Genomic DNA, 115,343 nt, shown 5'->3' on the forward strand with positions numbered 1-115,343 from the left:
CAGTATGTTACAAGCAATAAAAAGCCCCGCAAGCTTTCACTTGCGGGGCTTTTTTAACTAATTGAGAAAAGGGCTAATTACTTACCAGCTTCTTTTTCTGCTTTAACTTTTGCAATCACTTCGTCAGCAACGTTAGTTGGACATGGTGCGTATTGTGCGAATTCCATAGAGAATTGGCCACGACCAGAAGTGATAGTACGTAGGTGACCGATGTAGCCGAACATCTCAGAAAGAGGGACGTCAGCTTTAATACGAACACCAGTAACGCCAGCTTGTTGATCTTTGATCATGCCACGACGACGGTTAAGGTCACCGATAACATCACCAACGTGATCGTCTGGAGTGAACACGTCAACGTTCATGATAGGCTCAAGAAGTTGCGCGCCAGCTTTAGGCATAGATTGACGGAATGCGCCTTTCGCTGCGATTTCAAATGCGATTGCAGATGAATCGACTGCGTGGAAACCACCATCGAAAAGTTCAACTTCAACGTCTAGAGTAGGGAAGCCAGCTAGTACGCCGTTTTCCATCATAGATGCAAAGCCTTTCTCAACTGCTGGCCAGAATTCTTTAGGAACGTTACCGCCCACAACAGAAGACTTGAATGAGAAGCCAGAACCAGCTTCGCCTGGTTTGATACGGTAATCGATCTTACCGAATTGACCAGAACCACCAGATTGCTTCTTGTGCGTGTAGCTATCTTCAATTGCTTGAGTGATAGTTTCACGGTAAGCAACTTGAGGAGCACCTACAGTTAGGTCAACGCCGTATGTACGCTTAAGGATATCTACCTTGATGTCTAGGTGAAGTTCACCCATACCTTTCAGGATAGTTTCGCCAGTCTCTTCGTCAGTCTCAACTTGGAAAGATGGATCTTCTGCAACCATTTTACCGATCGCGATACCCATTTTCTCAGAACCGCCTTTATCTTTTGGAGATACAGCGATTGAGATTACTGGAGTTGGGAATACCATAGGCTCAAGCGTTACTGGGTGCTTAGGATCACATAGAGTGTGACCAGTTTGCACGTTCTTCATACCAACGATCGCAATGATGTCACCAGCTTGTGCGCTAGTTAGTTCGTTACGGTCATCAGCTTGCATCTCAACCATACGGCCAACACGCTCAGTTTTACCAGTAAAGGCATTAAGAATAGTGTCACCTTTGTTCAATTTACCAGAGTAAATACGAACGAAAGTTAGGGCACCGAAGCGGTCATCCATGATTTTGAATGCAAGCGCTTTAAATGTCTCGCTTGTAGAAACGATAGCGTGCTCGCCAGTTTCTTCGCCTTCTTCGTCCATTAGAGGTTGAGGATCAACTTCAGTTGGAGAAGGTAGGTAATCTACAACAGCGTCAAGAACGATTTGTACGCCCTTGTTTTTGAATGCAGAACCACAGAAAGTTGGGAAGAATGCTAGGTCACGAGTACCTTTACGGATACAACGCTTAACGTCTTCGATAGAAGGCTCTTCACCTTCCATGTAAGCTTCCATTAGGTCATCGTCTTGCTCTACAGCAGTTTCGATTAGCTCTTCACGGTATTGTTCTACGTCATCTACCATGTCCGCAGGAACATCTTTTATTTCGTAGTTTTCAGGAAGACCAGTGTCATCCCAAACGTATGCTTTACGGCTTAGTAGGTCTACAACACCAACGAATTCGTCTTCACGACCGATTGGTAGAACCATAACTAGAGGAGTTGCACCTAGAACGTTTTTAACTTGGTCAACAACGTTGTAGAAATCTGCACCCATACGGTCTAGTTTGTTAACGAAGATCAGACGAGATACACCTGATTCGTTAGCGTAGCGCCAGTTAGTTTCTGATTGAGGTTCAACACCACCAGAACCACAGAATACACCGATACCGCCATCAAGTACTTTAAGAGAACGGTATACTTCAACTGTAAAGTCAACGTGTCCAGGAGTATCGATAACGTTTAGACGGTGATCGTTCCAAAAACAGCTTACAGCTGCTGATTGGATAGTAATACCGCGCTCAGCTTCCTGTTCCATGAAGTCAGTAGTTGATTCGCCATCATGTGTCTCACCAGATTTGTGGATTTGACCAGTTAGCTTAAGGATACGCTCAGTGGTAGTTGTTTTACCCGCATCAACGTGCGCGAAAATACCAATGTTTCTGTATTTCGATAAATCTGCCATTGTCTTACTCTGTTAATAGGATATAAAATGCGCGCAGAGTATATCACAATCTGTGAAGACTGATAGCTTTGCATGCATTTGGGTCTAAAAAACTTTGCCTTTTTCTAACATATAGAAAAAGGCACTCAAGTAGTAACAATCTAAGTGATTGTTATTTATAGTGCTAACCCAAAGTTCAATCGGCTTTAAGGTTAGACTGAATTGCTGCTGTATAGAGTAGCTGAAGTGAGTTCAATTACAACTCATCAAAAGCATTAATTGCCTCTGATAACTTTTTCACACCGTGGATCTGCATTCCTGGAATGCCACCTTTAGGCATATTAGCCGCCGGTACAATCGCTTTCTTAAAGCCGTGTTTGAATGCTTCATTTAAACGTTCTTGCCCGCTCGGTACAGGTCGAATCTCACCAGCTAGGCCTACTTCACCAAATACCACCACATCTTTGGGTAATGCTCGGTCTCTGAAACTAGATAGTAGTGCCATCACCAACGCAAGATCAGCACTGGTTTCGGTTACTTTAACACCACCGACGACATTCACAAACACATCTTGATCAGCCATTTGTAAGCCGCCATGTTTATGCAGCACCGCCAATAACAGTGAAAGTCTGTTTTGCTCTAAGCCGACAGCGACACGGCGCGGGTTAGCCAGCTGTGAATAGTCGACCAGAGCTTGGATTTCAACAAGAAGCGGACGAGTCCCCTCCCATACAACCATCACTGAACTGCCCGAGGTTTCTTCTTCACCACGAGACAAGAATATAGCAGATGGGTTGCTGACTTCTTTTAACCCTTGACCTGTCATGGCAAACACCCCCAGCTCATTCACCGCACCAAAACGGTTTTTGTGGCTGCGCAATGTTCTAAAACGGCTATCAGTCCCACCATCAAGAAGAACAGAACAGTCAATAATGTGTTCAAGTACTTTTGGCCCCGCCAGCGTACCGTCTTTCGTTACGTGTCCAACTAAGAATACCGCAACGTTATTCTGTTTTGCGTAACGTGTTAATGCGGTTGCTGACTCACGAACCTGAGCAACACTGCCTGGTGATGACTGAACATCAGCGACATGCATAACTTGGATTGAGTCGATGACCATGATCTTTGGCTGTTCTTTTTCCGCAACCTGACAGATCTTATCCACGTTCGTTTCAGACAGCATTTTGAGATGCTCTTTCGGTAAACCAAGTCGAGAAGCTCGCATTGCTACTTGTTGCAATGATTCTTCACCTGTCACATAGAGAGTAGGTAACTCAGAAGAGAGCTGACACATGGTTTGCAGCAGCAGTGTTGATTTACCTGCACCAGGGTTACCGCCAATCAGGATAGCAGCACCAGGCACGACACCGCCGCCTAGCACACGGTCAAGCTCTTTGAAGCCACTGCTAAAACGAGGGACTTCTTGCAGGTTAATTTCCGATAATGTCTGAACGCTCGATTCTGTAGCCCCACCCGCGTAGCCAGATAACCTTTCATTACGCACTACCTGAGGTGAAGCGGCTAACCTAACTTCTGTAATCGTGTTCCAAGCACCACATGCATTGCACTGCCCCTGCCAACGTGGAAAGTCAGCACCACAGTCATTACACACATAAGCTCGTTTTGCTTTAGCCATAAAACCTCAATAATTAGCTTGGCAACTGGTCAATGTTGCTATTTTGTGACCCCGTTGACCGTACACATAAAAATAAACGTTGCAGTAGAGCCATGAATATCTAAAGATCAAATACAACTTGTCGATAACAATAACGCACCGTCCATTCTAACAAGAAAAGTATGAAGCAATCTGAAATTCTATCTGTAGCAGAACGACTTATCCCGGCTTACCACGCCGAAGATTTCGAATTCCTTCTTTCTCAAATGACAGAAGGCGAATCTCCGTCTCTCAAACTGCTTGTTAAAATGGAACTGAATCGTATCATGGCTCCGTGTACAAAGAGCATTGATTTACGCGGGAGGATTGATAACGAGTGTCGTCAATTTACTCTAGACGGTCGCAAACACTGGCTCGATGACATTGCCTTAAACGCGTACCAGCGTGGTACTAAAAAATTTAAAGGCTATACCGAGGGTACGTGGGAATTAGTGATGACACCACGGACCCAGCAACACCACAGTTCTGTTAAAACCGCCTCTCAAGATCACCATGATATCACCAATGCTAATAGCCCATATGAAGCCGAGGCCATAAATCTAGGCTATGACTTAAAACGCCAAGAAAACAGACTCAAAATCAGCTCACAGGTTGAAATTACCACCTCTAAGGGGCAAAGCTTACATGGGGTAACGGTAGATATCTCCCCATCGGGTGCCAAGTTCAAGGTGCCAAGCGCCTTTAAATACAATCTCGGTGAGATCATCAGTGTTAAGTTCACAGAGATGGTTGAAAAGTCGCAAGAAATCGATGTTAACCAAACCGTTGAATTTCGAGTTCTAGGCATTGATGAGTCTTACGAGAACGATGCTGTTAAATTTTTGAGAACGATCAAAGTAAGCGATACCAATATTGTGGCTCGCTTACTTGAAGAGTCTTTAAATAGCACCAGTAAGAAAACCAGCCATGAGAATCAAGACAGGGTTATTCGAACTCGTACTCGTGGGATTGAACACACTTATCTAAAGCACACCTGTAATCTTCCTCTTTTCTTCAGTGGCAGTGAGTTAAAGCTCACCCTACTCACGGACAACAACCACCCGCTATGGCAATATTGGCACGATGAAAGGAACCAGCAAGCTCTGGGGACCTTGTTCAACGAACAACGCATGAACTTACTAGCTAAACCTGGTGTGAAAGGTACAAGTAACGTCATCTACTCATTTACCCACGAACATCAGAATAAGACCTTGTTCTACTCGATGATGCTACCGGAAGCTTCTCGTGAACAAAGACAACTATTCTGGCACATAGGAGGGAAACGTAAGAGTTGGAAGGCATTCAAATTTTCTGTTTTCGAACTATCAGATAGCGAGCGACAAGCCTTGGCCAAGCATTCAGATACGCTAGCTCAAAGCTCTGCGCAATTGACACATTGCGGCATTTTGCAGGAAATAGGCGATCACGAAAGTGCTGCTGACTATCTATTGAGTGAAAAACCACGGATTCCAAGCAGTGAGCTGAATCGATTCCGCCACCCACGTACCGTGGTTGGGAATATTAAAAGCATCTACTTTGATTCCCAAACTCGTCGTAAAGAGCCGAGATACCAATTTAAGTCACCGTTGCAACTCACATCACAAGATGGCGTTACAGCGAGCGGGCAAACCTTAGACATCTCGAAACGTGGACTCAGCATTACTCTTGAACAACCGATGGTACTCAAGATTGATGATCCGGTATTGGTCAACTTCAATGAGCTACAGCTTTACGACAAAAACTTGCCTCTAAGCATTGTCCCTTATCACGTAATTCGAGTAAGCCCGAACGGTCGCAAAGTGCAATTAGTTATCGAAGAGAGCGCTAAAACAATGCGTACTATCGCCTTTCTCAATGGGCTTATTGATCAGAACCAGAGTAAGTTAATTAAGAAACAAGAAATACTACCAACGCATTCACTCCTCGAATCGTTGCACAATATATTGCTTAGCAAAATGGTCAGCAGCCCAATATTCATTGATAAACCTGGCTCAACGCTACGCTGTAAGATCATTGGTGTAAACTTTCCATTGAATAAGCATCTCGCGCTACTCGCCAAACTAGGACACAACCAAAAGTTCTCACTCGAACCTATTTTCAAAGGACACTCTAACTCGCTATTGGCTGAGCCACTGAAAAGAATTGAAGGTGCAAAGCCTAAACACCATGATGTCTACATTGCCGCAGTTAAGTTTGGTGACAAAATACAATCAGTACATACTAAATTGATCAAAGACTTCGCTTCAGCAAAAGAAAGGATCTTATTCATTAAAAAGGCACAGCATTTAGGTGATGTGTACGTGCTAAGAGTAACGACCGCTCCAATCTTTAATCCGCTGACGAGTTTGTTCCAATCGGATTTAGAAGAGCTCTCAAGAATTAGCATGCATCAAGCAAAGAAATTGGAGAACGAGGTCACCGCTTTTATTGGTTATGGCGAAGTAGAAGATATTACCGATGAAGTGTTGATTCGATTGGAGCTGACGCGCTAAATAAACATGTCGTAAATAGCGGTATCGACTTATCGAATCATGAATTTGCCGGATTTGAAAATAGAAAAAGCAAGCTCATCACCTGCTTTTTTGTACCTGAGCTCTATTATAAATTAGTTACTAATAGAGCTTTATCAAGAGACAACCTTAAGGTTTCGCCTGCCAACTTATCTTTTGCTGCTTAGCTAATACACCCGACAAGATACAAAGTACCCCGCCTAACCCTGCGTAGCGCACTGCTGTTTGAGCTTGTTGCTCAACTTTAGGTTTCGCATGGTAGGCAATACCGAGACCCGCTGAATTCATCATAACCAAGTCATTCGCGCCATCACCAACTGCAACCGTATTATGCAATTCAAGCTCATACTCTTCAGCCAGTTCAACTAAGATGTCGGCTTTGGTTTGCGCTGAAACCACATCACCCAGAACTTTACCCGTCAGCTTGCCTTTAACGATTTCTAAAGTGTTCGATTGAGCATGGTCAAGGTCTAGCGTGTCTTTCAAATAATCCGAAAAGTAAGTAAAGCCGCCAGATGCAATAGCCGTCTTCCAGCCAAGTTTATTCAGAGTATTAACAAGCGAGACTAAATCAGGCATGAACCTCAGTGATTGACGCACTTGCTCCAAGATAGCTTCATCAGCCCCTTTAAGTGCTCCAACTCGCTGGCGTAAGCTCTGTTCAAAATCCAGTTCTCCTTGCATCGCACGCTCGGTGATTTCAGAAACTAACTCCCCCACTCCAGCTAGCTTTGCAATTTCATCAATGCATTCGATCTGAATCGCGGTGGAATCCATATCCATCACAATCAAACCCGGCTTAGATAAATCTGGGACCTCACTAAGACAAGCATAATCGAGCTTTAATGCTTGTAGGATCTCTTCGTGTGCTGGGGTTAAATTACCAGACATCAAAGCCACTTCATAATGCCCAACCTTCCACGTATCAAGGATGGTGTTGTAAGTGCCAGTGAAAAAGTCGATGTCATCAAAAGATTGTGGTGAAAGGTACTCACCGAACACAATCCAATTCGCTTTAGCCTTAGCGAGTTGAGAAGCAAAGCGGGTCTCGGGGAGTCGAGTTAATAATGTCGTATGCCTTTTAATCGGCAGATATTTCTGAGCATCCATGTGTATGATTCCTAATTAACTATGCTAAACGTTAACCTATTGCAATTTGAAAACGCAAGTCTCAATATGTCTTAATCATAACATTTGTTTATTTCAGGCTTCGTGAAACATGAATGAATCATTGTTCTCAATACGTAACGCTTTACGAATGCTAGCGCTAATTTTGCTGGCTGCGATGTTCGTTGTAACGATAAAAAACACGGTCGTGATCAGTAAAGGTAATGAGAAAATCCAAGTAAAACAGCTAGAGACGTTAACTAAGCTGCTGATCTCTCAGGCATCACTTTCCGCTAGCAAGATGATCCTACAACAAGACCAAGAACGACTGCTTGAGCTGACTAACCAGCTCTCTCAAGACCGACTGGTATTTGATACCACCATCTATGATGCAGAAGGGATCCGGCTGGCTTCGAGCGAAAAAGCACTCTCTGTACGTGAGGTTCTTGGTTTAGACACACCACTGTCAACTGCCAGTATTGGCAGACAGCAATTAGTCGAACCTATTTATTCTGCAGAACATACGATCATTGGCTTTATTCGTGTAACCTTCGAAACTGGTAAAATGACGGCGATTTCTGATCACCACTACCGTAAAAGTGATCGCTACATGATTGGTATGGTCTTAATGGGTTTTGTCAGTGGTGTGTTGTTTATCATGCTGATTCGTAGAAGACCGACCAAGTCTGGTGAGAATTTACTGCTTAAAAACGTAAGCTCATAAACAAATTAGACTCAGAATAAATACAGTAATCCAATAAAAAGCCCCGACGCTCAGGCAGCAACGGGGCTTTTAGTTATCTGTTGCTTTATCAAGCGAAAGCGAAGAACCATTACTCTTGGTCACCAAGAAGTACAGACTCTAGTGCGATAACCATCATGTCGTTGAAAGTTGTTTGGCGCTCATCTGATGTGGTTTGCTCACCCGTTTTAATATGATCAGACACTGTACAGATAGTCAGAGCTTTTGCGCCGTATTCAGCACACACGCCATAGATACCTGCAGCTTCCATCTCTACGCCGACAATACCGTATTTATCCATCACTTCGAACATTTCAGGATCTGGCGTGTAGAACAGCTCAGCAGAGAATAAATTTCCGACTTTGACATCAACACCACGCGCTTTGGCTGCATCCTCTGCCGCACGTACCATTTTGTAGTCTGCGATAGCTGCGAAGTCGTGACCTTTAAAGCGAATACGGTTCACTTTTGAGTCAGTACATGCGCCCATGCCAATAACCACATCGCGCACTTTGATATCTTCGCTCACTGCGCCACAACTACCGACACGAATGATCTTCTTCACACCAAAGTCTTTAATCAGCTCAGTCGCGTAAATAGAACAAGATGGAATGCCCATACCATGTCCCATTACCGAAACCTTACGACCTTTGTAGGTACCGGTGTAACCAAACATGTTACGAACGTCGCACACTTGAACGACTTCTTCTAGGAAGGTTTCAGCGATGTATTTAGCACGTAGCGGGTCACCTGGCATGAGAACTACGTCAGCAAAATCACCCATTTCAGCATTAATATGTGGAGTAGCCATTGAAAATATCCTTAATCTCAAAACAAAAAAGAAGAGAGAGGTTTCCCTCTCTCTTAGTTAACTATTATAGGAAGCTTGTACCGTATCCCATTGGCGATGTACCAAAGTATGACGCTAAGCTTTGACCGATATCAGCGAACGTATCACGACGACCTAGAGAGCCAGCTGGAACCTTTTGACCGTAAACAATCACAGGGATGTGCTCACGCGTATGGTCTGTGCCTGGCCAGGTCGGATCACAACCGTGGTCTGCAGTTAGGATAAGTACATCATCTTCTTTCATCATATCGATGATTTCATTGATGCGACCATCAAAGTACTCAAGTGCCGCTGCGTAACCAGCTACATCACGGCGGTGGCCGTAAGCTGAGTCGAAATCAACGAAGTTAGTGAACACAATCGTGTTGTCGCCCGCTTCATTGATCGCTTCTTTTGTTGCTTCAAACAGCGCAGGGATACCTGTTGCTTTGGTTTTCTGAGTGATACCACAGCCTGCGTAGATATCAGAGATCTTACCGATTGAGTGAACGTTGCCGCCCTTCTCATCAGCAAGTTTCTGCAGGATAGTTGCCGCAGGTGGCTCAACAGAAAGATCACGACGGTTACCTGTACGCTCAAATTGACCTTTGCCAGGGCCAACGAATGGACGCGCGATAACACGACCAATGTTGTAATCTTCTAGCTCTTCACGAGCTATCTGGCAAAGGTCTAATAGGTTTTGTAGACCGAATGTCTCTTCATGACAAGCGATCTGGAAAACAGAGTCCGCAGAAGTATAGAAGATTGGTAGGCCAGTCTTCATGTGTTCTTCACCTAGATTATCTAGGATTTCAGTGCCCGATGAGTGGCAGTTACCCAAGAAACCAGACAAACCTGCACGCTCAAGGATGCGGTCAGTCAGCTCTTTTGGAAAGCTGTTCTCTTTATCGGTGAAGTAACCCCAGTCAAACAGTACCGGTACACCAGCGATTTCCCAGTGACCTGATGGCGTATCTTTACCAGAAGACAGCTCAGCAGCGTGGCCGTAAGCGCCAATGATTTCAACGTCTGTATCCATACCAGGAGCGAAGCGACCTGTAGACTCTTTGTGAGCCATCGCTAAACCTAACTTAGACAGGTTTGGTAACGTCAGAGGACCTTGACGCTCTGCAGTGTTTGCAAGACCTTTATCACAATGATCTGCGATGTGACCCATAGTGTCAGAACCAACATCACCGAATTTGTCTGCATCCGCTGCTTCACCGATACCGAATGAATCTAAAACTAAAATAAATGCTCTTTTCATTTTCTTCACCAACTTAATGCTCTTTGCACCAGAACTCTGTTTATCGACATACACTAGGTATGCCGATACCTGTTATTTACACGTCTTCAGAACGAATCTTACGGTAAACGTCTGGCGTTGCTGTATATTCTCCACCCACAGTGATTGCATTTTGTAATGCCGTTGCAGCTTCTTGCCACTGTTGTTCGTTGCGAGCATGAATCATTGCTAATGGTTTATCTTCACTTGCTACTTCACCAAGGCGAATGAAGTGTTCAAAACCAACTGCGTAATCAATACTGTCTGTTGCTACACGGCGACCACCGCCCATACCAACCACAGCCATACCAATTGCACGAGTATCCATTGCTGATACCACACCGCTTTCTAGCGCATACACTGGCTTAATAATTTCTGCTTTCTCTAGGTAGTTATCGTAGTTTTCTACGAAATCTGCTGGACCACCAAGGCCCGCAACCATCTTACCGAAACACTCTGCTGCTTTACCGTTATCCAGCACTGCCATCAATTTTTCACGCGCTTCGTCTGAGTCTTTTGCAAGGTTACCTAATACCAACATTTCCGCACACGATGCCACCGTAATTTCCAACAAACGTGGGTTACGGTATTCACCCGTTAGGAACTGAACCGCTTCACGCACTTCTACTGCGTTACCCGCTGAAGAAGCCAAAACTTGGTTCATGTCCGTTAGGATTGCTGTTGTTTTCGTGCCTGCACCGTTTGCTACTGCAACGATAGATTTCGCTAGCTCTTCAGAGGCCTCATACGTTGGCATGAATGCGCCTGAACCCACTTTTACATCCATCACTAGAGAATCAAGGCCTGCAGCCAGTTTCTTAGATAGGATTGAAGCTGTGATGAGCGAGATATTGTCTACGGTTGCTGTGATATCACGGGTCGCGTAAACACGCTTGTCTGCAGGTGCTAGATCGCCTGTTTGACCGATGATCGCTACGCCAGCATCTTTAGTGACTTCGCCAAACACATCGTTGGTGGGTGTAATGTTGTAACCAGGGATAGATTCAAGCTTGTCTAGCGTACCGCCAGTGTGGCCTAAACCACGACCAGAGATCATTGGAACGAAACCGCCACATGCTGCCACCATAGGGCCAAGCATCAGAGAAGTTACGTCACCCACACCACCAGTAGAGTGTTTATCAACGATTGGGCCATCAAAGTTCATGTGGCTCCAGTCAATCACCATGCCTGAATCTCGCATTGCACATGTTAGTGCGATACGCTCTGGCATTGTCATTTCGTTAAAGAAGATAGCCATTGCGAATGCTGCAATTTGGCCTTCAGAAACCGTGTTTTTAGCGACACCTTGAATGAAGAAGTTAATTTCTTCAGCTGTTAGGACTTCACCGTCACGTTTTCTGCGAATAATTTCTTGAGGTAGATACATTAGTGCCTCCCAAACTCTAGTGAGTATGGTTTGTAGGGAAAGAGGTAATATGGAGTGACTTAACGCCACTCCATCAAACAGACTTAATTGTTATCAATACTCTAAATATTTGGCGTTGCAGTTAGGCGGCCAGCAAGTTCATTCCTATGAGCATAGAAGCTCTATGTGATTAGGAGGAACTTGCGCAGGCAACAACGCTGCGGCGTCAAATATGACGAGTAAATTAGTATGCTGCTGGATCAGCAGTTTCGTCTGTCACTTCTAATGTATTAAGAAGGTTAGTTAGTAGGCTTGACGCACCAAAACGGTAGTGCATGTTGTCTGCCCACTCAGCGCCTAGTAGCTCATCAGCCATTGCTAGGTATAGTGCTGCATCTTCAGCTGTACGTACGCCACCAGCAGGTTTGAAACCCACTGTTTTAGCAACGCCCATATCACGAATAACTTCAAGCATCATGCGCGCGAACTCTGGAGTCGCATTTACTGGCACTTTACCTGTTGAAGTTTTGATGAAGTCTGCACCCGCTTCGATACAGATTTGAGAAGCTTTCTTGATCAGTGCTTCTTCTTTCAGCTCACCGGTTTCGATGATCACTTTAAGCGTGATGTCACCACAAGCGGCTTTACATTGCTTAACTAGCTCAAAACCAACTTCTTCGTTGCCAGCAATAAGAGCACGGTATGGGAATACTACGTCAACTTCGTCTGCGCCATACGCTACCGCTGCTTTTGTTTCTGCAACAGCAATTTCGATGTCGTCATTACCATGAGGGAAGTTAGTTACAGTCGCAATGCGTACTTCTGGAGTACCTTGCTCACGCAACGCTTTCTTAGCGGCTGGGATAAAGCGAGGGTAAATACAGATTGCAGCTGTGTTGCCTACTGCAGTCTTCGCATCATGACAAAGCGCCACTACTTTCTCAGTAGTATCGTCATCATTCAACGTTGTTAGATCCATAAGTTTAAGTGCACGTAGAGCTGCTGCTTTTAAATCGCTCATTTCTATCTCCGATCAATATATTCAAATAGTTAACTACTTTGCCATCCACCCAGTATAGATGGATATTTTAGTCATGCTCAGTAGCCACAAATGAACGGACTTGGTTCCCTGAAGACTTGATAACTTTCGTTATCAATTGCAATCCTTGTCACCGCACAGTACCAGTTTGGTCTATGGCACAACAAATCAGTCATGTTGTGTCTAACATCTATAGCGTATCGCTAAGTTTGGCTTAATCCCAAAAGAATAACGCTAGAATCGATCTCGCGGTTACTTTCTTGCCAACAAGAGACATCCTATCCCTTAAGCTTATACATTATAGGTATCCATCAATAAATTGTAGTGCTCCTTGGAACGCAAACGGTTTGTATCTCAAAAAAACATTCTAGACCCATTTTCGACTCCAAGCATTCACTCATGTTAGTACTCAAAATCACTAGGCCTAAAAACAAAAAAGCCCCGCAGCAATTTCTTGCTACGGGGCGATATTATGATGGCGTCTATATATCTATTTCTAACTAATTAGAAAGACAGGAAGAAGCCAGCAATTGTTGCTGCCATCAGGTTAGATAGAGTACCAGCAATTACCGCTTTAACACCCATACGTGCGATGTCGTGGCGACGGCTTGGTGCAATACCACCTAGACCACCTAGAAGAATCGCAATTGAAGAAAGGTTTGCGAAACCACATAGTGCGAATGCGATGATAGCTTGAGTCTTCTCAGACATCACTTGACCAGTTGCTGCAACAACTTGAGCGTTCTCACCAACATATGGTACGAAGTTCAGGTATGCAACGAATTCGTTAACAACCGTTTTCTGACCAATGAAAGAACCAGCTATAGTTGCTTCTTCCCATGGAACGCCGATGATGAATGCTAGCGGTGCAAAGATCCAACCTAAAAGAAGTTCTAGAGTTAGATTTTCCATACCGAACCAACCACCGATGCCACCTAGCATACCGTTGATTAGAGCAATCAGACCGATGAATGCTAGTAGCATAGCACCAACGTTAAGCGCTAGTTGTAGGCCAACTGATGCACCACCTGCTGCTGCGTCGATAACATTCGCAGGTTTGTCATCACCACCGTCTATATCATCAGCGATGTTATCGTCTGGTGTGTCTGTTTCTGGCTTGATGATTTTAGCGAATAGTAGACCACCAGGTGCTGCCATAAATGACGCTGCAACAAGGTACTCTAGAGGTACACCCATAGATGCGTAACCTGCTAGTACACCACCCGCTACAGAAGCCAAACCACCACACATTACTGCGAATAGTTCAGAGTTAGTCATTTTAGGAACAAATGGACGAACAACTAAAGGTGCTTCAGTTTGACCAACGAAGATGTTTGCTGCTGCAGACATAGACTCGGCGCGAGAAGTACCTAGAGCTTTCTGAAGACCACCACCAAGCACTTTGATTACAACTTGCATTATACCAATGTAGTAAAGTACAGAGATAAGTGCAGAGAAGAAAATCAGAGTCGGTAGAACTTGGAAAGCAAAGATGAAACCGATACCGTCAACTGAGAAGTTAACTAGGCTGCCGAATAGGAAACCAGTACCGTCTTTACCATAGTCGATCACGTTTGCTACACCAGCAGAGAAACCTGCAAGTAGATCACGACCCCAAGGGATGTAAAGTACGAATGCACCAAGTGCGAATTGGATAGCGAAAGCACCACCCACGGTTCTTAGATTAATAGCTTTGCGATTGTCAGATAGTAGTACTGCGATTGCAATCAGTGCAACCATTCCGACGAGGCTCATAAACAGGCTCATAGTTTATGACTTCCTTATTAGTTATTTATTGGCGTGTTACAAAATGGGGCTATAAAGCGGAGGCAATTATACTCATGCGACCACTAATAAAGTAATGCCGCCCTCACACTTTCGTATAAGATTTATGTATCATTCACACACAAATGTGAGGAAAATCACGATATAAGTGTAATTCGCGCAAACGATAAACAAAAACTTTCGATTTTACTCACGTATACCGAATGCAAGATGGCTATTTTTCCAAACCTGTGCTGCAATCGATTGCTTTGATTCTTTTCTGATCAAAAAAAGCGCATTTGATATCGTAACTAAATGTTTGGAATGATTAACACCTCCTTGATTACCATACGTTGGCATGTCCGGAGCATCAGTTTCCAACACCAAGTATTCTAGAGGCAGTTTTGCGATGGTTGTACGCGTTTTTTGTGCTCTTGGGTAAGTAATCGTTCCACCAACACCAATATAGAAACCGAGCTTAATCCACGCCAAAGCTTGCTGTTCGCTCCCTGAAAAACCATGAATTACCCCACCCAAAGTGAACCTTTGTTGTTTCAATAGTTCAATTAATCGGTTGTAAGACTTTCTCTCGTGGATAATTAAAGGCAACTCGAACTCCTTAGCAAGCTCGATTTGCTGAACGAAAAAGCGCTCTTGTTTCTCTCGATCTACATCCACAAAAAAGTCGAGTCCGCACTCACCTATCGCAACACATTGATTTGACCTTAAAGAGAGCAACTGGCGAAGCTCTGAAAACTGATTGTCATCAGCTTGGTCCAAGAAGTAAGGATGGAAACCTAAAGCGTAATAAACATTAGGATGAGCTTGAGCGATTTCATCAATCTTCCTCCAGTTACTCTGACCAATAGAAGGAATGAGTAGCTTCCCGACGTGTGCTTGTTTCGCTTCTTGCAGGTAACCGTCAATACTGTGCTCAAGTACAAAACCTTGGCCAAAGGCTTCAAAGTCCGCATGGCAATGAGTGTCAAACAACGGAAAACTACTTAATTCCTTTGTCATCTTTCCTAATCTCTGCATGTTGTCCTTGAGGTTCACGGCGATAGGCCACACAGCTGCGCTTATTCTCTGGCGTTAAACCAAGTTCTTCGCACCACTTATCGTATTTCTTAACCCAAGCTTTTATCCAACTGAACATAATTGCCTCTAATCTCAGCCTCTAAACCTTAAATAAAACGCATAAAAAAACGCCTACTGCAGAACAATAGACGTTTTTGTTTAACTCGAATAGAGTACTGAGAAATTAGTGTTCACGCGTCGCTCTGAATTGAACGTCAGGGAAACGTTCAGACGCTAGGTTCAAATTCACCATAGTTGGTGCAATGTAAGATAGGTTATCACCACCATCTAACGCTAGGTTAGATTGGTTCTTACGCTTGAATTCTTCCAGTTTCTTATCGTCGTCACACTCAACCCAACGAGCGGTTGCAACGTTAATGCCTTCATAGATAGCTTCTACGTTGTATTCCGCTTTCAAGCGCGCCACAACTACGTCAAACTGAAGGACACCAACCGCACCAACGATCAGGTCGTTGTTCTGCATAGGACGGAATACTTGTACTGCACCCTCTTCTGAAAGCTGAACTAGGCCTTTTAGAAGTTGCTTCTGCTTTAACGGATCACGTAGACGAATACGACGAAATAGTTCTGGCGCAAAGTTTGGAATACCAGCGAACTTTAGGCTTTCACCTTGCGTAAAGGTGTCACCAATCTGAATTGTGCCGTGGTTATGTAGACCGATAATGTCTCCAGCATACGCTTTCTCAGCTCGCGCACGGTCTCCCGCCATGAAGGTTACCGCATCAGAGATGCTTACATTCTTACCAGTACGAACATGATTCATTTTCATACCTTGGTTGTAAGTACCCGATACGATACGCATAAATGCGATACGGTCACGGTGTTTAGGATCCATGTTTGCTTGGATCTTAAATACGAAACCAGAAAACTTCTCTTCTGTCGCAACAACATCACGCTCGTTCGCTTGACGAGTTTGAGGGCCTGGAGCCCACTCAGTTAAGCCATCTAACATGTGGTCAACACCAAAGTTACCCAGAGCAGTACCGAAGTAAACCGGCGTCAGTTCACCAGCAAGGAACAACTCATGATCAAACTCAGGGCACGCACCGATAACAAGCTCTAGCTCTTCACGTACGCTTTCCGCAAGATCATCACCTACCGCTTCATTGAGCTCAGGGTTATCTAGACCTTTGATGATACGCACTTCTTGAATCTCATGACCGTGGCCAGATTCGTACAAGATCGTTTCATCACGATGAATATGGTAAACACCTTTGAACTCTTTACCACAACCAATTGGCCATGAGATTGGAGAACAAGCCATACCTAGCTCGCTTTCCACTTCATCAAGCACTTCCATTGGGTCACGAACGTCACGGTCAAGTTTGTTCATAAAAGTGACGATTGGCGTATCACGCAGACGAGTGACTTCCATCAGTTTACGAGTACGATCTTCGACACCTTTCGCGGCATCGATAACCATCAAACAAGAGTCAACCGCAGTTAGGGTACGGTACGTATCTTCCGAGAAATCTTCGTGCCCTGGAGTATCGAGTAGGTTTACTAGGCAATCATTGTATGGGAATTGCATTACCGACGTAGTTACCGAGATACCACGTTCTTTTTCCATCTCCATCCAGTCAGATTTAGCGTGCTGGTTAGAGCCACGGCCTTTTACGGTACCCGCTTTCTGAATCGCGTTTCCGAATAAAAGAACTTTTTCAGTAATCGTGGTTTTACCCGCATCCGGGTGAGAGATAATCGCAAACGTTCTACGTTTGCTCACTTCTTGTTGGAAAGACATAGTCGCCCTTTGCTGATCTAAAGCGTAAAAAGGGCAAGTAGATAATACTTGCCCTTGAATTCTGTGTGCGGATTATACAGAAAGCGTGTCACTTTCTAAAGAGTCAGTTTACACCCTATTTTGTGGCTAATTCTGTGGTTAATTATCTAGTCGGCTAAAAGACGTAGCATGACTAGCTAAAGGCCATAAAAAGATAGCTCATAATGATCGCATCTTCGTTGCCTTGCTTGGTTGGGTAATAGTTACGACGACGGTCAACTTCATTAAAGCCAGCCTTCTCGTAAAGATTAAACGCATTCACATTACTTTCGCGAACTTCCAGCCAAGCACTTTCAGCGTCAGCTTGTTCACACATATCAAGGAAATGTTCGGTTAACGCTTTCCCATACCCTTTGCCTTGTTGGCTTGGGTCGACAGCAATATTAAGTAGCGTGACTTCACCAACGATATTCTGCGCGAAGAAATACCCAACCACTTGTCCATCGACTTCAAGTACATGGTGGCAAGCACCTCGGCTTTCGAGGTCTCGAATCATCGTTTCAGACCAAGGATGAGAATGCGCGGCCTGCTCTATCTGCCAAATGGCGTCTAGGTGTTGTTCTGAAGTGGGTAAAAATTGATTAGTCATAAGCACAAATTTGTTGCCATAAGTCGCGGCGGTGTTGGTTATTACCATTGATGTCAGACAGTAATGGCGATTGTAATGTTTTTGCTTTCAGCTCTTGGGCAGACTCACAACCCGCAAACCACACCCATTCAACATCACCGAGTTCGATAGAAGATAGATGTAGAGGCTGAATATGTAAGGCTTGAGATAAGTCGAGCTTGATGCTTTTGAGTACACGCTCAAACATCACGGCAAGGTCTTCCTGAGGCTTTTCAGGCGAAACTAACAGTAACTTGCAGTCGCTCGATAGCGGAACCAATTCAGATTCATAACCCGCCAAACGCTCTGGATGGCTAAGCTCCCATTGGCTAATGTCCATCTCTTGCAGGTATTGTGCGTGTGTTTGTGGCATATCTAGCGGTATAACCTTAGGTTGATGTTGGTTGCTTATCAGAGCAAACTTAAAAAGAGCTCATCAGAGCTGGGCTGATACTAACAAAAAATAAAGGAGCATCAAGCTCCTTTATTTAGACTAAATCAGTTTGCATCATGTTACGTGGTAAATCAGCTTATAAGTCGTTGAACTCAGGACTGTAAGCAATTTCACCGGAATGACCAGTAAGCACACCTTCAACTAACTCGATAGCTTGGAAAGCACCTTTAGGCACATCCCAAGTACAGCTCAGTCCAAACTCACTCGCCGCCTTAAAACCAAAGCGGCCGTAATAAGCAGGATCACCAAGCACAACACAGGCTGGGTAGCCGAAATCCATCAAAGTAGAGAAAGCATCTTCAACCAATGATTTAGCTATGCCTTGGTTGCGGAACTCTTCTTTCACAGCAAGCGGCGCTAGTCCCTGCCAGTTATGATCGTCACCATCAAGAGTGGTAGGGCTAAACATCAGGTGACCAACCACTTCGCCTTCATCAGAACAAGCCACCAGCGATAGCGTTAAATGACTATTCTCACGTAAGCTCATAACCAAATTAGCTTCTGCATCTGTTTCAAAAACAGATTTCAACAGACGATCAATGACAAGTATATCTGCCGGTGCTTCAGTTCGAATAAGCATTCATTACCTCACTTTGTGTATCTGGGGATTGTACTCCCTTCTGCACAAAATCAGCTAATTGATTTAACAAAGTTTTCATAGGAATCGGCAATAAATCTAAATCTACGCTATCCATCAAGTTTTTAATCTCTAAACCGAGCTCAGTATCGCCCTCAATAGACAATCGACGTTGGAAGAAAAGTGTATCTGGGTCTTCTTTACGACCAGCAATCAACACAAGATCGTTCAGGTTTCCGCTAAAGCTTACATCTTCAGTCACGGCTTTATCAGCTACAACTAGTTGCTCATTTTTATAGCTAATATGCCAACTTAACCCCAAATCTATTATTGAGACTTTAAGCCACTTGTTTTCTAAGAACTCAAAGTCACCATCTTCCAAAGACTCCTTAAATACACTTTTCATTGCTTCTAATAAGACTGTTTTTTGTACTATTCTAGGCAATAACTGGACTGGAGATCGCAAAATTGATGCGGCATTTTGAACTAGTTGAGTGCGAATCTTGTTTATCACGTGACTTATCCGTAACTTTGTCAATAATATGGAATGCATCATAAATGATGCTAAGAACTCAGTTACTGTTATGTATCAATTTTGCGCCCCTTTGGTGCAAGAGCTTTGATATATTGAGAATCGTGGTATAAGTTATAGTAATTGAGTTAACAAAATACAGCAGCTCGCTGATCTCACAAGTTAATACGAACGATAAAAAAAGCTATGAGTATCTAACTATAGTGAATATTTAAGCTCTTGGAGAATTGGTAGTACTTTGATGCCTCCCCAGCAACTACAACATTGGTTTACCCAGCTAACAGCAAACAGTCCGTTCTTTTTTGCCGTTCTTGATGCTCAACATAATTATTTTATGGTTAATGAGCGTTACTGTGATATTGCAGGTTTAAATCAAGCAGAGCTTGTCGGCATGAATGATCGCCAAACCTTAGGCGAACAATTTTACCAACACCTGAAACCTTATTACGAGCGTGCATTCAATGGTGAAAAAATTGAAGCCGAAATCACTCTCAACGAAACCGACCTCGATACCAGTCTTTATTTCAGCCTTTCTCCTCTGACAAATGGTAACAAAATCGACTACATCGTTTTTCATGCCTTCGATACATCAGAAAACCAAGTGCTTGTTCGCTCTTTAGAAGAATCCGAAGCAAAATTTCACAAGCTATCTCAACTGCTCCCTGACGGGTTATTGCTAGTCGAAAGCGACTACATTTTATCATCAAATCCAGCGGCAGCACGCTTGCTTGGTTTCAACTCCACTACTGAGTTGATTGGTGAGGAGTTAGGTCGCTTATTTATCGATGAACAAACCAAAACCGTCTTTAATAATAGGCTGAGCTCTATTATTACCGAGTCTGGTTTGGTTTGCTTAACGGGAGCCAGATGCGGTTTTGAACGTAAGGTACAACTGCATATTGATTCTACTGCCGTTCTTGGAAGCAGCACCCAGCTAGTGCTTATCCAAGACGCACAAGATACCGCAAAACAGTTTGCACCCGCTAACAGTGAAGATGCCTACATAGATGCACTGACCAAGCTCTACAACCGAGTTGGGTTTACCAAGCGTCTTGAGCAGTTCATTCACAATGAAACGCCTGTGGTGATGCTCTACTTAGACATTGATAACTTTAAAAATATTAATGACTCACTCGGTCACCACATTGGTGACAGAGTGATTAAAGAGGTCGCCTCACGTCTTAAACGCTTACTGCCTCGTAAAGCCGTTATTGGGCATTTAGGCGGGGATGAGTTTGGTATTATCCTCCCAGAGCCTGAACATCAGCAAACGCCTGAAATGCTCGCTGAAAAAATCATTTCCTTGATCAATCAACCCTTCGATCTTCACCATTTCAGCAAACGCTTAGCCTGTTCGATTGGTAGTGTGAGCTTCCCTAAAGATGGTACAGACGCACGTATCTTGCTACAAAATGCCGACACGGCAATGTACGAAGCCAAAGATCGTGGTCGTAATCGCCTGATTAAGTTCAACGAACAGATGAACAAAGAAGCGCGTATGCGACTGTGGCTTGAGATAGAGCTGCAAAAAGCACTGCAACAAAATGGACTCGAGGTTTGGTATCAGCCGAAAGTGAATGCACGAGATTTCACCATCAACGGCGCAGAAGCTCTGGTTCGTTGGAAGCACCCTGTTGAAGGCTACATCAGCCCTGCCGCATTTATCCCAGTTGCGGAACGTGCAGGTCTTATCGAACAACTTGGTCGTGTGGTAATGCGTGAGGTATTTGCGACAGTTAAGCGTTGGAAGATGCAAGGCATCCTCCCAGGTCGCGTTGCAATCAACCTTTCTCCAGAACAGTTTGGTAACCCAAAACTGATTGATTACGTTGAAAAATTACTGCGCTCTACAGAGCTAGACCCAAGCGCGATTACGTTTGAGTTGACCGAAAGTGCAGTAATGAGCGATAGTGAACACACACTGCAGATGCTCAATGCAATTAAGAAACTTGGCTTTGCGTTATCTATCGATGATTTTGGTACCGGTTACTCTTCACTGTCTTACCTTGCTCGCTTCCCAATTGATGAGCTTAAGATAGACCGTGCTTTCATCTCTGACATCGATACCCTACCAAAACAAATCACCGTAATTGAAAACATCATCAACCTAGGTAAATCTCTCGATTTAACCGTGGTTGCAGAAGGTGTCGAAACCAGTGAGCAAGCGACTCTGCTGTCTAATCTCAACTGTAGTTCGATTCAAGGTTTCCACTTCTACCGCCCGCAACCGAAACAAGATGTCGAAGAGTTGTTTGCCCAAAACCGCCGTCATAAGAATTAATTAGACGATTCGAAACGCTTCCCTTTTAGAGATAAACCAACATACACAGTGCTCACTCGTCAGTACCTCAAACGGAGTAAAAGCAGATTTATCCATCTAAACCTGCCTTACATCAATTCTGTCATTCATAATTCTTCATAAAATGCTCACCTCAACTTAATTCTACTGGTAGTGAGCAAATGGAACTCTTATGCCCAGCGGGTAACTTACCTGCTTTGAAAACCGCTATTGATTGTGGTGCGGATGCTGTCTATATCGGATTCAAAGACGATACCAATGCCCGACACTTTGCAGGCCTAAACTTTGCGGGTAAAAAGCTCGATCGTGCTGTGCAGTATGTGCATGACCACAACAAAAAAATTCATGTTGCCCTAAACACATTTGCTCACCCAAATGGCTTCGACCGTTGGACCAATGCCGTAGACAACGCTGCTGCACTGGGTGTTGATGCGCTGATCATCGCAGATATAGCCCTGCTCGAGTACGCGGCAAACAAATACCCAGAGTTAGAGCTTCATCTATCAGTACAAGCATCAGCGACCAATGCGGCGGCTATCGACTTCTACCACAAAAACTTCAACGTTAAGCGTGTGGTGTTACCGCGTGTATTATCGATTCATCAGGTCAAACAGCTTTCTCGTAATATCACTTCTGACGTTGACCTTGAAGTCTTCGCTTTTGGTAGCTTGTGCATCATGGCAGAAGGCCGTTGCTACCTCTCTTCATACATGACAGGCGAATCACCAAATACTGTTGGTGCTTGTTCTCCGGCGAAATACGTTCGCTGGCAAGAAACAGAAACCGGTCTAGAGTCTCGTTTGAACGAAATCCTTATCGATAAGTACGAAGCAGGTGAAAACGCAGGTTACCCAACGCTGTGTAAAGGCCGCTTTGAAGCCGAGATCGATGGTGAACGTAAGCGCTATCACGCACTTGAAGAGCCAACCAGCCTCAACACGCTATCTATGTTGCCTGAGCTTTTCGCGGCGAATGTTGCCTCAGTGAAGATTGAAGGTCGCCAACGTAGCCCTGCTTATGTTGAACAAGTCACTCGCACTTGGCGCGCGGCCATCGATCGCTACTTAGCGAACCCAGAACAATACCAAGTGGAACAAGCTTGGAATGCGACACTGGCGAATGTATCGGAAGGTACACAAACCACGCTTGGCGCTTATCACCGTAAATGGCAATAGAGCCAAATGGAGAACTCAATGAAATACGCATTAGGCCCTCTACTTTATTTTTGGCCAAAACAAGACGTTGAAAGCTTCTATGAGCAAGCTAAATCAAGCTCTGCTGATATCATCTACCTAGGTGAAGCTGTGTGCTCAAAGCGTCGTGAGATGAAAGCGAAACATTGGATGGGCATAGCTAAAGAGCTGTCTGCTTCCGGTAAGCAAGTGGTGCTGTCGACCATGGCATTGCTCGAAGCGCCAAGCGAAGTCAACATCATGAAGAAGTACATCGATAATGGTGACTTTGCGATAGAAGCCAATGATGTATCTGCAATTCAACTGGCCAGCGAAAGCAAAGTGCCTTTCGTAGTTGGCCCTGCAGTAAACACCTACAACGCACGCACGCTGAACCTGTTCTTGAAACAAGGTATGACACGTTGGTGTATGCCAGTTGAGCTTTCTCGCGAATGGCTAAGCAACGTAATGACCCAGTGCGAAGAGCTAAATATCCGTAACAAGTTCGAAGTTGAAGTGTTTAGCCACGGCTACCTGCCACTTGCTTACTCGGCACGCTGCTTTACCGCTCGCGCTGAAAACAAAGCTAAAGACGATTGCGAAACCTGCTGTATCAAGTACCCAACAGGACTACAAGTAGAAAGCCAAGAAGGCCAATCAGTATTCAACCTTAATGGCATCCAGACGCAATCAGGCTACTGCTACAACCTAGTCAATGATTTGCCAAATATGCACGACTTAGTTGATGTGGTTCGTTTAAGCCCACTCGGTATCGATACCTTCTCTGAAATCAATAACTTCAGAGCGAACGAGCAAGGTCAAAAACCGATGAAGATTGAAAGTCGCCAATGTAATGGTTACTGGCATCAGCTTGCAGGTTTAGACGTTAAGAACATCTAGTTCCTCGCATTGAACTAACCAGAAACAGATACAAAAAAGGTCTAGCATTCGCTAGACCTTTTTAATTCGACTTAAGAAACGCGACCTATGCCGCCGCGGTTTCCATCGGTGAGGCATCGAGCTTCTTTAAGTCTTTGTAGAGCATCACCATCACCACAACACTTAGCGCGATGTTAGACAGTGGGTACGCAATCCAGATCCCCGGTACACCATACAACTTAGGCATAATGTACAAGAAAGGTAACTGGATCAGCATATTGCCTATCGTTACAAACATCGCCTTGCTGCCCTTGTTCACTGCCTGATAGTAAGCACCTGCTACTACCAAGAAGCCATCCAGCGCCAGTGCAAACATGTGAAGTCGAATACCCAACACGGTGTACTCTACTAGCTGAGGTTCGTCTGAGTTAAATACTGATACAAACTCACGTGGGAACGCGTTCAGAAGCAGCACGAACGCCACACCAATCAATACCGAACTCATCATCGCTATCTTAAGTAACTTACGGATGTTCGCTTGGTTACGCGCACCATGGTTGTAGCTCACCAATGGTTGCATACCGTTGGCGATACCTTCAGCCGTGAGGTAGTAAACCGTCACGATGTAGCCCAAAATCGCGTAAGCGCCAATCATTAACTGGTCGCCATATTGAGAGAACAACGCATTGTGCAGCGCCACTATCATCGAACCATAAGCGTACATAAAGAAGCTTGATGTACCAATCGCGAAGATTTGTGGAATCACATCCAACTTCAGTCTCAACTCATTCCAACGTAAACGTAGGTTTGCTCGACGTGAGAAGAAGTAAGCCAAGCCAAGGCCCGTTACCACAAACTGGGCAATCGCTGTTGCTAATGCTGCGCCCATCAACTCCCAACCATAGAGCGCGATAAACAGGTAATCGAGTACGATGTTAATCACCGCACCAACGATCATCAGTATCGTCGCTAAGTTCGGGCTGTCATCGTTGCGCAGTAAAAACGGCATCGCAATGGAACCTAGCGTGAAGACACTAGCACCAATCAGAATGTGTAAGTACTGCAGGCCAAGCTCATACACTCGCCCTTCAGCGCCCTGCCAAAGCAAGAAGTTATCAGCAAACAAAAACAACAATGCAGAGACAATAGGCGTTATCGCCAACAGCAAGGTTAAGCCCGTTGCTAAGATCTGCTTAGCGCCTTGAGTATCTTTTTCACCTTGGCGAATCGAGACAAGCGCACCTGTACCCACACCCACCAACATACCAATACCGAGAATCGAACCAATCACAGGCCACGCAACATTGATACCTGCAAGTCCATCAGCCCCCACATAGCGCCCAATGAAGATGCCATCCACCACTTGGTACAGGCCATTAACCAACATGGCCGCCACGGTAGGGATTGTGTATCGCCAAAACTGGCGACTAATTGAGTTACTCATTTCTTACTCTACTTTCATTTGTGAGTCGCATACCAACGAGATATGACTCGAAAAATTAGTTAACAAGGCTAACTAAATATCTAAATTATTTACTTCAAAGCTTTATTTAATAATAGGTTTAGCTGCTGAGATTCTTGCTCAGACAAACGACTTTCCAGTATCTGTGCCATGACCTGATAGATCTTACTTTCTTCTTCCAAGCCAACTTCCGCTTTACTGGTCAGTACCACTAACTTAGATCTCGCATCTTCGAGCGAAGCTTTACGCTCCACAAGCCCCTTTCTCTCTAGCCTTTGAACCATAGTGGTTGCTGAAGGCTTGGTCACCTGCATCTCAATCGCCAGGTCAGTCAATCGGATCGGTTCAGGAGAGGCTTGTATGACCTTCAAATAGTCATACTCATTGAAGCTCAATTGACAAATAGGATCTTCATTTACCTGAGTGCGCCATATCTTAGAGGCGAAGCGCTCAATCTTTTCTAAATTCTGGTTCAGCATACTCACCTAATCAAAGAATAGCATTTAGTTAGCAAGACTAACTATTTTAGTATTGTTTAAATAAAAAGCAATCAAAACGAGATGAAGATCATAAAAATGAGCATAAAAAAACCGCTGACAGGCAGCGGCTTTTCGGAATCAAAATGTGTTGCTTACTTAGCATTAGCTTCTTCTTCGGCCTCAGCCAGCTTAACTTGCGCTAAGTGCTCAGCTTTAAGCGTGGTGAAGATACGGCTTAACTCTAAGAAAGAGTAACGATGTTCTACGTATTCATACACGTTAAAAGAAACCGCTAACTTGTACAAAGAGATAGCATTCGCGTAGTCACCATTCATATGGTAACGCTTAGCAAGATAGAAGTACGTCTCTGTTAGGCGCTGCGCTAGTAACGTGTTATCACGAGTACCGGTTAAGATCGCCTTGAAAGCCTGCTCTTCAGTAATGTCATCAAGCATAATCGCGACTAATACCCAGCCCCACTGCTCATCACGGCTCTCGTAACGTTTTTGCAAATCAAGCTTAGCTTGCTCTGGCGTTAGCTCATGCTGAATGATGTACAACCACAGAGCGCGAAACGGATCGCTAGGGTCATCGGCGTAGTGCTTCATCATCTCTTCATTGGCTAAGTCGTAACGCTCGCCATAGTAAAGCGCGATAGAGCGGTTTCTTTCTGCGTAAGAGTTTGCAGGATCAAGCTCTAACGTAGAATCAAAAGATTCATAAGCGGCATCAAACTCCCCTACCTGTGTAAAGTAAACACCCAAAAGATTGAAGATATCAGGTTGAGCAGGGTTCAATGAAAGAGACTGGTTGAAATCAAGACGCGCGAGATCACGCAGGCCAACACTGTCGTAGTAGTTACCTCGTTCAAACAGCATCTTAGCTCGAACTTCATCGTTCAAATCTGGGCGCTGTAATAACTGACTAAGACGTGCAATTTGAACTTCTTGCTGAACGCTTGGTTGCAGTGGCACAGCCATCGGTGGATAAACCCAACGTGAGTTGTTATCTGATGTTGTCGCACAACCTGTTAGTACAAGCAGTAAACACATACTCGCGGTTTGAAACCATTTCACAAATAATTACTCCTGTTATGACCGCAATAAAAAAAGGGGAGCGATATGCTCCCCTTTATAACATGCTTTTTTACCAATGGGTTAGAAATCACTAAAAAGCGATATCACCATCGACACACTGAGAATTACTCAGCAGCAGGTGCTTCGCCTTCAGCTGGCGTTTCAACTGCTTCTTTCATGCTTAGACGTACACGGCCTTGACGGTCAATTTCAAGAACCTTAACTGGTACTTCTTGACCTTCAGTTAGGTAGTCAGACACTTTCTCAACGCGCTTGTCAGCGATTTGAGAGATGTGTACTAGACCATCTTTACCTGGAAGGATAGTAACGAATGCACCGAAGTCAGCTAGACGAGCAACTTTACCTTGGTAAATGCGGCCAACTTCAACTTCAGCAGTGATCTCTTCGATACGACGGATAGCTTCTTTAGCAGCTGCGCCTTCAGTAGCAGCAATCTTGATTGTGCCATCGTCTTCGATTTCGATTGTAGTACCCGTTTCTTCACAAAGAGCACGGATAACTGCGCCGCCTTTACCGATAACATCTTTGATCTTATCAGAGCTGATTTTCATTGTGTGGATACGTGGAGCGAATTCAGAGATATCTTCACGAGCACCAGAGATAGCTTCATCCATTACAGAAAGGATGTGCTTACGTGCACCTTGCGCTTGGTTAAGTGCAATTTGCATGATCTCTTTAGTGATACCTTCGATCTTGATGTCCATTTGAAGTGCAGTGATACCAGCGTTAGTACCTGCTACTTTAAAGTCCATATCACCTAGGTGATCTTCGTCGCCAAGGATGTCAGAAAGAACAACGAAATCGTCGCCTTCTTTAACAAGACCCATTGCGATACCCGCAACAGAAGCTTTGATTGGAACACCAGCATCCATAAGCGCTAGAGATGTACCACATACAGAAGCCATTGAAGAAGAACCGTTAGATTCTGTGATTTCCGATACAACACGAACTGTGTATGGGAATTCTTCAACAGAAGGCATTACTGCTTGGATACCACGTTTAGCAAGCTTACCGTGACCAATTTCACGACGCTTAGGAGAACCAACGAAACCAGTTTCACCTACACAGTATGGAGGGAAGTTGTAGTGTAGAAGGAAGTTGTCTTTCTTCTCACCCATTAGGCTGTCGATGATTTGAGCATCACGTTGTGTGCCAAGCGTTGCAGTAACAAGTGCTTGAGTTTCACCACGAGTGAATAGAGAAGAACCGTGTGTACGTGGAAGAACACCAGTACGTACGTCTAGCGCACGAACCATGTCTTTTTCACGGCCATCGATACGTGGGTTACCAGCGATGATGCGGCTACGTACTACGTTTTTCTCTAGAGAACCAAGCATGCCGCGGATTTCGCGCTCATCTAGGTTTTCGTCTTGTGCAATTAGAGCTTCAACAACGTCGTTCTTGATTGCGCCAACTTGCTCGTAACGCGCCATTTTTTCAGTGATCTGGTACGCGTCGGATAGACGAGTTTCAGCAAGTTCAGCAACTTGAGCTTTAAGCTCAGTGTTAACTGCTGGTGCTTCCCAGTTCCAAGCTGGAGTTGCGACTTCAGCAGCAAACTCGTTGATTGCTTTGATTACAACTTGTTGTTGGTCGTGACCGTAAACAACCGCTGAAAGCATTTCTTCTTCAGATAGGTTATCTGCTTCAGATTCAACCATAAGTACTGCGCCTTCTGTACCAGACACAACTAGGTCTAATTTAGAGTTTTCAAGCTCAGTATTTGATGGGTTAAGAACAAGTTCGCCGTCGATGTGACCAACACGTGCAGCACCGATAGGACCATTGAATGGAGCACCAGAGATAGCAAGTGCAGCAGACGTTGCGATCATAGTGATCATGTCTGGGTTTACGTCAGGGTTGATAGAAACAACCGTAGCGATAACTTGAACTTCGTTTTTAAACGCACTTGGGAAAAGTGGACGAATTGGACGGTCAATAAGACGAGCAGTTAGCGTTTCACCTTCAGATGGACGACCTTCACGCTTGAAGAAACCACCAGGGATTTTACCCGCAGCGTATGTACGCTCTTGGTAGTTAACTGTTAGAGGGAAGAAATCTTGACCCGCAACAGCTTCTTTCTTAGCAACAACAGAAACGAATACTGATGTATCGTCCATCGTTGCCATTACAGCAGCAGTAGCTTGACGTGCCATTACGCCCGTCTCTAGAGTAACGGTGTGGTTACCGTACTGGAACGATTTTACAACTGGTTTTTCAAACATTGTATATCCTTAGCTCTAAAGTCATAACTTTAGATTAAGTGAATAATGACTCAAGATATTACCAATCGCGACTAGTGAAAAGGGACTTAGGATGGTGACTCTTTGTATGTGTTCATACGCCGAATTAAAACCAAATCCGCCTTTGAATAGTCGCGACCTATTGGCCGACATCTGTGACTGTAATCTCTTGAGAGGGTTGATTGCCAAACGTTGAAAACGCTTTAGCCGGGCGTAGTATAAACTATTTTTATTAGGAGATATATTTCCTATCAGAAAAAGCCAGATGATATTCTGAGCATCTGGCCAAACATTTTCTTACAGACACAAAAAAAGGAGCACAAATGCTCCTTTTCTTCAAACTGTCTTCGCAGACATCGCTATTAGCGACGTAGGCCTAGACGCTTGATTAGGTCTTGGTAACGAGCAAGGTTTTTGCCTTTCAAGTAATCAAGAAGCTTACGACGGCTAGAAACCATACGTAGTAGACCACGACGGCTGTGGTGATCGTGTTTGTGTGCTTTGAAGTGACCTTGTAGGTGGTTGATAGAAGCAGTAAGTAGTGCTACTTGTACTTCTGGTGAACCTGTGTCGCCTTCAGATTGTGCGTATTCTGCAACGATTGCTGCTTTAGTTTCTGCATTCAGAGACATAATTCTCTCCTGATAAGAGTAAGTTTATATTTGTAGCAGCCAATCTCTGATTCAGCCGCTACGCGAGCCGAGGATTATAGGGAAGTTTGTCAGTTGGTGCAATAACAATCGAACCCATTAAAAACAAAAAAGCGAACCACCTATATTAGGCGTTCGCTTTCTATTTTATTTGCTCGTTTTTCAAGAAAAACTACTAAGGTCTGACGCGACTTAATCGCTACGCTTGTGGCTCTTCATCTCTGAAAACAACCAAACGCTTCGGTGCAACTCGGCCATCTTCAGCAATCTGAGCAACGCCAACAAACAGCTTCTCTTCACCACTGGTCATTCGAACCGTGCCTTCAGTTGGCGATCCAGAAACCTGAACGGGCATACCGTGCTGGACTAAGTCAGTCAGTTCCGCATTCAAATTTACTTCTGGTAAGTCTTCAACAGCAGTGTCCATTGGCATCAGCAGTGGATCAAGCAATTCTTTAGGGGCAACTTCTTGCGCCTGTGCTTGCTCTAGGATCTCGTTTAACTGCTCCAAAGTCACCATACGCTCATAGGGGTACTTTGCTACACCAGTGCGACGAAGCATGGTCACGTGAGCACCACAACCTAACATTTCACCAAGATCGTCGGTAATTGTGCGAATGTAAGTGCCTTTCGAACAATGTACTTCCATTTCAACTTCATCACCTTCAAAGCGAAGCAGTTCAATAGAGTAAACCGTGATCTTACGAGACTCTCGAGGCACTTCAATGCCTGCGCGAGCATATTCGTACAAAGGCTTACCTTGATACTTCAATGCTGAGAACATTGATGGGATTTGGTCAGTTTCACCTTTGAAGCTTGCAATGCAACGCTCAAGCTGCTCTTGACTCACATTCACTTCACGCGTTTCAACTACTTCACCATCAGAATCTGAGGTGTTGGTGCGCTCACCAAGCTTGGCTATCACTACGTAGCGCTTGTCAGAATCTAGCAGAAACTGAGAAAACTTCGTTGCTTCGCCAAGACAAATTGGCAGCATACCAGTCGCAAGAGGATCCAGAGCACCGGTGTGCCCTGCTTTCTCTGCAAAGTAAATACGTTTTACTTTTTGCAGTGCATCATTAGATGAAATACCTGTCGGCTTATCTAACAGAATTACCCCGTTAATTGGGCGACCTTTACGACGGCGAGCCATTACTCTTCGTCCTTAGACTGAGTTTCGTCAGTACGACCAGCTTCTTCTTGCTTACGCTTGTCGTCACTTAGTACTTCACTCACTAAGTTAGACATGCGCATGCCTTCAACCAAAGTGTTGTCGTAAGTAAAGCGAACTTCAGGTGTTAAGCGGTGACGAATACGTTTACCTAGCATCATACGTACTGGTACTTCGTGCTCTTTAAGCGCAGCTAAACAAGATTCAGGTGTCTGCTCACCGATACATAGGAAAGTCACGAACACCTTTGCGTAAGCAAGGTCACGAGACACTTCTACGTCTGAAATCGTTACCATACCGATACGTGAGTCACGAACTTCACGTTGTAGGATAAGAGCAAGTTCTTTTTGAAGCTGCTGGGACACACGTTGTGTGCGGCTAAATTCTTTTGACATTTTCTTTTCTCACTTAGAAAGATGGGGGGCTTGGTAATTACCAGCCCCCCATGGTGTATTCAACAACCGATTACTTATTACCTTTACTAGTAGTAATGTTAGTAACCTTAGTCAATATGTCGAGTCGTACAGACTGATTAGTCTAGAGTACGTTTAACCTCAACGATTTCGAATACTTCGATCTGGTCACCAACGCGAACGTCGTTGTAGTTCTTAACGCCGACACCACACTCGTAACCATTCTTAACTTCTTGAACGTCATCTTTAAAGCGACGAAGTGACTCTAGTTCACCTTCGTAGATAACAACGTTTTCACGAAGTACACGGATTGGGTTGCTACGCTTAATCGTACCTTCAGTAACGATACAACCAGCGATTGCGCCAAGTTTAGGCGACTTAAATACGTCACGAACTTGTGCAAGACCAATGATCTCTTGACGGAATTCAGGAGCAAGCATACCGCCCATCGCCTGTTTAACTTCGTCAATCAGTTGGTAAATGATTGAGTAGTAACGTAGATCTAGGTTTTCATTCTGAACCGTGTTACGCGCAGTTGCGTCAGCACGAACGTTGAAACCAAGGATGATAGCGTTAGAAGCTGCTGCAAGCGTTGCATCAGTTTCAGTAATACCACCAACACCAGAACCTACGATGTTCACTTTAACTTCGTCAGTTGACAATTTCAGTAGAGAGTCGGCAATCGCTTCTACAGAACCTTGAACGTCAGCTTTAAGTACAACGTTAAGCTCAGCTACTTCGCCAGCCGTCATGTTCGCGAACATGTTCTCTAGTTTCGCTTTTTGTTGGCGAGCTAGTTTAACATCACGGAATTTACCTTGACGGTAGTTCGCAACTTCACGTGCTTTACGCTCATCACGTACAACAGTCGCTTCGTCACCTGATGCAGGTACGCCAGAAAGACCTAGAATTTCTACAGGGATAGATGGACCTGCAGTTTCGATGTCTCTGCCGTTCTCATCGCGCATTGCACGAACACGGCCGTACTCTTGACCACAAAGAACGATGTCGCCTTTGTTTAGAGTACCAGACTGTACTAATACTGTTGCAACTGGACCGCGGCCTTTATCAAGACGGGATTCAACAACAACACCTGAAGCCATGCCTTCTTTAACCGCAGTAAGCTCAAGAACTTCAGACTGAAGAAGAATTGCTTCTAGAAGACCATCGATATTTGTGCCCTGTTTTGCAGAGATGTGAACGAAGATATTCTCGCCGCCCCACTCTTCAGGGATAACGTCGTATTGAGCCAGCTCATTCTTAACGTTGTCTGGGTTTGCACCCTCTTTGTCGATCTTGTTCACAGCAATAATCAGAGGAACGCCTGCCGCTTTCGCGTGCTGGATTGCTTCGATTGTTTGTGGCATTACGCCATCGTCTGCTGCAACAACAAGTACAACGATATCTGTCGCTTGAGCACCACGAGCACGCATAGCAGTAAACGCCGCGTGTCCAGGAGTATCAAGGAACGTAATCATACCATTGTCAGTATCCACGTGGTAAGCACCAATGTGCTGTGTGATACCGCCAGCTTCGCCAGAAGCAACGTGTGCTTTACGAATGTAATCCAGTGTTGAAGTTTTACCGTGGTCAACGTGACCCATGATAGTTACAACAGGAGCACGACCTTCTGCGATAGCATCGCTATCACGGTCAGCTAGTACTGCTTCTTCTAATTCATTTTCTTTACGAAGGATAACCTTGTGGCCCATCTCTTCAGCAACAAGCTGCGCTGTTTCTTGGTCAATCACTTGGTTGATAGTCGCCATAGCGCCCATCTTCATCATCACTTTGATAACTTCAGTTGCTTTAACTGACATTTTGCTTGCCAGTTCAGAAACAACGATAGTCTCGCCGATAGCAACGTCAGATTTAGCAACAGTTGCTGATTTATCGAAGCCTTGCTGCATTGAAGTTGGTTTAGCAAGTCTACCTTTACCACCACGACCACGTTGGTTACGACCACCACGGTTATTACCTGGCTGGTTAGCCGGAGCCGCTTTCTTCTTACGACGACGAGGAGCTTTCTCATCTTTTTTATCTGCTGCATCTTCGGCTTCACGAGCGTAAGTAGAAGTCGTCAAATGGTAATCCGCAGATTTCTCTTGCTCTTTCTTCTTCTTCTCTTCTTCAGACCAGCGTTCTTGGTTTTCTTCAGCTAACTTACGAGCTTCTTCAACAAGCTTAGCTGCTTCAGCTTCTGCTTTACGAGTTGCTTCTTGCTCTTGACGAGCTTTAAGTTCATCCGCTTCTTTTTTCGCTTGTGCGTTAGCGTCTGCATTTTTTGAATTCATGTCTTTTTTAGCCTTTTCAGCTTGTGCGCGTTGAGCCTTCTCTTCAGCATCACGTTTTGCATCCGCTTCACGTTTAACTTTTTCTTCGGCTTCGCGCTGTGCTTTCTCTGCAGCATCACGTTTCGCTTGCTCTTCAGCATCGCGTTGTGCTTTCTCTTCCGCTTCACGATTAGCTACTTCCTCAGCTTCACGTTTCGCTTCATCTTCAATAGTGCTGCGTTTCACGTAAGTACGCTTTTTACGTACCTCGACTTGAACATCCTTACTCTTACCGCCTCCAGCGGCAACACTTAGCGTGCTGCGGGTCTTGCGTTGAAGAGTTAAACGAGTCGGTTCTGTTTCGCCAGAAGTATCGCCGTGCTCCTTTTTAAGGTGCGTTAGCAATGTTTGCTTCTCTGAATCAGTCACTTGATCCGACCCTGCTTTCTTCATGCCTGCATCAGCAAGTTGTTCAATTAAGCGGTCAACTGGCGTACCAATCTCTTCACTCAGTGCTTTAACTGTTAATTGTGTCATACCGCTTTCTCTCCTTGCTGAATTATTCTTCGTCGCCGAACCAACAGATGTTACGCGCAGCCATAATTAGCTCGCCTGCACGCTCTGCAGTTAGGTCTTCGATGCCTTCTAGTTCATCAACGCCTTGGTCAGCTAGGTCTTCCAATGTCGCAACGCCTTTTGCTGCTAGCTTATAAGCCATTTCACGCTCAAGACCTTCAAGTGCAAGTAAATCTTCAGCTGGCTCGACACCGTCGAAAGTTTCTTCTTGCGCTAGCGCTAGAGTAGTCAGTGCGTCTTTTGCGCGGTTACGTAGTTCTTCAACAATGCCTTCGTCTAGACCATCTACTTCAAGAAGCTCGTTCACAGGAACGTATGCTACTTCTTCAAGCGTAGAGAAGCCCTCTTCAACAAGCATTTGAGCAAAGTCTTCTTCAATATCTAGATGCTTCATGAAGTTTTCAATAGAAGCAACTGCTTCTTCTTGGTGCTTCTTCTGAAGATCTTCGACAGTCATGACGTTCAGTTCCCAACCAGTTAGTTGAGATGCTAGACGTACGTTTTGACCACTACGACCGATAGCTTGCGCTAGATTGTCAGCTTCAACCGCGATGTCCATTGAATGTGTATCTTCATCTACGATAATAGAAGCAACATCAGCAGGAGCCATAGCGTTGATTACGAATTGTGCCGGGTTATCGTCCCAAAGCACGATATCGATACGTTCACCGCCAAGATCGTTAGAAACAGCTTGTACACGTGCCCCACGCATACCAACACACGCACCAACAGGGTCAATACGTTTGTCGTTTGTTTTCACAGCGATTTTAGCACGAGAACCAGCGTCACGTGCAGCACCTTTAAGTTCAATTAGCTCTTCACCAATCTCAGGTACTTCAACACGGAATAGTTCAGCTAGCATTTCTGGCTTCGAACGAGTAACGAAAAGCTGGAAGCCGCGAGCTTCTGGTTTCACTGCGTATAGAAGACCACGAACACGATCACCTGGACGGAAGTTTTCACGAGGAAGTTGGTCATCACGAAGGATTACCGCTTCTGCGTTATTACCAAGGTCTAGAATAATGGTATCACGGTTAACTTTCTTAACTGCGCCAGTTACTAGCTCGCCTTCGTTATCAATAAACTGTTCAACAATTTGAGCACGCTCAGCTTCACGTACTTTTTGTACGATAACTTGCTTAGCTGTTTGAGTCGTAATACGGTCAAACGTTACTGATTCGATATCATCTTCGATGAAACCGCCAAGTTCGATCTCTGGATCATCGTACTTTGCAGCTTCAATAGAGATTTCTTTTGTTGGAAACTCAACTTCCTCAACAGCTTCCCAACGGCGGAAAGTTTCGAAATCACCCGTTTTACGGTCAATCTCAACACGAACTTCAATTTCTAGTTCGCTTTTCTTTTTTGTTGCCGTAGCAAGCGCGATTTCAAGCGCTTCAAAAATACGCTCACGAGGAACTGCTTTCTCATTAGAAACAGCTTCTACTACCGCCAAAATTTCTTTGTTCATTAATCTAGCCTCTTAAGCTCTTCTCTCTAGGAGAACTAAAATTTAGGGATCAGGTTAGCTTTCGCAATATTGCTAAGGACGAATTCTTCTTCTTGTCCTTCTACCAATACTTTCACTGTCTCGCCTTCGATAGATTGGATGTTACCTTTCCATTTACGACGGTTGCCGACAGCCATTTTTAAAACGATGCTTACCTCGTGACCAATAAATTGTTGGTAATGCTCTGCTTTGAACAATGGTCTTTCTAAACCTGGTGAAGACACTTCAAGGTTATAAGCCACTGAAATTGGATCTTCAACGTCCATTACGGCACTGACTTGGTGACTAACTTCAGCACAATCATCTACATTGATACCGTTTGGTGAATCGATGTAAATACGTAGCGTTGAGTGCTCACCAGCACGAATAAATTCTAATCCAACTAACTCATAACCTGATGCTGCTACTGGAGCGTCAAGCATTTCAGTAAGTTGTCTTTCTAAACCAGTCATTTAACCACTCCAGAAACAAAAAAAGGGCTCAAAGCCCAATTTAAATTCCAAGCAAATATTATCTAAACGCATTTACAAATGCTTAGATAACAAAAAACCCCGTATAAGCCGGGGTTTTTATTGCTGGACCCTTATATGCTAAGAGTTATCATATTAGATATTCACTTAGCTCACAGTGAGGTTCACACTGTGCAAACTTGCCACCAACACATGCTACATTATAGCATTGAAAATTGGTTGCGGGAGCCGGATTTGAACCGACGACCTTCGGGTTATGAGCCCGACGAGCTACCAAACTGCTCCATCCCGCGTCCGACTTGTGAGCATTATACGCCCAACAAGATGTTTTACAAGTTTGTAAACATGGTGCCGAGAGAGGGACTCGAACCCTCACACCCTAAGGCACTAGCACCTCATGCTAGCGTGTCTACCAATTTCACCATCTCGGCATCAAATCTTTACAGATTATTGTGGAATTTCGTCGCCTTGCGTCGGAACTTCACTCACTGCATCTTCAGCTTGTTGAATTACCTGACCTTGGGTCGGGTCAATCCACTGAGACTCAGTTTTATGTGTAGACATATTACCAAGTACTAAGCTAAGGATAAAAAATGTAGTTGCAAAAACTGCAGTCATTCGGGTAAGGAAATTTCCTGAGCCACCAGCACCAAACACAGTGTTTGAAGCGCCAGCACCGAAAGAGGCTCCCATATCTGCGCCTTTACCTTGTTGAATCAACACTAGGCCAATTACACCAAGCGCTGCCAACAGGTAAATCACAAGTAGAACTGTAAACATTTTTCCACCTATGTTCCTAATTGTTGAGCCAGCGCCGTTCAAAAAATACTTTCATGAACAAGGCTAGCGGCCTCCTAACTGAAGGCCGAGCAATACTAGCGAATGCAGCGTGGCCTGACAAGAGGATTTTTCCAAAAAATAAGTCTTTACCAAGTGAGTGGTCAAAAAAAGGCCAAAAGCGACACTAAACACACTCAGGTCCCTTTAGCCCCTATATAACTCAACCATTTCTAATAACAGGGAACACTCAGTACGCCTGTTAAAGTTAAGGCTGATTAGCAGTTAGCTTTTACTGCATCAGCAATCTTAAGTGCAGATGATTGAACAAGTTCAGCGTCTTCACCCTCGACCATCACGCGCAGTAAAGGCTCTGTGCCAGACTTACGAAGTAGTACACGACCTTTCTCACCAAGTTCAGCTTCCACTTCAACCACAGCCGCCTTAACCGCTTCTGCTTCTAGTGGGTTTGAGTCTCCGCTGAAGCGAACATTTTCGAGAACTTGAGGGTATAAAGTCATACCTTGAGAAAGTTCATTCAATGTCATATTACTGTCCACGACTGATGCTAGTACTTGCAGGGCAGCAACAATAGCATCACCCGTAGTTACTTTATCCAACAAGATAACGTGACCAGAGTTTTCAGCACCGATTTTCCAACCTTTAGCCAGAAGCTGCTCCATTACATAACGGTCACCGACAGCGGCACGTACAAATGGAATACCTAGCTGCTTAAGGCCGTTTTCCATACCAAGGTTTGTCATTAATGTACCAACAACGCCCCCCTTCAGCTCACCACGACGCAATGCATCACGAGCAATGATGTAAGCGATTTGGTCGCCATCTACCTTGTTACCGAGTTCATCAACCATAATGATGCGGTCGCCGTCACCATCAAAACCAAGCCCTAAAGCCGCTCCCTCTTCAAGTACTTTAGCTTGCAGCGCTCTAACATCTGTTGCGCCTACTTCGTGATTGATGTTGGTACCGTTAGGCTCAACACCAATCGCAATCACTTCAGCACCAAGCTCTCTGAATACAGCAGGAGCAATATGGTAGGTCGCGCCATGTGCACAATCGACAACGATCTTCATTCCAGCAAGCGTCATCTGATTTGGAAATGTACTCTTACAAAATTCAATGTAACGACCAGCCGCATCGTTTAGACGTACTGCTTTACCCAGCTCAGAAGAATCAACACACTCAATGTCTTTATCTAGTTCTGCTTCAATGGCCAATTCAATATCGTCAGGCAACTTTGTACCTTCCGAAGAGAAAAATTTAATGCCATTATCGTAATATGGGTTATGTGACGCAGAGATAACTATCCCAGCTTCCGCACGGAATGTTTGTGTTAGGTAAGCAACAGCCGGGGTCGGCATAGGGCCTGTAAAGGTCGCCTGAAGACCGGCTGCAGCAAGGCCTGCCTCTAAAGCTGATTCAAGCATGTAGCCAGAAATACGAGTATCTTTACCAATGATTACTTTCTTTGTCCCCTGTTTCGCAAGAACACGTCCCGCAGCCCAGCCAAGCTTCAGAACAAAATCAGGGGTAATCGGGTATTGGCCTACCTTGCCACGCACACCATCTGTTCCGAAGTAACGTCTTTTATCTGACATGTGGATTTTCCTTAATTATTATTAGTGATTGTTATTCATCACTTCGATTATCTTCATCGCTTCTAACGTGTCTTCAACATCGTGAACGCGAATAATTTGAGCCCCTTTCATTGCAGCGATAGTCGCGCAAGTGACACTAGCGACCATACAATCTGCTGGGGCTTTGTCTAGTAGCTTAAAGATCATCGATTTTCTCGACATCCCCGCTAAGACTGGCAACCCAAGCGTGTGAAATTTTTCAAGGTGCGCTAATAGGTGGTAATTATGCTCAATGGTTTTACCAAAACCAAAACCAGGATCCAGAATCAGCTGCTCTTTTGATATACCAACAGCCTCACAAGCCTCTACCCTTTCTTTTAAGAACGCTTCGACATCCGTTAGGACATCATCGTAATTTGGGTTGGCTTGCATGGTTCTTGGCTGACCTTTCATGTGCATCAGGCAAACTGGCACATTAGCATCGGCGGCAACTTGTAAAGCTCCGGGGGCTTGCAATGCGCGCACATCATTGATCAAATCAGCCCCCGCTTCAACAGCCTCGCGCATCACTTCCGGTTTACTGGTATCAATAGAGATCCAAACATCAAATTTAGCGCGAATTGCTTTAATTGTAGGAATCACCCGGGAAAGCTCTTCTTCTAGGGAAACGTCAGGTGCTCCTGGGCGAGTCGATTCACCACCAATATCAATAATGCTCACGCCAGCTTGGATCATTCGTTCTGCTTGCAGTAAGGCATTATCTAATGAATTGAATTTCCCACCATCAGAGAAAGAATCAGGGGTGATATTGAGGATGCCCATTACATGTGGGCGGTCTAAAACAAGAGTTTTATTGTTTGCTTTTAATATCATGAAATGCAGCTCTTAAAAAGTAAAACACTTAAGGCTATAAACAGAAAAACCCTGAGCATAGTCAGGGTTTTAATTTATAGATTAGTGATTAAGAATCTTTGTTTTGAGCATCATCTGATTCAGACTTAACTTCTTCAACTTTCGACTCTTCAGCTGTTGCTTCTTCTGATTTCGCTTCAGGTTTAGCTTCTTCCTTTGCAGGTTCTGCTTTCGCCTGATCACCCCAACCAGCAGGCTCACGAATGTCGTCTTTACGTTCCATCAAGTCATCAATCTGACCAGCATCAATCGTTTCAAACTTCATTAGCGCATCTTTCATCGAGTGCATGATATCCATGTTCTCTTCAAGAATTTGCTTCGCACGAGCATAGTTACGGTCGATTAGGATACGAATCTCTTCATCGATCAGCTTAGTAGTATCGTCAGAAACATGTTTCGCTTGGCTCATACCGCGACCTAGGAAAACTTCGCCTTCTTCTTCAGCATATAGAAGAGGGCCCAGTTTTTCAGAGAAGCCCCACTGCGTAACCATCTTACGAGCAATATCAGTTGCACGTTCGATATCGTTAGACGCACCAGTCGAAACTTTGTCTTTACCATAGATAAGTTCTTCAGCAAGACGACCACCGTACAAACTAGAGATCATTGACTCTAGATGTTGGCGAGACATGCTTATGCGATCTTGCTCGGGGAGGTACATAGTTACACCAAGCGCACGACCACGTGGAATGATTGACACCTTGTACACAGGATCGTGTTCAGGCACCAAACGACCAACAATTGCGTGACCCGCTTCATGGTAAGCCGTTGACTCTTTCACTTCTTCAGACATAACCATCGAACGGCGCTCGGCACCCATCATGATTTTGTCTTTCGCAAGTTCAAACTCAACCATAGATACATTACGCTTGTTACCACGAGCAGCAAATAGCGCCGCTTCGTTAACAAGGTTCGCTAGATCTGCACCAGAGAAACCTGGAGTACCACGAGCAATCAGAGATGGTTCAACATCACCTGATAATGGAACTTTACGCATGTGTACTTTAAGAATCTGTTCACGACCACGTACATCAGGTAGACCAACCACAACTTGACGGTCAAAACGACCCGGACGAAGTAATGCTGGGTCAAGTACGTCTGGACGGTTAGTCGCAGCAATAACAATAATACCCTCGTTACCCTCGAAGCCATCCATCTCAACCAGCATTTGGTTCAGCGTTTGTTCACGTTCATCATGACCACCACCAACACCAGCGCCACGTTGACGACCTACGGCATCGATTTCATCGATAAAGATGATACATGGTGCAGCCTTCTTCGCTTGTTCAAACATGTCACGTACACGAGATGCACCAACACCAACGAACATTTCTACGAAGTCAGAACCTGAAATAGTAAAGAAAGGTACTTTCGCTTCACCTGCAATCGCTTTTGCAAGCAATGTCTTACCAGTACCTGGAGGACCAACCAACAGAATACCTGTCGGGATCTTACCGCCTAGTTTTTGGAAACGACTAGGGTCACGAAGGTAGTCAACAAGTTCTTTAACGTCTTCTTTTGCTTCGTCACAACCTGCAACATCAGCAAACATCGTTTTAATTTGTTCTTCGCTCATCATACGAGCTTTGCTCTTACCGAAAGACATCGCGCCTTTACCGCCGCCACCGCCTTGCATTTGACGCATGAAGAAAATCCATACACCAATCAGTAAGATCATTGGGAACCATGAGATGAAGATAGTGCCAAGCAGGCTCTGCTCTTCAGGTGGTGTACCCTGAACTTTTACGTTTTGATTAATTAAGTCATCAAGTAGCTTTTGATCATAAACAGGCATGTAAGTTACATACTTAGCACCACCGCCACGACGTGTGAAAGTGATTTCGCTGTTATTGAACTGTGCGTCTTGAATCTGGCCTTGGCCAACTTCCTGTACAAACGTGGTGTAATCTACTGTTCTGCCGTTACTTTCCCCAGGGCCAAAGCTCTGGAATACCGACATCAACACTACAGCGATAACAAGCCACAGAATTAAATTTTTTGCCATGTCACTCAAGGTGTCAGCCTCTCGATAACTAATTGTAATTAAAGGTAGGGTACTACAGTTTGTAACCTGTAGCCATATTGTTAACTCTAACTCTTAGAAGAGAATCGTTAACCTTTGTAACCAGTGGCTACGATAAACACTTCACGAGATCGAGCTCGAGAAGAGTCGGGTTTTCTAACTTTGACTGTTTTAAACATCTCACGGACGTCCTTAACATATTGATCAAACCCTTCGCCTTGGAATACTTTTACAACAAAACTACCATTGGTAGCTAGAACTTGTCGACACATATCCAAAGCTAATTCAACTAAATACATAGCTCGTGGCTGATCCACAGAATTATTACCTGCTATGTTAGGCGCCATATCTGACATCACTACGTCGACCATGTTTGGCTGTATACGTTCCAGTAGAGCTTCTAGCACAACATCTTCGCGGAAATCGCCTTGTAAGAAACTAACCCCAGCAATAGGGTCCATTGGCAATAAGTCACACGCAATGATTTGTCCGCTGTCTCCCGCAATCTTAGCAGCATATTGAGACCAACCGCCAGGTGCGGCCCCCAAATCCACAATAGTCATCCCTGGAGACATCAATTTATCTTTCGTCTGAATCTCTTCCATTTTGAAATAAGCACGCGAGCGATAACCTTTTTTTCTTGCTTCGTTTGCGTACTTGTCGTCGAAGTGCTCCTTCAACCAACGGCCTGAACTCGCCGAATGTTTCTGTTTACTCATTGGATACCTAAATTAGAGGAAAGTACTAATTACTGAATAAATTATAGTCTTCAGCTTTAGATGGCGTTAAAATAGGTTTTTTCAACCCTAATAGTAAAGAAAATTGGCCGCGTAATGAACCTAAGTACCAAACAAAAGCAGCATCTAAAGGGCCTAGCTCACAGTTTAAAACCTGTTGTGCTAATGGGCGCAAATGGACTTACTGAAGCTGTTCTAGCGGAAATCGAATTAGCTCTAGACCACCACGAACTGATCAAAATTAAAGTTGCATCAGAAGACCGTGAGACTAAGCAACTGATTATCGACGCCATTGTACGTGAATCTAAAGCTGAGAAAGTACAGACTATCGGTAAGGTTCTAGTACTGTTCCGTCAGTCAGAAGCACGTAAAATCGAGATTCCACGTAAATAAGTTAGCGATATAATAAGCTAGCATCACAAAGAAAGATCTACTGCTCTTATCTTTTAGTGTAGCGTGAGAAACGAAAAAGGTCGCATTAAGCGACCTTTTTACTTATCAGAAACAAAGAAAATTCAATTAGATATATTCTACTTTGTCGATTTCGAAGTCTTTGTCACCTCCAGGGGTGGAGATTATTACTTCGTCGCCTTCCATTTTACCGATAAGGCCACGAGCAATTGGCGATTTCACAGAAATGCGACCCGTTTTGATGTCTGCTTCGTCTTCTGAGACGATTTGGTAGCGGAACTCATCATCTGTATCCACATCGATAAGCGTCACTGTCGTACCAAAGATAATCTTGCCCGTATTATCCATTTGCGTTACATCGATGATCTGAGCCAGCGATAGCTTGTATTCGATATCACGGATTTGAGCTTCACAAATACCCTGCTCTTCACGAGCCGCGTGATATTCAGCATTCTCTTTTAGGTCACCTAGTTCACGTGCTTCACCAATAGCTGCTGAGATAACAGGGCGTAGCTTAAGTAGGCGATCTAATTCGTCACGTAGCTGCTGAGCGCCACGTACTGTCATTGGAACCTTTTCCATTTTTTACCTCTATGCCAAAGCTTTCTTTGGCCAACATAAATCCACCCAACGTATTTACTGGGTGGTAGAAACAAAACGATATGGCTTAGTGTAAACAAACTTGATAGCTAAATCATCTTTATTCAACTTTGCATTATAAAAGCTTTATCTAAGTCTAAATTACAGGCATCACAAAAATCAATACTAATCTCCCGACCAACAAATCGGAGATAAAATACCTAAAAATAACAAAAACAAACCAAATAAACACAGATCACACTTCAACTAAAATTATTTTAAAACAACAATTTAAATAACAAAAAAACCAATAAAACAGCGTTCAGTATTTTTATTGATATCATTTTACTAACGAAGCATTGAACTTTAAGGGTAAAAAGAACCCCATGAATTGCTCTAGTAAGTTTTGCACTTTTGCTCTAAGCATGATTATGAAGCTTGATTAATACGAGCAATACACAAAAAGGATTCAAATCCTTGATAAATACCTTTATGGACAGTAATTAGGAATTAATAACATGAATAACAAGACTCTGATCGCTCTAGCAGTAGCAGCAACAGTATCAGCCGGCGCAAATGCAGCAAACGTATACAGCCAAGATGGCACAGAACTAAACGTTGGTGGTCGCGCGGAATTCCGTGGTGATTTCATTGGTAACGGCGGAGAAGAAATTGAAGGCACAATGGCTAACAACAGCCGTTTCCGTCTTAACGTTGGTGGTACTACAGAAATCAATGAATCACTAAGCGGCTTTGGTTTTTACGAAGCAGAGCAAACAGTAAACTCTTCTAGCGACAATGATGCGAATTCTGACTTCAAACAACGTTACATGTTCGCAGGTCTTCAAGGTAACTTCGGCGCAGTATCATTCGGTCGTCAAGATACAGCGGCAGTACAAATCTCTCAAATGTCTGACGTAACGACATTTACTGGTGCTCAAAAAGAATTCATCAGCGCTGGTAACGAGCAAATCAACAACACAATCCTTTACACTGGTAACTTTGTTGATGCTCTAACAGTAAAAGCAAGTTTAGTTGCGGGTGAAGAAAAAGACACTGACGCTTACGGTGTTTCTGGTATCTACACTCTACCAATGGGTCTAGGCTTCGGTCTTGGTTACTCTGCTGGAGACAATGGCGAAGGCAACGGTTCTGGCGACGCTATCATCGCAGGTGTAAACTACACTCTTGATTCTCTATACTTGGCGGGTACATACACTACTGGCGAAGCAGACGATAAAGACAAATCAGATTTCAACGGTATGGAATTCTCTGCAGTATACGGCTTTGGTAACGGCTTCTCTTTAATGGGTGCTTACCAAAAAACGGATCTAAAAATTAATGGTACTAAAGAAGATCAAAGCGATTTCTTCGAAGTTACTGGTGACTACCGCTTCAACAAAAACATTAACGCTTATGTTGCTTACCAATTAAATAACCTAGATAGCCAATACTCTCAGATTGCTGGCAAGAAAATCGAAGGCGAAGATACTCTACGTCTAGGTCTAAAATACGCATTCTAATGTGTTAACAAACACTCTGTTTGTTATATAAAAACCAAAGGTCTAGCAAAAATGCTAGACCTTTTTTATACCTCACCAAATTCACCACCTTTAAAGCACGCAGCCAAAGTAATTCCACCTTTACATTGAAATTTCACCCACATACGTGACCTTTGAGCCTCACTACGATAACTTAGCAATAGTTTTAGAACGGTTCTCATATTGGAATAAAAATGACTAGGTTTTATATACTTATCGTATCCTTACTATCGTGCTCTGCATTTGCCTACGCTCCTTTAAGTAAACTGCCCGCTGGCAGTAGCACAAGTTTAATCTTAGGATCTCTAAGTGGCGATTTAAATGAAATGGATATCGACAGTGGTGGCTTTTATCCACCAGCTAGCACTTTAAAACTGGTCACGGCTTTGGCGGCTAAATTAGAATTAGGGGATGACTTTCACTATACGACTAGCATTTCTCGTTCTAGTAAGGATGCAGTGATCTCATTTAGCGGAGACCCAACGCTACAGCGAGAGGATCTAAAAAGCCTGTTAGCTCAATACGCTAAATCTCAATCCGGAACCATCACGGGCAACTTATACCTAGATAACTCGGCTTTTACGGGCTATCAACGAGCGGTTGGTTGGCCTTGGGACATTCTAGGCGTTTGTTACAGCGCGCCTTCTAGTGCAATGACGTTAGACAGCAACTGCGCACAAGCCTCTATTTATACGAAAGATAACGGTACCACACGAGTATATATCCCAGCTCATTATCCGATAGACGTGACAACCACCGCAGCCACCGTAACTCGCTCAGGGCAGAAGGCCACACAATGCGACTTAGAGCTCATTACTACTCCAAACAATACTTACAAGCTTTCTGGTTGCTTGGTTGAACGTAAGAAGCCATTACCACTCAAGTTCGCGATTCAAAACCCAGAACTTTACACCTATCAAGTCGTCACTTCGCTTCTTAAAGAGCTGAAAATCCAAGTTAAAGGCGACGTAATTATTGGTAAAAAAGCTAAAGTAAACAAAACCATATTAGTCGCGAGTCACCGTTCTGAAAAACTTCCAGAACTGCTCGATACCATGCTGAAGAAATCAGACAACCTCATCGCAGACAACCTAACCAAAACGCTTGGTGCAACGTTTTATGTCCAGCCCGGTAGCTTTAATAATGGTACTGAAGCAATAAAACAGATATTGCAGACCAAGGCCAACATTGACCTAAGCAAAGAGCAGTTGGTCGATGGTTCAGGGTTATCGAGGAATAATCGCATGACCTCACAAACCATGGCTCAGGTTCTGCGTTACATCTGGGATAATGACCAACAGCTCAACCTGATTGAGGCTATGCCTACATCGGGCACTGATGGAACGCTCAAATACCGTCAAAGCATGAGAAAAGCACCTACCCAAGGCAACATCATTGCCAAGAGTGGATCTCTATACGGCAGTTACAACATGGCGGGATACGGATTAGATCAGGCGGGAAAACCAAACTCTCTGTTTGTGCAGTTTGTCCGTGATTACTTCCCTGAAGAACAGAATCCAGACAAACCAGTAGAAGCGCCGATCACTCAGTTTGAACGTGCTTTCTACAAAGATGTGGTCGAGTTCAGTCAAACACAAAGCAAATCTAAGTAATGCGTAGTTCTGTGTAAGCATCTACTTAAACAATAAAAATGGCGCTGAAGACCTTCAATCTTCAGCGCCATTTTTGTTTCTCAGATGTATTTAACTATTTTTATAAGTGCCTATTTTTATAAGTGCTAAGCGATTCCTAGGAATGAGTTCACGACAGTGAAGTAGATCCACATTCCTGAGATATCAACTATCGAAGCAAGCACCGGGCTCACTAACACCGCTGGATCAAGCTTAAACAACCTTGCTACGATCGGTAACCCAGCACCTAATACTGTTGATATCGTCACCTGAATAAATAGCGCCATCGCAATCGCAAAAGCAATCATATTGATGTCGTACTCCCCTGTTGACTGGTTATCACTAAACAATAAGATACGACCGATCATCACCACAGCTATAGCAAAAGCTAAGCAAATGGCTACTCTAAACTCCTTCCATAAAACTTGAGCCCATTGGCGCTTCTTCATCTCACCGGTGGCTAAGGCTCTGATCACCAGAGTCGCAGCTTGGGTGCCCGTGTTACCACCCGCTGCGGCTATAACAGGCATATAGATCGCCAGCAGTACCAATTGGCTCAGGATATCTTCATATTGAGCAATGATAAGTCCAGAAACAATACCAAGTAACGCTAAGGCGATAATCCAACCGATACGCTGCCTAACGTGGCTCATAACCCCCGTTGAAAGGTAACCCTGCTGAGGCTCAACCTCTGAATAGATCAACCCTAGTTGGTGAGCTAAATGTCGAGAACGCTTCTCAAAGCCTTGCTCTTCTAAACCACTCAGTAAGGCCTGAATCGCACTGAGAGAACATTGCCCAAGCACTAACACCGCATCCTCAAGTGGCATACGGTTCAAAAGGTTAATTTGTTGCTCACGTCCGTATTGCTGAAATGCATTAGATACAGCTCGGATGTCTTGCTCTGAATACAGAGCTTCAATAGATAAAAAAGTGTTGTTCATTACCGTCATGACGAATCTCCCGATTGGCAAAGGTAACGACCATCAAAACAAATAGCCTACACTAGTACACAAAAAGCATACCGCTAGGCGCACCAAGAGCTTAACGCACAGATGTGTCTATTTGTTAGAATCTAGAGTGTGGAAAAGAATGAGAGGGGAAAACAAAGATACCCTACCGGAACGGCAGGACAATAGATCAATACCGAGTCAGGTTATTCTTCTCCATTCAAACTAGGAGGATGGTCGGTATTGTTCATAAAAATCTCCAGAATTACTGCCAATTTGACAGCGCGCGCAGTGTAGCAGCTCACGTTCAAAAACTTTGTCAAATTTCGGTCAATAGTTCTTATTTTGAGGGGAATAAAAAAGGCATCCATAGATGCCTTTTCGATAAATCATCGAGCCTTAATATTACTTGATAGTAATACGAGCAAATTTACGCTTACCAACTTGGTAAACGGCGGTACCTGCTTCCGGTACAAATTTGCTGTCTTCAATCTTTTCGCCTTCAAGCTTAGCTGCGCCTTGCTTAATCATACGCATCGCATCAGAAGTCGAGTTTACTAGACCCGCTTCTTTTAGAACGTTAGCAATGGGTAGGCCTGCTTCGAATTCGAATTCAGGCATATCATCTGGTACTTGGTTCTTCGCAAAACGATTAACGAATTCTTGTTCAGCCGCTTCTGCGTCCGCTTCACTGTGGAAACGAGCAATGATCTCTTTAGCTAAAAGAACTTTCACGTCACGCGGGTTTTTACCTGCATCAACGCCAGCTTTTAGTTCCGCAACGTCTTCAAGTGGGCGGAAAGATAGTAGCTCGTAGTAGCTCCACATTAGATCGTCAGAGATAGACATGATCTTACCGAACATCTCGCTTGGTGCTTCGCTGATACCAATGTAATTGTGCGCAGACTTAGACATCTTCTTAACACCGTCTAGACCAACCAACAGTGGCATCATCAATACTGTTTGTGGTTTTTGACCTGCCGCTTTTTGCAGTTCACGACCCATTAGAAGGTTAAACTTTTGGTCAGTACCGCCAAGTTCAACATCACTCTCTAGTGCAACAGAGTCGTGACCTTGTAGAAGTGGGTACATGAATTCGTGGATTGCGATCGGTTGACTACCAGCATAACGCTTTTTAAAGTCATCACGCTCAAGCATACGAGCAACGGTTTGGTTAGAAGCAAGACGAATCATACCTTCAGCACCAAGCTCAGATAACCACTCAGAGTTGAAACGAATTTGTGTTTTCTCAGGATCTAGAATCTTGAATACTTGCTCTTTGTAAGTTTCAGCATTCTTCAATACGTCTTCACGGCTTAGCGGTGGACGAGTGGAGTTCTTACCTGATGGGTCACCAACCATTGCAGTAAAATCACCAATAAGGAATGTCACTTCATGACCAAGCTCTTGGAAAGCACGAAGCTTGTTAAAGATAACCGTATGGCCTAAGTGGATATCTGGAGCAGTTGGATCGGCACCCAGCTTAATGCGTAAAGGACGACCTTCTTTTAACTTCGCTATCAGTTCGTCTTCTGGAATTAGTTCTTCTACGCCACGTTTGATCTCGGCTAGTGCAGCTTCAATACTCGCCATTCTTGTTCACTCCCACAGATTTGGCAAAAATATAATAATTAGACATCTTACTTGAATAGCGATGTATTTTGAAACCAGTTACACTATTCCATCGTCGATTTTCATCATATTTACAAAACGAACCGGAACATGTTATCAATTTTTGCACGTCTTCCTATTTTGCACCGGGCTTTTATCGCATTTTTTAGTGCCGTAATTTTCGTCGCGATTTTCTTACTCCCTGATGTCAACAGCTTACGTGACGACACTGGCGCTTTAGTCGTGGGAAAACATTACCCACTAGCTATCAATGCATCTATTCTTACCACTTCAAGTGACACACTACCAACATCAGTACTCAATTGGGAAAAATATACCGTTCGCTCTGGCGAAAGCACCTCTGTTTTATTCGAACGCATCGGCCTCTCATACCGCTTACTGATCACTCTACTTAATACCAATAATGATATTAAAAATCAGCTATCTAACCTAAGACCCGGTGATGTTTTGCAATTTGGTTTTGATGAAAACAACAACCTTATTCAGTTAAAACGACAGCTTAGTGCATTTGAAAACTTTAAAATCACCAAGTCTGGTGATTCCTTTTCCTCAAGTTTTGACAAAAAAGAAATTGTCTACCAATACAATTATGCCGAAGCCAATATTACGTCGAATTTCTGGAATGCAGGCGTAAGCGCAGGGCTAACCGCAAATCAAATGATGGAGCTAGCGGGGATCTTCGGTTGGGATATCGATTTTGCTCTGGATATTCGCAAGAACGATAGCTTCAAGATTTTATACCAAGAGAAAGTCGTTGAAGGCGAAGTGGTTGGTCGCGGCAAGATTATCGCTGCAGTTTTCAGAAACCAAGGTGATTCATTTACCGCGATATTAGATGATAAAAGCGGCAACTACTTCGACGAAAATGGTCGTGCAATGAAAAAAGCTTTCCTACGTTCACCAATTGATTTCCGTCGTGTGACATCTAACTTTAATCCACGTAGAAAACACCCTGTGACAGGTAAGGTCCGCGCACACCGAGGTACAGATTACGCGGCGCCAGTAGGCACACCCATTTGGGCTGCTGGTGACGGTATTGTTCAAAAATCAGGTTACAACCAATTTAATGGTAACTACGTTTTCATCCGCCACAGTAATACCTATATTACTAAGTATCTGCACATGAAGCGACGTATGGTGAAAACAGGTCAGCGAGTGAAACAAGGCCAAACTATCGGTACTCTTGGTGGAACAGGTCGTGTGACTGGCCCACACTTACACTATGAATTCTTGGTCAACGGCGTACATAAAAATGCACGGACGGTGAAACTGCCTCAATCAAAATCGTTGACCGGCAAAACGAAAACGACCTTCATTGCTAATTCAGGGATCCGACTACAAAACCTTGAACGATATGGTCAGTTGCTTGCGACCAATTAGATCGTTTACAGGTTTCGGCAACTTCACCGTTAAATAACCATATGAGAAGAGCCCCTATTTAGGTGCTCTTTTTTATTTTCATCGAACCACAGTGTCTGTTATTTCAGGCTTCTTGTTTCGCCCTATCATTAACAAACAAGGCGTCAGTACCAATGTCAGTACCGTCGCAAACGCCAATCCTCCTGCAATTGCCGTAGCCAATTGAGACCACCACTGCGTACTCGGAGCACCGAACTCTATTTTTTGATTTATCAGGTCGATGTTCATCTCTAAGACCATCGGCATCAAACCTAAAATGGTGGTTATCGTCGTTAACATTACCGGCCTTAAACGCTGAACACCAGTTCTTAGAATGGCATCTCGCTTATCTAAGCCTCTTTTAATTAACTGGTTATAGGTATCAATCAACACGATATTGTTGTTCACCACTATCCCAGCAAGCGCAATAACCCCAATGCCAGACATCACGATGCCAAACGGACGCTGGAAGATAAGCAAGCCAACAAACACACCAACCGTTGAAAACAACACCGCACTGAGAATCAAGAATGCTTGATAGAAGCTATTGAACTGAGTGATCAGAATCAACGCCATTACTGCAAGAGCAACCATGAATGCACTTTGTAAGAAGGCCGAAGAGTTTTCTTGTTCTTCATTTTGACCACGGATACGGAACTCAACGCTACTCGGCAGCCCCAACTCTCTCAGCGACTGTTCGATCTTTGGCAGTTCGAGGGCAAGGTTATAGCCCTCTTCCATATCCGCCATGATGTTCACTACTCGCTTACCATCAAGACGCTTAATCGTGTCTTGCTTATGGTCAGGAACAATCTGCGCGAAGTTGGTAATCGGAACAAGACCTGCCGGTGTTTTGACTCTTAACTGGTCAAAGCGGCCAATGTCTCTCTTATCATTCGGGTAACGCACTAAGATGTCGACTTCTTCTGATGAGTCATCTGGCAGGTAATCACCAATCTTTAATCCATTGGTGACAAACTGAACGGTATTACCAACTAAGGTTGCATCCGCAGCAAAACGGGCAGCATCGTCTCGGCGAATATCCACCTTCCAATCTATACCGTCTTTACTCGCGGTATCACTAACATTGGTTAGCGCTTGGTTGCCGTCCGCCCAATGCCTCACAATTTTAGCCGCCTGATTAAGCTGCTCTGGTGTTTTTGCCGCCAGCTCAATCACTAAGTCATTTTCAACTGGCGGTCCTGCATCGGGAAACTTGAATTCAATCTCAACCCCTGGGTAAGGTTCAGTTTGTAGCTTCAACTCTTCAATGATCGCTTTAACACTACGACGATATTGCCAATCGACAGGTGTAATCGAGATCAAACCAATTTGATCGTCGCCACCCGTTCGTGTGTAAACAGTATCGAACTCATCATGATTCAGCATCATCTGTTCGATATCGCGCATAATGTCATCTTTTTCTTGAATTGAAAGATCACCATGTGAACGAACTTTGACGTTAAAAAATGGCGGATCGACTTCAGGGAAGAACTCAGCACCAAGCCCGGCCTTGGAGTAAGTAAAACCCACCGCAACCGCAAGTAATATCGCACCGAAAAGAATTTTAAATGGGTGACTAATCGCAATAGATAATGTGTGGTAATACGCCTTGGTTAAGCCCGTTGCTTGTGAAAAATCGCCATTATGCAAAGCCACCATTCGAGCTTGGCTCTGAGGAGATACGTATTGAGGTTTACCAATCAACCCGCCTAGTACGGGAACAAACAACAACGCCATGATCAATGAAGCAGTTAAGGTCGCGATCAGTGTTAATGGCAAGAACTTCATGAACTCGCCCGTTACATCCGGCCAAAACAACAACGGAGCAAACGCCGCCAAGGTTGTTGCCGTAGAGGCAGTGATTGGCCATGCCATACGCTTAGCCGCATCTCGATAGGCTGCTTTACGCCCTTCCCCTTCTTGCATCCGCCTATCAGCAAACTCAGTAACCACAATCGCGCCATCGACCAACATACCAACAGCCATAATCAACGAAAATAGCACCACGATATTGACAGTTAAGCCAAATACAGACAAAACCAATAACCCCGTAAGAAATGACCCGGGGATTGAAATGCCAACCAGTAATGCGGTACGAACACCAAGAATTGCGATAATAACGATCACCACTAAAATGATGGCGGATAAGATATTGTTTTGAAGATCATTGAGCATGATCTTCACATCTTTAGATTCATCCCAGGTGTATTTGACCAATAGGTTATTTGGCCATTCAGCTTGCTGCTGAGCACCAGCCATTACCGCTTTGACTAGCTCAACGGTTTCAATGATGTTTTCACCCGCACGTTTCTTGATATCCAAGACAACCGCGGATTTGCCATCTAAACGGGCAAAGCTTTCAGGATCTCGAAATGCTCGACGAACCGTAGCCACATCAGCGAATGTCACCACCTGTTTACCATCCACTTTGATAGGTAACTCAAGCACATCTTTTAAGGAGTCAAAAACCGAAGGAACTTTGACAGAGAAACGCCCATAACCCGTATCAACGAAACCCGCCGCCACGACTCGGTTATTCAAAGCAATCAGATTGTAGATATCAGCTTGATCGAGGCTGTAACTTTCCATTAGTAAAGGATCAACGAGAATCTCTACGATATCATCACGATCACCCGCAATATCGACCTCTAGAATTTGCCGGTAGCTTTCTAATTCATCACCAAGATCGCGGGCTATTTGCACAATAGTTCGTTCAGGGACAGTACCGAATAACACAACCGAAAGTACCGGCTGCTCTGAAGCAAGCGTCACCTCATTCACAGTTGGCTCATCACTGTCTTCTGGTAGCTTTGGCTTAGCAAGATCCACCGCATCACGAACATCGGCCATCGCTTTAGTAAGATCGACACCAACGTTAAACTCCAACACAACGGAGGCGTGGCCTTCTGCTGCAGTTGCTGTCATCTCTTTTACGCCTTCAATCGACCTCAGCTCTTGCTCTATCGGCCTAACCAATAAGCGTTCAGCATCGGTTGGCGAAATACCTTGGTGCCCAACAGAGACATAGATAATCGGGATAGTAATGTCTGGGCTCGACTCTTTGGGGATCGTGATATAGGTGACGACACCGGCTACAAGGATTAACGCCAAAAGGGAGAGCATTGTTCGAGCTCGAGACAAGGCTGCATCAATGATTGAATACATCGGCAATCTCCTACTCAGCGGTTACATTTGAGAGTTCAGCGCCTTGCGCAACCGCAATCACCGAATCGCCATCACGCACAAAACCTTGGCCTACCGTGATGATATCAACGCGTTGTCCAAGTCCTGTGAGCCACACGCCATCTTGCTCGGCTTTTACTAATTGGATGCCCACAAACTTCACCGTTGGTGAGTCACTAGCAGAGACCAAAGTTTTGACCCCGAGGTTACCCGCTTCATCCAGTGCCAGCATCGCCGGTGTTATTTTGATTGCATCTCTTGTTTCTAGGTTGAGTTTAACTTCGGCACTGACACCTGCTGGTAATAGACCTTTAGAGTTATCGATTTCTATCTCGATTGGGAAGGTATTGGTAGAGGCAGAAGAGATTCGAGAAACATAACGTAAGCGACCTTCCGCATCTTCTCTTCCCAACAGGCGAACCAAGGCAGACTGATTAACTAACAAATGCTGGATATGACGTTCACTGACATCGGCTTCGATGACCAAAGGGTCGAGGTCAATCACGCCTGCAACTGGATCGCCAACACCAACGAAATCCCCTAATTCAACCATCAAATCTTGAACCACGCCCGAAAAAGGCGAAGTAATAACGGTATTCTTTAGAGCCAGTTCCGCGTTGCGCTTCATGGCCTTTGCTTCCGTTAGTGAAGCCTCTGCGGTGGTATAGGCTATCTCGCCTTGCAGCCCTCTTTTCTTCAGTGATTGCGCCGCTTTGAACTCTTTCTGCTTCAAGCGATATAAAGCCGAGGCTCGCTCAAGTTGAATTTCTAAATCACCCTTATCTATCTGAGCAATGGCTTGTCCAGCTCTAACCATATCCCCCTTAACAACGTTCAATCGAACAATCTTTCCCGCGACTTCGGCTCCTAAACGAGCATGTCTATCTGGCGCCGTTCTGCCATAGAGATTAATACTTTTATAGGTAGGTGAAGAAGTGAATGTTTGAAAAGAAACCTTAGCCAGCGGAACCTCTGCCGTTTTTTTCTCTGGCGATTCTTCCGCTTGTCCCACTCCTAAACCAAGCCAAATAGACAACAACATCACGAGAATCAAAGAAACCAACCATGGCTGTTTAAGTTTCTGAGAAAGCAATGGGCCAGAAAAGAGAGAGGTCATAGCAAATCCTTTTATACTATATAATTAATTACGCCAATTAATTTAATATGTCATATACAACTTCCTGATGTACAAAAGTAACCTTAACAGACCAACGAAGAATGAAGTTGGACACGATCGACAGTTTAAAAAATATGCTGTTTACAAAAAGCCGGAATACTTTGAAAAATAATAAATTTAAAGTAGCAGTAAGTCTTTTTAAGGTTCCTCTAAAACAAAAACGCCGAACATCAGTCCGGCGTTTACAATCTTTCAAGCCCTACTTTCCACTAAAGCTAGACACTAAATGATGCACCACAACCACATGTTGTTGTCGCGTTCGGGTTGTTCACAAAGAAACGTGCGCCTTCTAGGCCTTCGGTGTAATCAACCATGCCGCCCATTAAGTACTGTAGGCTCATTGGGTCAACAACCAGCGTTACACCGCTGTTTACAATGGTAGTGTCACCATCATTTACTTTTTCATCAAATGTGAAGCCGTATTGGAAACCACTACAACCACCACCTGTAATATATACACGCAGTTTTAGTTCTGGGTTTTCTTCTTCAGCAATTAGCGTTTGTACGCGGGTAGCTGCTGCATCAGAAAAAGACAATGGGATATTTACTTCGCTCACGACAACCTCTCTTACCTGTGTCAAAAACAACATGATACAAATCTAATTCGAGACCATAGTTGTTGAGTATTTTCTTATATTCAGCTGATTATCTAATACCTGACTGAAACGTTCAAGTATTCACCACCGGATCCTCCCTTTTACTGCTGTAAACTGGCAATTAAAACGTGTAACCACACAAAACAACCAGATTCGGATGATTAAATCGGCGAAAGCATTCCTAGTTGGATTCGGGATAGGTACAATGCGTGCCAATTGGTCCGACAGTCAAAAGAGGATATATCAATGACCAAATCAGCAGAGCTATACGAACAAGCACAGCAAACTATTCCTGGTGGCGTAAACTCTCCAGTTCGTGCATTCAATGGCGTAGGTGGTTCGCCAATCTTCGTTGAACGCGCTGATGGCCCACTTATTTTTGATGCTGATGGTAAAGCATATATCGATTACGTTGGCTCTTGGGGTCCAATGATTTTGGGTCACAACCACGCTGTTATTCGTGATGCAGTCATTGAAGCAGCTCAACGAGGCCTTAGCTTCGGTGCTCCAACTGAAACTGAAATCAAAATGGCTGAACTGGTATCTGAGATGGTTCCATCAATGGAACAGCTACGTATGGTTAGCTCGGGTACTGAAGCAACAATGAGTGCAATTCGTCTTGCTCGTGGCTTCACTGGTCGTGACAAAATCCTCAAGTTTGAAGGCTGTTACCATGGCCATGCAGACAGCCTACTAGTCAAAGCGGGGTCTGGCGCATTGACTTTAGGTCAACCAAGCTCTCCAGGTGTTCCTGCTGATTTTGCTAAGCTGACATTAACGGCAACGTTTAACAACCTAGATTCAGTACGTGAGTTATTCTCTGCAAACAAAGGTGAAATCGCATGTATCATCGTTGAGCCAGTGGCGGGCAACATGAACTGTATCCCACCAGTAGAAGGCTTCCACGAAGGTCTACGTGAAATCTGTGACCAAGAAGGTGCATTGCTAATCTTTGATGAAGTAATGACAGGTTTCCGCGTTGCTGAAGGCTGTGCGCAGGCTTACTACAACATCAAGCCAGACCTAACGTGCCTTGGTAAAGTGATCGGCGGCGGTATGCCTGTGGGCGCTTTTGGTGGTCGCAAAGAAGTGATGCAATACATCGCACCAACAGGCCCAGTTTACCAAGCGGGGACGCTTTCAGGTAACCCTGTAGCAATGGCAGCTGGCTACGCATGTTTGAACCTTCTACGAGAAGAAGGTAACGAAAAACGTCTAGCTTCGAAAACGAAACAACTAGCGAATGGCTTCAAGCAGCTTGCTGACAAGCACGGTATTCCTTTACTTGTACACCAAGCTGGCGGTATGTTCGGCTTCTTCTTTACAGATCAAGAAACCGTAACCTGCTACGAAGATGTAACTAAGTGTGATGTTGAACGCTTCAAGCGCTTCTTCCACCTAATGCTTAAGCATGGTGTTTATCTTGCCCCATCAGCATTTGAAGCAAGCTTTACTTCTCTGGCTCATGGTTCAAAAGAGATTGATGCGACACTAGAAGCGGCTGACCGTTGTTTCGCGATCATTGCTTCTGAAAGTAATTAATCGAAAGTCCTTTATAAGTCGCTAACCGATTGAATTTAGGGCTGCATTAACGCAGCCCTTTTTAGTGCGCCGAGTTATTCAGCCTCGAGTATTTCCGCTTAGATTACCCGTCAATTTGTTCGAAAACTTAACAAAAAGCGTCTAACGTTCCCAAAAAAGGAAAACCAACAACATCAACGTACCAAGGAACATTCTGAACCACGGGATCTCTTTTTTTATTTGCTGTTCTTCGTCTTGGCATTTCTTATCTTTGTCACAGCACCCCATAATCAAAACTCCTCATTGCTAACTCTCTGTTTTGCAGCCATTATAAACTTAGAATGCCAATATAGAGACCATTATCGTGTCAGAAAAAATTAAAATTAATTCTAGCCATTGGGTGATCATCATAGCCCTACTCGCGGCGGCTTTTGCTTGTTATCTGCTTATCGAACCCTATGTGAACTCAATAATAATGGCATTTATCATTTCACTTTTGATGTTCCCGATCCACGAGTGGCTTGAAAGAAAGATACCAAAGAAAAAAAACATCGTCTCATTGCTTTCTTGTGTGATACTGACTTTTATTATCGTTATTCCTTTATTAGCAGTGTTTGCTGCAATTGTTCAGCAAGGTTCTCTGTTTTCTCAAAACACCTATCAATGGGTAACACACGGTGGCATTCAAACTCTATTTGCCCACCCATTGGTGGTCAAAGCGCTGTCGTTTGTAAATAACTACCTCCCTTTTGACAACATTGAGCCTCAAGCCATCGCTCAAAAAGTCGGTGAATTTGCGACCAGCTTTGGCTCAAAACTGGTTGGTATCAGTGCAAAAATCCTTGGTGATGCGACCAATTTCTTGATGGATTTCTTCTTGATGCTGTTTGTTCTGTTCTTCTTATTAAGAGATCACGACAAAATCATCAGCGTGGTTCGTCATATTTTGCCTTTATCTCGTAGCCAAGAAGACAAATTGCTAACCGAGATTGAGCAAGTATCGAAATCAGCTGTAATGGGTTCATTCTTAACCGCAATAGCGCAAGGTTTTGCGGGCGGGTTAGGTATGTGGATTGCCGGTTTCCCAGGCCTATTCTGGGGCACCATGATGGGCTTTGCCTCTTTCATCCCAGTTGTGGGTACCGCATTAATCTGGATCCCAGCAGCAACTTACTTGTTCCTAACAGGTGATACCACATGGGCAATTTTCCTAACGGTTTACTGTGTGGCAATTGTTGGTTCAATTGATAATCTTCTGCGTCCTCTTCTGATGCAAGGCAGCGCAGGCATGAACACCCTGATGATTTTCTTCTCACTATTGGGTGGTATTCAACTGTTTGGCTTGATTGGTCTTATCTATGGCCCGTTGATTTTTGCTATAACGATTGTCCTATTCAATATCTACGATGAAGAGTTTAAAGACTTTTTAAACCAGCAAGACAAGAGTTAACCGATTCTTAGGCAACTTGCTGCCGAACGCGTATTAAACACTTCAAGCTTGGGGCGGATTATGCGAAAATCCGCCCTCATTTTTTGATAACAATTCAATAGAGTGTCCTATGTCCGCCTACATTGCCCCAAGCCAGATTGCTCAGCGTCAACTCGCCTACTTTGAAGGCAAACATGTTTTAGTTGCTGGTGAGGCCGAAGACTTATTCCCTGTTGAATTAGCGAAGCATTGTGAATCTGTCTCTGTGTTCACTTCTAATTACAGCTACTACCGTCAGCTTGAAGGTTGTAGCACCATCCAACGTTTTTACGGTGCTGAGTTTACCGAAGAGACCAAAGCTGACTTAGTGATGCTCTACTGGCCGAAAGCCAAGGCAGAAGCTGAGTATTTGTTGGCGATGCTGTTTGCCAAGCTAGGTAAGGACACAGAGATTGTCGTTGTCGGTGAAAACCGCTCTGGCGTGAAAAGTATTGAGAAGATGTTTGCGCCTTACGGCAAGGTCGTAAAATACGATTCAGCGCGTCGCTGTTCTTTCTACTGGGGCCAATGCTTCGAACAGCCACAAGCGTTCAACTTACAAGACTGGTTTAAAACCTACACGGTTAACATTAGTGAGCAATCACTTACCGTAAAAAGTCTTCCTGGCGTATTCAGCCACGGTGAGTTCGATGTGGGTAGCCAACTGCTGTTGGATACTTTGCCAAAACTAAAAGGCAAGGTACTGGATTTTGGCTGTGGTGCTGGCGTATTAGGTGCAGTAATGGCGTCTCGTAACCCTGATATCGAGCTAGAAATGTGCGACATCAGTGCATTTGCCGTGGCATCAAGCCAAGCAACACTGGAAGCGAATGGTTTAACAGGTAAAGTCTTCGCATCAGATGTCTATTCTGATACAGCACAAGACTACCAATTCATCATCAGTAACCCACCATTCCACTCAGGTTTAGACACCAGCTACAGTGCAACGGAAACTCTGCTGGCGCAGGCACCGAAGCACTTAAAGCGTGCTGGAGAGTTATTCATCGTTGCGAACAGCTTCTTAAAATACATTCCAATTATTGAACAATCTTTTGGAAAATGCGCGACTCTAAATAAGACCACCAAATTCGCGATCTATCACGCAAACAAATAACCTCTCTAGCACAGCGCAGGGTCATTATCTGCGCTGTCTGTTCATATTTTTGTCAAAACTCTATAAAAATGAGCTTTTGCACACGCTTTAAATACCACTTACTTGTCAAAGTAAAAAAACTCGTTAATTTCGTTAAATTGGAACCCGTTAATTCTATTCTCTGTACTTGTTTTCGACTCTTTTAGCAGTACATCAAAGGAAAGTAGTACCCAATTTATGTTTAGATTCTATCGTAAGCAGAAGTTTAAGCGCCTTCAAAATACTCTAATGCTGGCATTTCTTGTCCTCAGTATTACCCCAGTGACACTAATCGCAATATTCTTCCTCCAGTCGCACAGTCAAGATCTACAGGAACAAAGCACCTCACATCTTGTTTCGGTTCGTGATACTAAGCAACAGCAAATCGTCGATTACCTTCAAGCTCAAGAGTCCCAAGTCATGGGCTTTGTACGATCAGAACTGGCTAATGCCAGTGGTGGGCGATTCTATGGATTGATCAATGCATTTCAAAGGCTCGGCCTAGATATTGACGAAGCACGTAGCAATGCACAGCAGCGTTATATTCAAGGATCAGGCGATCAAATCAAAACATCTATTCTTCCAGAATCGAACAGTTTTATTGGCAGTGAGCGTTATCGCCTACTACACAAACGCTACCACAACGCTTACCTAGAACTGCTTAAGCGCTCTGATTTTGACGATATCTTATTGATTGATATCAACGGTAACGTCGCTTATTCCGTATCTAAGCATGATGATTATGGCACCAATTTACTGACCGGTAAGTACAAGGATTCAAACCTAGGCACTACCTTTCAACAACTAAAAAAAGACGTAACCGACCGACGCAAATCTAATGAGGATTACACGCCTGTTATTGTCTCTGACTTTAAAGACGAGAATGGTAAACAAACAGCATGGTTAGGTGCGCCTATCGTACAGCAGGGCTATCTGCACAGCTATGCGATGTTTAGATTACCGATCAACGGCATAACGAAACTTATCGCGGATCTCAACAAGAGTTCAAATATTCAGACGCTGCTTGTGGGTGATGATCACCTGCCGCGTAGCCTTGCGCATTCGCAAGAATCGATCAACTTAAGCCTAGACGTTGTTGATAAAGCGCTTGCGGGCGAAACTGCAGTGGGTACGTTCGATAACACTCAAGATCAAGCGATCATAGCTGCCTATACGCCAATTGAACTCAAATATGCAACTTGGGCTCTCGTTGTCGAGTTGCCAGAGAAAGAAGCATTTTCCCGAATTCACCAGCTAGAAAAGATCTTCGTAATCGTAATGTTAACTGCAATCATTCTTGTATTTGTTTCATCGCATTACCTATCCAACTTCATCACATCGCCGCTCCTCAAACTCACTTGGGCAGCCGAGAAAGTATCTGCTGGTGATCTTGATGAAACGATGATCAATACCGAGCGAAAAGATGAGATAGGCCGCCTTGCAGTAAGCTTCGAACGAATGCAGCGCTCAATTCGCGAAAAGATGCAGCTGATAAGAAGCCAGAATGATGAACTTGAGGACAACCTTAAGACCATTCAAAAGCAAAACGAAGAGTTGCACCTTGCTAACAAACTAAAAGATGAGTTCTTAGCGACGACTTCTCACGAACTTAGAACACCACTGCATGGGATGGTTGGTATTGCCGAAGCACTAATATCTGGTGCGAACGGTCCAATTCCAGCTAACCAGAAATACCAGCTAGATATCATCATTAATAGTGGTCAGAGACTAGCAACACTGGTTGATGACCTGCTTGATTACCACAAAATGCGCTACGGCAGCTTGGATATTAAGAAATCTGCAGTTGATCTGTCTGCAGCCACCAGCTTGGTGCTTGAGCTGTCACATCACCTGCTGGGTAGTAAACCAATCCGCATTATTAACCAAGTTCCTAGTGATTTGGGGCTAGTTTCATCTGACCCTCAACGCCTTGAGCAAGTGATGTATAACTTGGTCGGTAATGCCATCAAGTACACATCAGAAGGTAAGATAGTCATCTCTGCAAGCGTTATTGACGACAACATTCGCGTGCAAGTTGTTGATACCGGACAAGGTATACCCGCTGAGTATCTAGAGCACATCTTTGAACCCTTAGTTCAAGCAGGTCAAGATGCAGGCAACTATCGTCAAGGTGCAGGGCTTGGGTTATCCATTAGCCGTCAACTGATTGAGCTTATGGGCGGGTCACTTTACGTAAGTAGTCAACCGATGCTTGGCACTACCTTCAGCTTTACGCTACCTTTAGCTACGCAAGAAGAATTGCAGAACTACAGCAAGTCTGGCAACTACTCACACTTTCAAGCTCCAGATTTAATTGATAATACTCAACAAGAAGACAGCGTTATCAATGAAAACCCTGACGGCCCACTCTTAGTAATCGCAGATGATGAGCCAGTAAACCTAAGAGTATTAGACAGTTTCTTGAAGTTAGAAGGTTTTCGAGTTCGTACCGCATGTGACGGCCCAGAAACCATTGGAATAATTGAAAAAGAGAAGCCTGAATTACTTCTACTCGACATCATGATGCCTGGTATGAGTGGCTACCAGGTTTGTGAGACACTGCGTAAACAATATGACCATGCACAGTTACCAATTATCATGCTTACGGCGCTTAACCAGGCAGAGGACCGAGTGCGAGGCTTCGAAGTCGGAGCCAATGACTACTTATCCAAGCCATTCAACAAACAAGAGTTAGCCGCTCGAATTACTGCGCACCTATCAGCAAGCAAAGCTGAGCAAAGACGACTTGAAAATGACCAACTGCAACTAGAGCTTAAACACAGAGCCATGGTTGAAGCTAATTTACTAGAGACACAAGGACGTTTACTAGAACAGTTAGAATCAGCCCCTGAAGCCATTATATGTATTCGTGATGATCAACGTATTCGCTTCGCCAACGAAGCAGCAGCGAAACTCTTTAGGCGTGGGCAAGAGCAACTTAAGCGTTCAATGGCTGACGAAATCATTGCTCCTAAGTACCTCAAAATAGAACAAGCCCACTACTGCGGTGATATTGATATCTACATAGATGACACACGTCAGCGCATTCCAAGTGATATCCTTAAGCTACCTGAAGGCTCAGGGCTCGACACCATGTACATCTTCAATGTGGGTGGTGGCGTTAACTCAAACCGAGTCAATAACCTTGAAACGGCGGTTGAGGCACTTTCAAGCTACGCCTTTGAAGGTGACAAAGATAAGCTCCAACAGCTGAAAGAGCTCGGAGGTGAGTTTACTCGTATCGCAGATAAAGCGAGCGGTGAAGGTAAAAATAAACAGGAATTAATGCGTGAAGTATTGGTTGATGCCATGACCAATGCCATCATTTACTGGGAATCAGTAACAGGTGAAACTAAGTTTGCCTTCGCAGAGAAGAGTGGCTTGTGGCGCGTCTACTTAGACCGCAGTACGCTGCAAACTCGAACACTAGACAAATACCTACGCGTAGAAACCCTACCGAAAACGCCTCGCTGGCGAACGGTACTGAGCTCAATCGAATTCATACTGGAACACTGCAAAGAACAGACGCCAGAAAGAACCCACATTGAGATGCTAAGGGATAAACTTCAGAAACTACTGACCAGTTAAACCCTGAACCAACATCACGATACTTTGAATAATGGAGCCCACCTAGCGTGGGCTTTTTTGTACGCCTAATAATCACAAAAAGTAGAATCCCAACACTTGCAACGCACTTTTTTTACGTCTTTAAACAAGGAAGAATTCACGCCAATTACGCACAGTGCGTCCTCGTAACCGTCAGTACTTTTCGTTCTATTCTCAATAATATCTGACCGTTAGCTGACTCTTTGTTGCAGTTTGAGAAGCGAGTCACAACAGAACGGCAGATTTAATTTTCTAGGGAAATTTAACGTAAAACTGGCAAGTGACCAAGATCTACAATTATACCAACGTAGGTTAAATCATTATAATAAAAAGCCTTTAACGTTAGTGACTACTTACACATAGCAAAAACCTCAAAACCAAATGCGAGTCACATCACCTTAACAATTGCGAACAAAAAACCACCAAAGCAACCTATTTTAACGTTAATGACGTGGGGTTGTGTATTTTTAACGTTTTTGACGGGAAACGAGTTTGATTAATTCATCGATAAGGTGTTTTCTTACTCCTGCCAAAGGCCTACAGGCCACTCTTACCACTTCTCGGAATCAGCGATGAATCTGGAGCAACGAAGAAGAAGAAGAGGTAGGCCTTTAACCAGAGTGTGTATCTACTAAGCAAATTTAGCGACAGATAACATTCAATCCATTAGTGAAATGAAAGCAAATAGTAAGGAACAGCTATGCTTGCCAATATAAAAAAAACAGCAATAGCAACAGCAATTATTGCAACTGCTACAACAGGTTTTGCATCAGTAGCAACCGCTGCAGAACGCAGTGAACTGACCGTTCACCCGAAAGAGTACACTACATTCGTACGTAACTTTAACCCGTACCTTGGTGCTACTAACCTACATACTACAACTGACTTCATGTATGAGCCGCTAGTAGTATTTAACGAAATGCACGGTAACACTCCAGTGTTCCGTCTAGCTGAAAACTTCAAGATGTCAGATGATCTGATGAGCGTTGTTTTCGACATTCGTAAGGGTGTGAAATGGTCTGACGGAGAAACTTTCTCTGCTGATGATGTTGTTTTTTCTTTCAACCTTGTAAAAGAGAAACCAGAGCTTGACCAATCTGGTATCAACTCTTGGGTAACTTCTGTAGAAAAACTGAACGACAACCAAGTTAAGTTTACACTAACCGAAGCAAACTCAAACGTACCTTACGAGATTGCTAAAGTACCTGTAGTACCTAAGCACATCTGGAAAGACGTTAAAGATCCATCAACGTTTACCAATGAGAACCCAGTAGGTTCTGGTCCATTTACAGAAATCGATACGTTTACAGCCCAACTATACATCCAGTGTGCAAACCCGAACTACTGGGATGCAGACAACCTAGATGTTGACTGTCTACGTGTTCCACAAATTGCGAACAACGACCAATTCCTAGGTAAAGTTGTAAACAGTGAAATGGACTGGACGTCTTCTTTCGTTCCAGATATCGATCGTACATACGCAGCAGCTAGCCCTAAACACCACTACTGGTACCCGCCGGCAGGTACACAGGCATTCATCGTTAACTTCAAGCACCCTGATGCTGCGAAACATGAAGCATTGAGCAACGTTGACTTCCGTCGTGCTTTCTCTATGGCTCTTGACCGTCAAACTATCATCGACATCGCATTCTACGGTGGCGGTACTGTGAACGATTTCGCATCGGGTCTTGGCTACGCGTTTGAAGCTTGGTCTGATGAAAAAACTCACGACAAGTACAAAGGCTTCAACACATACAACGCTGAAGGCGCGAAGAAGCTTCTTGCTGACGCTGGCTTCAAAGATGTAAACAAAGATGGTTTTGTTGACACTCCATCAGGCAAGTCTTTCGAACTAATGATTCAATCGCCAAACGGCTGGACTGACTTCAACAACACAGTTCAACTAGCGGTAGAACAGCTGAACGAAATCGGTATTAAAGCGAAAGCTCGTACACCTGACTTCTCTGTTTACAACCAAGCAATGCTTGAAGGTACATACGACGTAGCATACACAAACTACTTCCATGGTGCGGATCCATACACGTACTGGAACAGTGCTTACAACTCATCACTACAATCTGGTGATGGTATGCCTCGTTTCGCAATGCACTTCTACAAAAACGATAAGCTAGATGGTCTTCTAAACAGCTTCTACAAAACAGCTGATAAGAACGAGCAGCTAGATATTGCACACGGTATCCAGCAAATCATCGCTGCAGACCAAGTGACAATCCCAGTGATGTCTGGTGCTTACATGTACCAATACAACACAACTCGCTTCACTGGTTGGTGGAACGAAGAAAATCCAAAAGGCCGTCCAAACATTTGGGCTGGTATTCCAGAGCGTCTACTTCATGTACTGGACCTAAAACCAGTTAAATAAGTAATCGTTCAATCCTTGCGGCGTAACCTCTTACGCCGCTTATAAAAATCCCCACTCTCTCAATTGAAAGTATGGCGCTAGTCGTCAGGGGATTTTTCGTTCCAAATTTCGCTAGGAGCGACCTGAATCCAGAAACAGGGAAACAATCTGGGTGAGTAAGGTGTGAGTTATGGGTTATTTTTTAAGACGTTTGTCATTTTATTTTGTCGCGCTATTAGTTGCAGCGACGTTAAACTTTATTATTCCAAGAGCAATGCCTGGTGACCCAGTTACCATGATGTTTGCGAACGCTTCTGTACAAGTTACTCCTGAGCGTATTGCTGCAATGAAAGAACTATTAGGCTTCGTTGATGGCGGCTATTTTGTTCAATACGTAGCGTACATGAAGAACATTCTAAGCTGGGAGCTTGGTACATCAATTCAATTCTACCCACTTTCTGTTAATACACTGTTGGGTGGAGCATTTGGTTGGTCGCTATTCTTAGCAGGCACCGCCGTTATTCTTTCTTTCTCTATTGGTTCAATCCTAGGTATTTTCGCAGCGTGGAAACGCGGCAGTAAATACGATGCCTTCGTAACTCCAGGAATGCTGATTCTACAAGCAGTTCCTCAAGTTGTTATCGCAATGATTGCACTATTTACCTTTGCAATTGGCTTGAAGTGGTTCCCAACAGGTTACGCCTATACCGCAGGTACGATTCCAGATTGGACAAGCTGGGCATTCATTAAAGATGTCGCTTACCACGCCTTTTTACCTTTGCTATGTGCATCCATTGTTCAAATTGGTGGCTTCCTAGTAAACATGCGTAACAACATGATCAACCTACTAGCCGAAGACTACATCACAATGGCGAAAGGCAAAGGCCTTAGCGAAAACCGAGTGGTGTTCAATTACGCAGCTCGTAACGCGATGCTACCAAGTGTGACAGCGCTTTCGATGTCTCTAGGTATGGCAATCGGTGGTCAGTTAATTATCGAAATTATCTTTAACTACCCAGGTCTTGGCAGCGTACTTTTCAACGCAATTAACGCTCGTGATTACCAAGTACTGCAAGGTCAGCTGCTTATCATGACGCTATTCATGCTGTTCTTTAACCTAGTTGCAGACATGCTTTACGTTGTTCTTGACCCTCGTCTTCGTAAGGGTGGTAAATAATCATGAAAGACTTTCTAAAACTCATTTGGCGTAACCCGATGGCCCTAACAGGCGTCATCATCCTAAGTATTTTTATTCTTGGCGCTATTGCAGCTCCATTAATCACCAAACATGTACCAGACAAGCGTACAGGTAACCCACACGAATATCCTGGTTTCGTGGTGAAGTCTGCACAAACTAACCCTGATGGCTGGGTTGCTCAAAACCTAGCAGACGACCGTCGTACATTGATCATGTCCAAAAAGGCAGACCACGTACTAGGTACAACTCGTATGGGTCGTGACGTTTGGTCTCAAGTTGTATACGGCGCACGCGTATCTCTTGCTGTAGGTTTTGGTGCGGGTCTAACAGTATGTTTACTCGCAACTGTTATTGGTGTTTCTGCAGGTTACTTCGGTGGCCGTGTCGATGACGTTCTAACAGCCGCAATGAATATCATGCTAGTAATCCCTCAATACCCATTACTGTTCGTAGTAGCTGCCTTTATCGGTGAGGCAGGGCCACTCACCATAACCTTGGTTATCGGCTTTATGTCCTGGGCTTGGGGCGCCCGTGTTGTTCGCTCCCAGACCTTAGCACTGCGTGAAAAAGAGTTTGTAAAAGCCGCTGAAGTTTTGGGTGAATCTTCATTCCGCATCATCTTCGTAGAGATTCTGCCAAACCTTATCTCTATCGTTGGCGCAAGCTTCATCGGTTCGGTGATGTACGCAATCATGATGGAAGCAACCATCTCGTTCCTAGGTCTTGGTGACCCGAACACAATCAGCTGGGGCATCATGCTTTACAACGTTCAAACCTCTTCATCAATGCTGATTGGCGCTTGGTGGGAACTGTTGGCTCCTTGTATCGCACTGACACTACTTGTAACTGGCCTTGCTCTACTTAACTTCGCTGTCGATGAAATTGCTAACCCGCAACTGCGTTCTCACAAAGGCATGAAGCGTTGGAAGAAACTAGCAGCTCAAGACAAAGAAGAACGTGAACCAGAACTACCACCACAAAATGCACTTTGGAGCGGAGATAAATAATCATGTCTGAACCACTAATTTCTATCCGCAACTTATGCGTGGATTACATTACAGAGTCTGGCGATGTTCGTGCGTGTAACAACGTAAGTTTCGACATCGCTCCAGGTGAAGTATTCGGCCTAGCTGGTGAATCTGGCTGTGGTAAATCAACGGTCGCTTTCTCTCTTATGCGTCTTCATAAGCCGCCCGCTTACATCAGTGGTGGTGAGGTTATCTTCAACGGTGAGAACATCCTGGAATACAGTGATGACCGTATGCAGTCGTTCCGTTGGAGCGAGATGTCGATGGTATTTCAGAGCGCAATGAACGCACTCAACCCAGTACTACCGATGGAAGAGCAGTTCTGTGACGTAATTATGCGTCACACCAACATGACTCGTGAGCAAGCTCAACAACGTGCTGAAGGTCTACTTGAAATCGTAGATATTCACCCGAGCCGATTGAGTGACTACCCTCACCAATTCTCTGGTGGCATGCGTCAGCGCTTAGTTATCGCTATCGCTCTCGCACTGAATCCAAAGCTGATCATCATGGATGAGCCGACAACCGCACTTGATGTGGTTGTACAACGCGAAATCCTACAAAAGATCTATGCACTGAAAGAAGAGTTTGGCTTCTCGATTCTGTTCATCACCCATGACTTGTCATTGATGGTCGAGTTCTCTGACCGCATCGGCATCATGTACTCGGGTGAGCTAATCGAAGTGGCTAACTCTCAAGATATTCTAGAAAACCCTTACCACCCTTACACCAAAGGGCTGGGAAGTTCTTTCCCTCCACTGACAGGGCCAAAGACAAAGTTAGCAGGTATTCCGGGTAACCCTCTGAACCTGTTAGAGATCCCTGAAGGGTGTCGTTTCCAAGCTCGTTGTGACCGTGTACATGAAACGTGTACCAAGGTGCCAACCAAGCTGCGTTCTATCGACCCGGGACATTTGTCTAACTGCCACCTGTACGGTGACCCAATAGTACAAAGGAAGCTATAGCTTGCACGCTGACTCAGCGTGAATAACGAACAAGGCGGCTCGACCGCCTAAAAACAAGCAAAGCGAATAAGGATTCTGGAGACAATTATGAGCAAAGATTTAGGTCAATTATTGGTGGAAGGCAAGAATGTCGTAAAAGACTTCCCAATAAGCAGTACCACCATTCAAACCCCGATGATGCGTGCAATTAACGACGTGTCATTCAAGATGTACAAAAGCCGCGGCCTAGCAGTGGTTGGTGAGTCTGGTTCAGGCAAATCAACAACCGCAAAAATGATCGCAAAAATGTATGCGCCTTCAGGCGGCACGATCGAATACAAAGGTCGTGATATCCAAGAGATCTCAAGCAGAAAAGATCTTATGCACTACCGTGAAGGCGTGCAGATGGTATGGCAAGACCCGTTTGGTTCATTGAACCCAACGCACAATATCTTCCACCACATTGCTCGACCACTGTTGATCCACAAGAAAGTATCTCCGGGTAACAAGAAAGAGTTAGAAGAACGCGTTTACGATCTTTTAGAGCAAGTAGGCTTAATCCCACCAAAAGAGACGGCGCAAAAATACCCTCACCAACTCTCTGGTGGTCAGCGTCAACGTGTCAACCTAGCCCGCAACATCGCGGTAGGTGCCGAAGTTGTATTAGCTGATGAACCAACTTCAATGCTTGATGTATCGATTCGTGCTGGTGTTTTGAACCTGATGGAAGAGATGAAGTTTGAGAAGCAAATGTCACTTCTTTACATCACTCACGATATCGCAACCGCTCGTTACATTGCTGAAGATCTTTCAGTGATGTACGTGGGACACATGGTGGAATGGGGCGATACCGATGATGTGATTGCTAACCCTCAACACCCTTACACTCAGCTATTGGTTTCGGCAGTTCCAGATCCTAAGAAATCGATACACGACCAACTAGCAGGTAACAAAGGGGAGATCCCACTTTGGACACCAGTATCAGCAGGTTGCCCATTTGCAGGCCGTTGTACTCACGCGATGGACAAGTGTAAAGAACAGCTGCCAGGAGTTACACAGTTAGCTGATAACCACTTTGTACGTTGTTACCTACACGAAAGCTAAGCAATAAAGTCCAAGTTAGGGTCTGCGGACCCTAACTATTTATATCCAAAACATTCAAGTACCTAGCCAATAGAAACTAGGACTGTCGGAGAATATTGATGCTGTTATTGACCAACCATATTGGCTATGAGTCCACAGGCCCAAAGCAAGCTATCTTACAAACAAAGAAAGCTCGTCTATCGAGCACTACGGCTTTACTCGTCTGTGCTGACAACCATATGACTGTCGGAAGTTTTGATGTGGTTAAACAAGGCCATGTAGCAAATTGGCATCAAGGACAATTCTTCACTATCGATTTCAGTTCAGTTACTGAATCTGGTCGCTACTACCTGCGCTTTGATAACCTACGCTCAGAAGTGTTCGAGATCGGGAGCAACCTATTAATGAACCACACCTTTTCTGATGTGCTTCATTACTTCAAGTCACAACGTTGTGGCGGCACTTTTGACAAGAAAGATCGACAAGCAAAAATTCTCGGCACTGACAGATACGTCGATGTACACGGTGGATGGTATGACGCATCAGGCGATGTAAGTAAGTACTTTAGCCACCTATCTTATGGTAACTACCTCAATCCTCAACAGATTCCTATGGTTGTTTGGAACATGCTTAAAAGCGTGCGCTTAACCATCAATAACCCTGACTTCCCAAAATTCTCCATGACTCGTCTAACGGAAGAGGCTCTGTTCGGTGCCGACTTCTTAGTGCGCATGCAAGACGCTGACGGATACTTTTATATGACGGTATTCGACAAATGGAGTAAAGATATCAACCAACGCGATATCTGCGCTTATGCGACTCAAGAAGGTCATAAATCAACGGACTTACAAGCGGGCTACCGACAAGGTGCAGGTGTTGCTATCGCATCATTAGCTGCAGCTTCTGAGCTTGAAATCTCTGGCGGCTACTCGAGCCACACATACCTTGAAACGGCTGTTAAGGGTTACTGGCATCTAAAAGAGTACAACCTCCAGTATCTAAACGATGGTGAAGAGAACATCATCGATGAGTATTGCGCCCTACTCGCAGCCAATGAGCTGTATCGCGTAACACAAGACCAGCAATACCTATCAGAAGCAAGAACTTGGGCGACTCGTTTAATCTCTCGCCAACATTCAGATGATTCATTTGAGCACTTCTGGTCGGCAAACTCTGATGGCTCTCGTCCATACTTTCACGCAGCTGAAGCCGGTCTTCCTGTGATTACACTATGCGAATACATCAACAACGAAACCGATGCTGAATTAAAAGAACAGGCGCGCACAGTTGTTGAACAAGCTTGTCAGTTCGAAATCAACATCACCGATAAAGTCACCAACCCATTTGGCTATCCAAGACAATACGTTAAATCTGTCGATGGTGATAAACGTGATGCCTTTTTCGTCGCTCAACAGAACGAAACCGGTTACTGGTGGCAAGGCGAAAACGCACGCCTTGGCTCACTCGCAACCATGGCTTACCTAGTTCAACCGCACATTAAAGATAGCGAACTTCAAGAGCGCTTAATCCAGCTTTCACAAAATAGCCTTGATTGGATCTTGGGCCTCAACCCATACCACATGTGCATGCTCGATGGTCATGGACATAACAACCCAGACTACCTGCCTCTGCTTGGTTTCTTCAATGCGAAAGGCGGTATCTGTAATGGCATCACAGCTGGTTTTGACGATGAACAAGGCATTGCGTTCAATCCACCAGCACAAAAAGATGACATGCTTCAAAACTGGCGTTGGGGTGAGCAATGGATCCCTCATGGTGCGTGGTTCCTATTAGCAACCGCTGCGCAATTCAATTTCCTAGCACAGCGTAAGGAGCAATAATCATGACTCTTTACTACGTAGGTATTGATGGTGGTGGCACTTCTTGTCGTGCGCGTATTCGCGATGACCAAGGCACACTCATTGGTGAAGCGAAAAGTGGCAGCGCCAACATCCTTTTGGGTGTTGATGTAGCGATGAGCTCAATTGTTGATGCGATTACTCAAGCGGCGCAGCAAGGGCAACTCGACTCTAACGATTTTTCTAATATGCATGTTGGTTTGGCGCTAGCTGGCGCAGAGCAAAAGTCAGCATGGCTCGACTTCATGGCACAGACACACCCTTTCGCTAGCATGACGTTAAATACCGACGCTTATGGTGCTTGTATTGGTGCTCACAATGGCCAAAACGGAGCAATCATGATTGGTGGTACGGGTTCTTGCGGTATCTACCTAAAAGACGGTGAGCAACATGTGGTTGGCGGTCGTGAATTTCCGATTTCAGATCAAGGCGGCGGCGCAGTCATGGGCTTACGTTTGATTCAACAAGTCTTGCTTGCAGAAGACGGAATTCGCAGCAAAACCCCGCTGACTCTACATGTGATGAATCACTTTAATAATGATGTGGATGCCATTGTCGAATGGTCAAAAGGCGCGATTCCAAAGGATTACGGTCAATTCTCACCAGTTATTTTTCAACTCGCTAACGAAGGTGACGAACTGGCTATCGATATGCTCAAGCAAACCGCGGCTGATATCGAAATGTTTGTCTTAGCACTGCATCGAAAAGGCGCTGACAAGGTGTGCTTAATGGGAAGTATCGCTGAGCGTATTCTCAACTGGCTATCACCACCAGTACAACAATGGATCGTTAAACCTCAATTCGACGCTATTGAAGGCGCATTGATGTTTGCCGGAAAACCACAACACAACTTGTATCAACAGGCTTAGCAGGGAAGTTATATGAATTATCGCATCGACTTAGCTGTTCTTTCTGAACAAAAAAATAACTGTCGATTTGGCCTTACGGTACATAACTTAAGTGACCTCGACGTAAAAGATTGGTCTCTGCACTTTGCATTTGATCGATTCATCCTTCCAGAGAGTTTATCGCAAGGAGAGCTGACTCAAGTTGGCAGCTTTTGCTCGTTCACACCAAGTTCGTCAGTGTTAAAGGCCAACAACCATTACTACCTTGAATTCAGTATTCAAAGCGCACCATTCCGCTTCTATTCGGATGGCTTGAATGATGCCTTTATCCAATCGTACTCAAAGGGAGAAGCCTCTGTTCTGCCGGTGGCTATCTCTCCAATAGTGCTAGCATCTCCTTATAGTGAACGTAGTCAACTTCCAGCAGTAAGCGCTTCAAGGCTAGCTCTCATCCCACGTCCAAACAAGCTCAAGGTTGATCAAGGTCATTTTGAACTAAACAGCAATTGTAAAGTTGAGATTAAATCTCACCTTGCAGACAACGCCGTGACTTGGTTAGAACAAGAGTTGCTCTCTACCTTTGATTTATCTCTAGTTACCGAGAATAGCGGCAACATTCTATTTCGTAATAACCCAACTTTAGATGAAGCCGAGTACAAACTAAATATCACCTCACAACACGTTAATATTGAGTCTGGTAGCCAGTCTGGCTTTATCCATGCCGTCGCTAGCTTAATACAATTAATTGAGCCGTCGGGTAGTACTCGTTTTTCTCTTCCATGTTGCAAAATCGCCGACCAACCTCGCTTTAAGTACCGCGGAATGATGTTGGACTGTGCTCGTCACTTCCACTCTGTGGAGCAAGTGAAGCGTTTGATCAACCAATTGGCGCAGTACAAATTCAACGTTTTTCACTGGCACCTAACCGATGATGAAGGCTGGAGAATTGAGATAAAGAGCCTGCCACAGCTAACAGAAATTGGCGCTTGGCGTGGCCCTGATCATGCATTAGAACCGCAATACACCCACATTGCTGACAACTATGGCGGCTTCTACACACAACAACAGATTCGCGAAGTCATTGAATATGCAGAGCAACGCAGCATCACGGTGATCCCAGAGATCGATATTCCGGGACACTGCCGTGCCGCAATCAAATCACTGCCTGACATGTTGGTAGAGCAAGCTGACACCACTCAATACAAGAGCATTCAGCACTACAACGACAACGTCCTAAACCCAGGTTTACCAGGCACTTACCAATTTCTAGATGCAGTTATTGAAGAAGTCGCAGAGCTGTTCCCGAGCGAATTAATTCACATGGGTGCAGACGAAGTGCCACCGGGAGTGTGGAGCAACAGCCCTGCTGCTCAAGCGTTGATGAAAGAGCACCAGTACCAAGACAGCAAAGACCTACAAGGTCACCTATTCCGCTATGCCGAAAACAAGCTTAAGCAACTCGGCAAACGCATGGTCGGCTGGGAAGAAGCACAGCACGGCGACAAAGTGAGTAAAGAGACCATCATCTACTCATGGCTCAGTGAAGAAGCGGCTGTCAATTGCGCTCGCCAAGGCTTTGATGTGGTGTTGCAACCTGCACAGTTTACCTATCTCGACATGACCCAAGATTATGCACCGGAAGAACCGGGCGTAGATTGGGCTGCCGTTATCCCATTAGAACAAGCTTATACCTACGAAGCACTTGCTGAGATATCCGACACCGATCCAATTCGTAAGCGGATCCGCGGAATTCAGTGTGCTCTATGGTGTGAGATCGTCACCAACCAAAAGCGTATGGATTACATGGTATTCCCAAGAATTAGCGCTTTAGCTGAAGGATGTTGGACACATAAAAACAACCGAAACTGGCTAGATTACCTATCTCGCCTAAAGGGGCATCTGCCATTACTCGACAGACTCAATGTTGATTATCGCAACCCTTGGAAAGCTCAATAAAACAAACCAAAGCGACACTCACATCGAACGGTTGCTGACTTAAATTAAGTTGCTGACTCAAATTAAGGTGCTCAGTTAGATACGACTCAGCATCACTATTTAAAAATTAGCTGCATTGATGCAGTTTGTTAAAAAGGAAATGACAATGAAATACGGCTATTTCGATAACGACAATCGCGAATACGTCATCACTCGCCCTGATGTACCAGCACCTTGGACCAACTACCTAGGTACTGAAAAGTTTTGTACTGTAATTTCGCACAATGCGGGCGGTTACTCGTTCTACAATTCTCCGGAATACAACCGTGTTACTAAGTTCCGTCCAAACGGCACATTCGACCGCCCAGGACACTATGTTTACCTGCGTGATGATGATACGGGTGATTACTGGTCTATCTCTTGGCAGCCAGTGGCAAAAAGCCTAGATGAAGCGAACTACGAAGTTCGTCACGGTCTGTCATACTCAAAATTCAAATGTGAATACAGCGGCATTACCGCAACTAAGACTCTCTTTGTGCCTAAGGGTGAAGATGCAGAAGTTTGGGACGTTGTATTAAAGAACAACACTGACAAGCCAAGAACCATCAGCACTTTCTCGTTTGTTGAGTTCTCTTTCAGTCATATTCAATCGGATAACCAAAACCATCAGATGTCTTTGTACTCTGCGGGCACGTCTTACCAAGAAGGTGTTCTGGAATACGATCTGTACTACAACACTAACAACTTTGAAGGCTTCTACTACCTAGCTTCAACTTTCTCGCCAGACAGCTACGATGGTCAGCGTGACAACTTCCTTGGCATGTATCGTGATGAAGCTAACCCAATTGCAGTTGAAAACGGTAAATGTTCTAACAGCGCTCAAACCTGTTACAACCACTGTGGTTCTCTACATAAACAATTCACGATTCAACCGGGTGAAGAAGTTCGCTTTGCGTATGTACTTGGTATAGGTAAAGGCAACGGTGAACGCCTACGTGAGAAGTACCAAGACACAGCAAACGTAGACGCCGCTTTCCAAGGCATCAAAGATCACTGGGACGAGCGTTGCAACAAATTCCAAGTTAAGTCGCCAAACGAAGGCTTAGATACAATGATCAACACGTGGACGCTATACCAAGCGGAAACCTGTGTGGTTTGGTCACGCTTTGCATCATTCATCGAAGTTGGCGGTCGTACTGGTCTTGGTTACCGTGATACGGCGCAAGACGCTATTTCAGTACCTCATGCCAACCCACAAATGACCAAGAAGCGTATTATCGACCTGCTTCGCGGCCAAGTGAAAGCGGGCTACGGTCTACACTTGTTCGATCCTGACTGGTTCGATCCAGAGAAAGCCGACGTTGAGCCATCAAAATCACCAACGGTTGTTCCAACACCGTCAGATGACGACAAGATCCACGGCATTGAAGACACATGTTCTGATGATCACCTATGGATCGTTCCGACCATAATCAAATACGTAATGGAAACCGGTGAGCACGACTTCTTTGATGAAGTGATCCCATACGCAGACGGTGGCGACGCGACAGTTTACGAACACATGAAAGCGGCACTGAACTTCTCTGCTGAATACGTGGGTCAAACGGGTATTTGTAAAGGCCTTCGTGCTGACTGGAATGACTGTTTGAACCTAGGTGGCGGTGAATCGTCAATGGTTTCATTCCTGCACTTCTGGGCGCTACAAGAATTCTTGGACCTTGCTAAGTTCCGCAATAATGACGCTGACGTTGCTAAATACACTGAAATGGCAGCGAATGTTCGCGAAGCGTGTGAAACGCACCTTTGGGATGACGAGGGTGGCTGGTACATCCGTGGTCTAACTAAAAATGGCGACAAGATCGGTACCGCTCAACAAGCTGAAGGTCGTGTACACCTTGAGTCAAATACGCTAGCCGTTCTATCTGGCGCGGTATCTCAAGAACGCGGTGAGAAAGCGATGGACGCTGTTGATGAGAACCTATTCTCTGAATACGGCCTACACCTAAACTCTCCTTCATTTGCAACACCAAACGATGACATCGGCTTCGTAACTCGCGTTTACCAAGGCGTAAAAGAGAACGGTGCAATCTTCTCTCACCCTAACCCATGGGCTTGGGTAGCAGAGGCGAAACTTGGCCGTGGTGACCGTGCGATGAAATTCTACGACGCACTAAACCCGTACAACCAAAACGACATGATTGAAACGCGTTACGCAGAACCATACTCGTACGTGCAGTTCATCATGGGTAAAGATCACCAAGACCACGGCCGTGCAAACCACCCTTGGTTAACGGGTACGTCGGGTTGGGCTTACTTCGCGGTAACCAACTTCATTCTTGGTGTCCGTACAGGCTTTGAAGGCTTAACAGTTGATCCTTGTATCCCGACTGATTGGCCAGAGTTCGAGGTTACTCGTCAATGGCGTGGCGCGACTTACAACATCAAAGTGCAAAACCCGAATGCAGTAAGCAAAGGCGTTGCCTCTATCACTATCAATGGTGAGTCAGTTGAAGGCGCAATCCCAGTACAAGCAGAAGACAGCGTGAACGATGTTATCGTTGTTCTAGGCTAGTCACGCAATTTAACGAACAGCTCTTGTCTCAAGTCTTTACAGGCTTGAGACAATGAGACTAAAAGGATTTTCTAATGATTAAATTTGGTACAGGTGGCTGGCGCGCTTTCATTGGTGAGGAGTTCACTAGAGAAAACGTCCGTTTGGTAGCGCAAGCACTCGCTAACATCATCAACAACGAAGATGCAGCCAAGAATGGGTTTGTGATCGGCTATGACCGTCGCTTCCTTTCCGATAAAGCCGCATGTTGGTTTGCAGAAGTACTTGCGGCGAACAACATCAAAGTAAGCTTCATCGATAAGTTTGTTCCAACACCTATCGTGATGTTCCAAGCAAAAGAGATGGGCTGCACCTACTCGGCGTGTATTACCGCTTCTCACAACCCCGCTGATTACAATGGTATTAAGGTGTTCATTGAAGGCGGCCGCGATGCCGATGAGATCATCACAGAGAAGATCGAACAGCAAATCGCAACACTGACCAACGAAGATGTTATCCGCGTCGATTTCGAACAAGCATTAAACGACAAAGAAATCGAGATCATCAACCCGATGAACGACTTTGTTGATTCAATCATCAACTTCATCGATATCGATTCGATCAAGAAAGCTAACCTACGTGTACTGATTGATCCAATGTTTGGCGTGGCAAAAAATGCGCTGCAAACAGTGCTGATTAACGGTCGCTGTGATGTCGACGTCATCAACGATGGCAAAAACCCAGATTTTGGTGGCTTGATGCCATCGCCAAATGCTGCAACGCTCTATCGATTGAAGCACTTAGTTGCGGCTGAAGGTTACGACATTGGTATTGGTACTGATGGCGATGCCGACCGTTTAGGCATCATTGATGAAAAAGGTCACTTCATTCACCCTAACGAAGTGCTGCTACTTCTTTACTACTACTTATTGGAATACAAAGGCTGGAAAGGTTCTGTGGTTCGAAATATCGCAACCACACATCTATTGGATAAAGTGGCGGCAGATCATGGAGAGAAGAGCTTTGAGGTTCCTGTAGGCTTTAAGCATATCAGCTCGCAAATGGAAGCTGATGATTCTCTGATTGGCGGCGAAAGTTCGGGTGGTTTAACTATTCGAGGCCACATCAAAGGTAAGGATGGCGTATTTGCTTCAAGCTTACTGGTTGAGATGATCAGTGTGACGGGCAAGAAGCTGTCTGAATTACTTGATGAGATTTACTCTAAGTATGGCTATGCGTATACAGCGGAAGGGGATTGCAAATTCAAACCTTCAGAGAAAGAAGCGCTCTACACAAAAATCTACGTAGAGAAACAACTGCCTGAGTTTGAATACGAAATTGAAAAAGTCAGCTATGAAGATGGCGCTAAGGTGTACTTCAAGAATGGCGGCTGGGTCATTGCTCGCTTCTCAGGAACAGAGCCGTTACTACGAATCTTCGCAGAAATGGAAGATAAAGACACTGCAGAACATGTTCTTCAAAAAGTGAAAGACTTCCTCTCTCTATAGGCTTATAGAGTGCAGCAGTTTTGTATGGGCTTAACAAATCACTGCCTTGTTAAAGCCTATAAGTGAAGAACCCTTGCCCAGTACTTTGATTAAAGTGCTGGGCTTTTTTATCGCGATTCTTGTAACGATTAGTATCGCGTTATATCTCTTTAAAAAGCCAATACGCCTTTGGTATCTACTTTTACGTTGACCGGCATACCCACTTCAAGTGCTTCTGACGAGGTTGCTAATAACTTTTGACCATGCGCTTCGATGACATAACGACAGTGATCGCCCATAAATTGCTGCTCTAACACTGAAATAGCACTGTCTTGTTCATAACTAGCTTGAATATGCTGTGGTCTTAAAAGAAGCTCACACGCACTGCCGAATTTGATCTCCGTTTGCGGTTTGGCTTCAACCATACCCAAACTGGTTTCAAATTCATGCTCTGAAATACGCTGTGCATTAAGGTAGCTACCACCGCCCAAAAAGTCTGCAACGAACTTACTCGAAGGATGGAAATATAACTCAGATGCCGAACCATACTGTTCAATCACACCATGGTTCATTACTGCCATCTTATCTGCAAATGCGAACGCTTCTTCACGGCTGTGAGTTACGAAGATTGCTGTGACACCCTGCTTCTTAAAAATCTTACGAATCTGAGAAATCAACTCATGGCGAACCTGAGTATCGATGTTTGAGAATGGTTCATCTAACAGTAGTAAGTCTGGCTTATATGCCAAAGAACGAGCAATCGCCACTCGCTGCTGTTGACCACCCGAAAGTTGGTGTGGATATCGGTCACCGAATTCATCTAAATGAACCAACTCCAACATCTCTTGGACCTTCTCTTTCTTTTGATGTTCAGAGAGATCTTTCAAGCCAAAACCGACATTCTGGTTGACCGTCAAGTGCGGGAACAAGGCGTAATCTTGGAAAATCATACCGATGTTTCGTTGTTCTGGTGGCAACCAACGCTCACCATCATCGATGGTTTGACAGTTTAAGCTCATTACGCCGCGACTCAATGGAAGTAAACCCGCAATCGCCTTAAGCAAGGTGGTTTTTCCGCAGCCACTTGCACCAAGCAGACAAACAATTTCACCATGCTCAACTTCTAAAGAAAGCGCTTCCAAAATGGTTTGCGACTCATACTTACACGTCAGCTCTTTAATTGATAATGCACAACTCATTAGTGTTTCTGCTCCAAGGAACGGTTTACGATGATCAGAGGAATTAAACCCACCAACACCAATAATACAGCAGGCATCGCCGCCAATTCTAGGTGCTCATCTGAGGCATAGTTATAAACATAAGTCGCCAATGTTTCGAAATTGAAAGGACGTAACAGCAATGCCGCATTTAACTCTTTCATTGATTCGATAAACACCAATAAACCAGCGATCAGCGCGCCGCGCTTAATCAAAGGTAAATGAACACGACGCAACATCTGGTTGGTATTGCAACCCATGGTTTTAGAAGCCATATCCAATGAAGGAGATACTTTACTTAGGCTACTTTCGATACTACCAATAGCAACCGCCGAAAAACGCACCACCATGGCAAAGATAAGCGCGAACATGGAACCAGAGAAAATAAGTCCTGGTCGCCCCCACTCCATCACTTTTGCGATGTCATTGACCAAGTGATCCATAAACAACACAGGTACCATCACGCCAATCGCTAATACGGTGCCTGGCACGGCATAACCCATTGAAGCAAGTCTCATGTAAGCCTGATTTTTCTTACTTGGGCTAACACGCTGATTAAAATTCACAATCATCGCAATGATAACGCCAATAATCGCCGCAACTACAGACACATAAAGGCTGTTAACGGCGTACTCTCTGAATTCAGGCGTCCAGCTTTGTGCGAAATATTTGTAGGCATAGATCATTAACTGGCCAAGAGGGAACAAGAATGCAACGCACACTAATCCCCAACACCAGAACAGTGCCAACCATTTTCTCCAACCGGAAAGATCGTAACGAAAATCTTCGCGACTGCTGAATTGATTCTGGAACAGTTTCTGTTTACGACGGCTATATCGCTCGGTACTCAATAAGAGAATGACGATCACCAACATAATTGCCGATATCTTTGCAGCGGCTGTTAGGCTCGAATAGCCCAACCAAGTATCGTAAACCGCAGTCGTTAAAGTATTTACCGCAAAGTAACTCACGGTACCAAAGTCACCTATGGTTTCCATCGCAACAAGAGACAAACCTACCGCCATTGATGGACGAACAAGTGGTAAGGAGATACGACGGAAACTTTCCCAAGGTGAGCATTTTAGCAAACGGGCGGATTGCAATAAGGAGACGTTTTGTTCCATGAATGCTGCACGGCACAACAAATAAATATAAGGATAAAGGACGAGAGATAGAACAATAATAGCGCCCGACAAGGTTCTAATATCCGGGAACCAATACTCTCCTGGTCCCCACCCAGTAAGATCTCGCAGTAGAACCTGAACAGGGCCAGCAAAGTCGAACCAATCAGTAAAGATATATCCAACGATATAGCCTGGCATTGCTAATGGCAGGACGAGTGCCCACTGTAAAACACGCTCACCCGGCACACGGCACATTGCCATAATCCAAGCAGACGGAATACCAAAAACTAAAGACAGGAACATGGTTCCTATGACTAAAACCACCGTATTGTAAGCATAGGTGGGCATCACTGTGGACATCAGATGAGAAAATAGCTCATCAGTTTCTCCAACAGCCGTCGTAAAAATTGCTAAGACAGGTAAAACCAGCAATACAGCAATGATGACGCTGCTGGTGTTCCATAAATAATTCTTCTCTTTCATCGCCTAACTACAACGAGGCTTAATGAAACACAAATGCATTTGCAAATACATCTCATATCCTTTTAATGGTGGGGGTATTTATACCCATATACTGTAATGACTTCAAGGTGAGATGCTCATAACTCAGAGGATTAACGGCGAGCTTTGTATCAAAAAGTGACTTTCAAAAAACAAACAACCCCAAGTGGCCAAAAAGTGGCGACTTGGGGTTGTGATTTTTTGCGGGCAAAAGCCTAAAAGAATAAGTTATAGATCGAACTTAACTTCGTCTAATAGCTTGATTGCAGCAGCGTGGTGGTCAGCGATCTGGTCTAGAGAAATTGTATCAGCTTTGAATTCACCCCATGAAGCAACAAGCTCAGAAGGTTTAACGTCTGCTTTCACTGGGTATTCGTAGTTCACTTCTGCGTACATGCTTTGTGCTGTGTTACCAGATAGGAATTCCATTAGCTTAACGGCATTCTCTTCATTTGGAGAGTATTTAGCCATTGCCATACCAGAGATGTTTACGTGAGTACCCGTTGTCTCTTGGTTAGGGAAGTTAATGTAAACAGCGTCAGCCCAAGCTTTTTGCTCTTTATCGTTAACCATCTTACCTAGGTAGTAGCTGTTGCCAAGAGCAACATCACATAGACCTTCTTTAATCGCTTTAACTTGTGCACGGTCGTTACCTTGAGGCTTACGTGCTAGGTTTGCTTTTACGCCTTCTAGCCATTCTTTCGTTTCAGCTTCACCTTTGTGAGCAATCATCGAAGATACTAGAGAAACATTGTATGGGTGCTTACCGCTACGTGTACAGATTTTACCTTTAAATTCAGGCTTAGTTAAATCTTCATAAGTGAACTCTTCACCTAGGCGACCAACACGGTCACGCGAAGAATAAACGCTACGTGTACGAGTTGTTAGAGCAAACCACTCGTTAGCAGTATCTTGGTATTGAGCAGGAATGTTCTTTTCCAGCACATCACTTTCAACAGATTGAACTAGATCTTGTTTAGTAAGTTCAGATAGACGGCTGATATCGACAGTTAATACAACGTCAGCTGGGCTGTATTCACCCTCTTGTGCTAACTTCTCTGCTAAACCTTTTTTAGCAAACTTAACGTTTACTTTAATGCCAGTCTCTTTCGTGAATTCCTTGAACATTGGCTCAACTAGGAATGGTTGACGGTAAGAGTACACATTTACTTCCTCCGCAGCCATTGCTGTCGGAGCAATTACACTACACGCTAGAGCTGAAAGTGTTAGCAGTTTCTTCATTGTAAAGTCCTTTATATCGAAATGATAATGTCTATCAGTTGCGTTATTATATTCATCAATAACATAATTACAATGACGACCGACAAAAAAACACTCAGTTCAGCATCTTAAAACTCGCACTTTTGTAACAATATATTACAACCATTCTCATCACAATTTCTAGTTGAACACTTAGCCTCGCTTGATATATCACAGCCTGAGCCAGGCGACTATAAATAGTAAAGCCCTACAACCATGAGTTGAAGGGCTTTACTTTACAGCTTAACTTTTCAGATCAGGCGGTTACTGCTGATCTTACTTTACTGATACAAACTCTGGGTAAGCGCCTACACCACAATCGTGCATGTCCATACCTTCAAGTTCTTCATCTTCAGTGACGCGAATGCCGATTGTTGCTTTAAGCACAGCCCATACCGCTAGGCTCGCACCGAATACCCAAGCAAAGATGACTGCAGCACCCAGTAGTTGAGCACCAAATGTTGCATCAGCGTTGCTTAGTGGCACAGCCATTAGACCAAAGAAACCACACACACCGTGTACAGAGATAGCACCTACAGGATCATCAATCTTAGCTTTATCTAGAGCAATGATACTGAATACCACTAATGCACCAGATACTGAACCAATAGCGACCGCAAATAATGGAGAAGGAGATAGTGGATCTGCCGTAATAGCAACTAAACCAGCTAATGCACCGTTCAGTACCATTGTTAGGTCTGCTTTACCCCAAGTTGTCTTACATACTAGTAGTGCTGCAATGGCACCCGCTGCTGCTGCCGCATTTGTATTCAGAAAGATTTGACCAACTGCTGTCGCATTCTCAAAATCTGAAACCATAAGTTGAGAACCACCGTTAAAACCAAACCAACCGAACCAAAGAATGAAGGTACCTAATGTTGCTAGTGGCATATTTGAACCAGGAATTGGATAGATTGCACCATTTTTCCCGTATTTACCTTTACGAGCACCTAATAGTAAAACACCAGCTAACGCTGCTGAAGCACCAGCCATGTGTACAATACCTGAACCAGCGAAGTCACTGAAACCTGCTTCAGATAGGAAACCACCGCCCCAAGTCCAGTAACCTTCCATCGGATAGATAAACGCTGTTAGTACAACAGAGAAGATTAGGAATGACCAAAGCTTCATACGCTCAGCAACCGCACCTGAAACGACAGACATTGCTGTTGCGACGAATACGACTTGGAAGAAGAAATCAGACTCTAGAGAGTGATCTGCACCTTCACCCTGCGTACCAATTAAAGCACCAAACGAAGGTAACCAGCCGCCTTCACCATTGTTTACATACATGATGTTGTAGCCAACCACTAAGAAAGTCGTACAAGCAATGGCATACAAACAGATATTCTTAGTTAAAATTTCCGTGGTGTTCTTTGAACGAACTAAGCCAGCTTCTAACATCGCGAAGCCTGCTGCCATCCACATTACCAACGCACCCGAAATGAGGAAGAAAAAAGTGTCTAGTGCGTAACGTAGTTCCGTTACTGTTGTTGTAAGTTCCATATTAAAGTCTCCAGTCCTTGTAATTCTTTAAAGTGCTTCAGCATCCATTTCACCAGTACGAATTCGTACGGCTTGGCTTAGGTCATACACAAAGATTTTGCCATCACCTATTTTTCCGGTGTGTGCCGCTTGGCTAATTGCTTCAACAACTCGGTCAACATTCTCTGCTTGGGTTGCAATCTCTATCTTTACCTTCGGTAGAAAATCAACTTGGTATTCCGCACCACGATAAAGTTCAGTGTGACCCTTTTGACGACCAAAGCCTTTCACTTCAGAAACCGTCATACCTTCAATGCCCACATCAGAGAGGGCTTCACGTACATCGTCTAATTTGAATGGCTTAACAATGGCATTTATTATTTTCATATTCGTTCCTTAAATTCTTCAGTAATCCGTTAGTTCTCTTCTTACAATCCAAGTAGCGTGCCAAAAAAATAAACCATTGATATTAAAGGGGATAAAATAAACAAGGCCGTAATAACAAAAAAGACCGCACCAATTCGGTGCAGCCTTTTCACTATCTTAATGCGTGACGCGATTGTTGCTCCAGTTTTGGGCAACGGGAACCTTAAAAGCCCGAAACAGCTAGTAACCTAAGAAATCCATCCAACGATCAATGAGTAGCTCGAAATCATCGATTCCACAGCTTGCCTGGCTTTCACAGTTATAGAAATCAAACTCACTGCCTTCTTCCATCTCTTGATCGTGGCCGAGTACGTTTTCTTGAATCGTGACTTCATCTTCATTGATCGCTAGGCTGATCTCTTTACCGAGTAGCGTCACCTCATTACTCAGATCCTGTCGGGAGCGATCAATAAGTGCCATCACATGATCTAATTTCTGCTTATCTTTACCGATCTCTTCTTGAAGCCAACGGCCAACAATCTCATGGCCCATGCTGCATTTCACATAGTATTCACCCATTAGAGTGTTTCTAACAAATTCGAATTCCATAAGGCTCCAAAGCTCTAATAAAAATAAGGCTCAATAAATAGGTAGTAAAAAAATGAGGCGAGAGTATATAGCGAAGTCATCAAGAGATCGAGTCGCTCGTCGTCCAGTATTCGGACATAAAAAAACGCCTACCGAAGTAGACGTTCTATCATTTGGGTTCCTCTAAATAGTTGGAGTTGCAGTTAGGCGACAAGTTCGTTCATCCCTATGAGCATAGAAGCTCTATGTGATTAGGGTGAACGTACGCAGTCAACAACGCTGCAGCTACAAATATAACGAGGAACTAAGCTGGTTCTTGGAAGATAACCGTGTCTGCTTTTTCCGTGTACTGACCCATTTTATGGAAGTTCAGGTAACGGTATGTATCAGCAGCCGTTGCATTAATCTTCTCAGCGTACTCTAAGTACTCTTCTTTGGTCGGGATGCGGCCAAGAATCGCACCAACAGCTGAAAGCTCAGCAGACGCTAGGTAAACGTTCGCACCGTTACCCAAACGGTTCGGGAAGTTACGCGTAGACGTAGACATTACCGTCGACTTGTCCGCGACACGAGCTTGGTTACCCATACACAGAGAACAACCCGGAGTTTCGATACGTACCCCAGCACGGCCGAAGATGCCGTAGTAGCCCTCTTCTGTCAGCTGGTCTTTATCCATCTTCGTTGGCGGAGCCACCCATAGGCGAGTATTTAGTGAGCCGTTAAACTCTTCAAGCATCTTACCTGCTGCACGGAAGTGACCGATGTTCGTCATACAAGAACCGATGAACACTTCTTGAATCTCAGTACCTTGAACGTCAGAAAGAAGACGAGCATCATCTGGATCGTTTGGTGCACATAGGATTGGTTGGTCGATGTCAGCAAGATCAATTTCAATAACATGAGCGTATTCAGCATCTGAATCAGCAGACAGTAACTCAGGGTTTGCTAGCCACTCTTCCATTGCAGTAATACGACGCTCAATAGTACGCACATCACCGTAGCCTTCAGCTATCATCCACTTAAGCATCACGATGTTCGAGTTCAAGTACTCAGAGATAGACTCTTCAGATAGCTTAACCGTACAACCTGCAGCTGAACGCTCTGCAGATGCATCAGACAGTTCGAATGCTTGCTCAACAGATAGGTGCTCAACGCCTTCAATTTCTAGTACACGACCAGAGAATTCGTTGATCTTACCGGCTTTCTCTACTGTTAGTAGACCTTGCTTGATACCATATAGAGGAATCGCATGTACTAGGTCACGTAACGTGATACCTGGCTGCATTTCACCTTTAAAACGAACCAAGATAGATTCAGGCATATCAAGCGGCATAACACCGGTTGCAGCTGCAAATGCGACCAAGCCAGAACCCGCAGGGAATGAAATACCTAATGGGAAACGAGTATGCGAGTCACCACCTGTACCAACAGTATCAGGAAGCAACATACGGTTTAGCCATGAGTGGATTACACCATCACCCGGGCGAAGTGAAACACCCGCACGGTTCATGATGAAATCAGGTAGCGTATGGTGAGTGTTTACATCAACTGGTTTCGGGTATGCAGATGTGTGACAGAAAGACTGCATAACCAAATCAGCAGAGAAGCCAAGACATGCAAGGTCTTTAAGCTCATCACGCGTCATAGGACCGGTCGTATCTTGAGAACCGACTGTCGTCATTTTAGGTTCACAGTACTGACCAGCACGCACACCTTCAACGCCGCATGCTTTACCTACCATCTTCTGAGCTAGCGTGTAACCTTTGTCAGAAGCAGAAGGGTCGATTGGTTTAGCAAACAGATCTGTTTCAGCTAAGCCAAGAGAATCACGAGCTCGACCTGTAAGGCCACGACCGATGATCAGTGGAATACGACCACCAGCACGAACTTCATCTAGAAGCACTTTGCTAAGTTCGAAGTTTGAAATCACAGAACCGTTTTTGTGAACAACACCTTCGTACGGGTAGATATCAATAATATCGCCCATGTTCATGTCTTGTACGTTCAGTTCAATAGGTAGTGCGCCTGAATCTTCCATTGTGTTATAGAAGATTGGAGCAATTTTACCACCTAGACAAACACCACCAGTGCGCTTGTTTGGTACAAATGGGATATCTTCACCCATGAACCAAAGCACTGAGTTTGTCGCAGATTTACGTGAAGAACCGGTACCAACAACATCACCAACGTAAGCCAGTGGAATGCCATCTTTTTGTAGTTCTTCAATTTGAGTAATTGGACCAACGTTACCCTGTTCGTCAGGAGTAATGCCTTCACGCTCCATCTTCAGCATCGCTTTGGCGTGCACTGGGATATCAGGACGTGACCATGCATCTGGCGCTGGAGATAGGTCATCGGTGTTCGTTTCACCAGTGACTTTAAATACTTTAACAGTGATTTTTTCTGCTACTTTATCTTTCGCTGTAAACCATTCAGCATCAGCCCAAGATTGAAGTACTTGTTGTGCAGCTGCATTGCCAGCTTTCGCTTTCTCTTCTACGTCGTAGAACGCATCAAACATCAGTAGAGTATGAGACAATGCTTTAACAGCGATTGGAGCAAGTTCAGCATCATCAAGTAGAGATACTAGAGACTCGATGTTGTAACCGCCTTGCATAGTTCCAAGCAGCTCAGCCGCTTTTTCTTTACTTACTAGTGGAGAAGCGACTTCGCCTTTTGTGATAGCCGTGAGGAAGCCAGCTTTTACATAAGCAGCTTCATCAACGCCTGGTGGAATGCGATTTTCTAGTAGGTCAAGAATGATTTCTTCTTCACCTTGGGGTGGATTCTTCAGAAGTTCAACTAGGCCAGCTACCTGCTCAGCATCTAGTGGTTTTGGAACAACTCCTTCGGCAGCACGCTCTGCGACGTGTTTACGGTAGGCTTCAAGCACGACTTTTTCCTCTCATTGCGGTTCACTTCTTACCTTCATAATTATTAGTAAAATAAAGAAGTGGACATCCTTGGAAACTTGGCTCTCCATTGCCATTTTTGTCATTCAATTTGTATTGATGAGCGGCGTCATAGAGGCCAAACTGTGGGCGGTAGAATAGCAAATTTAACGTTAAATTAAAATCTTATCATTTTGACCAACATAGCAAGTTAAGACGAAAGTCTTACTATTTTTACCTATTTACGCAGTTAAACACATCTCCCACTCATGTTTATTTGTAAGACGTTCCAATAATTAAGTAGACCGAGTCGTAGTTACCTTCAGTTCGTCCATAAGCCAAAATAACGGGCCCTATTGGGGAGTCTACTCCAGCAAAAACTGAACCAGCCGTGAACATTGGCGCTTCATCAATGCTCAGCTCATTGTTAGACCATACTCCACCATGTTCTATCGATGCACCTATATAGAATGGAGACTCAAACAAACCAAAGTCGTTTTCAAACCACTTGTATCGATAAGTTAAGCTGCTGTACGCTAAGTTCTGGCCTATTAGGCTGTTTCTTGGAATACCGGATAAATTCAGGAATCCACCAAGCTCTTTCGGATCAATGGGAAAAACAGAGTTTTTGCTTTCGACCATACCAAAATCCAGCTTTGCGACTAAAGTATGCTTCTCAATACTTTGTGCAGCCATGAAGTTTGCTGAAAACTCATAAACAGTATCACTATTCGATGTTAAATCAGAATCCCCAAGCGAACTGTCATTTTCAAAGTCATCATGAGAGACAAGGTACTCTAAATCGACAAAGTAACCCTTGGTCGGCAAGCTGAAGTTATCCAAAGTATCCAGTCGGTAACCCATAAATCCACCAAGACGCTTGAAGCCACCGCTGCCCAGTGAAGGTAACGAAGATACCTCAATATCCCCATCAGTATAACGAAGACCAAATTTCAGTTCTTGCCACAATGTAGGTTGATAGCCTAATGCCAGTTCACCGATATATTCACTATACGTCATTGGGAGATAATCTTTCGTTACGTCCAGTGTCGGTTCTTCAATATCGTCAATATCTGCCGGTAGATTTCGGTTCTCTTTGCTATAAACAACCGATGCTGAAGTGAACAATTTTTGACTCGAAAAGAATGGCGAGAAAAGCTCGGCTTCAATTCTCTTATCAGTCCCCATCTCGACATTGGTTCTCAACTCAGCACCATGTTGATTAATATCGGTAAAGTTGGCAGAGATACCGATCGAGTATTGGCTTTCTGTAGAGAAGTCATCTTCAAGAAAGAATCGAAAATTGAGGTAGTTTGGGCCCCAAGACTTTTCATTAACATCCACTTGTAGCTGCTCTTCGCCATCAACAGTCTCAAATTCATAAGTGACCAACTCAAACCTATCTAATGCATAGAGATCTTGTACTTTAGATTCAATTTCACTGGTTTTCAGAACCTCACCAGAATCGAGATTTAAACGGTTTCCAATCAGCTTATCTGAGTAATGGGTGTTGTTATTGATAACCACTTTGTCGACCACAGTTTTGTCACCGTGTTTAAGCTGTCTACGAGCCTTCTGTTTATCATCAATATAGTGTTGGTAGTCCGCATAGGAGAGCGACAACTTGGAAAGCTGATCGGTATACTGCTTAGCTTCCTCGTATCCGGCATGGTAAGCCGTCGGCATTTTATCGAACTCTGTCGTTTCCATTTGTCCAACATCGGGACGCAAGAACACATCGTCCTCCGTTAACGTAGCGGCTTGATCTTGAGTACTACGGCGAACAAGGTAATTAGAGAGTTGATCGGCGGCCGCTAGAAAATTGGTGTAGTCTTCCATACCTTTATAGTTAGTACTAATATCAACGGCGATAACGATGTCAGCGCCCATCGCTCTTGCAACGTCAACAGGCATATTATTGGTCACGCCGCCATCAACGAGCATTCGCCCCTCGACTTCATAAGGCGGAAGCGCTCCGGGCACCGACATACTGGCCATCATGGCATCAACAAGATAACCATGCTCGATGACCACTTCTTCAAGAGCAATAATGTCCGTTGCGACTGAACGATAAGGGATAGCAAGGTGATCAAAAGAGTCTATCGGGGCTAAGTTACCCGTAGTCTCACGTAGAATACGCAGCATATTCTGACCTTGCACCACACCTTTACTCGCTTTGACTTCTCCCCAACCTAATCCTAGGTCGGTGTTTAGCTGATAGCGGTCTTCATATTCTTTATCACTTACTCGGCGATCACTACGGTTAACACGATCTCGGTAACCACGATTCCAATCCACCGTATAAATAAAACTTTCAATCTCGTCGGCACTCATTCCTGTCGCATACAATCCACCAACGTAAGAGCCCATGCTGGTACCGGTAATATAATCCACCGGAATTCGCATCTCTTCTAAGGCTTTAAGCACCCCAATATGAGCAGCACCTTTTGCTCCCCCACCAGCAAGCACCACAGCAACCGTTGGCCTTTGACCCACTTGTTCAGCCTGCTGAGACTCATCAACCTTCACTGCTGTATATGCAAACAGCTGAAAACTGATCACAGCACTGGCGATGCTCAAGCCACTCACTAACCAACGAGAAATCATTCTTTAAACTATCCTTGTCATTGTTTACTGCTGCGACTTTACCACTGAAAAAGCTTTTTTAGCCACTGTTTTGGTTGACTTTCACAGCCCTTCTTAATATTTCCGTTCTCATCCCACACCGGCAATTTAACAGCGCCATCACAGTCTAACTCTAAGGCACCATCTGACGTTCGGGTAAAACTAGCTGTCGCGACTCCTGTTGGCCACGGCAGTAACAATTGTTCAGGTGTTCTCTGCTTTAAGTAATCAGCATAAACACGTAACGCACCACTAGAACCGGTTAGCTTTGTTGGTTTATTGTCATCACGCCCTAGCCAAATAGTAGTCACTTCACGGCCATCGACCCCAACAAACCAACTGTCTCGGCTGTCGTTACTGGTGCCCGTTTTACCGGCCAAACCTGCCCATGCAAACTGACCTTGTAAGAAGCGACCTGTGCCTTCCGACACCCCTCGCTTCATTGCATAAGTCGTTAGCCAAGCCGCTTGCTGATCAACACTTTGCGATACGCGAGGAATCGATTGATATAAAACCTCACCGTCATTATCAACCACTGAACGAAGTGCCGATAACGGCGCGATACGCCCAGAGTTAGTAATGGTTTGGTACATCTGCGCGACTTGGAACGGAGTCAGTGAGAATGAACCCAAAAACATCGACGGCACTGGGCGTATCTCATTTTTATCGACACCCAGCTTTCCAATCGTATCTGAGACACTATCAATGCCTAGCTGCATCCCCAACCGAACCGTGGGCACGTTATAAGATTTCGAAAGTGCCACATACAAAGGCACCTCACCGCGAAACTTACGATCGAAGTTTCTCGGGCTCCATACGCTGCCTTTACTGCCTTTCAAACTGAGTGGAGAATCCATCAAAGTCGTCGCAAGCGTGTACTTTTGTGGCTGTTCCAATGCTGTCAGATAAATTGCAGGTTTCACCAGTGAACCAATAGGGCGGCTCGCATTCAGAGCACGGTTGAAGCCATCGTAGCCAGTACGCTTCCCCCCTACCATCGCACGGATCTCACCGGTATTCCTATCGACAGCAATCGCCGCGGCTTCAAGCTGATTACCTCCAGTTTTGGATAACTCAGGCACCTTACGTGCTATGGACTTTTCTAATTGGTCTTGAGAAACCGGGTCCAGAGAGGTAAAAACTCGTATCCCTTTCTTGGCTTCAAATCGCTCACCCACATATTTTTTCAGTTCAATGTTGACCTGTTGAAAATACGCTGGCTGACGGCTCGCAATACGAGGATTATCTTGGATATCCAAATCACGGCTTGCAGCTTCTTCATACTGTTTCGGTGTCAGTATGTCTTGTTGCATTAGCAAACGAAGTACCAAATCACGACGAGCTTTAACACGCTCAGGGTAACGAACGGGGTTATAATACGATGGTCCTTTCACCATTCCGACAAGCAACGCTAATTGGTCAATACGAAGCTCTTGAATAGGTTGACCGAAGTACAAGCGCGAAGCCAAACCGAAGCCATGGATGGCTTGACCGCCATTTTGTCCTAAGTAAACCTCGTTCAAGTAAGCCTCTAAGATTCGGTCTTTGCTATAGCGATGATCCAAGATCAGAGCAATATAGGCTTCACGAACTTTACGCCACAATGTGCGCTCACTGGACAAGAACAGGTTTTTTGCCAACTGTTGAGTCAGCGTACTGCCCCCTTGTACCGTTCGCCCCGCTTTAACGTTAACCACCATCGCACGAGCTATCGCTAACGGGGACACTCCATCGTGCTGATAGAAGTTTCGGTCTTCGGTTACCAATAGTGCATCAACCATTACTTCAGGGAACTGATTACGTTTTAAGAACAAACGCTGTTCCTCGTTACTCTTCTCAAGCATGCCAAGCATTTTCGGCTCTACACGCAGGTAACCCATGTCACCTTTCCTCTCTAGCGACTGGATTCGAGTTAATTCGTTGCCATTAAAGTGCAGCATCACATGACGATCGGCTTCTGGCCCATCGACAAACTCAAACGGACGACGAATCATCTCAATCTTGGTTGAAGAGGAAGAGTACTCACCCGGATGACGAGGAGAGTTCACCTTACGGTAATTCAGTACATCCAGTTCATTCTTTACCTGGACTAAATTCACCGCTGTACCTGGAGACAGATCCAACACACGTGCATAAACCACGGTTGGCAAATCAAACAGTTGGCCTTCAAATCGCTGTTTGACTACAGAGTCTAGGTAAATACCAACAAACAACAACAGCGCAGCCAAGGCTAAACCCGCTTTCCAAGTAATCCCCCACAAGATTTTCAACCAACCTCGGTTGCCCGATTTTTTAGCTCTTGGCTTGGTCTTCTTCGCGGCAGCTCTCGGTTTTCGAGGCTTGGCTTTGGTCGCAGGTGACTTCTTTGCTGGCGCTTTTTTAGGTGGTGCCTTTTTGGGCGTTAACATTTTGGTCATCATCGGTTCAACTGTCGTTTGGTTTTAGTGGTTGCTACATGGTTAGCAGGATCATCAGGCCAAGGATGTTTTGGGTAACGGCCTTTCATCTCTTTTTGTACTTCTTTGTACGCGCCAGCCCAAAAGCCAGCTAAATCTTGAGTAATTTGCAATGGTCGCTGCGCAGGAGAAAGTAACTCAAGCACGACTTTTTTACGACCTTGCGCTATCAAGGGTGAGTCTTGTTCACCAAAGACTTCTTGCATTCGCACCGAGATCACAGGCTCCGATTGATATTGGTATCGAATCGCTTTTTTACTGCCTGTAGGCATCACGTAATGCGTCGGTAGCCATTGGTCGATTTCTTGATTCAATGGCCAACCAAGGTACGCCGACAGTGCTTGTTCAATTGACACATTCGACAACCCTTTTGCTGACTTAATGCCATTCAAATACGGCGACAACCAGGTATCTAGATGTGCAATTAGACTAATCTCATCCATTGCAGGCCAATCATGCTCCGGCATCCAAAGCTGGGCACAACGTACGCGTTCAACTAGCTGCTTCGCGGCGGGCGTCCAATGTAAACGATCAAGACCACACCGAGCGATATAATTGAGTAGTGCTTGGCTTGCCTGATTCGCACTCGGCTCAGGTAAGGCTTTGGTGCTGATAATCAGTTTACCCAAAGACACTCGCTGCTCAGCAACCAAGCGGCCACGCTTCTCATCCCAATCCGCATAATCTGAACAGACGAAGAGTTTGGGAAACGCTTCTTCTAACTGCGCAATATCGACAGCGGTTGCCAAGAAAACTTGACTGGCTCGTCCTGTGCTGCGCATCAAATCAATCACCACAATGTAATCATTGTTCGCCAATGGATCATCATCACGAACTTCAGCGCCGTGACCATTCGCAAGAAGGAAAGCACTGCCAGTCGCACTTCTCGCCTGAGCTATTCGGTCAGGGAATGCAAAACAAAGCACTAATGGTAACAATGATTCATCAAGTTGTGACAAATCTACGTGATGATTGAGTTTACTGGCGAGACTTTTCGCTCGCTGCATCACTACGTTGTTTTTCGAGTGCTTTCTTTGCTCAAGTCGGTGCAACGAATGTTGAATATCGGTGACGTTGCGTTCAGGCTCTTCAAGTAAAGCTGCGGCGACAATCGCGACATTCAGCAAAGTTTGGCTGCCCTGTTGCGCTTTTATCAGCATGCTGGCGATACGAGGCTCAAGACCTAAACGCTGAGCTTGTTTACCTAGCGCCGTAAATTGGCCATTACTGCCTAATAACTCAAGGCGTTGCAGCAGTTGCTTGGCTTGTTCAATTGAAGCGCGTGGCGGAACGTCTAGCCATTGCAACTCGTCTGCACTTGCAGCGCCCCATTGCGTCAGTTCAGCCACCAGCGAAGAGAGATCCGAATAGAGGATTTCAGGCTCCGGTACAGCGGGTTGCTGCATTAACTGCGTTTCGCTGTACAAGCGAACACACAAACCTTCTTCAATTCGCCCAGCACGGCCTGCTCGCTGTTCAGCAGAAGACTGGGAGATTTTCACTTGCTCAAGCTTGGTGATGCCGGTTTTCAAATCAAACTTGGCGACTCGTTCAAGACCAGAATCCACCACTAACCGAATGCCCTCAATGGTCAGAGAGGTTTCCGCTATATTGGTGGCCAACACCACTTTTCGACGCCCTTTATCAGACGGTGCGCTCGCTTTCTGTTGTTGAGGAAAGCTGAGTTGACCGTACAAAGGACACACATCGATATCGTTAGAGAGTTTTTCTAGTTGAGACTCCACCTGCTTAATCGCAGACACCCCAGGTAAGAATGCCAACAACGAACCGGATTCCTTCTCCATCAAAGAGCGAATCACGCTAGCCATTTTAGGGGCTAAGTACTGATTGGTATTAAGAGGCTGATAACGGAACTCAACCGGAAAAGTACGACCTTGGGATTCAACGTATTTGGCATTGGGTAATAAAGACTGCAAAGCTTGTTGGTCTAATGTCGCCGACATCATCACCACTTTTAGATCGTCACGCAACGCCTCTTGGATCTCTAAACTAAAAGCGAGAGCAGTATCCGCATGAATGCTGCGCTCGTGGAACTCATCGAAGATCACCATATCGACCCCGCTCAATTCAGGGTCGGTTTGGATCATTCTTGTCATGATCCCTTCGGTAACGATCTCCAAACGAGTTGCACTGCTGGTTTTAGATTCACCACGAACTCTAAAACCTATGCTCTCCCCTACCTTCTCTCCTAGTTGGCTCGCCAAGTAAGTGGCAATATTCCTAGCCGCCAAACGCCTAGGTTCAAGCATGATTATTTTGCCTGGAACAGCATTGGTTTTAACCAGTTGCAAGGGGAAAAATGTTGACTTACCTGCACCGGGAGCGGCCTTTAGAATAAGTTGAGTGTGTGTTTCTACGCCAGCGAGCAGATCTGGCATCACAGCTTCTATGGGCAGTTGTGGCAATGGGAGAACCTTGTGGTGTAATGTTGGCAGCATTGTACATAAAAACCGACCTCTCTAAATAAGTAATATGCACTTCAATCCGCCATTAGAGCCAGCGACTCTTATTAAACGCTATAAACGTTTTCTTACTGACATCAAACTTCCTGACGGCAGCGAGCGTACGATTCATTGTGCTAACACTGGAGCGATGACGGGATGCGCGACACCTGGCAACACGGTGTGGTACTCAACATCAGATAACGCCAAACGAAAGTACCCAAACAGCTGGGAGATCTCAGAAACAGACAAAGGTCACCGTATTTGTGTAAATACTGCGCGAGCAAACCAGCTAGCAGTGGAAGCAATTGAAAATGGGACTATAGTTGAACTCTTAGGCTACAACGCGTTACGAACTGAAGTGAAATATGGCAGTGAGAATAGTCGAATCGACATTCTGCTTGAAGATAACGAAAAGCCGCCTTGCTATATCGAAGTGAAAAGCGTCACTTTGCTCGACGAACAGTTAACGTCAACTAAGCAAGAATCATCAACCAAAGGACAAGGTTTTTTCCCTGACGCTGTGACAACCAGAGGCCAAAAACATCTGCGTGAACTCACAGAAATGGTCGAATCTGGAAATAGAGCCATACTTTTATTCACTGTTTTACATTCAGGTATTGAAAAAGTGTCTGCGGCACACCATATAGACGCCAAATATTCGTTATTACTAAAACAAGCACAAGACGCTGGAGTTGAAGTGCTTTGCTATAAAGCAGAGCTCAGCAGTACTCAAATACAACTAAAACAAGCTGTTGAATTTATCAATAGTTGAACAAAGATGCAGAACTAATCACATTGATTGCAAGTTTGAATAAGAGTATTTGCCACCATTCGTTCTTTCTGCTATAGATACCCGCCTTAAAATTAGCTGCTTTGCAGTTGACTAGGTGTAAATAGGAGATGCTGTATGCCAGAATCTAAGAAAAAAGCGCTAGGCATCCTAGCCATCGCAGGTGTTGAACCGTACCAAGAAAAGCCCGGTGAAGAGTACATGTCACCTGAGCAAACGGAACATTTTACAAAAATTTTAGCAGCTTGGCGCAACCAGCTCAGGGAAGAAGTTGATCGTACTGTGCACCATATGCAGGATGAAGCGGCGAATTTCCCAGACCCAGTTGACCGCGCTTCTCAAGAAGAAGAATTCAGCCTAGAGTTACGTAACCGTGACCGTGAGCGTCGTCTTATCAAGAAAATTGAAAAGACACTAGACAAGATCGAAGAAGATGATTTCGGCTTCTGTGATTCTTGCGGGATCGAGATCGGCATCCGCCGTCTTGAAGCTCGTCCAACCGCTGACCTTTGTATTGACTGTAAAACGCTTGCAGAGATCAAAGAGAAACAGATGCAAGGTTAATTCTTGCGGATGTAAAAAAGGGAGCTTTGGCTCCCTTTTTTGTTGGCCATATCCGCTCAAACTTTCATAGACTTGATAGCAAATAGCAACTTTAAAGCTGAGTTCTATGCATTAAACTGCTAATTCAGCGTCTTAAAACGCTAGCCAAACGCATTAAAACAACTAATTAAACCACCTTAAGAACCAGCTACTGCGGTACCATCAGAATTAGGTTATTCACTCATGAATTATATCGGGCGCTTTGCACCATCACCGTCAGGTCCTCTTCATTTTGGCTCGCTTGTTGCTGCTCTTGGTAGCTACTTTCAAGCGAAATCTAACCAAGGGCAATGGTTAGTTCGTATGGAAGACCTTGATCCGCCAAGAGAAATGGCCGGCGCTGCAGACCTCATTCTTAAGACGCTTGAGACTTACCACCTATTTTGGGATGGCGAAGTCGTCTATCAAAGTCAGCGCCACAACATGTATCAAGCTCAAATTGATCAATGGGTCGCTGATAAACAAGCCTACTACTGCCAATGCACTCGTAAACAGATAAAAGCCTTAGGCGGTTTCTATAATGGCCACTGCCGACACGCAGGTTTGATTGACTTAGGTGAGCAAGCGGTGCGCTTGTGTATGGACTTCCCTGTTGAGTCGTTTGATGATGTTCGTCACGGGTCGATTCAGATACCTAAGGCATTAGCGGAAGAAGATTTCATTATCAAACGCCGAGATGGATTGTTTGCCTATAACTTAGCGGTTGTCCTTGATGACATTGAGCAAGGGGTAACAGAAGTCGTAAGAGGGGCGGACTTGATAGAACCAACAGGTCGCCAAATAAGCTTGTACCAAACGCTTAAGCAAAAAACAGTGAGTTACTTGCACTTACCATTGGCAACCGATGGTTTGGGGAATAAACTGTCAAAACAGAACCATGCCACCGCGATAGATCTCGACAACCCAAAACCAACGTTACTCAGCGCTATGCGATTCTTAGGTTTTGATATCCCAGCAGCCCTTTTTGAAGCTTCAATGGATGAGATTTTATTGTGGGGCTGCCAGCAATGGCACATCAGTCAATTACCTGATAGTTTACAAAAAGAGCATCGTGATTAGCTCGAAAGTAATGGTAAATACTATAAGCGACACATAAAAATGCCATAACCAACAGCAGCGGTTAAGCCGATGATGTTCTCAAATGGCTCGCGCTAAGCTATTATTAGCCGCAATTAAACTCTGCACTACCACTTTGGACTAAGAGAAAAACAAAGTTGGCGATACCTACTTTGTTCTAAACTAATGAATACAAACGACAATACCCCAAGCGAACAACGCGGATTCCACGAGTTAGCTCTGAATGTTTATACTCGCCAAGAGCACAATATTTCACGCAAGCAGATCAGTGACAACGCACTAAAAGTGTTATATCGCCTGAATGGTGCGGGTTTTGACGCGTTTTTAGTCGGTGGTGGTGTACGCGATATCTTATTAGGCTCTCAGCCAAAAGATTTTGACATCGCGACTAACGCAACCCCAGAGCAAATCAAACACCTATTCAGAAACTGTCGCCTTATCGGTCGCCGTTTTCGATTAGCCCATATCATGTTTGGCCGAGACATCATTGAAGTAGCGACTTTCCGTGGCCACCACCAGGAGCCATCGAAAAACGTGTCTGCCCAATCGGAAGAAGGCATGTTGCTGCGCGATAACGTGTACGGCAATGTTGATGAAGATGCAGAGCGTCGTGACTTCACTATTAACGCGATGTATTACAACATTGCTGATTACAGCATCCACGATTACGCAGGTGGTGTAGAAGATTTAGAAGACAAGCTGATCCGCCTAATCGGCGATCCAGAAACTCGCTACCGTGAAGACCCTGTACGTATGTTGCGTGCAATGCGTTTCGCCGCTAAGCTAGACTTCGATATTGAAGAAGACACCGCCGATCCTATTGAAGAACTGGCACATCTTCTCAAAGACATACCAGCAGCACGTCTTTACGAAGAATCTCTTAAATTGCTTCAATCAGGTCATGGCTTAGAAACCTACCACCTAATGCGTGAATACAACCTCTTCCAGCAGATGTTCCCAGCTGTGGCAGAGCACTTCACTGCCAATTATGACTCTCATACTGAGCAGATGCTTGATTTGGTTCTCGATTCAACCGACCTTCGCATTGAAGATGGTAAGCGAGTAAACCCAGCATTCATGTTCGCAGCGATGCTTTGGTACCCAATGAACAAGCTGGCAGACAAACTTGTCGCTGAACAAGGTATGGCACACTACGATGCGATCATGGAAGCGAGCAACATCATTCTTGATCAACAAGTAAAATCTATTGCGATTCCTCGTCGCCATACAGCAACCATTCGTGAAGTTTGGCAACTGCAACTACGATTACCTCGCCGTAATGGAAAACGTGCTGTTCGCCTTATGGAGCTTAATAAGTTCCGTGCAGGCTACGATTTCCTAGAAATGCGTGGCGAGATTGAAGGTGGCGAAACCAAAGAGTTAGCGAAATGGTGGGAGCGTTATCAGACTGCTGGACGCAACATGCGCCAAGCGATGGCCAACGATGTAGCTGCGCCCTCAAAATCAGGTCATCGTCGCCGTAAGACTTATCGTAATAAAAAGAGTAAACAGTCAGAATGATAACCGCTTACATTGCAGTCGGCAGCAACCTTGCCGACCCAGTTAGCCAAGCAAATTTGGCTATCGAAACGCTAAAAAGCCTACCGCGGTCAACGTTTATTGCGAGCTCTCAGCTATATAGTAGCACTCCAATGGGGCCACAAAATCAACCAGACTACATCAACGCGGTAGTGGCAATCCAAACAGAATTAACGCCAGTTGAACTGCTTAATTACACTCAAAAAATCGAGTTAGAGCAAGGGCGCGTCCGTAAAGACGAGCGTTGGGGGCCAAGAACCTTGGATCTCGACATTGTGCTATACGGCAATGAGGTGATCGATTCAGAGCGTTTAACTGTTCCTCATTACGGAATGAAAGAACGAGAGTTTGTTCTCTACCCGCTTGCTGAAATCGCACCAAGTTTACAGCTCCCAGATGGGACTGAGCTGACAGACTTACTCAAGTTAGTTGATAAGAACGGGCTCAATGTTTGGCAACAATAGTCAAGCGCATTAAGGAAAACCAATGAAAAAAGTAACCATTAACGACCTTATCAAATGCAAACGTGAAGGCCGTAAATTCGCGACTTCGACAGCTTATGATGCGAGTTTCGCTCAATTGTTCGAAAGCCAAGAAATGCCAGTCCTGCTTGTCGGTGACTCACTTGGTATGGTACTACAAGGCCATAACGATACTTTACCTGTAACTGTAGAAGACATTGCTTATCATACGCGCTCTGTGCGTTCTGGTAGCCCAAACTGCCTTCTTATGGCTGATATGCCATTCATGAGCTACTCTACCTCTGAGCAGGCTTGTGAGAACGCAGCAAGCTTAATGCGTGCTGGCGCGAACATGGTAAAAATCGAAGGCGGCAGTTGGTTGGTTGATACTGTTAAGATGCTAACAGAACGTGCTGTACCAGTATGTGCGCACTTAGGTTTAACACCTCAATCTGTGAACATCTTTGGTGGTTACAAAGTACAAGGCCGTGACGACGAGCAGGCCGATAAAATGCTTGCTGATGCGCTAGCATTGCAAAACGCAGGCGCACAAATCGTGCTACTTGAATGTGTACCGGCTTCATTGGCAAAACGAATTACAGAAGCTTGTGACGTACCCGTTATTGGTATTGGGGCAGGTAATGTTACCGATGGGCAGATCCTAGTAATGCATGACATGTTCGGTATCTCTGCGAACTACATGCCGAAATTCTCTAAGAACTTCTTAGCCGAAACGGGTGACATGCGAAAAGCAGTCGCACTGTACAAAGAAGAAGTAGAGAGTGCGCGTTTCCCTGATGACGCTCATACAATCGCTTAGGAATAACTATGCAAACTTTTGCTGAAATAACGGCTCTTCGCGAGCAGATTAAACAGTTTAAGCGTGATGGACGCACAATAGCTTTTGTGCCAACAATGGGGAACCTACATGAAGGCCACCTAACGCTGGTAAAGAAAGCGCGTGAATTAGCTGATATTGTTGTGGTTAGCATTTTTGTTAACCCAATGCAATTTGACCGTGCCGACGATCTAAACAACTACCCTCGAACGTTAGAAGCTGATCTAAGTAAACTAACAGGGGAAGGCGTTGAGCTTGTATTTACCCCGACTCCAGAAGTAATGTACCCAGAGGGCCTAGATAAACAAACATTTATCGAAGTTCCGGGCCTATCACACATGCTTGAGGGCGCTTCTCGCCCTGGGCATTTTCGCGGTGTATCAACCATTGTCACTAAACTGTTTAATGTCGTTCAACCAGATTTTGCATGCTTCGGCGAGAAAGACTTCCAGCAACTTGCTGTCATTCGTCAAATGACAACTGACCTAGCGTTAGATATTCAAATCGTGGGTGTTGCTACTGTTCGAGAAATGGATGGTTTGGCAATGAGCTCTCGTAATAGTAATTTGACTTTTGATGAGCGCCAACGAGCCCCAGTTCTTGCACGCACTATGCGTTGGATTAGCAGCGCAATTCGTGGTGGCCGAGATGATTACGCATCTGTTATTGAAGATGCGGCAGACCAGCTACGCGCTGCAGATCTTCAGCCAGATGAGATCTTCATTTGTGATGCTAAGACTCTGCAAGCCATCACTTCAGAATCGACTCAAGCTGTGATTCTAATGTCGGCGTTCCTAGGTAAGACTCGTCTTATCGACAACCAAGTTCTCGACTTGGTAACGGAAACCAAAGAAGAAGTGAAAGAAGAAACGGCTGAGTAATCGCTTTCTTCTCTTTACGTAAACCAGCTCCTAACGCAAAGCAACAGCACAAACGAAAGATACAAAAAAGGTCGATGTAATATCGACCTTTTTCTTTGCCTGCGATTCAGGATAATTAATAGAATCTGGATAACTAATAGATCCGGGATAACTAAAAGTTAACTACGTAGGCCAATACCCTTTGTCACTAGGTAGTGTGCAATACCATACAACAGCAAGATAAACACACCTAGTACGCCAAACGACGTCACGATACCCACATCAGATACACCCAAGAAGCCATATCTGAACGCGTTGACCATGTACACGATAGGGTTCAACTTCGATACACCTTGCCAGAATTCAGGTAATAGGCTGATCGAGTAGAACACACCACCAAGATAGGTCAGCGGCGTTAAGATAAAGGTTGGGATAATAGAGATATCATCAAACGTGCGTGCGAATACGGCGTTAATCAAGCCCCCCAGAGCGAACACTACCGACGTTAAAAATACCGTCGCAATGATCACGCCCCAATGGTCAACTTGTAAGTCGACAAAGAACAAGGATACGAACGTTACGATAGTGCCCACTAACAAGCCACGCACCACACCACCCATGACGAAGCCGGCGATAATCACGTAGTTAGGAACAGGTGCGACAAGCAGCTCTTCAATGTTCTTTTGGAACTTTGCACTAAAGAACGAGGATGCCACATTTGAATATGAGTTAGTGATCACCGACATCATGATCAGGCCAGGAACAATGTATTCCATGTAACTAAAACCGTTCATTTCACCAATACGGGCACCGATAAGGTTGCCAAAAATAATGAAATACAGCGTCATGGTAATCGCAGGCGGTACCAATGTTTGCACCCAGATACGCGTAAAACGGTTGATCTCTTTGGTCAGCAAACTGCAAAAAGCTGTCCAATATAGGCTGTACATATTATTTACTCCCCTCACGGACGATACTCACAAATAACTCTTCTAGACGATTTGCTTTGTTACGCATAGAGAGAACTTTAACCTGTTGCTCGCTCAATTGAGCAAAGATGGTATTCAAACCTAGGTTCTTGTCTATTTCGATTTCTAGCGAGCCATTAAACATCACTTGGCTATTCACACCTTCAAGCTTAGGTTCAGTCGCGCCCTCTTCCAGATCCAGAATAAAGGTCTCAGCACTCAATTTACCCAACAGCGCTTTCATGGTTGTGTTCTCAATCAGCTCACCGCGATTGATAATACCAATGTTGCGACACAGCATTTCCGCTTCTTCTAAGTAGTGCGTGGTCAAGATAATGGTAATACCCTGCTTTTCGTTGATCTCTTTCAGGAATTCCCACATTGAACGACGCAGTTCAATATCAACGCCTGCTGTTGGTTCATCAAGGATCAACAAATGAGGTTCATGCATCAATGCACGCGCGATCATCAAACGACGCTTCATACCACCAGACAAGTTACGCGCACGTTCGCCACGCTTTTCCCACAAATCGAGTTGAGATAGGTACTTTTTCGCTCGCTCTTTCGCCAATGCTTTTGGCACGCCGTAATAACCCGCTTGTTGCAGCACGATCTGTTCAACGGTCTCGAACGGGTTAAAGTTAAACTCTTGAGGCACAAGGCCTAAGTTCTGCTTCGCCAGCTCTAGATCGGTATCAATGTCGTAGCCGAACACTTTAACCTTGCCTGACGTTTTATTTACCAGTGAAGAGATAACACCAATGGTGGTTGATTTACCCGCACCATTTGGACCAAGTAGTGCGTAAAAGTCGCCTTTTTCTACTTGTAAACTAACGCCCTTCAGAGCCTCGAAGCCCCCAGCATAAGTTTTTCTTAATTGCTCAATTTCTAATGCATACATAGAGATAGACTGCCATTTGCTATAGATAAGATGTTGATGACCGAGCTTGAGGAAGAGAGTAATGCTTAAAACGAGCTAGCAGAAAACTAACCCAAACTTGTTTACTCGGCCATTTTGCAAACAAGTTTATCGTTGAATCACGATGGATACAAATATCGATTATCCGTTTCTTTTGAAAGCTTGATAGTTTTTGTACTCTGTAAAAATAAAAATGCCGCTAAGTCATTCACTTAACGGCACTCATAACGATGAATCGATGCTGAACAACAGCTTAAAACCAATTGAGTAATGAGGTCGATTTAAGCTTAGACCGATTCAAATTGATGCTCATCCCTATCAACATAGCTTGTTGCCGCCGTCAGTGCTTCGTATCTAAATCGATAAGTATTGGATTCAGGTACCAAATCAAGTACGTGAAACTTCTCTAATTGTTGACGGGTATTCTCATTAGGACACAGCAGGTATACTTCGCACTGTGCATCTAAAGCATCTTTAATAGCATTTTCTAGAGCAAGTCCGACCGTTACATCAATCATAGGCACGTCCGTGAGATCTAAGATCATCACTTCATAATCAGAGATGCTTGAATGCTGACGTGAAATAGCCTTTGAAACACTAAAGATCATTGGGCCAGAAAGATAGAAAAACAACACCTTCCCGTTAGCGCTATCTAGCAGTTGACGTTCGCTATCTGTCAGCGGAATGTCCTCTTCATCATCACCATCACTGATGGCCTTAACTTGCCGAGCTTGCTCTCTGCTTAACCTTTCGATGATCAAGATATTCGAGATAAACACACCAAGTCCAACGGCAATAATCAAGTCAACAAAAACGGTTAGCAGCATCACGCCGTACATCACGCCCATACCTGTGTAACTCACCTTATGTGCCCGCTGAATGAAACTCCAATCGAGGATGTTGAAACCCACATACATGGCGATGCCAGCCAATACCGCCATAGGAATCGGCTCGGTTAAGCCACCCGCGACCAATACCACCAACGCCAACACTAAGGCACGAATAACACCAGATAGCGGAGAACGTGCACCGACCTGAATGTTGGTTACGGTTCCCATGGTGGCACCCGCACCAGGCAATGCTCCAAATAGACCAGAAAGCATATTAGCGATGCCTTGCCCTCTAAGTTCCTTGTCGGAGTCGTGCTCTTTACGTGTCAGTGAGTCTCCGATCACCGCGGTAAGAAGCGTATCAATACAACCAAGAGTGCCAAGCACCAAGGCATCAATAACCATAGTGGTAAATTGATCAGGACTAATGGTAGGAATAACTAATGAAGGTAAACCCGCCGGTATTTCACCAATACGGCGGATAGAGTCAGTGTCGAAAATGATAACCGATAAAAGAGTTACAACAACTAACGCAACCAGTTGTGCTGGCACATACTTGCGATACTTTGCAGGGAAGCCAAAGAGAATGCCGAGCGTCAACGTACCTAGAAACAACTCGCTGACTTTTAAATTAGCCAACGTATCAGGAAGCACAGAGAGAGTGCCCATCACTCCACCAGATGGAGCGGCGTGCCCTAATAATGGCGAAAGCTGTAAGATAATCAGAATAACGCCGATGCCCGACATAAATCCGGAAATCACGCTATATGGCATCAAAGTAACGTATTTTCCGAGCTTTAGTGTCCCGAGTAATATCTGAAATGCCCCCGCCATCATAACGACTGTGAAGGTCATTGCCATTCCGGTTTCAGGGTACTTGGCCACCATACTCGTCATCACGGCCGTCATGATTACCGTCATTGGTCCGGTTGGCTCTGATATCAAACTACTCGAACCGCCAAACAGCGCCGCAAACAAACCGACCATGATAGCGCCCCACAGACCAGCTTCAGCCCCCGCACCAGAAGCTACACCAAATGCCAACGCTAAAGGTAGTGAGATGATGGCGGTTGTCACACCACCAAACATATCCCCTTTGAGGTTGATATCCGTAAAACGACTTCCAAACAAAATACACCTTCCCGATGATGAAATGACAAACCTTATAACTTTAGCAAATGAATTACTCGCACAGAAAGTGTTAATTTAATCACATTATTCATGCCTTATAACCAAATCAAAGCTTCTAACCTAAGTTAATAAATTTAACGACTAGAACACGTCAGATGAGCACTATTTGACACAGTTTTTACAAGATTGAATTTGTAACATTGTGTATAGTTGTGATTCTTAATTAAGGGATGTAAGACGCAAAATGCCAGAAATTAAACAGCTTTTTGAAAACAATTCTAAATGGTCAGAGTCAATTCGCTCTGAACGCCCTGAATACTTTACTACGCTTGAAGAAGGTCAAAATCCTGGTTTCCTATGGATCGGCTGCTCTGATAGCCGTGTACCGGCCGAGCGTCTCACCGGTTTGTATTCTGGCGAACTGTTTGTTCACCGAAATGTAGCCAACCAAGTGGTTCATACCGACCTGAACTGCTTATCTGTTGTACAGTACGCTGTGGATGTACTCAAAGTTAAACACATTATTATCTGTGGCCACTACGGTTGTGGCGGTGTTAATGCTGCGATAGATAACCCTAAGCTTGGCTTGATCAATAACTGGTTACTTCACATCCGTGACAACTACCTAAAATATCGTAAGCAAATTGAGTCTTTACCTCGTGAACAATGGGGTGACAAACTATGCGAAATTAACGTCGCAGAACAAGTTTATAACCTAGGCAATTCAACCATCCTACAAACGGCATGGGAACGCGGTCAAGACGTTGAAATCCACGGCGTTGTTTATGGTATAGGCAATGGCAAACTGCAAGACCTTGGCGTACGTTGCTCAAGCAATGACACATTAGAGAGTAGCCACTTAGATGCGCTCAATAAGATCTTGTCGACGCCAATCCTTGGCTAAAATCAGCCTTACTCACTTCTATCCTGACTAGTTTCTGATAGATAAAAAGAAGGCTCGCATAATGCGAGCCTTCTTTATTTTCATTCAACAGAGTCGTAATTACTTTACTCTTGAGGTACCACTTTACCGATGTATGGTAAGTGACGGTATTTTTGTGCGTAGTCGATACCCACACCAACAACGAACTCATCAGGAATTTCAAAACCAATCCATTTAGTATCTACAATCACTTCACGGCGAGAAGGCTTATCCAACAGTGTACAAATTTCGATAGATTTAGGACCACGTAGGCTCAAAATTTCTTTCACTTTAGTCAGTGTGTTACCAGTATCGATAATGTCTTCGACAAGTAGAACGTCTTTACCTTGGATATCATCATCAAGATCTTTCAAAATACGAACATCACGTGAACTTTCCGTGCCATTGCCGTAGCTAGATGCGGTCATGAAATCAACTTGGTGAGTTAAATCGATAGCACGAGCAAGATCCGCCATAAAAACAAAAGATCCACGTAATAAGCCAACTAAAACGAGATCTTCACTCCCTTTATAGTGCTCCGTGATCTGTTTGCCTAGTTCGTTCACTCGATCCTGAACTTCTTGCTCAGAGATCATGACTTCAACTGTATGCTTCATACTGCTCTCATTTTATTTGGTGATTGCGACAAGTGTAGACAGCTTTGCCATTGGTGCCGCTCAATTTGTGCGTAAGTCTAGCATTGCTCAAATACCCACACCACCTTATGGTTCAAATTTACTGTGAGATTCTCAATGAGATAGGTACGGATACCTTGCCTCATACTCGCTTACTTTCACATTAATACTGATCACGCTTTATGTATCAAGTTTGATGTAACTGTCTATAAAACAAGCTCAAAGGATTGACCATTTGCATATGCACTATTACACTCATCCTGGCTTAAATAATAATAAAATCATTAATATAAAAAATCGTTGGCAAGGAACATAAAATGGACTCAATATCTAAGAGGCCTAGAACTAGGCTTTCACCCTTAAAAAGAAAACTTCAATTGATGGAAATCGCACTTGAGGTATTCTCTCGCCGCGGCATTGGCCGAGGTGGCCACGCAGATATCGCTGATATTGCTCAGGTGTCTGTAGCAACCGTATTTAACTACTTCCCTACCCGAGAAGATCTGGTTGATGAAGTACTGAATCATGTCGTACGCCAATTCTCTAACTTCCTTTCAGATAATATCGATCTCGATATTCACGCGAAAAAAAATCTACATAATATTGCCACTGAAATGGTGAACTTAGTGGCTCAAGATAGCCATTGGCTGAATGTTTGGTTCGAGTGGAGCGCATCAACTCGTGATGAAGTATGGCCTTTATTTGTCACAACCAACCGCACTAACCAAATGTTATTACAAAATATGTTTAGTAAGGCGATTGAGCGTGGAGATGTGTGTGATGAGCATGATCCTAAGCATCTTGCGAACCTATTTCACGGCATCTGCTACTCGTTATTCATTCAAGCAAAACGTCTCGAAACGCCAGAAGAGCAAGAAAACTTAACAGACAGCTACTTAAACATGTTGTGTATTTATAAGTAGATTCGAGATAAATTGTTAAAGGGTTGGCCTAATGGGTCAGCCCTTTTTTTGTGGAGTGTAGTCGCTCTTCGCATCCCGAAGCGCAGCGTACTCGTATTTCGAATGAAGTGTTTCTGCTCTTTTCTTCAGGCATAAAAAAACCGCTGACGAATCAGCGGCTTTTAAAAACATTCGCGAGTGGCTAAAGAAGAATTACTTCTTCTTTTTTACTGCTTTTTTGTTTGGAAGGTCAGTGATTGAACCTTCGAATACTTCCGCAGCTAGACCAACAGACTCGTGTAGAGTTGGGTGAGCGTGGATAGTAAGAGCGATATCTTCTGCATCACAACCCATTTCGATTGCTAGGCCGATTTCACCAAGAAGCTCACCACCGTTAGTACCAACAACAGCACCACCGATTACACGATGAGTATCTTTATCGAAGATCATCTTAGTCATACCGTCTGCACAGTCTGAAGCGATTGCACGACCAGAAGCAGCCCAAGGGAAAGTAGCGACTTCGTAATTCAGGCCTTCCGCTTTCGCTTCTTTCTCAGTCTTACCTACCCAAGCAACTTCTGGCTCAGTGTACGCAATTGATGGGATTACTTTCGGGTCGAAGTAGTGCTTCTTACCAGAGATAACTTCCGCAGCTACGTGACCTTCATGCACACCTTTGTGAGCAAGCATTGGTTGACCAACAACATCACCGATTGCGTGAATGTGAGAAACGTTAGTACGCATTTGCTTATCAACATTGATGAAACCACGCTCATCAACTTCGATACCCGCTTTTTCAGCGTCGATAAGTGCACCGTTTGGAACACGACCGATAGCAACAAGAACAGCATCGTAACGCTCAGCTTCAGCTGGTGCTTTTTTGCCTTCCATTGAAACGTAGATACCATCTTCTTTTGCTTCAACCGCGGTCACTTTAGTTTCAAGCATAAGCTTAAACTTGTCTTTGATGCGCTTAGTGAAAACTTTAACGATGTCTTTATCCGCCGCAGGGATAACTTGATCGAACATCTCAACAACTTCAACTTTAGAACCTAGAGAATGGTAAACCGTACCCATCTCAAGACCGATGATACCACCGCCCATGATAAGCAGTTTTTCTGGTACTTCGTTGAGTTCTAGTGCATCCGTAGAATCCCAAATACGTGGGTCTTCATGTGGGATGAACGGAAGTTTGATTGGACGAGAGCCCGCAGCGATGATTGCGTTGTCGAAGTTAACCGTCGTTGCTTCGCCTTCGCCTTCAACAAGAATGCTATTAGGACCTGTGAACTTACCGAAACCGTTAACAACAGTCACGTTACGCATCTTAGCCATACCGCCAAGACCGCCAGTAAGTTGGTCAACGACTTTATCTTTCCAGATACGGATCTTGTTGATGTCCGTTTGTGGCTCGCCGAATACAACGCCGTGCTCTGCCATCGCTTTTGCTTCTTCGATTACTTTAGAAACATGAAGAAGTGCTTTTGATGGAATACAACCAACGTTTAGACATACACCACCAAGAGTGCTGTAACGTTCAACTAGTACTGTTTCTAGACCTAAATCCGCACAACGGAATGCCGCTGAGTAGCCAGCAGGACCTGAACCAAGTACAACAACTTGGGCTTTAATTTCTTTGCTCATTGTGACCTCTTGTAGTCATTATCCCTAACAGGCTGAGTAGATGTTCTTAAAATTATTGGGCTTTCAAACAGGAAACATTTTACAGAGATGTTAACAGTGTGAAAGTAGCTTTAAGTTAGCCTGTGAGCTAGACAACAATTCCCCGTCAGATTATGAGAAATGCAGGAAACTGTTCTCTAAAAATAGTCTTTATATAAAGAATTAAGGTGACTCGAAAGTCACCTTAATAATTACTTTCTCAATTACAGTACTAGACGACGAATGTCAGATAGCGCGCTGTTTAGGAAAGTAATGAAGCGTGCACCTTCTGCACCATCGATCACACGGTGGTCGTATGATAGAGACAGTGGAAGCTGTAGACGTGGTTGGAACTCTTTACCATTCCAAACAGGCTTAATCTCAGACTTAGATACACCTAGGATACCTACTTCTGGAGCATTTACGATTGGTGTAAATGCAGTACCGCCAATACCACCAAGGCTAGAGATTGTGAAACAACCGCCTTGCATGTCTGCCGCTGTTAACTTGCCAGAACGTGCTTTCTTAGAAACAACCATTAGTTCTTCAGATAGCTCGTAAATGCCTTTCTTGTTCACGTCTTTGAAAACAGGAACAACTAGGCCGTTTGGTGTATCAACTGCGATACCCACGTTTACGTACTTCTTAAGAATGATGCTTTCGCCATCTTCAGAAAGAGAAGAGTTAAACGCTGGGAATGCTTCTAGCGCTTTAGCAACAGCTTTCATGATGAACACAAGTGGTGTGATCTTCATGCCAGTGTCTTTCTTCGCTTCGATTGCGTTCTGTTCTTTACGGAATGCTTCTAGCTCAGTGATGTCTGCGTTGTCCCACTGTGTAACGTGAGGGATCATTACCCAGTTACGGTGTAGGTTTGCGCCAGAGATCTTCTTGATCTTAGAAAGCTTCTGAACTTCAGTTTCGCCGAACTTGCTAAAATCAACTTTTGGCCATGGTAGTAGACCAAGAGCAGAACCGTCGCCGCCTTTGCCAGATGCCGCTGCACCAGACTCTAGACGCTTAAGTGCATCTTTAACGTAAGACTGAACGTCTTCTTTAAGTACACGGCTCTTACGACCAGTACCTTTAACTTTTGCTAGGTTTACACCGAACTCACGAGCTAGACGACGAACAACTGGAGATGCGTGAGCATACTCGCCGTTCTCTTGGAAGTCATCTGATGCTGCTGGAGCCGCTGCAGGTGCTTCTGCTTTAGGAGCAGGTGCCGCCGCAGGAGCTGGAGCTGCTGCTTGTGCAGGTGCAGCAACAGGAGCTGCGCCTTCAACGACGAAAGTCATGATTAGAGAGCCAGTTGACACTTTGTCGCCCGCTGCAATCTTGATCTCTTTTACTGTACCAGCGAATGGTGCTGGTACTTCCATTGAAGCTTTGTCGCCTTCAACAGTAATTAAAGATTGCTCTTCTTCTACTGTATCGCCAACCGCTACCATGATTTCAGTAACTTCTACTTCGTCACCACCGATATCTGGAACGTTTACTTCTTTCTCAGCAGATGCTGCTGGAGCCGCTGCAACTGGTGCTGCTTCTGCTACAGGAGCTGCTGCGCCTGAGCCAGCAACTTCAAATACCATCACTAGAGAACCCGTAGAAACTGAATCACCAGAAGCGATCTTGATTTCTTTAACGATACCAGCGAATGGTGCAGGAACTTCCATTGAAGCCTTGTCGCCTTCAACAGTAAGAAGAGATTGCTCTTCTTCTACTGCATCACCGATAGCAACCATGATTTCAGTTACTTCAACTTCATCACCGCCGATATCAGGAACGTGAACTTCTTTAAGCTCTGCCGCTGCAGGCGCAGCTACTGGAGCTGCCTCTGGAGCAGGTGCAGCTTCAGCTGCACCCTCGGCTTCGAAAATCATGATAAGAGAACCAGTAGAAACTGAATCGCCTTCCGCTACTTTGATCTCTTTAACGATACCCGCTTGAGACGCTGGAACTTCCATTGAAGCTTTGTCGCCTTCAACAGTGATCAGTGACTGCTCTTCTTCAACCTTGTCGCCAACGTTTACAAGAATCTCAGTTACTTCAACCTCGTCAGCACCAATATCTGGTACATTAATTTCGATTGTCATTGTTTTTTCCTACCTTAATGCCAGTCTTATGCGTATTGCGGGTTAGTTTTTTCAGTGTCGATATCGAACTTAGCAATTGCTTCAACAACGACAGATTTCTCAATATCACCACGTTTAGCCAGTTCAGTTAGAGCTGCGACTACGATATAGCCAGCGTTAACTTCGAAGTGACGACGTAGGTTTGCACGGCTGTCAGAACGGCCGAAACCATCTGTACCAAGTACTTTGTAAGACTCAGTTGGCATGTACGCACGTACTTGCTCAGCGTAGTTCTTCATGTAGTCAGTCACTGCGATTGCAGGTTCTTTACCAAGAACTGTTGTGATGTACGGTACTTTCTCTTCAGCTTCTGGGTGAAGCATGTTGTCACGCTCTACCGATTGGCCGTCACGAGTAAGTTCGTTGAACGACGTTACAGAGAATACGTCAGATGCTACGCCGTACTCTTCACTTAGAATTGCACCTGCTTTACGCGCTTCGTTCATGATAGTACCAGAGCTCATTAGTTGAACTTTACCCTTAGTCGCTTTATCACCTTGAGGAACGTGAGATTCAAGCTTGTAGATACCCTTGCGGATGCCTTCTTCAGCGCCTTCTGGCATTGCAGGCATTGCATAGTTCTCGTTCATTACTGTTAGGTAGTAGTAAACGTTCTCTTGCTGAGGACCGTACATGCGACGGATACCGTCTTGCATGATTACTGCTAGCTCGTAAGCAAACGTTGGGTCGTAAGAGATACAGTTCGGGATCGTGTTCGCTTGGATGTGCGAGTGACCATCTTCGTGCTGTAGACCTTCACCGTTCAGTGTTGTACGACCAGCAGTCGCACCTAGTAGGAAGCCACGAGCTTGTTGGTCACCTGCTAGCCATGCCATGTCACCAATACGTTGGAAACCGAACATTGAGTAGTAGATGTAGAACGGGATCATCGGCAGATCGTTTGTGCTGTATGACGTTGCAGCCGCAAGCCATGACGCCATAGAACCTAGCTCGTTGATACCTTCTTGAAGAACTTGACCTGATGTCGCTTCTTTGTAGTAAGAAACGATGCCTTTATCTTCAGGTGTGTATTCTTGACCTTGTGGGTTGTAAATACCAACCTGACGGAATAGACCTTCCATACCGAATGTACGAGCTTCATCACAGATGATAGGAACAATGTTCTTACCAATATTCTTATCTTTAAGCAGGATGTTTAGCGTACGTACATAAGCCATAGTGGTAGAGATATCACGCTTCTGCTCACCAAGTAGAGGTGCGAATGCGTCTAGCTCCGGAACCTTGAACTCTTGCGTAAATTTAGGCAGACGTGCTGGCGTGTAACCTTGTAGAGCTTTACGACGAGCGTGTAGGTATTCGTACTCAGCAGAACCTTCTTCCAGTTTCAGGTAAGGAAGTTCAGCGACTTTCTCATCAGAAAGAAGCTCTTGTAGGCCTAAACGATCACGTAGGTATTGAACGTGAGTCATGTCCATCTTCTTAACACCGTGAGCGATGTTTTTACCTTCTGCAGCTTCGCCCATGCCGTAACCTTTAACAGTCTTAGCTAGGATTACAGTTGGCTTACCGTTTGTCTCTTTTGCATTGTTGAATGCAGAGAACAGTTTAGAAGAATCGTGGCCACCACGTTTCAGTTCGAAGATCTCATCATCGGTCATGTCTGCAACAAGTGCAGCAGTTTCAGGGTACTTACCAAAGAAGTGTTCACGTACGTATGCACCATCTTTAGACTTGAACGTTTGGTAGTCACCATCGATAGTTTCGTTCATTAGTTGAAGAAGCTTACCTGTCGTGTCTTTAGCAAGTAGAGAGTCCCAGTTGCTACCCCAGATAACTTTAACAACGTTCCAACCTGCGCCTTTGAATAGGCCTTCAAGTTCTTGAATGATGCTACCGTTACCCATTACAGGGCCATCTAGACGCTGTAGGTTACAGTTGATTAGGAAACATAGATTGTCTAACTTCTCACGAGAAGCGAAAGAGATAGCACCACGTGATTCTGGCTCATCCATCTCACCGTCACCTAGGAACGCGTATACACGTTGCGCTGAAGTATCTTTCAGGCCACGACCTTCAAGGTACTTAAGGAAGCGCGCTTGGTAGATAGCAGAAATCGGACCTAGACCCATAGATACAGTAGGGAACTGCCAGAATTCAGGCATCAGTTTAGGGTGCGGGTAAGAAGGGATACCTTTACCATCAACTTCTTGACGGAAGTTATCTAGTTGCTCTTCAGTTAGACGGCCTTCAACGAATGCACGAGAGTAAATACCAGGAGAGATGTGACCTTGGTAGTAAACTAAATCGCCACCGTCAGTCTCGTTTGGAGCACGGAAGAAGTGGTTAAAACAAACTTCATAGAACGCTGCTGCTGACTGGTAAGAAGCCATGTGACCACCAAGGTCTAGGTCTTTCTTAGAAGCACGCAATACGATCATGATTGCGTTCCAACGAATAATCGAACGAATACGACGCTCAAGAGTTACGTCACCAGGGTAAGCTGGCTCTTGTGCTGCTGGAATTGTGTTGATGTAGTTTGTGTTGATGCCTGTAGCCATATCAACACCATCTAAACGCGCTTTATCTAGAACTTGTTCTAGTAAAAACTGTGCACGTTCTACACCTTCTTCACGTACTACTGACTCAAGAGCTTCTAACCAATCTTGAGTTTCCAGAGCATCAACGTCATGCTTCATGTCAGACATGGCGATCTATCCTTTTTGTTAGTTGGATTCTACTAAACACGTAAACAGCCGAAGTATTACGACTATTTACCCTGTTGAATTCGACGTAGAGAACGTTCGCGACGCGATTCTTCCTTCGTCAAATCAAGCAATGTTTCTTCGATGTAAGCTAAATGAGAATGTGACATTTCACGCGCCTGTTCTGGCTGTCCTGAAACGATCGCATCTACAATGTTAGCTCGATGTATACTCACTTTCTCCACAACGTCTTTACGACGATGCAACAGCTTTAAATTTTCTAAGACGTTTTGTTCAAGTAACGGAGCCAAGCTACGAACAATGTGCAATAACACTACATTGTGCGCTGCCTCTGTTAAAGCAACAAGAAAAGCCATCACCGCTGCAGATTCGGCTTCAATATCACCCTTATCTTGCGCACCATGAATTTTTTCTTGGCATGCTTGAATTCGAGTAAAGTCTTCTTCGGTGCCACGCAATGCCGCGAAGTAAGCCGAAATCCCTTCCATCGCATGACGCGATTCCAACAAGTCTAGTTGGGTTTCAGAATGGGAGGACAACAAATTAAGCAAAGGATCTGAAAAGCTTTTCCAGATACTTTCGCTAACAAACGTACCTCCACCTTGACGGCGAGTAAGCAAGCGTTTTGCCTCTAAACGTTGTATCGCTTCTCGGACTGAAGGACGAGACACATCGAACTGTTTCGCCAGTTCGCGCTCAGGCGGCAGTTGCTGCCCTGGAGCCAGTGTTCCTTCCACAATCAACCTTTCTAACTCTTGCTCGATAACATCGGAGAGTTTTGGCTGACGAATCCTTTGATAAGCCATAGTTTATTGTTCTTCTTTTTCTTCGCTGACAATTGGTAATACCAATTTTAAGTTGAGCAGAAATTAACATAATTAAAACGCCACTGTCCAGCCTAAAGTTGACCTGTATCATAGAATGCAGCATGAATTAACCACGATTTAACAAATGAAATTTAAAACAGCAACCAAATTGGTCTTACCATTTACAGGAGTAATACTTTTGGGGAGCTTTCGTGCTAGAAAGTTTCAGGATAAAAATGAATTGTTTC

86 protein-coding genes and 2 tRNA genes are annotated in these 115,343 nt (G+C 44.6%); 32 read left to right on the forward strand and 56 right to left on the reverse strand.

What is annotated here, in order from left to right; genetic code table 11:
* Window positions 1-77: 77 nt before the first annotated feature.
* Both fusA and radA read right to left on the reverse strand, forming a co-directional pair.
* Window positions 78-2,165 carry an elongation factor G gene (gene fusA / locus ACED48_RS04120; RefSeq protein ID WP_017056696.1) on the reverse strand — a complete coding sequence of 696 codons (2,088 nt, stop codon included), beginning with the start codon at window positions 2,163-2,165 and terminating at the stop codon, window positions 78-80.
* Window positions 2,166-2,400: 235 nt separating this feature from the next.
* The gene (gene radA / locus ACED48_RS04125; RefSeq protein WP_017056695.1) at window positions 2,401-3,780 is read right to left on the reverse strand and encodes a DNA repair protein RadA; all 1,380 of its coding nucleotides are present in this window, start codon (window positions 3,778-3,780) and stop codon (window positions 2,401-2,403) included.
* A 161-nt stretch (window positions 3,781-3,941) separates the two neighbouring features.
* Between radA and ACED48_RS04130 the strand changes: the two genes are divergently transcribed.
* Window positions 3,942-6,290, forward strand: coding sequence for a PilZ domain-containing protein (locus ACED48_RS04130; protein ID WP_017056694.1), 2,349 nt, complete (start codon window positions 3,942-3,944; stop codon window positions 6,288-6,290).
* Between the two features lie 147 nt (window positions 6,291-6,437).
* Here ACED48_RS04130 and serB read toward each other — a convergent pair whose 3' ends face one another.
* Window positions 6,438-7,418, reverse strand: coding sequence for a phosphoserine phosphatase (gene serB, locus ACED48_RS04135; protein ID WP_017056693.1), 981 nt, complete (start codon window positions 7,416-7,418; stop codon window positions 6,438-6,440).
* Window positions 7,419-7,527: 109 nt separating this feature from the next.
* Here serB and ACED48_RS04140 point away from each other — a divergent pair, with 109 nt between their 5' ends.
* Complete coding sequence (locus ACED48_RS04140) at window positions 7,528-8,139, forward strand: YtjB family periplasmic protein (RefSeq protein ID WP_032547914.1); 612 nt, start codon at window positions 7,528-7,530, stop codon at window positions 8,137-8,139.
* Between the two features lie 109 nt (window positions 8,140-8,248).
* Here the strand turns inward: ACED48_RS04140 and deoD are convergent, their stop codons facing one another.
* The 12 genes from deoD to ACED48_RS04200 form a co-directional block, all read right to left on the reverse strand.
* Window positions 8,249-8,968 carry a purine-nucleoside phosphorylase gene (gene deoD, locus ACED48_RS04145; RefSeq protein ID WP_017056691.1) on the reverse strand — a complete coding sequence of 240 codons (720 nt, stop codon included), beginning with the start codon at window positions 8,966-8,968 and terminating at the stop codon, window positions 8,249-8,251.
* Between the two features lie 64 nt (window positions 8,969-9,032).
* The gene (locus ACED48_RS04150) at window positions 9,033-10,253 is read right to left on the reverse strand and encodes a phosphopentomutase (RefSeq protein ID WP_017056690.1); all 1,221 of its coding nucleotides are present in this window, start codon (window positions 10,251-10,253) and stop codon (window positions 9,033-9,035) included.
* 76 nt (window positions 10,254-10,329) lie between these two features.
* The gene (gene deoA / locus ACED48_RS04155; protein WP_017056689.1) at window positions 10,330-11,658 is read right to left on the reverse strand and encodes a thymidine phosphorylase; all 1,329 of its coding nucleotides are present in this window, start codon (window positions 11,656-11,658) and stop codon (window positions 10,330-10,332) included.
* A 223-nt stretch (window positions 11,659-11,881) separates the two neighbouring features.
* Window positions 11,882-12,658, reverse strand: coding sequence for a deoxyribose-phosphate aldolase (gene deoC, locus ACED48_RS04160; protein WP_017056688.1), 777 nt, complete (start codon window positions 12,656-12,658; stop codon window positions 11,882-11,884).
* Window positions 12,659-13,180: 522 nt separating this feature from the next.
* The gene (locus tag ACED48_RS04165) at window positions 13,181-14,443 is read right to left on the reverse strand and encodes a NupC/NupG family nucleoside CNT transporter (protein WP_017056687.1); all 1,263 of its coding nucleotides are present in this window, start codon (window positions 14,441-14,443) and stop codon (window positions 13,181-13,183) included.
* Between the two features lie 204 nt (window positions 14,444-14,647).
* Complete coding sequence (locus tag ACED48_RS04170) at window positions 14,648-15,460, reverse strand: TatD family hydrolase (RefSeq protein ID WP_017056686.1); 813 nt, start codon at window positions 15,458-15,460, stop codon at window positions 14,648-14,650.
* Window positions 15,441-15,596, reverse strand: coding sequence for a DUF5363 family protein (locus ACED48_RS04175; RefSeq protein ID WP_017056685.1), 156 nt, complete (start codon window positions 15,594-15,596; stop codon window positions 15,441-15,443). The genes ACED48_RS04170 and ACED48_RS04175 overlap by 20 nt, the downstream gene beginning before the upstream one ends.
* A 105-nt stretch (window positions 15,597-15,701) precedes the next feature.
* Window positions 15,702-17,282, reverse strand: a complete 1,581-nt coding sequence (gene prfC, locus ACED48_RS04180; RefSeq protein ID WP_017056684.1) for a peptide chain release factor 3 — start codon at window positions 17,280-17,282, stop codon at window positions 15,702-15,704.
* A gap of 172 nt (window positions 17,283-17,454) precedes the next feature.
* On the reverse strand, window positions 17,455-17,910 hold the full coding sequence (gene rimI / locus ACED48_RS04185; protein ID WP_017056683.1) for a ribosomal protein S18-alanine N-acetyltransferase: 456 nt from the start codon (window positions 17,908-17,910) through the stop codon (window positions 17,455-17,457).
* On the reverse strand, window positions 17,903-18,301 hold the full coding sequence (locus ACED48_RS04190) for a DNA polymerase III subunit psi (RefSeq protein ID WP_017056682.1): 399 nt from the start codon (window positions 18,299-18,301) through the stop codon (window positions 17,903-17,905). The genes rimI and ACED48_RS04190 overlap by 8 nt, the downstream gene beginning before the upstream one ends.
* A 157-nt stretch (window positions 18,302-18,458) precedes the next feature.
* Window positions 18,459-18,962: a GNAT family N-acetyltransferase gene (locus tag ACED48_RS04195; RefSeq protein WP_017056681.1), complete on the reverse strand. Its 504-nt coding sequence runs from the start codon at window positions 18,960-18,962 to the stop codon at window positions 18,459-18,461.
* Window positions 18,946-19,515: an SCP2 domain-containing protein gene (locus tag ACED48_RS04200; protein ID WP_136978898.1), complete on the reverse strand. Its 570-nt coding sequence runs from the start codon at window positions 19,513-19,515 to the stop codon at window positions 18,946-18,948. The genes ACED48_RS04195 and ACED48_RS04200 overlap by 17 nt, the downstream gene beginning before the upstream one ends.
* A gap of 217 nt (window positions 19,516-19,732) precedes the next feature.
* Here ACED48_RS04200 and ACED48_RS04205 point away from each other — a divergent pair, with 217 nt between their 5' ends.
* The 3 genes from ACED48_RS04205 (at window position 19,733) to ACED48_RS04215 (ending at window position 23,862) form a co-directional block, all read left to right on the forward strand.
* The gene (locus ACED48_RS04205) at window positions 19,733-21,772 is read left to right on the forward strand and encodes a bifunctional diguanylate cyclase/phosphodiesterase (protein WP_017056679.1); all 2,040 of its coding nucleotides are present in this window, start codon (window positions 19,733-19,735) and stop codon (window positions 21,770-21,772) included.
* A gap of 179 nt (window positions 21,773-21,951) precedes the next feature.
* Window positions 21,952-22,965, forward strand: a complete 1,014-nt coding sequence (locus tag ACED48_RS04210; protein WP_017056678.1) for a peptidase U32 family protein — start codon at window positions 21,952-21,954, stop codon at window positions 22,963-22,965.
* Window positions 22,966-22,983: 18 nt separating this feature from the next.
* Window positions 22,984-23,862 carry a U32 family peptidase gene (locus tag ACED48_RS04215; protein WP_017056677.1) on the forward strand — a complete coding sequence of 293 codons (879 nt, stop codon included), beginning with the start codon at window positions 22,984-22,986 and terminating at the stop codon, window positions 23,860-23,862.
* 85 nt (window positions 23,863-23,947) lie between these two features.
* Here the strand turns inward: ACED48_RS04215 and ACED48_RS04220 are convergent, their stop codons facing one another.
* The 17 genes from ACED48_RS04220 to rlmE all read right to left on the reverse strand — a co-directional run bounded on the left by ACED48_RS04220 (window position 23,948) and on the right by rlmE (window position 42,214).
* A complete protein-coding gene (locus ACED48_RS04220) occupies window positions 23,948-25,285 on the reverse strand; it encodes an MATE family efflux transporter (protein WP_017056676.1) in 1,338 nt (445 codons plus the stop codon).
* A gap of 89 nt (window positions 25,286-25,374) precedes the next feature.
* The gene (locus tag ACED48_RS04225) at window positions 25,375-25,782 is read right to left on the reverse strand and encodes a MarR family winged helix-turn-helix transcriptional regulator (RefSeq protein WP_017056675.1); all 408 of its coding nucleotides are present in this window, start codon (window positions 25,780-25,782) and stop codon (window positions 25,375-25,377) included.
* A 152-nt stretch (window positions 25,783-25,934) separates the two neighbouring features.
* Window positions 25,935-26,858, reverse strand: a complete 924-nt coding sequence (nlpI, locus tag ACED48_RS04230) for a lipoprotein NlpI (protein WP_017056674.1) — start codon at window positions 26,856-26,858, stop codon at window positions 25,935-25,937.
* A gap of 125 nt (window positions 26,859-26,983) precedes the next feature.
* Window positions 26,984-29,104 (reverse strand): polyribonucleotide nucleotidyltransferase, encoded by a 2,121-nt coding sequence (pnp, locus tag ACED48_RS04235; protein WP_017056673.1) that lies wholly within the window; start codon window positions 29,102-29,104, stop codon window positions 26,984-26,986.
* Between the two features lie 380 nt (window positions 29,105-29,484).
* Complete coding sequence (rpsO, locus tag ACED48_RS04240) at window positions 29,485-29,754, reverse strand: 30S ribosomal protein S15 (RefSeq protein WP_010436144.1); 270 nt, start codon at window positions 29,752-29,754, stop codon at window positions 29,485-29,487.
* Window positions 29,755-29,971: 217 nt separating this feature from the next.
* Complete coding sequence (gene truB / locus ACED48_RS04245) at window positions 29,972-30,925, reverse strand: tRNA pseudouridine(55) synthase TruB (protein ID WP_017056672.1); 954 nt, start codon at window positions 30,923-30,925, stop codon at window positions 29,972-29,974.
* On the reverse strand, window positions 30,925-31,338 hold the full coding sequence (rbfA, locus tag ACED48_RS04250; RefSeq protein WP_017056671.1) for a 30S ribosome-binding factor RbfA: 414 nt from the start codon (window positions 31,336-31,338) through the stop codon (window positions 30,925-30,927). The genes truB and rbfA overlap by 1 nt, the downstream gene beginning before the upstream one ends.
* A 137-nt stretch (window positions 31,339-31,475) precedes the next feature.
* Entirely contained in the window at window positions 31,476-34,166 is a 2,691-nt protein-coding gene (gene infB, locus ACED48_RS04255; protein ID WP_017056670.1) for a translation initiation factor IF-2, read from the reverse strand.
* 22 nt (window positions 34,167-34,188) lie between these two features.
* Window positions 34,189-35,676 (reverse strand): transcription termination factor NusA, encoded by a 1,488-nt coding sequence (gene nusA / locus ACED48_RS04260; protein ID WP_017056669.1) that lies wholly within the window; start codon window positions 35,674-35,676, stop codon window positions 34,189-34,191.
* A gap of 35 nt (window positions 35,677-35,711) precedes the next feature.
* Complete coding sequence (gene rimP, locus ACED48_RS04265) at window positions 35,712-36,167, reverse strand: ribosome maturation factor RimP (RefSeq protein ID WP_017056668.1); 456 nt, start codon at window positions 36,165-36,167, stop codon at window positions 35,712-35,714.
* 234 nt (window positions 36,168-36,401) lie between these two features.
* Window positions 36,402-36,478 (reverse strand) — tRNA-Met (locus ACED48_RS04270).
* 53 nt (window positions 36,479-36,531) lie between these two features.
* Window positions 36,532-36,616: transfer RNA gene (locus ACED48_RS04275), tRNA-Leu, on the reverse strand.
* A gap of 16 nt (window positions 36,617-36,632) precedes the next feature.
* Window positions 36,633-36,965, reverse strand: coding sequence for a preprotein translocase subunit SecG (secG, locus tag ACED48_RS04280; protein ID WP_004734504.1), 333 nt, complete (start codon window positions 36,963-36,965; stop codon window positions 36,633-36,635).
* 275 nt (window positions 36,966-37,240) lie between these two features.
* Window positions 37,241-38,581, reverse strand: a complete 1,341-nt coding sequence (glmM, locus tag ACED48_RS04285) for a phosphoglucosamine mutase (protein WP_017056667.1) — start codon at window positions 38,579-38,581, stop codon at window positions 37,241-37,243.
* Between the two features lie 21 nt (window positions 38,582-38,602).
* Window positions 38,603-39,433 (reverse strand): dihydropteroate synthase, encoded by an 831-nt coding sequence (gene folP / locus ACED48_RS04290; RefSeq protein WP_017056666.1) that lies wholly within the window; start codon window positions 39,431-39,433, stop codon window positions 38,603-38,605.
* Window positions 39,434-39,521: 88 nt separating this feature from the next.
* On the reverse strand, window positions 39,522-41,477 hold the full coding sequence (gene ftsH / locus ACED48_RS04295) for an ATP-dependent zinc metalloprotease FtsH (RefSeq protein ID WP_017056665.1): 1,956 nt from the start codon (window positions 41,475-41,477) through the stop codon (window positions 39,522-39,524).
* A 107-nt stretch (window positions 41,478-41,584) separates the two neighbouring features.
* Window positions 41,585-42,214 carry a 23S rRNA (uridine(2552)-2'-O)-methyltransferase RlmE gene (rlmE, locus tag ACED48_RS04300; RefSeq protein ID WP_017056664.1) on the reverse strand — a complete coding sequence of 210 codons (630 nt, stop codon included), beginning with the start codon at window positions 42,212-42,214 and terminating at the stop codon, window positions 41,585-41,587.
* Window positions 42,215-42,328: 114 nt separating this feature from the next.
* Between rlmE and yhbY the strand changes: the two genes are divergently transcribed.
* A complete protein-coding gene (gene yhbY / locus ACED48_RS04305) occupies window positions 42,329-42,625 on the forward strand; it encodes a ribosome assembly RNA-binding protein YhbY (protein ID WP_004734509.1) in 297 nt (98 codons plus the stop codon).
* Window positions 42,626-42,751: 126 nt separating this feature from the next.
* Here the strand turns inward: yhbY and greA are convergent, their stop codons facing one another.
* Entirely contained in the window at window positions 42,752-43,225 is a 474-nt protein-coding gene (gene greA, locus ACED48_RS04310) for a transcription elongation factor GreA (protein ID WP_017056663.1), read from the reverse strand.
* A gap of 515 nt (window positions 43,226-43,740) precedes the next feature.
* On the opposite strand from greA, the gene ACED48_RS04315 reads away from it, so the two are divergent.
* Window positions 43,741-44,745, forward strand: a complete 1,005-nt coding sequence (locus ACED48_RS04315; RefSeq protein WP_017056662.1) for a porin — start codon at window positions 43,741-43,743, stop codon at window positions 44,743-44,745.
* 212 nt (window positions 44,746-44,957) lie between these two features.
* The gene (gene dacB / locus ACED48_RS04320; RefSeq protein ID WP_050546271.1) at window positions 44,958-46,376 is read left to right on the forward strand and encodes a serine-type D-Ala-D-Ala carboxypeptidase; all 1,419 of its coding nucleotides are present in this window, start codon (window positions 44,958-44,960) and stop codon (window positions 46,374-46,376) included.
* A gap of 125 nt (window positions 46,377-46,501) precedes the next feature.
* On the opposite strand, the gene ACED48_RS04325 is transcribed toward dacB, so the two are convergent.
* Window positions 46,502-47,347, reverse strand: a complete 846-nt coding sequence (locus tag ACED48_RS04325) for a magnesium transporter (RefSeq protein WP_017056660.1) — start codon at window positions 47,345-47,347, stop codon at window positions 46,502-46,504.
* A 402-nt stretch (window positions 47,348-47,749) separates the two neighbouring features.
* Window positions 47,750-48,937: a tyrosine--tRNA ligase gene (tyrS, locus tag ACED48_RS04330; protein WP_017056659.1), complete on the reverse strand. Its 1,188-nt coding sequence runs from the start codon at window positions 48,935-48,937 to the stop codon at window positions 47,750-47,752.
* Between the two features lie 129 nt (window positions 48,938-49,066).
* Between tyrS and ACED48_RS04335 the strand changes: the two genes are divergently transcribed.
* Window positions 49,067-50,356: a peptidoglycan DD-metalloendopeptidase family protein gene (locus tag ACED48_RS04335; RefSeq protein WP_017056658.1), complete on the forward strand. Its 1,290-nt coding sequence runs from the start codon at window positions 49,067-49,069 to the stop codon at window positions 50,354-50,356.
* Between the two features lie 78 nt (window positions 50,357-50,434).
* Here the strand turns inward: ACED48_RS04335 and ACED48_RS04340 are convergent, their stop codons facing one another.
* From ACED48_RS04340 to erpA, 3 genes are all read right to left on the reverse strand, one after another.
* Entirely contained in the window at window positions 50,435-53,542 is a 3,108-nt protein-coding gene (locus ACED48_RS04340) for an efflux RND transporter permease subunit (protein WP_017056657.1), read from the reverse strand.
* Between the two features lie 10 nt (window positions 53,543-53,552).
* Entirely contained in the window at window positions 53,553-54,677 is a 1,125-nt protein-coding gene (locus tag ACED48_RS04345; protein WP_017056656.1) for an efflux RND transporter periplasmic adaptor subunit, read from the reverse strand.
* Between the two features lie 275 nt (window positions 54,678-54,952).
* Window positions 54,953-55,294 carry an iron-sulfur cluster insertion protein ErpA gene (gene erpA, locus ACED48_RS04350; protein ID WP_004734539.1) on the reverse strand — a complete coding sequence of 114 codons (342 nt, stop codon included), beginning with the start codon at window positions 55,292-55,294 and terminating at the stop codon, window positions 54,953-54,955.
* Window positions 55,295-55,579: 285 nt separating this feature from the next.
* Between erpA and hemL the strand changes: the two genes are divergently transcribed.
* From hemL to ACED48_RS04420, 14 genes are all read left to right on the forward strand, one after another.
* Window positions 55,580-56,875, forward strand: coding sequence for a glutamate-1-semialdehyde 2,1-aminomutase (gene hemL / locus ACED48_RS04355; protein WP_017056655.1), 1,296 nt, complete (start codon window positions 55,580-55,582; stop codon window positions 56,873-56,875).
* 343 nt (window positions 56,876-57,218) lie between these two features.
* Window positions 57,219-58,304, forward strand: coding sequence for an AI-2E family transporter (locus ACED48_RS04360; RefSeq protein ID WP_017056653.1), 1,086 nt, complete (start codon window positions 57,219-57,221; stop codon window positions 58,302-58,304).
* 109 nt (window positions 58,305-58,413) lie between these two features.
* On the forward strand, window positions 58,414-59,436 hold the full coding sequence (gene rsmC, locus ACED48_RS04365; protein ID WP_017056652.1) for a 16S rRNA (guanine(1207)-N(2))-methyltransferase RsmC: 1,023 nt from the start codon (window positions 58,414-58,416) through the stop codon (window positions 59,434-59,436).
* A gap of 216 nt (window positions 59,437-59,652) precedes the next feature.
* Window positions 59,653-63,042, forward strand: a complete 3,390-nt coding sequence (locus ACED48_RS04370) for a response regulator (RefSeq protein WP_017056651.1) — start codon at window positions 59,653-59,655, stop codon at window positions 63,040-63,042.
* Window positions 63,043-63,760: 718 nt separating this feature from the next.
* The gene (locus tag ACED48_RS04375) at window positions 63,761-65,443 is read left to right on the forward strand and encodes an ABC transporter substrate-binding protein (protein WP_017056650.1); all 1,683 of its coding nucleotides are present in this window, start codon (window positions 63,761-63,763) and stop codon (window positions 65,441-65,443) included.
* A gap of 169 nt (window positions 65,444-65,612) precedes the next feature.
* Window positions 65,613-66,599, forward strand: coding sequence for an ABC transporter permease (locus ACED48_RS04380; RefSeq protein ID WP_017056649.1), 987 nt, complete (start codon window positions 65,613-65,615; stop codon window positions 66,597-66,599).
* A gap of 2 nt (window positions 66,600-66,601) precedes the next feature.
* Window positions 66,602-67,627: an ABC transporter permease gene (locus ACED48_RS04385; protein ID WP_017056648.1), complete on the forward strand. Its 1,026-nt coding sequence runs from the start codon at window positions 66,602-66,604 to the stop codon at window positions 67,625-67,627.
* 2 nt (window positions 67,628-67,629) lie between these two features.
* The gene (locus tag ACED48_RS04390) at window positions 67,630-68,613 is read left to right on the forward strand and encodes an ABC transporter ATP-binding protein (protein WP_017056647.1); all 984 of its coding nucleotides are present in this window, start codon (window positions 67,630-67,632) and stop codon (window positions 68,611-68,613) included.
* A gap of 87 nt (window positions 68,614-68,700) precedes the next feature.
* A complete protein-coding gene (locus ACED48_RS04395; protein WP_017056646.1) occupies window positions 68,701-69,696 on the forward strand; it encodes an ABC transporter ATP-binding protein in 996 nt (331 codons plus the stop codon).
* 98 nt (window positions 69,697-69,794) lie between these two features.
* Window positions 69,795-71,516 (forward strand): glycoside hydrolase family 9 protein, encoded by a 1,722-nt coding sequence (locus tag ACED48_RS04400; RefSeq protein WP_017056645.1) that lies wholly within the window; start codon window positions 69,795-69,797, stop codon window positions 71,514-71,516.
* Between the two features lie 2 nt (window positions 71,517-71,518).
* Window positions 71,519-72,403, forward strand: a complete 885-nt coding sequence (locus tag ACED48_RS04405; RefSeq protein WP_017056644.1) for an N-acetylglucosamine kinase — start codon at window positions 71,519-71,521, stop codon at window positions 72,401-72,403.
* Between the two features lie 12 nt (window positions 72,404-72,415).
* Window positions 72,416-74,338, forward strand: a complete 1,923-nt coding sequence (locus ACED48_RS04410) for a beta-N-acetylhexosaminidase (RefSeq protein ID WP_017056643.1) — start codon at window positions 72,416-72,418, stop codon at window positions 74,336-74,338.
* 145 nt (window positions 74,339-74,483) lie between these two features.
* The gene (locus ACED48_RS04415; protein WP_017056642.1) at window positions 74,484-76,889 is read left to right on the forward strand and encodes a GH36-type glycosyl hydrolase domain-containing protein; all 2,406 of its coding nucleotides are present in this window, start codon (window positions 74,484-74,486) and stop codon (window positions 76,887-76,889) included.
* A gap of 74 nt (window positions 76,890-76,963) precedes the next feature.
* Window positions 76,964-78,376 (forward strand): phosphoglucomutase/phosphomannomutase family protein, encoded by a 1,413-nt coding sequence (locus tag ACED48_RS04420; protein WP_017056641.1) that lies wholly within the window; start codon window positions 76,964-76,966, stop codon window positions 78,374-78,376.
* Window positions 78,377-78,525: 149 nt separating this feature from the next.
* Here the strand turns inward: ACED48_RS04420 and ACED48_RS04425 are convergent, their stop codons facing one another.
* From ACED48_RS04425 to hrpB, 10 genes are all read right to left on the reverse strand, one after another.
* Window positions 78,526-79,554, reverse strand: a complete 1,029-nt coding sequence (locus ACED48_RS04425) for an ABC transporter ATP-binding protein (protein ID WP_017056640.1) — start codon at window positions 79,552-79,554, stop codon at window positions 78,526-78,528.
* A complete protein-coding gene (locus ACED48_RS04430; protein WP_017056639.1) occupies window positions 79,554-81,179 on the reverse strand; it encodes an iron ABC transporter permease in 1,626 nt (541 codons plus the stop codon). Before ACED48_RS04430 ends, ACED48_RS04425 begins: the two co-directional genes overlap by 1 nt.
* 246 nt (window positions 81,180-81,425) lie before the next feature.
* Window positions 81,426-82,439 carry a Fe(3+) ABC transporter substrate-binding protein gene (locus ACED48_RS04435; RefSeq protein ID WP_017056638.1) on the reverse strand — a complete coding sequence of 338 codons (1,014 nt, stop codon included), beginning with the start codon at window positions 82,437-82,439 and terminating at the stop codon, window positions 81,426-81,428.
* A 294-nt stretch (window positions 82,440-82,733) separates the two neighbouring features.
* Window positions 82,734-83,963, reverse strand: coding sequence for an ammonium transporter (locus tag ACED48_RS04440; RefSeq protein ID WP_017056637.1), 1,230 nt, complete (start codon window positions 83,961-83,963; stop codon window positions 82,734-82,736).
* Window positions 83,964-83,990: 27 nt separating this feature from the next.
* Entirely contained in the window at window positions 83,991-84,329 is a 339-nt protein-coding gene (gene glnK / locus ACED48_RS04445) for a P-II family nitrogen regulator (protein WP_017056636.1), read from the reverse strand.
* A 219-nt stretch (window positions 84,330-84,548) separates the two neighbouring features.
* The gene (locus ACED48_RS04450) at window positions 84,549-84,917 is read right to left on the reverse strand and encodes a YacL family protein (RefSeq protein WP_017056635.1); all 369 of its coding nucleotides are present in this window, start codon (window positions 84,915-84,917) and stop codon (window positions 84,549-84,551) included.
* 283 nt (window positions 84,918-85,200) lie between these two features.
* Window positions 85,201-87,789, reverse strand: a complete 2,589-nt coding sequence (acnB, locus tag ACED48_RS04455; RefSeq protein WP_017056634.1) for a bifunctional aconitate hydratase 2/2-methylisocitrate dehydratase — start codon at window positions 87,787-87,789, stop codon at window positions 85,201-85,203.
* Window positions 87,790-88,060: 271 nt separating this feature from the next.
* A complete protein-coding gene (locus ACED48_RS04460; protein WP_017056633.1) occupies window positions 88,061-90,394 on the reverse strand; it encodes a patatin-like phospholipase family protein in 2,334 nt (777 codons plus the stop codon).
* Between the two features lie 38 nt (window positions 90,395-90,432).
* Complete coding sequence (mrcB, locus tag ACED48_RS04465) at window positions 90,433-92,832, reverse strand: penicillin-binding protein 1B (RefSeq protein WP_029627019.1); 2,400 nt, start codon at window positions 92,830-92,832, stop codon at window positions 90,433-90,435.
* Window positions 92,829-95,267, reverse strand: a complete 2,439-nt coding sequence (gene hrpB, locus ACED48_RS04470) for an ATP-dependent helicase HrpB (RefSeq protein WP_017056631.1) — start codon at window positions 95,265-95,267, stop codon at window positions 92,829-92,831. The genes mrcB and hrpB overlap by 4 nt, the downstream gene beginning before the upstream one ends.
* Window positions 95,268-95,361: 94 nt before the next feature.
* Here hrpB and sfsA point away from each other — a divergent pair, with 94 nt between their 5' ends.
* The 7 genes from sfsA to panC all read left to right on the forward strand — a co-directional run bounded on the left by sfsA (window position 95,362) and on the right by panC (window position 101,522).
* Entirely contained in the window at window positions 95,362-96,105 is a 744-nt protein-coding gene (sfsA, locus tag ACED48_RS04475; protein WP_017056630.1) for a DNA/RNA nuclease SfsA, read from the forward strand.
* A 135-nt stretch (window positions 96,106-96,240) separates the two neighbouring features.
* Window positions 96,241-96,687 carry an RNA polymerase-binding protein DksA gene (dksA, locus tag ACED48_RS04480; protein WP_004738189.1) on the forward strand — a complete coding sequence of 149 codons (447 nt, stop codon included), beginning with the start codon at window positions 96,241-96,243 and terminating at the stop codon, window positions 96,685-96,687.
* Window positions 96,688-96,909: 222 nt separating this feature from the next.
* The gene (gene gluQRS, locus ACED48_RS04485) at window positions 96,910-97,785 is read left to right on the forward strand and encodes a tRNA glutamyl-Q(34) synthetase GluQRS (RefSeq protein WP_017056629.1); all 876 of its coding nucleotides are present in this window, start codon (window positions 96,910-96,912) and stop codon (window positions 97,783-97,785) included.
* Window positions 97,786-97,968: 183 nt separating this feature from the next.
* Window positions 97,969-99,324, forward strand: a complete 1,356-nt coding sequence (gene pcnB / locus ACED48_RS04490; RefSeq protein ID WP_017056628.1) for a polynucleotide adenylyltransferase PcnB — start codon at window positions 97,969-97,971, stop codon at window positions 99,322-99,324.
* On the forward strand, window positions 99,321-99,806 hold the full coding sequence (folK, locus tag ACED48_RS04495) for a 2-amino-4-hydroxy-6-hydroxymethyldihydropteridine diphosphokinase (protein WP_017056627.1): 486 nt from the start codon (window positions 99,321-99,323) through the stop codon (window positions 99,804-99,806). The genes pcnB and folK overlap by 4 nt, the downstream gene beginning before the upstream one ends.
* Before the next feature lie 22 nt (window positions 99,807-99,828).
* Window positions 99,829-100,623 (forward strand): 3-methyl-2-oxobutanoate hydroxymethyltransferase, encoded by a 795-nt coding sequence (gene panB / locus ACED48_RS04500; RefSeq protein WP_017056626.1) that lies wholly within the window; start codon window positions 99,829-99,831, stop codon window positions 100,621-100,623.
* An 8-nt stretch (window positions 100,624-100,631) separates the two neighbouring features.
* A complete protein-coding gene (panC, locus tag ACED48_RS04505) occupies window positions 100,632-101,522 on the forward strand; it encodes a pantoate--beta-alanine ligase (RefSeq protein ID WP_017056625.1) in 891 nt (296 codons plus the stop codon).
* Window positions 101,523-101,680: 158 nt separating this feature from the next.
* Here panC and ACED48_RS04510 read toward each other — a convergent pair whose 3' ends face one another.
* The 3 genes from ACED48_RS04510 to ACED48_RS04520 form a co-directional block, all read right to left on the reverse strand.
* Window positions 101,681-102,451: an ABC transporter permease gene (locus ACED48_RS04510; RefSeq protein ID WP_017056624.1), complete on the reverse strand. Its 771-nt coding sequence runs from the start codon at window positions 102,449-102,451 to the stop codon at window positions 101,681-101,683.
* A 1-nt stretch (window position 102,452) separates the two neighbouring features.
* Window positions 102,453-103,370, reverse strand: a complete 918-nt coding sequence (locus ACED48_RS04515) for an ABC transporter ATP-binding protein (RefSeq protein WP_017056623.1) — start codon at window positions 103,368-103,370, stop codon at window positions 102,453-102,455.
* 305 nt (window positions 103,371-103,675) lie between these two features.
* Window positions 103,676-105,307: a SulP family inorganic anion transporter gene (locus ACED48_RS04520; RefSeq protein WP_017056622.1), complete on the reverse strand. Its 1,632-nt coding sequence runs from the start codon at window positions 105,305-105,307 to the stop codon at window positions 103,676-103,678.
* A gap of 286 nt (window positions 105,308-105,593) precedes the next feature.
* Between ACED48_RS04520 and can the strand changes: the two genes are divergently transcribed.
* A complete protein-coding gene (gene can / locus ACED48_RS04525; RefSeq protein WP_017056621.1) occupies window positions 105,594-106,253 on the forward strand; it encodes a carbonate dehydratase in 660 nt (219 codons plus the stop codon).
* A gap of 104 nt (window positions 106,254-106,357) precedes the next feature.
* Here the strand turns inward: can and hpt are convergent, their stop codons facing one another.
* Window positions 106,358-106,888, reverse strand: coding sequence for a hypoxanthine phosphoribosyltransferase (hpt, locus tag ACED48_RS04530; RefSeq protein WP_017056620.1), 531 nt, complete (start codon window positions 106,886-106,888; stop codon window positions 106,358-106,360).
* A gap of 335 nt (window positions 106,889-107,223) precedes the next feature.
* On the opposite strand from hpt, the gene ACED48_RS04535 reads away from it, so the two are divergent.
* Complete coding sequence (locus tag ACED48_RS04535) at window positions 107,224-107,829, forward strand: LuxR/HapR/OpaR family quorum-sensing transcriptional regulator (protein ID WP_032547912.1); 606 nt, start codon at window positions 107,224-107,226, stop codon at window positions 107,827-107,829.
* 192 nt (window positions 107,830-108,021) lie between these two features.
* On the opposite strand, the gene lpdA is transcribed toward ACED48_RS04535, so the two are convergent.
* The 4 genes from lpdA to pdhR all read right to left on the reverse strand — a co-directional run bounded on the left by lpdA (window position 108,022) and on the right by pdhR (window position 115,095).
* Window positions 108,022-109,452, reverse strand: a complete 1,431-nt coding sequence (lpdA, locus tag ACED48_RS04540) for a dihydrolipoyl dehydrogenase (RefSeq protein WP_017056618.1) — start codon at window positions 109,450-109,452, stop codon at window positions 108,022-108,024.
* A gap of 242 nt (window positions 109,453-109,694) precedes the next feature.
* Window positions 109,695-111,566 carry a pyruvate dehydrogenase complex dihydrolipoyllysine-residue acetyltransferase gene (gene aceF / locus ACED48_RS04545; RefSeq protein ID WP_017056617.1) on the reverse strand — a complete coding sequence of 624 codons (1,872 nt, stop codon included), beginning with the start codon at window positions 111,564-111,566 and terminating at the stop codon, window positions 109,695-109,697.
* 26 nt (window positions 111,567-111,592) lie between these two features.
* Window positions 111,593-114,271, reverse strand: coding sequence for a pyruvate dehydrogenase (acetyl-transferring), homodimeric type (gene aceE, locus ACED48_RS04550; protein ID WP_017056616.1), 2,679 nt, complete (start codon window positions 114,269-114,271; stop codon window positions 111,593-111,595).
* Window positions 114,272-114,333: 62 nt separating this feature from the next.
* Complete coding sequence (pdhR, locus tag ACED48_RS04555) at window positions 114,334-115,095, reverse strand: pyruvate dehydrogenase complex transcriptional repressor PdhR (RefSeq protein WP_017056615.1); 762 nt, start codon at window positions 115,093-115,095, stop codon at window positions 114,334-114,336.
* Window positions 115,096-115,343 lie beyond the last annotated feature (248 nt).

The organism is Vibrio sp. 5S239 (assembly GCF_041439575.1).
Classification (GTDB): Bacteria; Pseudomonadota; Gammaproteobacteria; order Enterobacterales; family Vibrionaceae; genus Vibrio; species Vibrio kanaloae.

What these genes read in the sequence shown, in the direction of transcription:
- folK (WP_017056627.1), top strand. Translation starts at nt 99,321, where the DNA reads ATGATAACCGCTTACATTGCAGTCGGCAGCAACCTTGCCGACCCAGTT.
- aceE (WP_017056616.1), bottom strand. Translation starts at nt 114,271, where the DNA reads ATGTCTGACATGAAGCATGACGTTGATGCTCTGGAAACTCAAGATTGG.
- can (WP_017056621.1), top strand. Translation starts at nt 105,594, where the DNA reads ATGCCAGAAATTAAACAGCTTTTTGAAAACAATTCTAAATGGTCAGAG.
- dksA (WP_004738189.1), top strand. Translation starts at nt 96,241, where the DNA reads ATGCCAGAATCTAAGAAAAAAGCGCTAGGCATCCTAGCCATCGCAGGT.
- infB (WP_017056670.1), bottom strand. Translation starts at nt 34,166, where the DNA reads ATGACACAATTAACAGTTAAAGCACTGAGTGAAGAGATTGGTACGCCA.
- ACED48_RS04520 (WP_017056622.1), bottom strand. Translation starts at nt 105,307, where the DNA reads ATGTTTGGTGGTGTGACAACCGCCATCATCTCACTACCTTTAGCGTTG.
- prfC (WP_017056684.1), bottom strand. Translation starts at nt 17,282, where the DNA reads ATGTCTTTCCAACAAGAAGTGAGCAAACGTAGAACGTTTGCGATTATC.
- glmM (WP_017056667.1), bottom strand. Translation starts at nt 38,581, where the DNA reads ATGTCAGATAAAAGACGTTACTTCGGAACAGATGGTGTGCGTGGCAAG.
- greA (WP_017056663.1), bottom strand. Translation starts at nt 43,225, where the DNA reads ATGGAAAAGGTTCCAATGACAGTACGTGGCGCTCAGCAGCTACGTGAC.
- mrcB (WP_029627019.1), bottom strand. Translation starts at nt 92,832, where the DNA reads ATGATGACCAAAATGTTAACGCCCAAAAAGGCACCACCTAAAAAAGCG.
- ACED48_RS04460 (WP_017056633.1), bottom strand. Translation starts at nt 90,394, where the DNA reads ATGATTTCTCGTTGGTTAGTGAGTGGCTTGAGCATCGCCAGTGCTGTG.
- folP (WP_017056666.1), bottom strand. Translation starts at nt 39,433, where the DNA reads ATGATATTAAAAGCAAACAATAAAACTCTTGTTTTAGACCGCCCACAT.
- ACED48_RS04205 (WP_017056679.1), top strand. Translation starts at nt 19,733, where the DNA reads ATGCCTCCCCAGCAACTACAACATTGGTTTACCCAGCTAACAGCAAAC.
- ACED48_RS04165 (WP_017056687.1), bottom strand. Translation starts at nt 14,443, where the DNA reads ATGAGCCTGTTTATGAGCCTCGTCGGAATGGTTGCACTGATTGCAATC.
- rimI (WP_017056683.1), bottom strand. Translation starts at nt 17,910, where the DNA reads ATGACTAATCAATTTTTACCCACTTCAGAACAACACCTAGACGCCATT.
- hrpB (WP_017056631.1), bottom strand. Translation starts at nt 95,267, where the DNA reads ATGCCAGATCTGCTCGCTGGCGTAGAAACACACACTCAACTTATTCTA.
- ACED48_RS04200 (WP_136978898.1), bottom strand. Translation starts at nt 19,515, where the DNA reads ATGATGCATTCCATATTATTGACAAAGTTACGGATAAGTCACGTGATA.
- yhbY (WP_004734509.1), top strand. Translation starts at nt 42,329, where the DNA reads ATGAACCTAAGTACCAAACAAAAGCAGCATCTAAAGGGCCTAGCTCAC.
- ACED48_RS04170 (WP_017056686.1), bottom strand. Translation starts at nt 15,460, where the DNA reads ATGACAAAGGAATTAAGTAGTTTTCCGTTGTTTGACACTCATTGCCAT.
- ACED48_RS04405 (WP_017056644.1), top strand. Translation starts at nt 71,519, where the DNA reads ATGACTCTTTACTACGTAGGTATTGATGGTGGTGGCACTTCTTGTCGT.
- ACED48_RS04385 (WP_017056648.1), top strand. Translation starts at nt 66,602, where the DNA reads ATGAAAGACTTTCTAAAACTCATTTGGCGTAACCCGATGGCCCTAACA.
- ACED48_RS04315 (WP_017056662.1), top strand. Translation starts at nt 43,741, where the DNA reads ATGAATAACAAGACTCTGATCGCTCTAGCAGTAGCAGCAACAGTATCA.
- ACED48_RS04400 (WP_017056645.1), top strand. Translation starts at nt 69,795, where the DNA reads ATGCTGTTATTGACCAACCATATTGGCTATGAGTCCACAGGCCCAAAG.
- ACED48_RS04220 (WP_017056676.1), bottom strand. Translation starts at nt 25,285, where the DNA reads ATGAGTAACTCAATTAGTCGCCAGTTTTGGCGATACACAATCCCTACC.
- deoC (WP_017056688.1), bottom strand. Translation starts at nt 12,658, where the DNA reads ATGAGCGATTTAAAAGCAGCAGCTCTACGTGCACTTAAACTTATGGAT.
- gluQRS (WP_017056629.1), top strand. Translation starts at nt 96,910, where the DNA reads ATGAATTATATCGGGCGCTTTGCACCATCACCGTCAGGTCCTCTTCAT.
- rbfA (WP_017056671.1), bottom strand. Translation starts at nt 31,338, where the DNA reads ATGTCAAAAGAATTTAGCCGCACACAACGTGTGTCCCAGCAGCTTCAA.
- glnK (WP_017056636.1), bottom strand. Translation starts at nt 84,329, where the DNA reads ATGAAAATAATAAATGCCATTGTTAAGCCATTCAAATTAGACGATGTA.
- pnp (WP_017056673.1), bottom strand. Translation starts at nt 29,104, where the DNA reads ATGTTTGAAAAACCAGTTGTAAAATCGTTCCAGTACGGTAACCACACC.
- deoD (WP_017056691.1), bottom strand. Translation starts at nt 8,968, where the DNA reads ATGGCTACTCCACATATTAATGCTGAAATGGGTGATTTTGCTGACGTA.
- ACED48_RS04335 (WP_017056658.1), top strand. Translation starts at nt 49,067, where the DNA reads ATGTTATCAATTTTTGCACGTCTTCCTATTTTGCACCGGGCTTTTATC.
- hpt (WP_017056620.1), bottom strand. Translation starts at nt 106,888, where the DNA reads ATGAAGCATACAGTTGAAGTCATGATCTCTGAGCAAGAAGTTCAGGAT.
- pcnB (WP_017056628.1), top strand. Translation starts at nt 97,969, where the DNA reads ATGAATACAAACGACAATACCCCAAGCGAACAACGCGGATTCCACGAG.
- ACED48_RS04435 (WP_017056638.1), bottom strand. Translation starts at nt 82,439, where the DNA reads ATGAAGAAACTGCTAACACTTTCAGCTCTAGCGTGTAGTGTAATTGCT.
- truB (WP_017056672.1), bottom strand. Translation starts at nt 30,925, where the DNA reads ATGGCTCGCCGTCGTAAAGGTCGCCCAATTAACGGGGTAATTCTGTTA.
- pdhR (WP_017056615.1), bottom strand. Translation starts at nt 115,095, where the DNA reads ATGGCTTATCAAAGGATTCGTCAGCCAAAACTCTCCGATGTTATCGAG.
- ACED48_RS04345 (WP_017056656.1), bottom strand. Translation starts at nt 54,677, where the DNA reads ATGACCTCTCTCTTTTCTGGCCCATTGCTTTCTCAGAAACTTAAACAG.
- hemL (WP_017056655.1), top strand. Translation starts at nt 55,580, where the DNA reads ATGACCAAATCAGCAGAGCTATACGAACAAGCACAGCAAACTATTCCT.
- ACED48_RS04535 (WP_032547912.1), top strand. Translation starts at nt 107,224, where the DNA reads ATGGACTCAATATCTAAGAGGCCTAGAACTAGGCTTTCACCCTTAAAA.
- fusA (WP_017056696.1), bottom strand. Translation starts at nt 2,165, where the DNA reads ATGGCAGATTTATCGAAATACAGAAACATTGGTATTTTCGCGCACGTT.
- ACED48_RS04420 (WP_017056641.1), top strand. Translation starts at nt 76,964, where the DNA reads ATGATTAAATTTGGTACAGGTGGCTGGCGCGCTTTCATTGGTGAGGAG.
- rimP (WP_017056668.1), bottom strand. Translation starts at nt 36,167, where the DNA reads ATGACTGGTTTAGAAAGACAACTTACTGAAATGCTTGACGCTCCAGTA.
- nusA (WP_017056669.1), bottom strand. Translation starts at nt 35,676, where the DNA reads ATGAACAAAGAAATTTTGGCGGTAGTAGAAGCTGTTTCTAATGAGAAA.
- ACED48_RS04515 (WP_017056623.1), bottom strand. Translation starts at nt 103,370, where the DNA reads ATGTATGCATTAGAAATTGAGCAATTAAGAAAAACTTATGCTGGGGGC.
- secG (WP_004734504.1), bottom strand. Translation starts at nt 36,965, where the DNA reads ATGTTTACAGTTCTACTTGTGATTTACCTGTTGGCAGCGCTTGGTGTA.
- ACED48_RS04370 (WP_017056651.1), top strand. Translation starts at nt 59,653, where the DNA reads ATGTTTAGATTCTATCGTAAGCAGAAGTTTAAGCGCCTTCAAAATACT.
- ACED48_RS04195 (WP_017056681.1), bottom strand. Translation starts at nt 18,962, where the DNA reads ATGCTTATTCGAACTGAAGCACCGGCAGATATACTTGTCATTGATCGT.
- ACED48_RS04450 (WP_017056635.1), bottom strand. Translation starts at nt 84,917, where the DNA reads ATGGAATTCGAATTTGTTAGAAACACTCTAATGGGTGAATACTATGTG.
- ACED48_RS04190 (WP_017056682.1), bottom strand. Translation starts at nt 18,301, where the DNA reads ATGCCACAAACACACGCACAATACCTGCAAGAGATGGACATTAGCCAA.
- rpsO (WP_010436144.1), bottom strand. Translation starts at nt 29,754, where the DNA reads ATGTCTCTGAATGCAGAAACTAAAGCAGCAATCGTTGCAGAATACGCA.
- ftsH (WP_017056665.1), bottom strand. Translation starts at nt 41,477, where the DNA reads ATGGCAAAAAATTTAATTCTGTGGCTTGTTATCGCTGTAGTGTTGATG.
- ACED48_RS04430 (WP_017056639.1), bottom strand. Translation starts at nt 81,179, where the DNA reads ATGAAAGAGAAGAATTATTTATGGAACACCAGCAGCGTCATCATTGCT.
- panB (WP_017056626.1), top strand. Translation starts at nt 99,829, where the DNA reads ATGAAAAAAGTAACCATTAACGACCTTATCAAATGCAAACGTGAAGGC.
- sfsA (WP_017056630.1), top strand. Translation starts at nt 95,362, where the DNA reads ATGCACTTCAATCCGCCATTAGAGCCAGCGACTCTTATTAAACGCTAT.
- rlmE (WP_017056664.1), bottom strand. Translation starts at nt 42,214, where the DNA reads ATGAGTAAACAGAAACATTCGGCGAGTTCAGGCCGTTGGTTGAAGGAG.
- serB (WP_017056693.1), bottom strand. Translation starts at nt 7,418, where the DNA reads ATGGATGCTCAGAAATATCTGCCGATTAAAAGGCATACGACATTATTA.
- radA (WP_017056695.1), bottom strand. Translation starts at nt 3,780, where the DNA reads ATGGCTAAAGCAAAACGAGCTTATGTGTGTAATGACTGTGGTGCTGAC.
- ACED48_RS04380 (WP_017056649.1), top strand. Translation starts at nt 65,613, where the DNA reads ATGGGTTATTTTTTAAGACGTTTGTCATTTTATTTTGTCGCGCTATTA.
- ACED48_RS04415 (WP_017056642.1), top strand. Translation starts at nt 74,484, where the DNA reads ATGAAATACGGCTATTTCGATAACGACAATCGCGAATACGTCATCACT.
- ACED48_RS04150 (WP_017056690.1), bottom strand. Translation starts at nt 10,253, where the DNA reads ATGAAAAGAGCATTTATTTTAGTTTTAGATTCATTCGGTATCGGTGAA.
- ACED48_RS04425 (WP_017056640.1), bottom strand. Translation starts at nt 79,554, where the DNA reads ATGAGTTGTGCATTATCAATTAAAGAGCTGACGTGTAAGTATGAGTCG.
- ACED48_RS04390 (WP_017056647.1), top strand. Translation starts at nt 67,630, where the DNA reads ATGTCTGAACCACTAATTTCTATCCGCAACTTATGCGTGGATTACATT.
- ACED48_RS04440 (WP_017056637.1), bottom strand. Translation starts at nt 83,963, where the DNA reads ATGGAACTTACAACAACAGTAACGGAACTACGTTACGCACTAGACACT.
- ACED48_RS04395 (WP_017056646.1), top strand. Translation starts at nt 68,701, where the DNA reads ATGAGCAAAGATTTAGGTCAATTATTGGTGGAAGGCAAGAATGTCGTA.
- ACED48_RS04510 (WP_017056624.1), bottom strand. Translation starts at nt 102,451, where the DNA reads ATGTACAGCCTATATTGGACAGCTTTTTGCAGTTTGCTGACCAAAGAG.
- aceF (WP_017056617.1), bottom strand. Translation starts at nt 111,566, where the DNA reads ATGACAATCGAAATTAATGTACCAGATATTGGTGCTGACGAGGTTGAA.
- ACED48_RS04140 (WP_032547914.1), top strand. Translation starts at nt 7,528, where the DNA reads ATGAATGAATCATTGTTCTCAATACGTAACGCTTTACGAATGCTAGCG.
- dacB (WP_050546271.1), top strand. Translation starts at nt 44,958, where the DNA reads ATGACTAGGTTTTATATACTTATCGTATCCTTACTATCGTGCTCTGCA.
- ACED48_RS04175 (WP_017056685.1), bottom strand. Translation starts at nt 15,596, where the DNA reads ATGTTCAGTTGGATAAAAGCTTGGGTTAAGAAATACGATAAGTGGTGC.
- ACED48_RS04340 (WP_017056657.1), bottom strand. Translation starts at nt 53,542, where the DNA reads ATGTATTCAATCATTGATGCAGCCTTGTCTCGAGCTCGAACAATGCTC.
- ACED48_RS04130 (WP_017056694.1), top strand. Translation starts at nt 3,942, where the DNA reads ATGAAGCAATCTGAAATTCTATCTGTAGCAGAACGACTTATCCCGGCT.
- ACED48_RS04325 (WP_017056660.1), bottom strand. Translation starts at nt 47,347, where the DNA reads ATGACGGTAATGAACAACACTTTTTTATCTATTGAAGCTCTGTATTCA.
- ACED48_RS04210 (WP_017056678.1), top strand. Translation starts at nt 21,952, where the DNA reads ATGGAACTCTTATGCCCAGCGGGTAACTTACCTGCTTTGAAAACCGCT.
- tyrS (WP_017056659.1), bottom strand. Translation starts at nt 48,937, where the DNA reads ATGGCGAGTATTGAAGCTGCACTAGCCGAGATCAAACGTGGCGTAGAA.
- ACED48_RS04225 (WP_017056675.1), bottom strand. Translation starts at nt 25,782, where the DNA reads ATGCTGAACCAGAATTTAGAAAAGATTGAGCGCTTCGCCTCTAAGATA.
- rsmC (WP_017056652.1), top strand. Translation starts at nt 58,414, where the DNA reads ATGTCCGCCTACATTGCCCCAAGCCAGATTGCTCAGCGTCAACTCGCC.
- ACED48_RS04375 (WP_017056650.1), top strand. Translation starts at nt 63,761, where the DNA reads ATGCTTGCCAATATAAAAAAAACAGCAATAGCAACAGCAATTATTGCA.
- ACED48_RS04215 (WP_017056677.1), top strand. Translation starts at nt 22,984, where the DNA reads ATGAAATACGCATTAGGCCCTCTACTTTATTTTTGGCCAAAACAAGAC.
- lpdA (WP_017056618.1), bottom strand. Translation starts at nt 109,452, where the DNA reads ATGAGCAAAGAAATTAAAGCCCAAGTTGTTGTACTTGGTTCAGGTCCT.
- ACED48_RS04410 (WP_017056643.1), top strand. Translation starts at nt 72,416, where the DNA reads ATGAATTATCGCATCGACTTAGCTGTTCTTTCTGAACAAAAAAATAAC.
- deoA (WP_017056689.1), bottom strand. Translation starts at nt 11,658, where the DNA reads ATGTATCTACCTCAAGAAATTATTCGCAGAAAACGTGACGGTGAAGTC.
- panC (WP_017056625.1), top strand. Translation starts at nt 100,632, where the DNA reads ATGCAAACTTTTGCTGAAATAACGGCTCTTCGCGAGCAGATTAAACAG.